The sequence below is a fragment of the Segatella copri genome, from assembly GCF_026015465.1.
Taxonomy (GTDB): Bacteria; Bacteroidota; Bacteroidia; order Bacteroidales; family Bacteroidaceae; genus Prevotella; species Prevotella copri_E.
On sequence record NZ_JAPDUQ010000001.1, the window covers coordinates 57,672 to 173,014 of the forward strand.

112 protein-coding genes (2 of these 112 cut by a window edge) are annotated in these 115,343 nt (G+C 43.7%); 65 read left to right on the forward strand and 47 right to left on the reverse strand.

Features of this window, described 5'->3' with window-relative positions; translation table 11 throughout:
• From ONT08_RS00235 to ONT08_RS00260, 6 genes are all read left to right on the forward strand, one after another.
• Nucleotides 1-443, forward strand: the 3' portion of a protein-coding gene (locus ONT08_RS00235) for a ParA family protein (protein WP_117586516.1). Its footprint begins 349 nt before the window's first position; only the last 443 of its 792 coding nucleotides appear in the window; its start codon lies off the left edge, out of view; its stop codon occupies nucleotides 441-443.
• Nucleotides 444-488: 45 nt separating this feature from the next.
• Complete coding sequence (locus tag ONT08_RS00240; protein ID WP_264958679.1) at nucleotides 489-800, forward strand: hypothetical protein; 312 nt, start codon at nucleotides 489-491, stop codon at nucleotides 798-800.
• 175 nt (nucleotides 801-975) lie between these two features.
• Nucleotides 976-1,869, forward strand: a complete 894-nt coding sequence (locus ONT08_RS00245) for a DNA cytosine methyltransferase (protein WP_367398946.1) — start codon at nucleotides 976-978, stop codon at nucleotides 1,867-1,869.
• A 12-nt stretch (nucleotides 1,870-1,881) separates the two neighbouring features.
• The gene (locus ONT08_RS00250) at nucleotides 1,882-2,127 is read left to right on the forward strand and encodes a hypothetical protein (protein ID WP_117586517.1); all 246 of its coding nucleotides are present in this window, start codon (nucleotides 1,882-1,884) and stop codon (nucleotides 2,125-2,127) included.
• An 8-nt stretch (nucleotides 2,128-2,135) separates the two neighbouring features.
• Nucleotides 2,136-2,411 carry a hypothetical protein gene (locus ONT08_RS00255; protein WP_264914903.1) on the forward strand — a complete coding sequence of 92 codons (276 nt, stop codon included), beginning with the start codon at nucleotides 2,136-2,138 and terminating at the stop codon, nucleotides 2,409-2,411.
• A 126-nt stretch (nucleotides 2,412-2,537) separates the two neighbouring features.
• On the forward strand, nucleotides 2,538-2,873 hold the full coding sequence (locus ONT08_RS00260; RefSeq protein ID WP_147381978.1) for a hypothetical protein: 336 nt from the start codon (nucleotides 2,538-2,540) through the stop codon (nucleotides 2,871-2,873).
• A gap of 130 nt (nucleotides 2,874-3,003) precedes the next feature.
• Here ONT08_RS00260 and ONT08_RS00265 read toward each other — a convergent pair whose 3' ends face one another.
• The 8 genes from ONT08_RS00265 to ONT08_RS00300 form a co-directional block, all read right to left on the reverse strand.
• Nucleotides 3,004-3,546 (reverse strand): hypothetical protein, encoded by a 543-nt coding sequence (locus ONT08_RS00265; protein WP_118313379.1) that lies wholly within the window; start codon nucleotides 3,544-3,546, stop codon nucleotides 3,004-3,006.
• Between the two features lie 11 nt (nucleotides 3,547-3,557).
• Complete coding sequence (locus ONT08_RS00270; protein ID WP_264958682.1) at nucleotides 3,558-3,869, reverse strand: hypothetical protein; 312 nt, start codon at nucleotides 3,867-3,869, stop codon at nucleotides 3,558-3,560.
• A gap of 157 nt (nucleotides 3,870-4,026) precedes the next feature.
• Nucleotides 4,027-4,263 carry a hypothetical protein gene (locus tag ONT08_RS00275; protein ID WP_118313377.1) on the reverse strand — a complete coding sequence of 79 codons (237 nt, stop codon included), beginning with the start codon at nucleotides 4,261-4,263 and terminating at the stop codon, nucleotides 4,027-4,029.
• A 1,295-nt stretch (nucleotides 4,264-5,558) separates the two neighbouring features.
• Nucleotides 5,559-6,197 (reverse strand): hypothetical protein, encoded by a 639-nt coding sequence (locus tag ONT08_RS00280; protein WP_119250027.1) that lies wholly within the window; start codon nucleotides 6,195-6,197, stop codon nucleotides 5,559-5,561.
• A gap of 76 nt (nucleotides 6,198-6,273) precedes the next feature.
• Complete coding sequence (locus ONT08_RS00285; RefSeq protein ID WP_119250026.1) at nucleotides 6,274-6,522, reverse strand: hypothetical protein; 249 nt, start codon at nucleotides 6,520-6,522, stop codon at nucleotides 6,274-6,276.
• Between the two features lie 11 nt (nucleotides 6,523-6,533).
• Nucleotides 6,534-6,866 carry a hypothetical protein gene (locus tag ONT08_RS00290; protein ID WP_119250025.1) on the reverse strand — a complete coding sequence of 111 codons (333 nt, stop codon included), beginning with the start codon at nucleotides 6,864-6,866 and terminating at the stop codon, nucleotides 6,534-6,536.
• Nucleotides 6,863-7,090 (reverse strand): hypothetical protein, encoded by a 228-nt coding sequence (locus tag ONT08_RS00295; RefSeq protein ID WP_119250024.1) that lies wholly within the window; start codon nucleotides 7,088-7,090, stop codon nucleotides 6,863-6,865. Before ONT08_RS00295 ends, ONT08_RS00290 begins: the two co-directional genes overlap by 4 nt.
• Before the next feature lie 65 nt (nucleotides 7,091-7,155).
• Entirely contained in the window at nucleotides 7,156-7,497 is a 342-nt protein-coding gene (locus ONT08_RS00300) for a hypothetical protein (protein WP_118313567.1), read from the reverse strand.
• Between the two features lie 609 nt (nucleotides 7,498-8,106).
• On the opposite strand from ONT08_RS00300, the gene ONT08_RS00305 reads away from it, so the two are divergent.
• The 9 genes from ONT08_RS00305 to ONT08_RS00345 all read left to right on the forward strand — a co-directional run bounded on the left by ONT08_RS00305 (nucleotide 8,107) and on the right by ONT08_RS00345 (nucleotide 15,297).
• Nucleotides 8,107-8,769: a DUF3575 domain-containing protein gene (locus ONT08_RS00305; protein WP_264958683.1), complete on the forward strand. Its 663-nt coding sequence runs from the start codon at nucleotides 8,107-8,109 to the stop codon at nucleotides 8,767-8,769.
• Complete coding sequence (locus ONT08_RS00310; protein WP_264958684.1) at nucleotides 8,766-9,770, forward strand: DUF5119 domain-containing protein; 1,005 nt, start codon at nucleotides 8,766-8,768, stop codon at nucleotides 9,768-9,770. The genes ONT08_RS00305 and ONT08_RS00310 overlap by 4 nt, the downstream gene beginning before the upstream one ends.
• Nucleotides 9,771-9,817: 47 nt before the next feature.
• The gene (locus ONT08_RS00315) at nucleotides 9,818-11,881 is read left to right on the forward strand and encodes a fimbrillin family protein (RefSeq protein WP_264958685.1); all 2,064 of its coding nucleotides are present in this window, start codon (nucleotides 9,818-9,820) and stop codon (nucleotides 11,879-11,881) included.
• Between the two features lie 130 nt (nucleotides 11,882-12,011).
• The gene (locus tag ONT08_RS00320) at nucleotides 12,012-12,497 is read left to right on the forward strand and encodes a hypothetical protein (RefSeq protein WP_118255850.1); all 486 of its coding nucleotides are present in this window, start codon (nucleotides 12,012-12,014) and stop codon (nucleotides 12,495-12,497) included.
• Nucleotides 12,484-12,876, forward strand: coding sequence for a four helix bundle protein (locus ONT08_RS00325; protein ID WP_118255849.1), 393 nt, complete (start codon nucleotides 12,484-12,486; stop codon nucleotides 12,874-12,876). The genes ONT08_RS00320 and ONT08_RS00325 overlap by 14 nt, the downstream gene beginning before the upstream one ends.
• Nucleotides 12,877-13,106: 230 nt before the next feature.
• Nucleotides 13,107-13,373 (forward strand): hypothetical protein, encoded by a 267-nt coding sequence (locus tag ONT08_RS00330; RefSeq protein WP_153083156.1) that lies wholly within the window; start codon nucleotides 13,107-13,109, stop codon nucleotides 13,371-13,373.
• Nucleotides 13,342-14,052, forward strand: coding sequence for a hypothetical protein (locus ONT08_RS00335; RefSeq protein WP_264958686.1), 711 nt, complete (start codon nucleotides 13,342-13,344; stop codon nucleotides 14,050-14,052). Before ONT08_RS00330 ends, ONT08_RS00335 begins: the two co-directional genes overlap by 32 nt.
• 14 nt (nucleotides 14,053-14,066) lie before the next feature.
• Nucleotides 14,067-14,921: a DUF5106 domain-containing protein gene (locus ONT08_RS00340; RefSeq protein ID WP_119230051.1), complete on the forward strand. Its 855-nt coding sequence runs from the start codon at nucleotides 14,067-14,069 to the stop codon at nucleotides 14,919-14,921.
• Between the two features lie 166 nt (nucleotides 14,922-15,087).
• Nucleotides 15,088-15,297, forward strand: a complete 210-nt coding sequence (locus ONT08_RS00345) for a hypothetical protein (protein ID WP_264958688.1) — start codon at nucleotides 15,088-15,090, stop codon at nucleotides 15,295-15,297.
• A 47-nt stretch (nucleotides 15,298-15,344) separates the two neighbouring features.
• Here ONT08_RS00345 and ONT08_RS00350 read toward each other — a convergent pair whose 3' ends face one another.
• The 4 genes from ONT08_RS00350 to ONT08_RS00365 all read right to left on the reverse strand — a co-directional run bounded on the left by ONT08_RS00350 (nucleotide 15,345) and on the right by ONT08_RS00365 (nucleotide 17,084).
• The gene (locus ONT08_RS00350) at nucleotides 15,345-15,659 is read right to left on the reverse strand and encodes a helix-turn-helix domain-containing protein (RefSeq protein ID WP_118255885.1); all 315 of its coding nucleotides are present in this window, start codon (nucleotides 15,657-15,659) and stop codon (nucleotides 15,345-15,347) included.
• Between the two features lie 2 nt (nucleotides 15,660-15,661).
• Nucleotides 15,662-15,991: a type II toxin-antitoxin system RelE/ParE family toxin gene (locus ONT08_RS00355; RefSeq protein WP_264958690.1), complete on the reverse strand. Its 330-nt coding sequence runs from the start codon at nucleotides 15,989-15,991 to the stop codon at nucleotides 15,662-15,664.
• Nucleotides 15,992-16,120: 129 nt separating this feature from the next.
• Nucleotides 16,121-16,465: a hypothetical protein gene (locus ONT08_RS00360; RefSeq protein WP_147487277.1), complete on the reverse strand. Its 345-nt coding sequence runs from the start codon at nucleotides 16,463-16,465 to the stop codon at nucleotides 16,121-16,123.
• A gap of 49 nt (nucleotides 16,466-16,514) precedes the next feature.
• Nucleotides 16,515-17,084, reverse strand: coding sequence for a hypothetical protein (locus ONT08_RS00365; protein WP_119230058.1), 570 nt, complete (start codon nucleotides 17,082-17,084; stop codon nucleotides 16,515-16,517).
• A 572-nt stretch (nucleotides 17,085-17,656) separates the two neighbouring features.
• On the opposite strand from ONT08_RS00365, the gene ONT08_RS00370 reads away from it, so the two are divergent.
• The 25 genes from ONT08_RS00370 (at nucleotide 17,657) to ONT08_RS00490 (ending at nucleotide 50,243) form a co-directional block, all read left to right on the forward strand.
• Nucleotides 17,657-18,124 carry a hypothetical protein gene (locus tag ONT08_RS00370; protein ID WP_144150460.1) on the forward strand — a complete coding sequence of 156 codons (468 nt, stop codon included), beginning with the start codon at nucleotides 17,657-17,659 and terminating at the stop codon, nucleotides 18,122-18,124.
• A gap of 8 nt (nucleotides 18,125-18,132) precedes the next feature.
• Nucleotides 18,133-18,459, forward strand: coding sequence for a DUF4134 family protein (locus ONT08_RS00375; RefSeq protein WP_118255880.1), 327 nt, complete (start codon nucleotides 18,133-18,135; stop codon nucleotides 18,457-18,459).
• A gap of 141 nt (nucleotides 18,460-18,600) precedes the next feature.
• Entirely contained in the window at nucleotides 18,601-18,909 is a 309-nt protein-coding gene (locus ONT08_RS00380; protein ID WP_117588093.1) for a DUF4134 domain-containing protein, read from the forward strand.
• Nucleotides 18,910-18,925: 16 nt separating this feature from the next.
• Nucleotides 18,926-19,234: a DUF4133 domain-containing protein gene (locus ONT08_RS00385; protein ID WP_117588088.1), complete on the forward strand. Its 309-nt coding sequence runs from the start codon at nucleotides 18,926-18,928 to the stop codon at nucleotides 19,232-19,234.
• A gap of 30 nt (nucleotides 19,235-19,264) precedes the next feature.
• Nucleotides 19,265-22,189, forward strand: a complete 2,925-nt coding sequence (locus ONT08_RS00390) for a TraG family conjugative transposon ATPase (RefSeq protein ID WP_264958692.1) — start codon at nucleotides 19,265-19,267, stop codon at nucleotides 22,187-22,189.
• Between the two features lie 5 nt (nucleotides 22,190-22,194).
• Entirely contained in the window at nucleotides 22,195-24,861 is a 2,667-nt protein-coding gene (locus tag ONT08_RS00395) for a PspA/IM30 family protein (protein ID WP_264958693.1), read from the forward strand.
• A 37-nt stretch (nucleotides 24,862-24,898) separates the two neighbouring features.
• Nucleotides 24,899-25,858, forward strand: coding sequence for an ORF6N domain-containing protein (locus tag ONT08_RS00400; protein ID WP_264958694.1), 960 nt, complete (start codon nucleotides 24,899-24,901; stop codon nucleotides 25,856-25,858).
• An 11-nt stretch (nucleotides 25,859-25,869) separates the two neighbouring features.
• Nucleotides 25,870-26,700: a hypothetical protein gene (locus ONT08_RS00405; RefSeq protein ID WP_264958696.1), complete on the forward strand. Its 831-nt coding sequence runs from the start codon at nucleotides 25,870-25,872 to the stop codon at nucleotides 26,698-26,700.
• Nucleotides 26,701-26,837: 137 nt separating this feature from the next.
• Nucleotides 26,838-27,542, forward strand: coding sequence for a DUF5045 domain-containing protein (locus tag ONT08_RS00410; RefSeq protein ID WP_264958698.1), 705 nt, complete (start codon nucleotides 26,838-26,840; stop codon nucleotides 27,540-27,542).
• A 278-nt stretch (nucleotides 27,543-27,820) separates the two neighbouring features.
• Complete coding sequence (locus ONT08_RS00415) at nucleotides 27,821-28,585, forward strand: hypothetical protein (protein WP_153088280.1); 765 nt, start codon at nucleotides 27,821-27,823, stop codon at nucleotides 28,583-28,585.
• 295 nt (nucleotides 28,586-28,880) lie between these two features.
• Nucleotides 28,881-29,999, forward strand: a complete 1,119-nt coding sequence (locus ONT08_RS00420) for a hypothetical protein (RefSeq protein WP_437183609.1) — start codon at nucleotides 28,881-28,883, stop codon at nucleotides 29,997-29,999.
• Nucleotides 30,000-30,022: 23 nt separating this feature from the next.
• On the forward strand, nucleotides 30,023-30,640 hold the full coding sequence (gene traK / locus ONT08_RS00425) for a conjugative transposon protein TraK (protein WP_203068782.1): 618 nt from the start codon (nucleotides 30,023-30,025) through the stop codon (nucleotides 30,638-30,640).
• Between the two features lie 11 nt (nucleotides 30,641-30,651).
• Nucleotides 30,652-30,984 carry a hypothetical protein gene (locus ONT08_RS00430; RefSeq protein ID WP_117586836.1) on the forward strand — a complete coding sequence of 111 codons (333 nt, stop codon included), beginning with the start codon at nucleotides 30,652-30,654 and terminating at the stop codon, nucleotides 30,982-30,984.
• A gap of 2 nt (nucleotides 30,985-30,986) precedes the next feature.
• Nucleotides 30,987-32,285: a conjugative transposon protein TraM gene (gene traM, locus ONT08_RS00435; RefSeq protein ID WP_200757441.1), complete on the forward strand. Its 1,299-nt coding sequence runs from the start codon at nucleotides 30,987-30,989 to the stop codon at nucleotides 32,283-32,285.
• Nucleotides 32,286-32,295: 10 nt separating this feature from the next.
• On the forward strand, nucleotides 32,296-33,147 hold the full coding sequence (gene traN, locus ONT08_RS00440; protein WP_117586835.1) for a conjugative transposon protein TraN: 852 nt from the start codon (nucleotides 32,296-32,298) through the stop codon (nucleotides 33,145-33,147).
• A gap of 10 nt (nucleotides 33,148-33,157) precedes the next feature.
• Nucleotides 33,158-33,658: a hypothetical protein gene (locus tag ONT08_RS00445; protein ID WP_118312258.1), complete on the forward strand. Its 501-nt coding sequence runs from the start codon at nucleotides 33,158-33,160 to the stop codon at nucleotides 33,656-33,658.
• Between the two features lie 16 nt (nucleotides 33,659-33,674).
• A complete protein-coding gene (locus ONT08_RS00450; protein ID WP_147487236.1) occupies nucleotides 33,675-34,343 on the forward strand; it encodes a DUF1566 domain-containing protein in 669 nt (222 codons plus the stop codon).
• Between the two features lie 17 nt (nucleotides 34,344-34,360).
• Nucleotides 34,361-35,314 (forward strand): hypothetical protein, encoded by a 954-nt coding sequence (locus ONT08_RS00455; protein ID WP_200757436.1) that lies wholly within the window; start codon nucleotides 34,361-34,363, stop codon nucleotides 35,312-35,314.
• A 43-nt stretch (nucleotides 35,315-35,357) separates the two neighbouring features.
• Nucleotides 35,358-36,206: a M23 family metallopeptidase gene (locus ONT08_RS00460; protein WP_264958702.1), complete on the forward strand. Its 849-nt coding sequence runs from the start codon at nucleotides 35,358-35,360 to the stop codon at nucleotides 36,204-36,206.
• Nucleotides 36,207-36,217: 11 nt separating this feature from the next.
• Nucleotides 36,218-36,490, forward strand: coding sequence for a hypothetical protein (locus ONT08_RS00465; RefSeq protein WP_118085904.1), 273 nt, complete (start codon nucleotides 36,218-36,220; stop codon nucleotides 36,488-36,490).
• A 12-nt stretch (nucleotides 36,491-36,502) separates the two neighbouring features.
• Nucleotides 36,503-38,560: a hypothetical protein gene (locus ONT08_RS00470; protein ID WP_264958705.1), complete on the forward strand. Its 2,058-nt coding sequence runs from the start codon at nucleotides 36,503-36,505 to the stop codon at nucleotides 38,558-38,560.
• 325 nt (nucleotides 38,561-38,885) lie between these two features.
• The gene (locus tag ONT08_RS00475; RefSeq protein WP_264958707.1) at nucleotides 38,886-43,925 is read left to right on the forward strand and encodes an ArdC family protein; all 5,040 of its coding nucleotides are present in this window, start codon (nucleotides 38,886-38,888) and stop codon (nucleotides 43,923-43,925) included.
• Between the two features lie 46 nt (nucleotides 43,926-43,971).
• Entirely contained in the window at nucleotides 43,972-45,399 is a 1,428-nt protein-coding gene (locus ONT08_RS00480) for a glucosaminidase domain-containing protein (protein ID WP_264958709.1), read from the forward strand.
• A gap of 48 nt (nucleotides 45,400-45,447) precedes the next feature.
• Entirely contained in the window at nucleotides 45,448-46,080 is a 633-nt protein-coding gene (locus tag ONT08_RS00485) for a hypothetical protein (RefSeq protein WP_119229286.1), read from the forward strand.
• Between the two features lie 158 nt (nucleotides 46,081-46,238).
• Nucleotides 46,239-50,243 (forward strand): ArdC-like ssDNA-binding domain-containing protein, encoded by a 4,005-nt coding sequence (locus tag ONT08_RS00490; RefSeq protein ID WP_264958711.1) that lies wholly within the window; start codon nucleotides 46,239-46,241, stop codon nucleotides 50,241-50,243.
• Between the two features lie 88 nt (nucleotides 50,244-50,331).
• On the opposite strand, the gene ONT08_RS00495 is transcribed toward ONT08_RS00490, so the two are convergent.
• A complete protein-coding gene (locus tag ONT08_RS00495) occupies nucleotides 50,332-50,877 on the reverse strand; it encodes a hypothetical protein (protein ID WP_264958712.1) in 546 nt (181 codons plus the stop codon).
• Nucleotides 50,878-50,892: 15 nt separating this feature from the next.
• On the reverse strand, nucleotides 50,893-51,648 hold the full coding sequence (locus ONT08_RS00500; RefSeq protein WP_153088304.1) for a DUF4099 domain-containing protein: 756 nt from the start codon (nucleotides 51,646-51,648) through the stop codon (nucleotides 50,893-50,895).
• 386 nt (nucleotides 51,649-52,034) lie between these two features.
• Between ONT08_RS00500 and ONT08_RS00505 the strand changes: the two genes are divergently transcribed.
• The 12 genes from ONT08_RS00505 to ONT08_RS00560 all read left to right on the forward strand — a co-directional run bounded on the left by ONT08_RS00505 (nucleotide 52,035) and on the right by ONT08_RS00560 (nucleotide 63,333).
• Entirely contained in the window at nucleotides 52,035-52,979 is a 945-nt protein-coding gene (locus tag ONT08_RS00505) for a glucosaminidase domain-containing protein (RefSeq protein ID WP_228112329.1), read from the forward strand.
• Between the two features lie 29 nt (nucleotides 52,980-53,008).
• The gene (locus ONT08_RS00510) at nucleotides 53,009-54,193 is read left to right on the forward strand and encodes an OmpA family protein (RefSeq protein WP_117586817.1); all 1,185 of its coding nucleotides are present in this window, start codon (nucleotides 53,009-53,011) and stop codon (nucleotides 54,191-54,193) included.
• A gap of 67 nt (nucleotides 54,194-54,260) precedes the next feature.
• Complete coding sequence (locus ONT08_RS00515; protein WP_118085896.1) at nucleotides 54,261-56,882, forward strand: hypothetical protein; 2,622 nt, start codon at nucleotides 54,261-54,263, stop codon at nucleotides 56,880-56,882.
• A 41-nt stretch (nucleotides 56,883-56,923) separates the two neighbouring features.
• On the forward strand, nucleotides 56,924-57,418 hold the full coding sequence (locus tag ONT08_RS00520; RefSeq protein WP_117586813.1) for a PH domain-containing protein: 495 nt from the start codon (nucleotides 56,924-56,926) through the stop codon (nucleotides 57,416-57,418).
• Nucleotides 57,396-58,139 (forward strand): hypothetical protein, encoded by a 744-nt coding sequence (locus ONT08_RS00525; RefSeq protein WP_117586812.1) that lies wholly within the window; start codon nucleotides 57,396-57,398, stop codon nucleotides 58,137-58,139. The genes ONT08_RS00520 and ONT08_RS00525 overlap by 23 nt, the downstream gene beginning before the upstream one ends.
• Nucleotides 58,140-58,158: 19 nt before the next feature.
• On the forward strand, nucleotides 58,159-58,872 hold the full coding sequence (locus tag ONT08_RS00530; RefSeq protein WP_147337090.1) for a hypothetical protein: 714 nt from the start codon (nucleotides 58,159-58,161) through the stop codon (nucleotides 58,870-58,872).
• Nucleotides 58,873-58,888: 16 nt separating this feature from the next.
• A complete protein-coding gene (locus ONT08_RS00535) occupies nucleotides 58,889-61,096 on the forward strand; it encodes a type IV secretory system conjugative DNA transfer family protein (protein ID WP_264958717.1) in 2,208 nt (735 codons plus the stop codon).
• A 7-nt stretch (nucleotides 61,097-61,103) separates the two neighbouring features.
• The gene (locus ONT08_RS00540; RefSeq protein WP_118085898.1) at nucleotides 61,104-61,484 is read left to right on the forward strand and encodes a hypothetical protein; all 381 of its coding nucleotides are present in this window, start codon (nucleotides 61,104-61,106) and stop codon (nucleotides 61,482-61,484) included.
• Between the two features lie 21 nt (nucleotides 61,485-61,505).
• Nucleotides 61,506-61,784, forward strand: coding sequence for a hypothetical protein (locus tag ONT08_RS00545; RefSeq protein WP_264958720.1), 279 nt, complete (start codon nucleotides 61,506-61,508; stop codon nucleotides 61,782-61,784).
• A 129-nt stretch (nucleotides 61,785-61,913) separates the two neighbouring features.
• Entirely contained in the window at nucleotides 61,914-62,477 is a 564-nt protein-coding gene (locus ONT08_RS00550; RefSeq protein ID WP_119229276.1) for a Panacea domain-containing protein, read from the forward strand.
• Nucleotides 62,471-62,968, forward strand: a complete 498-nt coding sequence (locus ONT08_RS00555) for a hypothetical protein (protein ID WP_118085899.1) — start codon at nucleotides 62,471-62,473, stop codon at nucleotides 62,966-62,968. The genes ONT08_RS00550 and ONT08_RS00555 overlap by 7 nt, the downstream gene beginning before the upstream one ends.
• A 134-nt stretch (nucleotides 62,969-63,102) precedes the next feature.
• Entirely contained in the window at nucleotides 63,103-63,333 is a 231-nt protein-coding gene (locus ONT08_RS00560; RefSeq protein WP_367383311.1) for a hypothetical protein, read from the forward strand.
• Between the two features lie 101 nt (nucleotides 63,334-63,434).
• Here ONT08_RS00560 and ONT08_RS00565 read toward each other — a convergent pair whose 3' ends face one another.
• From ONT08_RS00565 to ONT08_RS00675, 23 genes are all read right to left on the reverse strand, one after another.
• A complete protein-coding gene (locus ONT08_RS00565) occupies nucleotides 63,435-64,718 on the reverse strand; it encodes a type II toxin-antitoxin system HipA family toxin (protein WP_118313345.1) in 1,284 nt (427 codons plus the stop codon).
• Nucleotides 64,719-64,720: 2 nt separating this feature from the next.
• On the reverse strand, nucleotides 64,721-65,038 hold the full coding sequence (locus ONT08_RS00570) for a helix-turn-helix domain-containing protein (protein WP_117586804.1): 318 nt from the start codon (nucleotides 65,036-65,038) through the stop codon (nucleotides 64,721-64,723).
• A 309-nt stretch (nucleotides 65,039-65,347) separates the two neighbouring features.
• Nucleotides 65,348-66,259: a nucleotidyl transferase AbiEii/AbiGii toxin family protein gene (locus ONT08_RS00575; RefSeq protein ID WP_117586840.1), complete on the reverse strand. Its 912-nt coding sequence runs from the start codon at nucleotides 66,257-66,259 to the stop codon at nucleotides 65,348-65,350.
• A complete protein-coding gene (locus ONT08_RS00580) occupies nucleotides 66,252-67,016 on the reverse strand; it encodes a type IV toxin-antitoxin system AbiEi family antitoxin (RefSeq protein ID WP_117586803.1) in 765 nt (254 codons plus the stop codon). Before ONT08_RS00580 ends, ONT08_RS00575 begins: the two co-directional genes overlap by 8 nt.
• 167 nt (nucleotides 67,017-67,183) lie before the next feature.
• On the reverse strand, nucleotides 67,184-67,648 hold the full coding sequence (locus tag ONT08_RS00585; RefSeq protein ID WP_147337092.1) for an ORF6N domain-containing protein: 465 nt from the start codon (nucleotides 67,646-67,648) through the stop codon (nucleotides 67,184-67,186).
• 29 nt (nucleotides 67,649-67,677) lie between these two features.
• A complete protein-coding gene (locus tag ONT08_RS00590) occupies nucleotides 67,678-67,860 on the reverse strand; it encodes a hypothetical protein (protein WP_117586801.1) in 183 nt (60 codons plus the stop codon).
• The gene (locus tag ONT08_RS00595; protein WP_264958724.1) at nucleotides 67,857-68,732 is read right to left on the reverse strand and encodes a DUF7281 domain-containing protein; all 876 of its coding nucleotides are present in this window, start codon (nucleotides 68,730-68,732) and stop codon (nucleotides 67,857-67,859) included. Before ONT08_RS00595 ends, ONT08_RS00590 begins: the two co-directional genes overlap by 4 nt.
• A complete protein-coding gene (locus tag ONT08_RS00600; protein ID WP_217756393.1) occupies nucleotides 68,733-72,407 on the reverse strand; it encodes an ATP-binding protein in 3,675 nt (1,224 codons plus the stop codon).
• The gene (locus ONT08_RS00605; RefSeq protein ID WP_264958726.1) at nucleotides 72,404-72,937 is read right to left on the reverse strand and encodes a condensin complex protein MksE; all 534 of its coding nucleotides are present in this window, start codon (nucleotides 72,935-72,937) and stop codon (nucleotides 72,404-72,406) included. Before ONT08_RS00605 ends, ONT08_RS00600 begins: the two co-directional genes overlap by 4 nt.
• Before the next feature lie 5 nt (nucleotides 72,938-72,942).
• Nucleotides 72,943-74,157 (reverse strand): hypothetical protein, encoded by a 1,215-nt coding sequence (locus ONT08_RS00610; protein ID WP_254881221.1) that lies wholly within the window; start codon nucleotides 74,155-74,157, stop codon nucleotides 72,943-72,945.
• Between the two features lie 318 nt (nucleotides 74,158-74,475).
• On the reverse strand, nucleotides 74,476-74,844 hold the full coding sequence (locus tag ONT08_RS00615) for a hypothetical protein (RefSeq protein ID WP_117586797.1): 369 nt from the start codon (nucleotides 74,842-74,844) through the stop codon (nucleotides 74,476-74,478).
• 1 nt (nucleotide 74,845) lies between these two features.
• Complete coding sequence (locus ONT08_RS00620) at nucleotides 74,846-75,676, reverse strand: Fic family protein (RefSeq protein ID WP_117586796.1); 831 nt, start codon at nucleotides 75,674-75,676, stop codon at nucleotides 74,846-74,848.
• Between the two features lie 569 nt (nucleotides 75,677-76,245).
• The gene (gene mobV / locus ONT08_RS00625) at nucleotides 76,246-77,847 is read right to left on the reverse strand and encodes a MobV family relaxase (RefSeq protein ID WP_301331948.1); all 1,602 of its coding nucleotides are present in this window, start codon (nucleotides 77,845-77,847) and stop codon (nucleotides 76,246-76,248) included.
• A 212-nt stretch (nucleotides 77,848-78,059) separates the two neighbouring features.
• Entirely contained in the window at nucleotides 78,060-78,527 is a 468-nt protein-coding gene (locus ONT08_RS00630) for a hypothetical protein (protein WP_264958731.1), read from the reverse strand.
• 78 nt (nucleotides 78,528-78,605) lie between these two features.
• Nucleotides 78,606-79,298, reverse strand: coding sequence for a hypothetical protein (locus tag ONT08_RS00635; protein ID WP_264958733.1), 693 nt, complete (start codon nucleotides 79,296-79,298; stop codon nucleotides 78,606-78,608).
• A 15-nt stretch (nucleotides 79,299-79,313) separates the two neighbouring features.
• Nucleotides 79,314-79,793: a hypothetical protein gene (locus ONT08_RS00640; RefSeq protein WP_118313336.1), complete on the reverse strand. Its 480-nt coding sequence runs from the start codon at nucleotides 79,791-79,793 to the stop codon at nucleotides 79,314-79,316.
• Nucleotides 79,794-79,803: 10 nt separating this feature from the next.
• Entirely contained in the window at nucleotides 79,804-80,820 is a 1,017-nt protein-coding gene (locus tag ONT08_RS00645; protein ID WP_117588025.1) for a hypothetical protein, read from the reverse strand.
• Nucleotides 80,821-81,131: 311 nt separating this feature from the next.
• Nucleotides 81,132-81,617, reverse strand: coding sequence for an SLOG family protein (locus ONT08_RS00650; protein ID WP_301331949.1), 486 nt, complete (start codon nucleotides 81,615-81,617; stop codon nucleotides 81,132-81,134).
• On the reverse strand, nucleotides 81,614-82,195 hold the full coding sequence (locus ONT08_RS00655) for a phosphoribosyltransferase (protein WP_153088334.1): 582 nt from the start codon (nucleotides 82,193-82,195) through the stop codon (nucleotides 81,614-81,616). Before ONT08_RS00655 ends, ONT08_RS00650 begins: the two co-directional genes overlap by 4 nt.
• A 657-nt stretch (nucleotides 82,196-82,852) precedes the next feature.
• Nucleotides 82,853-83,191 carry a single-stranded DNA-binding protein gene (locus ONT08_RS00660; protein WP_117588259.1) on the reverse strand — a complete coding sequence of 113 codons (339 nt, stop codon included), beginning with the start codon at nucleotides 83,189-83,191 and terminating at the stop codon, nucleotides 82,853-82,855.
• A gap of 754 nt (nucleotides 83,192-83,945) precedes the next feature.
• The gene (locus ONT08_RS00665; protein ID WP_264958737.1) at nucleotides 83,946-84,119 is read right to left on the reverse strand and encodes a hypothetical protein; all 174 of its coding nucleotides are present in this window, start codon (nucleotides 84,117-84,119) and stop codon (nucleotides 83,946-83,948) included.
• 648 nt (nucleotides 84,120-84,767) lie between these two features.
• Nucleotides 84,768-85,013, reverse strand: a complete 246-nt coding sequence (locus ONT08_RS00670) for a hypothetical protein (protein WP_264958738.1) — start codon at nucleotides 85,011-85,013, stop codon at nucleotides 84,768-84,770.
• Nucleotides 85,014-85,112: 99 nt separating this feature from the next.
• Nucleotides 85,113-85,796 carry a JAB domain-containing protein gene (locus ONT08_RS00675; protein WP_264958740.1) on the reverse strand — a complete coding sequence of 228 codons (684 nt, stop codon included), beginning with the start codon at nucleotides 85,794-85,796 and terminating at the stop codon, nucleotides 85,113-85,115.
• Between the two features lie 660 nt (nucleotides 85,797-86,456).
• On the opposite strand from ONT08_RS00675, the gene ONT08_RS00680 reads away from it, so the two are divergent.
• The gene (locus ONT08_RS00680; protein WP_117588231.1) at nucleotides 86,457-86,693 is read left to right on the forward strand and encodes a hypothetical protein; all 237 of its coding nucleotides are present in this window, start codon (nucleotides 86,457-86,459) and stop codon (nucleotides 86,691-86,693) included.
• Nucleotides 86,694-87,069: 376 nt separating this feature from the next.
• Here the strand turns inward: ONT08_RS00680 and ONT08_RS00685 are convergent, their stop codons facing one another.
• From ONT08_RS00685 to ppdK, 3 genes are all read right to left on the reverse strand, one after another.
• Nucleotides 87,070-87,207, reverse strand: a complete 138-nt coding sequence (locus ONT08_RS00685) for a hypothetical protein (protein WP_264958742.1) — start codon at nucleotides 87,205-87,207, stop codon at nucleotides 87,070-87,072.
• Nucleotides 87,208-87,267: 60 nt separating this feature from the next.
• A complete protein-coding gene (locus ONT08_RS00690) occupies nucleotides 87,268-88,749 on the reverse strand; it encodes a site-specific integrase (protein ID WP_264958744.1) in 1,482 nt (493 codons plus the stop codon).
• Nucleotides 88,750-88,918: 169 nt separating this feature from the next.
• Nucleotides 88,919-91,639: a pyruvate, phosphate dikinase gene (gene ppdK, locus ONT08_RS00695; protein WP_117587338.1), complete on the reverse strand. Its 2,721-nt coding sequence runs from the start codon at nucleotides 91,637-91,639 to the stop codon at nucleotides 88,919-88,921.
• Between the two features lie 848 nt (nucleotides 91,640-92,487).
• On the opposite strand from ppdK, the gene rlmD reads away from it, so the two are divergent.
• The gene (gene rlmD / locus ONT08_RS00700) at nucleotides 92,488-93,939 is read left to right on the forward strand and encodes a 23S rRNA (uracil(1939)-C(5))-methyltransferase RlmD (protein ID WP_264958746.1); all 1,452 of its coding nucleotides are present in this window, start codon (nucleotides 92,488-92,490) and stop codon (nucleotides 93,937-93,939) included.
• Nucleotides 93,940-93,964: 25 nt separating this feature from the next.
• A complete protein-coding gene (locus ONT08_RS00705; protein WP_264958748.1) occupies nucleotides 93,965-95,134 on the forward strand; it encodes an OprO/OprP family phosphate-selective porin in 1,170 nt (389 codons plus the stop codon).
• Between the two features lie 68 nt (nucleotides 95,135-95,202).
• Here ONT08_RS00705 and ONT08_RS00710 read toward each other — a convergent pair whose 3' ends face one another.
• Nucleotides 95,203-96,486 carry a DUF3078 domain-containing protein gene (locus ONT08_RS00710; protein WP_264958750.1) on the reverse strand — a complete coding sequence of 428 codons (1,284 nt, stop codon included), beginning with the start codon at nucleotides 96,484-96,486 and terminating at the stop codon, nucleotides 95,203-95,205.
• Between the two features lie 139 nt (nucleotides 96,487-96,625).
• On the opposite strand from ONT08_RS00710, the gene ONT08_RS00715 reads away from it, so the two are divergent.
• From ONT08_RS00715 to ONT08_RS00745, 7 genes are all read left to right on the forward strand, one after another.
• Nucleotides 96,626-98,230 carry a CTP synthase gene (locus tag ONT08_RS00715; RefSeq protein WP_118086068.1) on the forward strand — a complete coding sequence of 535 codons (1,605 nt, stop codon included), beginning with the start codon at nucleotides 96,626-96,628 and terminating at the stop codon, nucleotides 98,228-98,230.
• Between the two features lie 55 nt (nucleotides 98,231-98,285).
• Entirely contained in the window at nucleotides 98,286-100,223 is a 1,938-nt protein-coding gene (gene yidC / locus ONT08_RS00720; protein WP_264958752.1) for a membrane protein insertase YidC, read from the forward strand.
• 175 nt (nucleotides 100,224-100,398) lie between these two features.
• Complete coding sequence (locus tag ONT08_RS00725; RefSeq protein WP_118200010.1) at nucleotides 100,399-100,662, forward strand: type II toxin-antitoxin system HicA family toxin; 264 nt, start codon at nucleotides 100,399-100,401, stop codon at nucleotides 100,660-100,662.
• 12 nt (nucleotides 100,663-100,674) lie between these two features.
• Nucleotides 100,675-101,028 carry a type II toxin-antitoxin system HicB family antitoxin gene (locus ONT08_RS00730; RefSeq protein WP_117727056.1) on the forward strand — a complete coding sequence of 118 codons (354 nt, stop codon included), beginning with the start codon at nucleotides 100,675-100,677 and terminating at the stop codon, nucleotides 101,026-101,028.
• A gap of 158 nt (nucleotides 101,029-101,186) precedes the next feature.
• Entirely contained in the window at nucleotides 101,187-101,393 is a 207-nt protein-coding gene (locus ONT08_RS00735; protein ID WP_022111675.1) for a helix-turn-helix transcriptional regulator, read from the forward strand.
• Between the two features lie 12 nt (nucleotides 101,394-101,405).
• Nucleotides 101,406-101,774 (forward strand): HipA N-terminal domain-containing protein, encoded by a 369-nt coding sequence (locus tag ONT08_RS00740; protein ID WP_117692625.1) that lies wholly within the window; start codon nucleotides 101,406-101,408, stop codon nucleotides 101,772-101,774.
• A 3-nt stretch (nucleotides 101,775-101,777) separates the two neighbouring features.
• The gene (locus tag ONT08_RS00745) at nucleotides 101,778-102,719 is read left to right on the forward strand and encodes a HipA domain-containing protein (protein ID WP_119236053.1); all 942 of its coding nucleotides are present in this window, start codon (nucleotides 101,778-101,780) and stop codon (nucleotides 102,717-102,719) included.
• A gap of 129 nt (nucleotides 102,720-102,848) precedes the next feature.
• Here the strand turns inward: ONT08_RS00745 and ONT08_RS00750 are convergent, their stop codons facing one another.
• Nucleotides 102,849-104,312: a DUF1846 domain-containing protein gene (locus ONT08_RS00750; RefSeq protein ID WP_118086066.1), complete on the reverse strand. Its 1,464-nt coding sequence runs from the start codon at nucleotides 104,310-104,312 to the stop codon at nucleotides 102,849-102,851.
• 198 nt (nucleotides 104,313-104,510) lie between these two features.
• On the opposite strand from ONT08_RS00750, the gene ONT08_RS00755 reads away from it, so the two are divergent.
• Both ONT08_RS00755 and ONT08_RS00760 read left to right on the forward strand, forming a co-directional pair.
• A complete protein-coding gene (locus tag ONT08_RS00755; RefSeq protein ID WP_264958756.1) occupies nucleotides 104,511-105,794 on the forward strand; it encodes an O-acetylhomoserine aminocarboxypropyltransferase/cysteine synthase family protein in 1,284 nt (427 codons plus the stop codon).
• Nucleotides 105,795-105,847: 53 nt separating this feature from the next.
• The gene (locus ONT08_RS00760) at nucleotides 105,848-108,010 is read left to right on the forward strand and encodes a S9 family peptidase (protein WP_264958758.1); all 2,163 of its coding nucleotides are present in this window, start codon (nucleotides 105,848-105,850) and stop codon (nucleotides 108,008-108,010) included.
• A 66-nt stretch (nucleotides 108,011-108,076) separates the two neighbouring features.
• Here the strand turns inward: ONT08_RS00760 and ONT08_RS00765 are convergent, their stop codons facing one another.
• The gene (locus tag ONT08_RS00765; protein ID WP_264958760.1) at nucleotides 108,077-109,603 is read right to left on the reverse strand and encodes a peptide MFS transporter; all 1,527 of its coding nucleotides are present in this window, start codon (nucleotides 109,601-109,603) and stop codon (nucleotides 108,077-108,079) included.
• Nucleotides 109,604-109,905: 302 nt separating this feature from the next.
• On the opposite strand from ONT08_RS00765, the gene ONT08_RS00770 reads away from it, so the two are divergent.
• Nucleotides 109,906-110,781 (forward strand): sigma-70 family RNA polymerase sigma factor, encoded by an 876-nt coding sequence (locus ONT08_RS00770; RefSeq protein WP_006847025.1) that lies wholly within the window; start codon nucleotides 109,906-109,908, stop codon nucleotides 110,779-110,781.
• Between the two features lie 174 nt (nucleotides 110,782-110,955).
• On the opposite strand, the gene ONT08_RS00775 is transcribed toward ONT08_RS00770, so the two are convergent.
• From ONT08_RS00775 to ONT08_RS00790, 4 genes are all read right to left on the reverse strand, one after another.
• Nucleotides 110,956-111,630, reverse strand: coding sequence for a hypothetical protein (locus ONT08_RS00775; protein ID WP_254969636.1), 675 nt, complete (start codon nucleotides 111,628-111,630; stop codon nucleotides 110,956-110,958).
• A 122-nt stretch (nucleotides 111,631-111,752) separates the two neighbouring features.
• Nucleotides 111,753-113,129 carry an MFS transporter gene (locus ONT08_RS00780; RefSeq protein WP_119236050.1) on the reverse strand — a complete coding sequence of 459 codons (1,377 nt, stop codon included), beginning with the start codon at nucleotides 113,127-113,129 and terminating at the stop codon, nucleotides 111,753-111,755.
• Between the two features lie 63 nt (nucleotides 113,130-113,192).
• On the reverse strand, nucleotides 113,193-113,954 hold the full coding sequence (locus tag ONT08_RS00785) for a porin family protein (RefSeq protein WP_117587342.1): 762 nt from the start codon (nucleotides 113,952-113,954) through the stop codon (nucleotides 113,193-113,195).
• 41 nt (nucleotides 113,955-113,995) lie between these two features.
• On the reverse strand, nucleotides 113,996-115,343 hold the 3' portion of the coding sequence (locus ONT08_RS00790; RefSeq protein ID WP_264958764.1) for a LysM peptidoglycan-binding domain-containing protein. 47 nt of this gene lie beyond the right edge of the window; the window shows 1,348 of its 1,395 coding nt (coding positions 48-1,395); the start codon falls outside the window, past its right edge — the gene reads right to left on this strand; it ends in the stop codon at nucleotides 113,996-113,998.

Here is a 115,343-nt window from a genome sequence, read left to right on the forward strand (position 1 = left end):
ACAAGAGCGAGTACGACTACATCCTCATCGATTGCCCACCTTCCCTTGGGTTGCTCACCCTGAATGCCCTCACGGCATCCGACTATGTGATTATCCCTTTGGTAGCAGAAGTCTTGCCATTTAACGGATTGAAGATGATCTTCGACTTCATCAACCAAATTAAGAAGTTCCTCAATCCAAAGGTAAACATCTTCGGTATTGCCATCACTCGATGGGAAGGAACGAAGCTCAGCAAGAACATCGAGGAAGGTTTGAGAAAGCAGCTGGACGATTTAGTGTTCACGACAAAGATTCGCAAGAATGTCACCATCGCCCAGGCACCATTGGAGGCAACGAACATCGTTGACTACGACAAGAAGAGCAATGGCGCACAGGACTACATCGCCCTGACCGAGGAGTTTTTGGAGAGAATGGTATTAAACAATGTAACCATCAGCAAGTAGAACGTAAAATTAGCAGTTATGTCAAAGAGCATCAATTCAAACGCAATGGATTCCCTGTTACAAGGGTTGACAGGGAAGACCGAGGAACAGGAAGCTGTTCCTACACAAGAATGTCCTAGCGAGGCTCCTTCACCTACCAGGCGAAAGGAGAAACCACGCTATGAGGTAATCAGCACCATGGTTGATCCAGATGTGATGAGTAAGGTACGAACCATCGCCGACATCGAGGGAGTGGCCATCAAGGAAATCATCGGAGTTGGCCTCGATATGTTTATCCGCAAGTATGAGGAGCTTTATGGAAAGGTGCGTGTGAAAAAGCCCAGAAAAGGGGATATTTCCCAAATCTTCAACTCGTAGGCATCGTTCCCCTTCCTCCCAGTGCGGCAGCAGGTTTAATAATCTATACCTGAAAACACCGAGGGGTGAAAGGGGGCGAGAAGCCCCATTAACAAACGATACCACCATCAAGAACACCTTGACCCATGCTAGTGTATTTTCCGGGATAGGCGGAGCGGAGCTTGCAGCCTCCTGGATGGGATGGAAGAATCTCTTCCATTGCGAGATACAGCAGTTTCCAAGGCAAGTTCTTGACTATTGGTTTCCAAATTCAGAAAGTTATGCAGACATCACCAAGACAACCTTCACAAAGTGGAAAGGAAAAGTCGATGTTCTCACAGGCGGATTTCCCTGTCAGCCCTTCAGCTATGCAGGAAGCAGAAAAGGAGCGGAAGATGACCGCTACCTCTGGTCTGAAATGCTACGAGCGATTCGGGAGATACAGCCCACTTGGGTCGTTGCTGAAAACGTTGTTGGCATCACGACGATGGTACAACCCAGCAGTGTCACTGAAATGGGACGTTCAGACTTTCTCTTCGAAGAAAGTGTTGTATGTAGAGAAGAATACAGGTACATCCTCGATGCCATCTGTGAAGACATTGAGCGAGAAGGATATGAAGTCCAACCGCTTGTTATTCCAGCTTGTGCCACAGGAGCGCCCCATAGAAGAAACAGGATATGGATTGTTGCCCACCGTACAGACACAGGGCTTGAAACGTTGCAACAAGAAGGGCAAGACGGAGTTTCTGCCCCTGCACCTCCTCCCTACGCCTACAGCTGCGGAGGCGACCAAGTACACCACCAAGCTCAATTCCAAGAGCCAGATGGGAATGGGACTGACAGCCCTTGCCATGAACGGCAAGCTGCCATCACCGAAGAAAGTAGCAGAGGAAACCGGGGGTTCACAGGGTTCCCGTCAGTTCAACCCACTATATGCAGAGGAGATGATGGGCTTCCCTTCGATGTGGACGACCTTGCCATTTCTGAAGGAAAATGGAGAAAGGAATCCATAAAGGCATACGGCAATGCCTGGGTTCCGCAAGTGGCTTTGGAGATATTCAAGGCCATAGAAGAGTATAATAACAATTAAAGAACAAGACAGATGAGAAAATTTTTCAAAGACAACATTTGGCTATTTGCCATTGTCGCCGCAATCTTGGTCATACAAGGTATATTGGGCTATTACAGGAAGAACCAAGTTGCCGAAATGAACAGACTTTCCGGCAAAGAGAAAGTAAAAGGCCGTGACATATCACGTACCATAGATGAGTTCAAGTATAAAGGAAAGACCTACACCTTTGTCATCTATGAGAGAGGTGTAAACATGGAAGTAAGAGAACTAAAATAAGTTGCACAATGGAAAAAGTTGACATATTTGACCAAGAAATTGGCAGGGCAGCCATAGAATGCAACGGCAACCTTGTAGTGGTTTTCAATGGCAAGAAAGCATTTTGGTTCAAGGAACAAATCGAGAGTTTTGTAAAAGAGCATCCCGAAGCACCTCTTCCACTCTCTGTGTTTTGCGTGGCAGTCTCGAAAGTAGGCGAACCTTGCAAGTACAAGAGCACAGGCAATTCCTTCAGTTTTGTGGCTAGAAGCGTTTCCCGCAGAGAAGCATTGTCGGAATATTAAGCAATACCAGAAATCAAGATGAAAGTCATATTATTACCAAAAAATGTTTGGGGATGCAAAGGAATAGATTGTTATAACAATATCCCAGAGTGCTATCCCCACAGAGCATTCTTCATAGAATGCGAAATGTCCATAATTCCTCGAAAAGGAGAATTCATCATGCTCTCCGACTACGAAGACATGATATTCAAGCAGCTTTACTGCCAACTATCCAATTCCGACAGTGACCTGCACTTACTATTGGAAGAGATTCGAAAAGAAGACGACAGGACACCATCCTACCTAAGGAACGTAAAGGAGCTAGAAGACAAGTCTCTCCTGCATATGGTGGTGTATGGCGACGAGCATGAAGAAATTTTCAACGAAGGATTGACGGATTATCGCTGGCTTGTGGAAGAAGTAACCTATAAGATAGGATATTCTGGTGAGACAGTGTTTGTTACCATATCTCACACATATTAATAACAAAATAGTCTCTGTTTTTAGTGTAAACACTCCAAAAGCAGAGACTATTTCGCTTTTCTGCCTCTTTCCTCATTTTTCTCATTCTGGCAATCACCATTTCATTGTATTAAATATCATTCTTTTCCATTTACTTGTCTTCCAAAGATTTTAAATAAGACACATTTTCCAAGCCATCAACCATCTGCAAAGTCTTCCAAGCATTGCGGCGTTCCTCCGATGAAAGCTCTTTGTCTGTTCCGTCATCATTACCAACATAGATATTATGTTTCAACAAATATGCCAGAAGCAATCTTTTCCTTGTGGCTTTCAGTTCCTTCTTGAAGTTTTCCTTGTGAAAATCGAAGTAAGTAAACAACTCGGCATATTGTGAAGGAGTAAGTTCCAAGGATATATGGCTATTCTTCTCCTTATACCAAATCTCACCGTCGCCCAAGATTTTCTCACTGCACATAAAGAACAGCTCCTTCAGCAAGTGGTCACATCCAACATTGAAGACATATTCTTTCTTTTGTTCGCTCTCATTCAAGATGTCCTCCAAATTAACACCCAGGGTAGAGCAAAGCCTAACCATTGCCTTTCGAGCATTAATGGCTTCTCCCTCTTCCCCTCTCAAAGCGAGTTCGTTCAGTTTCAGAATTTTCTGTTTAAAACTCTCATACTTTTCTTCCATATCATCAAATTTTAAAAATTATATTCCATTCTCAGAGCCTTGTCGAAATCACATGAGTTGACGAGTCTCACCATCCCCTTTTTCTTGGCATAGCTGTAGTTGCCAACAATTCCATGCTTGTTCAGTATCAATTCCACTACCCGAACATCCTCGTTGTTAAGTTCATTGAGCAGACACCCCATCAGAACAAAGTTCCTAGCCTGTGCTTTAGTGATAGGAAAGACTTTACCCTGAAGCATTTGTTTCTTATAGGGCTTTCCATCAGGAACAACATTGGCACTATGGTTCATACAACCCATTCGTTGCCAAGAAATCTCATTCATTCTCATATCATCTATATTTTTAAAGTTACAAAGATAAGTGATGGAACTTAAAATGACTGCTATAAAATGAAATATCTTTCATTTTTAACATATACCACCACCTTTGCCTAACATAAGAAGAAGCACAGGAGAGGTTATTCTCCTCTCCCGAAAGACTCTATGAAGCCTCGTTGATGTCGTAGATAAAGAAGTCGTTCTTAGCGAAGACCCCAATCATTCCCACACCAGCTACCACTGCTCCAGCTATTATCAGCCAGATGGCCAATCCCTCATCAAGGAAGCGCATGTTACCACCCATGAAAGCAAAAGCCATCATTGCCACTCCAAACATTGAGAAGAAAAACAAAGCGTTTTCCACACTCATCTTCTTGAGAAACTTAATAATCTGTTTCATTGTCAATCTCATTTTAACGGTTCAACTTTAAAAATTATACTTTGGATTTCCGGAACCTTCTAGCCTTTTACAGTTATTTGTTTCGTTCGATCCGATATTTTTTTTATCATACCTCGGCGTGTCCTTCGCCTCCTGTAGCCTTTTTACGTGCAGAAAGAATGGCAGCCCAGAGGAGTCAGAACGCCAAGGAATTTGGTAGAAACTTTTCAGGAATGCCCAAATAAGAATTATTTGCGGAAGGCTTCCAGGAAAGTTTTAGCCAAATAAGGAGTCCTCTCCTGGTACTTGGCATCTGACAGGGCTGCCATAACTTTGCACAGGAAAAAGCAAGGGAGGCAGAGGTCACACTACCGCTTCAATAAAAAAGTGAGGTCGAACAATAGAAACAAATATGAAAACATAGATATAAGAAAAGTAGAAAAGAAAAATATAGATATAGCACTGTAGTTTTATAGGTAGGAATAATTATATTCTTATATGACTATATACTTATATAAATATATAAAGAAATAAGAAAATAAGGAAATATAGAAACAGAAAAATAAGATTCCGAAACTTCGGCTATAGATATAGGAGCGTAGAGGATGGCACACTTGTGAGGAGAATGGCATGTCCATGTGGCTTGGAGAGAGGGGTAGCCTGGCTTTCAAAATAGGTGGAGATGGGAAGGAAGTCCATCTTCGCCAAAAACGGAAGCAAGCCTACCCTGAAAGAAAAGTCCTCCTCGCATGTATGCCATCCGCCAAGGGGTGTGGTGGCCAAAGCCCCACATGAAGGTTCGACCTATCTCCCTTGCTGCTCTATGGCTTCATAGTGCAGTTTCTCCAGACTTTCAGGAGAACTCAGTGAAGCCGAGGATGGATGAAAGTCAGGAGAAAGGGAATAAAGCGAAGCCATAGACATAAGAAAAGCGCAAATGTTCCAAACAGCTACTATTTGGAACATTTACCAAGACACCCATCGGCGATACCGCTTTACAGGCGAAGCTGAACGGTTCGCCTGTTGGCTGCGACTGAAGAGGGAGCAGCCGAAAAATTAAGAGGCAGCAATGCAACTTGCCACCTCTATAAACACTTAAAGTTCTTTCAACCATTTCTTACCAGCTCTTGTATTGCTCCACAGCAATATGCCAACAGCAATAATAGCCAATTCTGTCATTGTAAACGCTAATGATTTCTGGATTTACCTTACAAACTATCAATCCATTTTTTCCCCATTTTGGTGTTTACCCAAAAAGCAAGCCCTGCTGCTATTATTGCAACGCCTGTCATAAAAATCAACAATGAATCCATACTTTATCTTATTATATTAGGATGTTCCTCCAAATACATGTCACGCAAAGGAAGACTCAGTACCGAGCAAGCTTCATCCATCGTTACCTCATGAGGTTTGCCATCAGGCAAAGTGATGGTTGGGTAGTTATAGAGAAAACTCTTTATCTCAATAAAGGCGTCATTGTTCACATTCATGAGACAAGCCAAGTAGCACAAACCTTCAACATCATAGGCGGTCTTTGGTTTCTCCTTGTCTACATAAGCAAACAACAAATCCTTGTTCTTTTTCAAAAACTCTTTTCCGTGCATATCATCAAATATCTTCTGCCCTGTTTCATTCAAAGCTCTAGGCGAATGTTTCCCAGAAAAGACCACCTCAAATTCCTTGAACTTTGCCATAAGCAAAGTCTTTATTGAAGTCATGTCTTGCTTCAGGTCATCCACATCTAAACGAAGAGCGCCAACATTTTTAGATATAGCATCCATTTTTGAGTCGTGGATTGTAACCAGCTTTTTAATATCATACATGTCACTAGAGACCTCATCCAACTTCTTGTCATGAACATTAACACGTTGGATAAAACGCCCAAACCAAACAAGCATTGATAACAATGTTACCAATCCGACTAAAATACTTATTATTGTTCCAATATTCTCCATATTTATTTTTTTCTATTTATTGTTATGTGCTTGCAAAGTTACGAAACTTTTTCGTAACTTGCAAGTTATTTCTTTGTTATTTTATAACACCAATCATTTTCTTTGCTTCGAGTACAAGATTGACACCTTCTTCCTCATTATCACCTAGGATTTGTGTAAACTCATCGCCATTAGCCCAATTCAGCGCTGCGACATATAGGAAGAAGGCTTCCTCCATGCTTAGCCCATCAGCAGGAACAGAAGCCAGCATTTCTCCCATAACTACTTCTGAGTCATGATAGGTAGCCTTCACCTCTTCCATTTTCTCTTTGACTTTTGTGTTCATTACTTTAACAACTAATCATTATAAATATAGAAATACTTTCCGTCACTACTTCCTCCGATGCTATAAGTCTTCGAGATGCCTGTACTTTGCAAGGTGTCCTCTTCCGTAAGGTAATCATCCATCAAAGCAAACAAGTCAAAGTCCGCTTCTTCTTTGCCAGCAACTCTTTGGATGCGCACAAATTCATCAGTCTGGTGAGAATAAAGAGCCAAATAGATGTTTTCGGAGAAGGCAAAGGAATACCACCAATCCCCATTGTCGCTTTCCGTGTTCACAAACACTTTCTTGGGAAGGGACTTCAAGAATTTCTCGAAGTCCTCTTGCATAACACTTTTCTTTTTCATACTTTCTGCTTTTTATATGAGTTTCTCAACATTGGCAACAACTTAGAGTAACCTATCAAGGAAGGAATTGACAATCCTTCTGGATGACGAAGCAGCACCTTCCAAAGATAAACGTTTGCTTCCCCAGGAATCGGGAACTTAGGCTCTTCCTTATCCATTCTCTCGTAAAGTTTGACACCATAATGACTGAGGAGATAGTTCATCTGTCTTTGCGTTGCAGCCATTTTAAATCTTGTTTCCATTCTGTAGCTTAGTTATGGAGAGGTGGTTAGTCTCTCCGTTACCTTTGTTAGTCAGTGATACGATAATAATAATCAAGTTCCTCCCCTTTCAAGTTGTTCTCGGCATACTCAGCAGCCATATCATACAACTGGTTGTAGAGTTTGGCAAGAAGGATGTTCTTCTTATACCATTGCCAAATCTTATGGTTCAACACCATCACCATTTCCGTAAGATAGGCATAGTTGCCTTTCCACTCAGTGAAAGCACGCTTGAACGTATCATTTACAGCCTCATTGCCGAACTTATCAGCGATGGAGAAATCCTCCCAAAAAGTAGTGATTGGTTTGTAACCAAGCTCACTCTCAACGTTCCACTTAGGAACACTCACTCTTAATGCAAGTCCTGTCATAATCATTCTATTTTATTGGTTCAACATAAATGAATTTATACTTCGGATTTCTGGAATCCTCTAGCCTTTACAGCTTTTCGTTCCGTTCGATCCGATATTTTTTTATCATACCCCGGCGTGTCCGTCGTCCCCTGTAGCCTTTTTACGTGCAGAAAGGATGGCAGCCCAGTGAAGTCAGAACGCCAAGGAATTTGGTAGAAACTTTTCAGGAATACCCAAATATGCAATATTTGCGGAAGGCTTCCAGAAAAGTTTTAGCCAAATAAGGAGTCCTCTCCTGGTACTTGGCATCTGACAGGGCCGCCATAACTTTGCACAGGAAAAAGCAAGGGAGGCAGATGGCACGCTACCGCTTCAATAAAAAAGATGAGGTCGAACAAAAGGGACGAAAATGAAAAATTAGATACAAGAAAAATACAAGCTAGCTATAACTTATTGATTATCAGCAAAGAGAAAGAGAGTTATTAGAAAAAGAATATGTTAAATAAAAAGGTATATCGTGATTTTCGCGCCTATATTGCAAAAAAGCAGTTCCTTTGTACCCGAATTTTGAAATCATAGGTAGAATCCCATTAAAGAAGGAGTCTCCTTAAAATAAAGAAACGTAAAATGAGAAAAATACTATTCCTCCTCTTGTTGGCATTTCCATGCACAAGCAGGATTGCGGCGCAAGACATCCATTTCATAGGAAAGCGAAGTGTGGACACATGCCATGCAAAAGCAAATTGTAAGAATCCCATCCTTTGGAAATTGAAGACCAATCTATTGTATGACGCATTTGTGGTTCCCAATATTTCAGCAGAAATGCATTTGGGAAAGAACTGGTCGGCAGGGCTAGGCTATTGGTACACCTGGTGGAAGAGCAATCCGTGCCATAGATACTGGAGAAGTTATGGAGGAGAAATAGATATAAGAAAGTATTTTGGAAGCCAAGCATTAAAAAGCCACCTCACAGGCCATCATCTTGGAGCGGTGAGTCAGATGGGAATGTATGATGTGGAGTACGGCAAGCGAGGCAACATGTCGGATTTCTCCTATACGATAGGAGCAGAATACGGCTACACATTCCCCATCAGTCCAAGGGTTAGCTTGGACTTAGCCATGGCCTTAGGCTATTTTGGAGGAACATACAAGGTGTATGACCCGATAGATACCCACTATGTATGGCAAGAGAACAGGAACAGGAGATATTTCGGTCCTGTGAAAGCAGACATCACCCTAGCATTCCAGATAGGCAAGAACTATAGAACGGAGAAAGGAGGCATGAAATGACGAATATCAATCCTTCCAAAATCATCTTGAAAGTAAGGACGGCGATGTGGTACCTCTTCTTCCAGACCATAGGAATCTGGCTACTCAGCAGTTGCGAGCAGAAAGATCTATGTTATGACCACAACCATGCCTCCAACGTAAAAGTCACTTTCGATTGGGAGCAATACCCAAATGCCAACCCAGCATCCATGTGCTTTTACCTTTTCCCAAGGGAAGAAGGCGAAAGGACTCTCAAAAGGGAATTCATCGGAAAAAACGGCGGCATAGCCCAAGCCCTAGTTGGCGTAAGTTACACGGCATTGGGATTCAATTCCGATGCTAGAAACACAAGTTTTCGCTATAATATCAGCACAAACAGCATTGAGGCAAGCTCCAAGGATGCCGGGACTATAGATAGAATCGGAATATCAGCCAGTCTTTTGCCAAGAGCAAAGGGAACCGAGGGAGAAAGAATGTCGATGGAAGCCGACAGCATCTATTCCAGTGCTTCTGAGAAAGGCATTCTTATATCACTGGAAGAGAACGACCGAGGCGACACATGTAAGATAACGCTTAGTCCAGAGCGAAGATTTTGCACCTATAGGTTGAAGATAATGAACATCGATAACCAGCAAAACCTCTCATCCTCCATTGCCGGTTCCATCTCAGACCTTGCTGGAGGCATCAACCTTTCCACTGGAGAAAAGACAGCGGCAAAGGTCACCATTCCATTTGCGGTTGGCACAACAAACGAAAGCACTTTGGAAGGACAGCTTCGATGCTATGGGAACAGCCCATCAGAGGATGCCGCCAACTATTTGGTTATATATACCGTGTTGAAGGATGGCACAAAGTGGTGCTACATCTATGATGTTACCAAGCAAATCAAGGAAGCCCCCAACCCTTATGAGGTAGAAATCGTTCTGGACAAACTCCCTGTGCCAACCAAGATAGGCGGCAATAGCGGTTTTACCCCAGGCGTTAGCGACTGGAACATCATAGAGATACCAATCGTTATGTAATATTCATAAACAAGATATAAGTATTATTCATTCAAAAATTTAAATTTATGTTCAAAAAAAGTATCTTTTGCGTAACCTTAGCCTCTTTGGTATTGGCTACATCGTGCTCACAGGATGACTTGCAGACAGCCAAGTTCTCCCAAAACCCGATTAATCCTAACGTTGGATTAGTCGGTCAGCCTATTTCTACTTTTGCGGCAGCAAAAGGTAAAGCAGTAAAATCTCGTGCAGTAGAGACCACCATCACCAACCTCGGTTCGTTCACCATGAACGCATTCCAAGATGGTGAGACCAACTACATGAAAGATGTGAAATACACCTCTACCGATGGTAGCGTATGGAACACCGACGTTGGTACATTCTACTGGCCAGTGGAGGGCAACTTACACTTCTATGCGTATGCACCAGAGCAGCCAGGACAGGCAGGAACCTTCAAGTTGGACAAAGATGCCCAGACACTCACCGACTTCGTTCCAAACACCGCAGCTGCCGACCAGAAGGATTTCGTGTATGCAAAATCAACAGGCAACAACAAAGCCAATGGAACGACAGGTATAGATATTGATTTCCAGCACGCATTATCCGAGGTGACCATTGCAGCAAAGAACGAGAACACTGCCTACACCGTAGATGTAACAGGTGTGAAGATTGGCAATGTCATCAAGAAGGGTACTTTCACATTCCCTTCCACCTCAGACGCAGCAGCCTCTTGGACACTTTCGAGTGATGTTTCCGACGTCACAGACTACACAACAACTTGGACAACCCCGGTGACACTTGGAAGCGATGTCTCAACATTGGATGCGACCAATGTACCATTTATGATTCTTCCACAGCAGTTGTCAAAGGCGGCAAAGGCCTCCGATAAGGCATATATCGCCGTAAAGGTAAAGATTACCTTGCAGGGCGGTTATATTCTGAAGGATGACTGGGTGTATGTAGGTATTGATACCAACTGGGAGATGGGCAATCGTTACGCCTACACCCTCGACTTCACTTCTGGTGCAGGTCAGGACGAGGACGGAAAACCAGTAATTTCCGGAACAGCCATCAACCTCAATGTCGATGTCACCCCATGGGATGAGGTTGCAGAAGACCTAGATCCTTCAGGTGTTGTCCCTACTCGTCCCAGTGTAGCCAACTCACTAATTATCGACCCAACGTCAACAAAGGCCTATGGCATTAACATTGCCGACAAGATTAATGCTTTCTGGTCTTCAGCAGTAGGTGACCAGACTACCCCTATCGTGGCAGGAACAGAATGGACTGCCGAGGTTATCTGGCAGGACATCCCTTCACGTGCCATCAATTTTTGCAGCAAATCAGGTGTTGTTAAGAGTGGTGACACTTTCGAAGGAAAAGGAACTACTCCACTTTACGTAAAGGCTGCTGCCAACGTAAAAGGCAACGTTGTTGTAGGTATCAAGAAGAAGGGCGAGAGCGATTACCTCTGGAGTTGGCACTTGTGGCTTACCGACGAGCCACAGCTTGTAGCAGGTTTCATGGACAGAAACCTTGGTGCAGAGTCTGCGACTGCAACCGATGGTGCGAAAACACGTGGTTTGTACTATCAGTTCGGAAGAAAAGACCCATTCGTCGGCTCAACAGAGATTTATGACATCAATGGTACATCAAAAAGTACTGGAGCTACCATTGCTACAGGTAAGGTGACATTTGCCAAAGCTGTACAAACTCCTGCAACATTCTATACCTATGGTAGTGGTAACAACGATTGGGCTTCGCCTAACAACTACACATCAAAGAACTGGAACGACATTTCAGAGAGTGACGGCAAGACTTTCTTTGACCCATGCCCAGAGGGATGGAGATTGCCAACCAAGGCTGAATATAGCAACTTCTCAACCACGACATTCACTTGGGATGCAACAAATTCTGGTCGTACCTATAACGGCAATTGGTTCCCTGCTGCTGGTTATCGCGACGGCGGCGACGGTAGCATGGGCGCCGTGGGCAGCAACGGCTACTGTTTGAGTGCATCGCCGGTCAGCAAGAGTGACGGTTTCAACTTGTACTTCAGCAGTGGCAGCGTGAGTCCTGCGAACTACGGCAGTCGAGCGTCCGGTTTCTCCGTGCGCTGTGTCCAAGAATAAGGAGGAACTTGTTTCCGACCTTTGATTGATTTGATTTATTTGATTCATTTAGGATGGGCATTAAAAGCCCATCCTTTCAATGCCGCCTGTGGCGGCCGATTTTCAAAAATATAAAATTACAGTTCAAATTATGACAAAACAGGAAATATTAGAACGTGAGGATGCGCAATCCACTACCATCCATCTATATAAGGAAGGCATCTTTTGGAAAGCGTATGAATATTCCGCCTATAGGTTCGTCTTCGGCATCCTGAAATGCAAGCCCAAGAAACAGCGTTTCAAGGAAACATCTACCGAGATGATACATATAGGATTCCCTTTGACTTCTCTCGACACCCATCAAGATTCGTTCCGTCTCATCTCAAAGGACGAGAACACTTGCACCATTGAGCCAGTGGACTTTCTGCCTCAAATGACTTTTGAGGAGTGGAAAAATTCCATCGAGACAACTGTTAGCAACAACAAAGGTGCAAACCTGATGCTACCCAAGGGAACAAGTCCAACTGATGAGTATATCATCAACAAAGTTCGCAGCTTCAATATTGAGAGCAAGACACCCATGGACTGCATGATGTTCCTGGTTGACTTAAAGAAGAAAATCAATGGCGAAGTATGACGAGCTTCCTGTGTTCAAGGCCACTTACGACCTTCTCTTGCGTATCTACATGGTCAGCCAACATTGGAGCAGAGACATTAGATATACGCTAGGCGAGGAATTGAAGAAAGAAGTGATAGAAATCCTTCAGCTTATCTATCAAGCCAATGCCTCGAAGAAGAAAGTAGCCTTTCTCTCCTCCTGTAGAGTGAAGCTGATAAAAGTAAGACTGCAGATTCGAGTCGCCAAAGACTTGAAACAGCTCCACCTCAATCAATATGGACTTCTTGCAGAAATGCAGGAGAACATATCCAAGCAGCTCTCAGGTTGGGAAAAGTCAGAACGTAGAAAGGAAAAAGAGAGTAAGAAGGAAGACAACAACAGTAACAATAAACAATAGTCATAACAAAAACTGTAAATGAAGGACATGGAGAAAGCTCCAAGCATCAACCAGAGTCTCGGATGGCAACCTCACAGTGCCATCGAGAGCGTGTTATGTAAATTCAGTAACCCTCCTATGGCGTAAATGATGCGCCACTAGCGAAAGAGAAAAGCCAAAGGGCGTAGTCATAGGGTATGACGGATGAGAAGTCCAATCTTCATGTTGGCTTGCTACCGTAGCATTCCATCGTGAATTTAACGAGTGGTTACATCAACCCTGCTGCTGGTTATCGCAACAGCGACGACGGTAGCATGAGCAACGTGGGCAGCAACGGCAACTATTGGAGTGCATCGCCGAACAGCGAGAATAACGGTTACAACTTGAACTTCAACAGTGGCAACGTGAATCCTGCGAACAACAACAATCGAGCAAACGGTTTCTCCGTGCGCTGTGTCCAAGCATTTACAAATGCAGAGAGAATCCATGTCCTCTTTATCTTATGCAGAGCAACTTAGGAATGACCTCTTCCGAGCATACGAGGATGCGAGGAAGAATAAAAGGAACACCATCGCCCAACTGGAGTTTGAAAAAGATGCGGAGCACAATTTCATAGAACTGTACCACGAGCTGCTTGACGGTAGCTATGTGCCAGGAAAATCCATCTGTTTCCTCACCCATTTCCCTGTACTGAGAGAAGTCTTCGCCTCACAGTTCCGAGACAGGGTAGTTCACCATCTGTTGTTCAACTATATCGCTCCAATCTTCGAGAAAACATTTATATATGACAGTTATTCCTGTAGAAAAGAGAAAGGAACACTGTTTGGTGTAGAGCGACTAGAACATCATATTCGTTCATGCACCAACAACTATACACATACAGCCTATATTCTCAAACTGGACATTCAAGGCTATTTCATGAGCATCAACAAGAAAATCATCTCGTTCTCAACAAGAGACGAGTTGACCATAGGACAGTTGGAGGCAATTCAAGCCTCACTCAACTCTTATCTCGGCTATCTTGGACATTACAAGAGCTATAAGATAATACACAAGAGCCTCACAGGTTCCGCAGTATTCAAGCACCTCTATTTCGCAAGTGGTTACAAAAAGTCCATCCCATATAAGCGATACACCAACAAGAGAAGAGAAAGGTGCGAGATAGCCCATGACTTGAATAGAATATTAACAGCATAAATATAAAGACATATATGAAACAAATAGCATTTCTCATCATCAGCATTTTGATGCTTGGATGCAGCTCGAAACCTGTCACCAAGCCAAATCCTGCGGCAAGTTTCGTTTCCTTTTGGGAGGGCTTCGACTTTTCCAACAAGGCAATGACAAACAATCCTGGAGTAACAGAAGCCAAGTTCAAGGATTTCTGTGGCGACCTCATATTTTCCAGCAAGACAGAGAGAAAACAGCAGATAGACACATTGCTGTCACGTTCCAAGCAAGGGAGCAAGGAAATGTTTCTCGGTTTCATGGAATTGGCAGAGAAACATCTTGCCGACCCAAATTCACCGCTGAGGAACGAAGAATGTTACATTCCCTTCTTGGAGTATGCGATAAAAGAAGGGAAAATTGACGAAGCCTACAAGGAACGTTACAGTTTCCAACTACGTAACGCCCTGAAGAACAGAGTTGGCACAATAGCCAACGATTTCAAATATATAACAAGAGAAGGAACAACAGGCACATTAAAGAGCATAAAAGCCAACTACACGCTCATTTATTTCAACAATCCCGATTGTCACGATTGTAAACGAGTGTATAACATCCTAGCAGGAGATAGCCCCACCCTCGCCCACCTGGTGGCTAGAGGAGAACTAGCAATCCTTGCCCTTTATCCAGATGAGTCTCTAACCTCTTGGAACAAGAACAAGGGAATATACCCTTATAACTGGATAGTGGCAAGATATGCAAGGGACATCGACCGAGAAAGGTATAACATTCCAGCCATTCCTAGTACCTATCTCTTGGACAAAAACAAGAAAGTTATATATAAGGATGCCATTATCGAGGCTGTAGAGAGCTATCTAAGACATAAATACAAGCTATAAGAAATTACATTCATATCAAGAAAAGAACAAAACAATAGTAAAAAATTAAACTTGAATTGGCTCATTCTTCTCTGTGAAGAGCGGAATGAGTCTTTAATTATACGATAAGCGAATTATCAGAAACCTACCATATAACAGGCATATGGAACATTAAAAATTAAATGACATGAATAAAAAGAAAACAAAAATAATCCATGTCCACTTCTTCTGTGGACACAAGAACTACTATTTTGGGAGTGTGACCGCCATCTTCAAGATGTTCACATCCAAGGAAATAGGCTGCACGGAAGCCTATCTTCGTCATCAGCTCACGGAGGAAGGCAATCATTACATCAACGCCCAGGTCTTGATAATAAGGTCTGTGCTACATAGGTAAAAACGGATGGCTTCCACACACAAAGGTAGAAGCCATCCGTTTTTACCTTACCACAAGGCAACCTTTCCAATGCCAGGCATACTAAAATACGCAGAAATATTCATTGCCTTAAAAACTCTAGCCATTGTAGAGAATGAAAGATTTGCCCCCCTTTCCATCCGTGAGACTTGAGATTTTTTCACTCCAATCAAATTACCAAGTTGTTCTTGGGTCAAGTGTCTCTCTTCCCTTGCTTTCTTGATAGCTTCCCCCATCAAGAATGTTTTCAAATCAGCATCCAATTTGTCTCTTCTTGGTGTACCTTTCTTACCAATGACGCTATCCATCATTTCATCATGAGTATAAAGTTTCATCTGTTCCATACTTATTTATTATTAAAATATTCCTTTCTAATTTCTTCTGCCTTTAATATCTCTTTGAGAGGAGTTTTCTGTGTCTTTTTAACGATGCCGTGAGTGGCTACCACGAACGCCTCTTTATCCTTATCCCAAAATGCAAAAAGACGATATGCCTTCTTATTATACAGAGTTCGAAACTCCCAGATTTCTGAATTTTCAAGTTTCTTGAATAGCTCTTTATCTGTATAAAACCTACAATTAAAAGCTATTTTATCTTGAACCTTAGAATCAAGAGATTGCAAAAAGCTCATAGCTTCCTCTGTATAGAGAATTGTAAATTTTGGCTTTTCTTTCATGTGACATTATTTTTTTTGCAAAGTTAGGAAAAAGTTCTAATATCTGTAAACTTTTTCCTAACTTTCTTGTTATATACACGAAAATTTAACACTTAGTAACAGTAAAAATAGCTCTTCTCAAATTTTAGGTTACTTTTTCAATCTCAGCCAAACAGCCTCATAGACAGAATCAATAGTGGCAGAAATCACGTTATCGGAGATTTCGAGTTTTTGCCAATCCTCATCCACCTCTCCCACGGTGTTTCTCCCTTTGTATAGAAGAGCCTCCCCATCGAGTTTTATCTTGGTGACCTGAACCTCTTCCATCGTAGTGTCACCATAGAAATATCTTATGAGCCAAGCCGCTCCAAAGACATTTTCCTTGTGAAGGAGGTCTATTTCCTCCACCTCCGCCTCTTTCATCAAATCAACGATAGCCCTTTTGCAGTTATTATGCAAATGAAGTCTCTGTGCTGTAAAATCTATGTATTCCATATTTTGTTACGTTATGGAGAGGTGGTTAGCCTCTCCGTTACCTTAATTATTATGCCACAAGCTCATATTCGTGGAAGTAGATGTAATCATCCCCCTCGTAGTGGTCATCGTTCCACTTGTCTATTTCCTCCAAAGTGACGGTTTCCACCCCCATTCTTCGGGCTACATAGGAAAGTGCTTGTTCCTTCGTGTCGAAGTATTCCCACTCGTCAGCCCCATCCACGCAAGAGTCAACCAAGAAACGATAGTCGAAGAATCGTCCTTCCTTGTCGTTGGTGGCATAAACCTCCCCACCTTCCTCTTCCACGATGAAGTAAACCTTCATTCCCTCGAAATGTTTTTCAAGGATGTGTCGGAAGTCTGTAGCACCCCAAGCCTCCTCAGCCTCGATGCTTAGGACATCATCCTCCAGTTCACAAGTCTGGATGAATCCACGGAGATAATACCCTTTGGTGTTCTCTCCCAGTTCCAGAGCAACATTACCCTCCCAATCCTTGGAAGCGTTGTCTTCCATTACAGGACGCTTGCCGTCCATAAACTCGTTAATCAACTCATTCAGAGTTTTCAAGTCCTCTTGCTTACCCTCAATTCGGTAGCTTGTACTAGCCCAATTTGCCATAATCGTTCTATTTTATTGGTTCAACATAAATGAATTTATACTTCGGATTTCTGGAATCCTCTAGCCTTTACAGCTTTTCGTTCCGTTCGATCCGATATTTTTTTATCATACCCCGGCGTGTCCGTCGTCCCCTGTAGCCTTTTTACGTGCAGAAAGGATGGCAGCCCAGCGAAGTCAGAACGCCAAGGAATTTGGTAGAAACTTTTCTGGAATACCCAAATATGCAATATTTGCGGAAGGCTTCCAGAAAAGTTTTAGCCAAATAAGGAGTCCTCTCCTGGTACTTGGCATCTGGCAGGGCCGCCATAACTTTGCACAGGAAAAAGCAAGGGAGACAGATAGCACGCTACCGCTTCAATAAAAAAGATGAGGTCGAACAAAAGGGACGAAAATGAAAAATTAGATACAAGAAAAATACAAGCTAGCTATAACTTATTGATTATCAGCAAAGAGAAAGAGAGTTATTAGAAAAAGAATATGTTAAATAAAAAGGTATATCGTGATTTTCGCCCCTATATTGCAAAAAAGTAGTTCCTTTGCACCCGAATTTTTAACAAAACAAAATCAAGACAATGGGAGCATTTTGGATATTCGCAGCAATATTGACATTTGTCTATATCGTCTATTATGCCGTTATAATGGCCATGGACACTGTAGGCGACAAAGGTAAGAAAAAGAAAGACGTAGAGGTGTTTGCCGTTGGCAATTCCTCACAAGAAGCGTTTGTCGAGGAACCAACCTTCATCAAGGAAAAGGAAGCCTTGCCAGACACCTCTTCGGCAAAACAAGAAACCATCCCATCGGAAGCCACCGTCCAAGAGCCTTCCATCTCGCCAGAGGAAAGCGGCGAGGACATAGCCTCCAAGATTATGGCAACGGAAGACTCCGAGCTATATGCCAAGGCTGTGGCAGCCAAGGCTGAGATGGTAAAGGTAGTTGCCGAGAGCGAGGATGAGATAGCAGCCGCAGACTATGACGACAAACGCCTAGCCTTGTTGGTTGCCGAAGGCGATGATATGGCAGAAAGGATGAGCATATGAGAAAGATAATGAAGAAAAGGTATTTTCTAGCCTTTCTATTCACGGCAATATGCCTTACGGCCTCCGCCTCCTGTGGTACAACCGATTACAGCGGAAGCTCAGGAAAGCTCTATGACATGGTAGTATATGTCGTTGCCATGTGCAGTTTGACTGTTCAGCTACTATATGCCATTGCAGCCGTCTTGTCCATCTACAGTGCTACCAGCATCTACATCAAGTTGCAAGCAGGAGAGGAAGGCTTCACCAAGAGTGTGATGGTGCTTGTAGGCAGTTGCCTCTTCATGATAGGTGCAACCATCGTGATGCCAGCATTCTTCGGGTTCAACTTTGGTTAAATTAAATTATAGATAATAACAATCAAAACAAAAAAAGTATTTATGAAAATTAGCATTTTTAAAAACGCAGTAAGCGCAAAGGACTTTGTGTGCTCTGCAACCAAGGGCACAAAGGCTCTAGTTGGCAACCCAAGAGTAGCCATGGTGTTCACTCTCCTCTTTGTCTTTACCCTGGGAATGTTTGCCCAGAACACCGCTGGTGACTATTCGGCAGGAACAACAGCCTTGGGAACGGTGACCACCGAGATTGCCAAGTATGTTCCAGTAGTGGTGAAGCTCTGCTATGCCATTGCAGGTGTCGTTGCCGTGGTTGGAGCCATCTCCATCTACATTGCCATGAACAATGAGGAGAACGACATCAAGAAGAAGATTATGATGACCGTGGGCGCATGTATCTTCCTTGTGGCAGCTGCCCAGGCATTGCCATTGTTCTTTGGTGTAACCAACTAATCGTCATCAATAAATTATGGCAAATGAGAGTCAAGAGCAATATCCTGACTATCCAGTATTCAAGGGACTCCAAAAGCCCCTTGAATTTATGGGTTTAAGGGGTAGGTACATATATTGGGCTGCAGGAACCGTTGGAGGAGGCATTTTAAGTTTTCTCATCGGTTACGTTGCCTTCGGTTTTCTAGTAGGCCTTGTCTTGATTACATCCATCGTAGGCTTTGGAGGAGCGATGATATTCATCAAGCAGCACAAGGGCTTGCATTCCAAGCACTCACCTGTGGGTGTTTTCATCCTTGCCCATCTTGTGGAACATCAGAAAAGATGAGCAAGTTTATCATTTAATAAATTCATAGATATGATTTTACTTTTCGTTTCGGTCGTTTTCATTTCCATCCTCGTAGGTATGGCTATTTCCGTAGGTGCGTTCGGCACTGGAGGAAAGAGAGCCAAGATCTTCGAGGATATTTATTTCAGCATAGAGGAAGTGGATGGCATTGGCGTGGTATATACCAAGAAAGGCGACTACTCCGCCGTTCTGAAGATGGAGAATCCAGTAAGGAAATATTCCGCCGACACCGATAGCTATTACGAGTTCACATCACTCATGGCGTCAGTGATGCAAGTGCTTGGAGATGGCTATGCCATCCACAAGCAAGACATCTTTGTGCGCAAGCAGTTCGACATGAGCAGCATCAAGGGCAAGAACAAGGATGCCAAGAAGCGTTTCCTATCAGATGCCTATTTCCGTTTCTTCAACGGAAGAAGCTACACAGAGGCAACCACCTATCTCACCATTACCCAGAAGGGCAAGAGTGGCGGACTGAAAGCCTACGACAACAACAAGTGGAGAGATTTCAACGTAAAGATACAGAAAGTAGCCGACCGATTGAAGAGTGGTGGAATCACATGCCGCTTCCTTGGCGCAAGGGAGTGTCAGGAGTTTGCCGACCGCTTCTTTGCCGTTGACTTCAAGAATCCAACCACAGGCATGACCGACTTCAAGGTTGACAGTGAAGAAATCGGCATGGGCGACCAACATGTAAAAGTATATAGCCTGCTGGATGTTGACAACGTAGGTTTGCCAGGCATGATACGCCCCTACAGCGACACCGTGGTGAACAACTCGGTGATGCCAGAGGACTTGCTGTCGGAGCTAGACCATATCCCAGGTGTAGATACCGTCATTTACAACCAAGTCATCTTCTTCCCGAACCAAAAGAGGGAGATGGCAAAGCTAGACAAAAAGAAGAACCGTCACGCTTCCATTCCAAACCCATCCAACCTGATAGCCGTAGAGGACATAAAGGCAGTTCAAGACGAGGTGGCAAGAAATGGCAAGCAACTCGTATATGCACACTACAACCTGGTGATAAAGATAGAGGCAGACAAGGACTTCCAGAAAGTCACCAACAACCTAGAGAACATCTTTGCCAAGTATAACATCCATATCTCCAAGAGAGCCTACAACCAGCTGGAGCTGTTTGTGGCGAGCTTCCCTGGCAACTGTTTCCGTCTCAACCAAGACTACGACCAGTTCCTCACCATCTCGGAGGCCGCGTTGTGCCTGATGTACAAGGAACACCAGGCGAAGGGCGACAACTCCCCCTTGAAGTGTTACTATACCGACCGCCAAGGAGTGCCAATGCCAATAGACACGACAGGTAAGGAAGGAAAGGTGAAATACACCAACAACAGTAACTTCTTCGTCCTAGGTCCTTCGGGAAGTGGCAAGAGCTTCTTCATGAACACCGTGATGCGCCAGTATTACGAGCAAGACACGGACATCGTGATAGTAGATACAGGAGATAGTTACGAAGGCTTGTGCAGTTACTTCGAGGGCACCTATATTTCCTATAGCAAGGAAAAGCCAATCTCCATGAACCCTTTCAAGATTACCATGCTGGAGTATGACCAGAACTTTGGCGAGAAGAAGAACTTCCTGAAGAGTCTCATCTTCCAGATATTCAAGGGTGCGGAGATGCCGTCCAAGATAGAGGACACCATCATCAACCAAACCATCGTGGAGTATTTCGAAGCCTACTTCAATCCGTTCGAAGGCTTTACCGACGAAGAGCGGCAGAAGATGAAGGACACCCTCCTTCTCCAAGACAAGACCAACGGCAAGTATGAGGAGTATGAGCAAGAATTGGAAGAGAAATATGGAGAGGACTTCGACTTTGAATCAGCCACGGCAGAGGCAAAAGATGGCAAAGACCTCACCAGACAGCAACGCCTGAAGGGGAAGTTGCAAGCAGTCATCGATGACGCTGCATCCACCGAAGGTGAAAAAGAGAATGCCAAGAAGAAACTGATGCTTCTCACCCCGGAGGTGATAGAAAACAACTATCTCATGCGCATCGAGCGCAAGCTGGAAAAGATAGAGAGACAGAAGAAAAAGCTGAAAGTAAAGGAACTCTCCTTCAACACCTACTATGAGTTTGCCTTGGAGCGCATTCCTCAGATACTGCACCAACAACATATCGAGTTCAACATCAATGACTTCGCCGCCATCCTCAAACCTTTCTACAAGGGAGGAGAGCAAGAGTATATCCTGAACAACGACTTGGACAGCAGCCTGTTTGATGAGAAGTTCATCGTTTTCGAGATAGACAAGGTGAAGGACGATCCAGTTCTCTTCCCTATCATCGTGCTCATCATCATGGATGTGTTCACCCAGAAGATGAGAATCAAGAAAGGCAGAAAATGCTTGGTCATCGAGGAAGCATGGAAAGCCATCGCCACCCCAGTGATGGCCAACTATATAAAATACCTCTACAAAACCGCCAGAAAGCACTGGGCGATGGTTGGTGTTGTGACACAGGAGATACAAGATATCACCTCCTCCCCTATCGTGAAGGAAGCCATCATCAACAACTCCGACGTGTTCATGTTGCTAGACCAAAGCAAGTTCAAGGACAAGTTCGATGACATCAAGGCCACCCTCGCCCTCACCGACAACGACTGCAAGAAAATCTTCACCATCAACCGTCTGGACAACAAGGAAGGCAGAAGCCCATTCAAGGAAGTATTCCTGAAGAGAGGGCAGAACGGCGAGGTTCTTGGAGTGGAGGAGCCACCGGAGTGCTACATGGCCTATACCACGGAGAAAGCCGAGAAGGAAGCCTTGAAGCTCTACAAGAAGCTCATGGTCACCGACTACCAACATGCCATTGAGCAGTTCGTAAGCGACTGGCACAACAGCGGCATCAAGAAGAGCCTGGAGTTCTCCCAGAAAGTACTGAAGGAAAAGAAAGTGTTTTACTACAAGAACAAGCAATGAAAACCATGCGTAGATTAAGTGCCATAATAACTATGCTGTTGCTAGCCACCTTGCCGATATTCTCCCTGTCCTATCATGCGGTGAACGTTGACAAGGTGACGGCTGCAGCCATGACCGCAGCTTACGCTTCGGAGGCAGAGATGGAGGCGATGAACACCAGCAACCTGCAAAAGATCGTTGACCATTACAAGAGTGCCACCGTAGCCACTGCGGGAATTTTACTATCCAAGAAGAAGGACAGGGATGCAATGCGTAACCCTGGCCTTTTTGCGTCTGAGGAAAACTACTATTACAAGCGCATCCTCAACCTTGTGAAGAACGGTATCATGCCAAAGTTGATAACCGTAGCCTCCAAGATGGTGAAGCAACCCCAAAATGCCATCTACTGGGGGCCTTACCTGTTCAAGACCACCGAGAACGTGGAACAGCTTTGCAAGCAGTTCGAGCTAGTTTGCACCAATGGCAAGCTTAGTTTCAAGGATGTGACGTTCCTCCTCATCAACGATGACCTGCGAAAGATATTCGACCTAGCGCAGATGGGTGCAAACACCAACTGGGGCGACCTGTTGGACAAACTGGGAGACTTTGGCGACGGACTTACGAAAGAGGACATACAGGAAGACTTCAAGAACCTAGGTAGCCTCTTGGCCTCCATAGGTGGAAACACCATCGACAGCAACTTTCAAGAAGGAAGCAAGATAGGCAAGATTTTCCATATGAAGCCCAAGGAGATTGCAGACCTCTACAAGAACTTCAAGGAGCAATACGACAAATACAAGGAAGCAGGAAACGTGGAGAACATCCTGATGCAAGTAATCCAGACCGCCGATGCCGACGGCGTGGCCAGACTTTTCAAGGTTGACGACTACAACATCACAGGCTATATCAGCAACTACATCAAGGAGATGCAGGGACAATATTACACCCAAAGATGGTACATAGCCCAGGTGAACAGTGGCTCGCAAGTCCTCGCCACCTACAAGCCGTCCCCACCTACCAACACCAACAACAACGACAACTGGCCAGGATGGATATTCAAGTGCAACTCCCAAAAGAAGACAGCCCCACCCTATCCAACCCTCACCACCTCGGAATACAATCAGTTAAAGAGCGCAGCCGAGAGTGAGACAGGATGGAATGCGACTAAAAAAGCTGATTACGAGAAAAAGAATCCAGGACATACCATAACCCTCAGCTATCAGACCGTTTCCTATAATTACATCTGGGACAAGAGCGGAGGAACCTTTTCGCATTCCAAGCACGAAAGAGGTAAGCATTTCTGCGTATATATGACAGTTACGGACACTTGGAACATCAAGGATGAGGTGTATGAGGAAATCTTTGATTCCCAGACCATGAACCTGGAAATCTTCAAGAAGAAGATGGAATCTCGCTTGAAATACTACCAAGACCAAGAGGCCGACAAGGAAGGCAGCACCCTCTCCTATAAGCTGTGCTCCGACCCACCAAGATACTATGCCATGGCCGATGAGAAGAAGATGGAAGGCTGCAACTCCGTAAGTTTCACAGCCACCTGTGACGGAGGAGCATCCCTAGGAGAAGGCAGCTTCAACTGGAAGGAGAATGGCAAGCAAGGCAGTTCCCTCAATGAGAAGTCAAAGGAGTTTGCCATGCGCAGCACCCCGGACTCAGAAAATAACAATGTGGATGACCTTCTCACCAAGCAAAAGGAGTATGAGGCACAGATTTCCACCTTGAAGCAACAGATTTCCAGCAACGACAAGAAGCAGCAAGAGCTAATAAAGCAAATTCAGCAAGCCCAGTCGTTGGGCAACCAGGACAAGGTGAAGAGCTTGCGCAGCCAATATGATTCCATCACCAATGAGACGGCAAGCTTGAAGCAACAGCTCAACAATACACAGAAATTCCTCAACGAGTTGAACAACAATGTAAACGAGTATTACGAAGACCTTGCCGACAACTTGGACGGTCCCTACAGGATACCATCCAACATGAAGGAATTGGAAGGCATGTACCAGCTGCAATGGACAGACGATGGCAACTGGGTGGAAGGCAGCAGCCAATATATCTTTGTAAGACATGGTTATTGTCCGTCGGTGAAGTCAACGGTGACCTATACAGCCACCCTCACCTTGCAACAGAAACCAAAGTATTTCCTTGGAATCAGAATCCATCGAGCCATATTGTCCGTGGATTTCAAGCTCACAAGCGAGTATTCCAGCGACAATGTTGTGGCAGTCATCAAGCTAGACATGAGCAAGAGCGAGAAAGAAAGAGCCGACGAGGTGAATGCCAAGCTGAAGGAATTGATGGCAGACATGCCCAACTGCAGCATCAACATCAAGTACAACTATGCCTCAAAAGCTGATGATGACGAAGACGAAGACGGCATCCATCTGCTATGGGCTAGCGACCGCCTGGATGTAGCAAGAGAAGTTGACTACCAGCTCACTTCCATCTACTCACAGCTTGTCATCTTGGAGAAAGTGATGCAAGACAGAGAAACCATCCTCGACTTCCTGAAGCACAAGATATTCGATGTAGTGAGCAGGGCATCCAGAGGAGCCATCGCCGAGTATGCACTTACAAGATGGGAAGATGCAAGTATGGCGGCAATGAAGAAACAGGCAGGAGTAGAGGACAAGAAAGAGAATACCCCATCCACACAAAAGTCTGACAAAAACGTTTAAGGTCACAATTTGTGATCTTAAAAATAAAGATAGCAATATGGCAGATAATATAGAACATCAAGATAAAGGAGAACTGGTCGCAAATTGTGACCAGTTACAAAATGATGAAGTCGTAGTTACCACTCCTGTAGAAAGTCGAATAATGTCTATTCGTGGAAAGCAGATTATGATAGACAGAGACTTGGCTGAACTTTATGGAGTGGAAACTAAAAGATTAAACGAGGCTGTAAAACGTAATATAGAACGTTTCCCTGAGCGTTTCCGTTTTCAACTAACTAAGGAGGAAATGGCTGAACTGGTCGCAAATTGCGACCGGTTCAATATTTTGAAGCACTCAACAGTTCGTTCATATGCTTTCACGGAGCAGGGAGTGGCTATGCTCTCCACTGTTCTTAGAAGTGAAACCGCAATTCGTGTAAGCATACGTATTATGGATGCATTTGTTGCAATGAGACGTTTCATGGTGACAAATGCAGAAGTTTTCCAACGTCTTTCAACAATGGAGTACCATCAACTGGAAATGCAGCAACATCAGCAAGAAACAGACAAGCGCATAGACGAAGTATTCCGCAGATTGGACGAGGGCAATGCAAAGCCGAAGCAAGGTGTGTTCTACAATGGGCAAGTTTATGATGCCTATACTTTCGTGTCCGACTTGATTAAGAGTGCGAAGAAGCGTATTGTCCTTATCGACAACTATGTTGACGAGACTGTACTGACATTGCTCGATAAAAGAGATAATAACGTGTCTGCGGTTATCTACACTCAGCAGATAATCCGTCGGTTCCAACTCGACATAGACCGCCATAATGCTCAATATGCACCGATTGATGTTGAGACATTCCGTTTGTCGCATGACCGCTTCCTTTGTATAGACGATGATGTATATCACATTGGAGCCTCCATCAAAGACTTAGGTAAAAAGTGGTTTGCCTTTTCCAAGTTAGACATACTATCCCCAGATATGCTCATTGAAAAAATAAAAAGTAACAATTAAAAACGAACGGTATGAGAAAAAAGAACCATAGGTACTATACCTATTATATAATAGTGGCATTACTGGCATGGCTTCCAACAAAAAGCCACGCCCAGTTTGGCATCAACGACATGCCATCCATGGAAGCGATGATTTCCAACCACAAGAAAGTAAGGACAGCCTTGGATATAAGAATGATAGCGGAGCTAGGAGTAGAACAGGCACATGAAGGCTCGCAGAAAAGCATCGAGGAATATCAGGAATCCAGCAAGAGGCTTGATAAATACAAACGCTGCTTTGACATCATCGACCTCATTTTGAATGGAACAGCCACGGCTTTTCATGGAGTAAGAACCTATCAAAGCTGCAGTAGCAACATCAAGAGCTACCTACAGCTTCTAAACGAGTATGAGGAAAAGATACTCTTAAAGGGCAAGATATGGTCATCGGACACCATCATCTATACAACAAGCAAGCAAACCATAGAGGATATAAAAAGTTCCGCTTCCAGCATCTATAAATCCTATATAGATTTGTCAGCCTACCTCACAGGAACGGCAGAGTGCAAGACAGAATCCATGATGCTCTGCTTGCAATGTATCAATGAGAACATGGATGCCATCGACGCATCTGTCAGAAACGCCTACCTAACCCTTTGGAGCTATATGACCATTCGCCTGGGGTTCTGGAAGAAAGAGATATTCAGAGCCAAGACCATCAGGGAGATGGCGTTGGAGGCATACGACACATGGAAGAAATCCCAGTATATTGCCTACAACAACCTTCAAAACCCTTCCACCGAGAAACATAAGGCATTGGGAGGAGGGGGCATTCTCGGCGGCAGGTCAAGAGAAGACATTTAGTTCCAATGGATAAAAGGCATATATAAGTATAGGCTTATATAAAACAATAAAGAAACAGACATATAAGTATATAAAAATATAATTATATTAAGCAATAATCAATGAAACATATAAGAATTTTATTTTCATTAGTGGCAATGTTATTCATCTCCACGACATCAAGAGCGCAAGGAGCCGAGGTTACCTATATTCATGAAGATGACATCATGAATCAGTTTACAGTAATGGAAACTGGTGCTGGCAGTCTTAAACCAAGAGAATACTATCAACTTATGCACAAGAGTTACCAAAAAACAGCAGCAGCCACCAACAAGTTGAGTTTTCGCTTGGAAAATCAAGTATTGACCAACAAGGAAGTTCCTTTGGCGGAGAAAGTGGATTCCGACTTGGTAAAGAGAGAGAAGGTAGAAGCCACCAACATCGCCACAAGAATGCCAGGCGCAGGCGATGTCGCCTGGATGATGGAAAAGGGAAAGATAGAGAGTAAGATGAACACCTTCGAAAGCAACATCAACAAGATAGTAAGCTATGGAGGCAGCAGCGATGACTTCAAGAACTGGAAAGACATCTACAATAGTCTCGACTGTGCCATCAAGCTCATCAGAAAGTCCTATCTAGACCTAGGCAGTCGAAAGAAGGAATATTTGGCCATCTACCAAGACATAGTGAAGCGCAACCTCTCCCTCACAGGGCAACTAAGATATTGGAAAAGTCTAAAGACTGTCAAACAAGCCCAGCAGAAAGCAACGAAAATAGACAGGCAATCAAGCAATACGGTGATAGCAAACAATGCCATGCGAAGATGGCAGAACGCCATGGCCGTGGATGGTTTCTCCAAATAAGCAAACAAATACACCTATATTCGCATAATTATATAACCATATAAAAATATAATTATATAAGAAAATAAAGAAATATAGCAACAAAGAAATAAGGCAATAATACAATAAAGAAACAGAAAAATAAGGATATAAATCAGTCGTTTTACTCAAAAGTACAATAAAATATATGTGAAAACTAAACTTTTAGTTAATAATGTTGCTCAATTCAAGAAAAAGCTGTATCTTTACAGCCAAAAATAGGTAAAACGGCAATAATGTCAAACCAAAGAGTAAATGATATGAGCAACAAAAATTACAACAATTATAGCATAGCAAAGAAAACAATAGCAGTAGTATTCCTTAGTTTGATAGGAATGCTAAATGTGATGGCACAGACTGGGACGGTTAATAGAACTTTTATCATGACTGGTTTCGGCGAAAAACTTGACACATGCAATCTTTCCTTATTTTTCGAACAAGGAAAGGTTACAGGTTTAAACATGGCTTTCAATAATAAAGGAAAAGGTTCATTTATTTTGGCAAGCATTTCAGGTGCCCCAAACATGTATCATAAATATAAAACTCCAGAACAAAGAATAAATGATTTCAAAAATCTAATAGATACACTTCAAACAAAATATGATGAATGGAGTGCCATAGCAAAAAACAACAAGGTTGTTAACTATAAAAAACAAATTGGTAACTTTAGCAATGTCCCTATATTGTCTTTAACTCTCCACAAAAATAATATTAAATACTATCAAAAAAACGAAGTTCCATATATAGATGATTGTACACCTTATTTTCAAGTTGATACCAAGGGGAATTGCTGTGTCTTCTTTGGTTGGAAAGGATTTAACTTTGAAAGAACAAAGGGGTACAACCAAGGATTTTGGACATCCTATCCTATAAAAGAACAAGTCACTGAAAATCTCGTAATATTTCAGTTTTACTCATCGAAAGAGTTACAAAGCCTCAAAGATGCTTTAAATTTAGAAACAGCAAGACAAGAACTTCTCAATAAAACAAAAAGCAGCGAAGAAATAGATTCTTTATTCAAATAATCATAAGCCTCTTGCGTTAGCAAGGGGCTTTGTTGTATATTCACCTCAATAATCTATACCCTTGCATTAACACCGAGGGGTTAAAGGGGGCGAGCAGCCTCATTTATAATCATTTACACGATAATCCTTAGAAAAAGAATATGTTAAATAAAAAGGTATATCGTGTTTATGCGGCCATTTTCATGTTTTTCCATTACTTTTGTGCGAAAATTTTAAAATTGATATAAAAATGGCATTTAGTACATTATTCTTAGATGCTTCATCCAGTAATGATACGATGGATGGAATAAAAGACATGGTTAGCGATCTTTCGCAAACCATAGGTGTTGATTTGTTTGAGGAAGACATTGATAATGTCGTTTTTCAAACAAACGAGTTTTTATGCAACAGCGATTTTATCGGTTCGCAAGGTCCTTTTTGGTGGATTTTGCAGATGAGCATGGCTTTGGGAGCATTGTTCTCTATCATCGTGGCTGGAGGCATGGCCTACAAGATGATGGTGAAGAATGAGCCTATAGATGTCTTCAAGATAATGAAGGTGTTAGGCATTGCCATCGTGATGTGCTTTTGGTACCCACCAAGCATGAGTGGATTCAAAGGTGCCAGCAACGCTTGCATCCTTGATGCTTTGGCTTACATTCCAAACTGCATAGGCAGCTACACACATGACTTATATGAAGCCGAAGCTACGCAAGTAAGCGACAAATACAATGAACTTATGCCTCTTATTCAAGCTAGAGATTCCTTAGCAGGTAAAATCAACAAGAAAGTTGAAGCAGGATATATTGGTGTAAAGGAAGAGAAAGCACTTTCAACAGTATCAGAAGCCTCTGGCACACAATCAACATCAGAAGGATTACAAGATGCGGTTGAAGCAAATGGCAAATCCACCTTTGCTGGTTTAATGATAGGTCTGGACAAAGTAGTCATGTTCTTTGCCTTGGTCATCTACCGAATTGGTTGGTGGAGCACGATTTTCTGTCAGCAGATACTGTTAGGAATGCTCACGATATTCGGACCGATTCAATGGGCATTCAGCGTCCTACCAAAATGGGAAGGAGCCTGGGCTAAGTGGATAACGAGGTATCTCACGGTACACTTCTACGGAGCGATGTTGTACTTCGTTGGTTTCTATGTATTGTTACTTTTCGACATCGTACTAAGTGTTCAAGTAGAGAACCTTACTGCTATCACCCAAGGCGAGGGAGCCATGGCCGCCTACATCCAGAACGCCTTCATGACCTGCGGCTACCTGTTGGCAGCATCCGTAGTAGCCTTGAAGTGCTTGAACCTAGTTCCAGACTTGGCAGCGTGGATGATACCAGAGGGCGACACCGCATTCTCCACCCGAAACTTCGGCGAGGGAGTAGCATCCTCAGTGAAGGCAAGTGCGGCTTCAGTGATGAGAATATAAAGAATAGATAAAAATACAACAATATGGCAGTATTAAAGAATGTAGAGAATAAAATCAAGCTCGTAATGATAGTGAGCAGCCTATTTCTGGTAGGCTGCGTCATTGTGAGCCTAGGCAGCATCATCATCGCCAAGGGCATGGTGGACGAAGCCCACAAGAAAGTTTATGTATTGGACGGAACCGTTCCTATCCTGGTGAAGCAGACCACCCAAGAAGAAACCTTCGATGTGGAAGCCAAGAGCGACATCGAGATGTTCCATCAGTTCTTCTTCACGTTGGCACCTGATGACAAGTATATCCAATACACCCTGAAGAAAGCCATGTATCTGGTGGACGAGACAGGACTAGCCCAGTACAACGCCCTGAAGGAAAAAGGCTTCTATAATAATATAATAGGTACGAGCACCATCTGCAGTATCTATTGTGACAGCATCAAGCTCAACACCGATTCCCTCACCTTCACCTACTACGGCAGACAGCGCATCGAGCGAAGGACAAGCATCCTGATGCGTCAGTTAGTAACCGCCGGCAAGCTCAGAAGAGTGCCGAGAACAGAGAACAACCCTCACGGAATCCTCATCACCAACTGGCGAACACTGAAGAACCAAGACTTGGAGGAAACCAAGAAGTCAGACTATTAAATCAAGCAACAATGGACATAAAGAAAGTACTCATGGGCGAGAAGATGCCCGACAAGAACGATCCCCAGTATCGAGAGCAATACGAGCGAGAGGTGAGAGCAGGGCAAAAGTTCGCTGAGAAGACCAAGCTCAACATACTGTTTTTGAAAATCCAAGAATGGGCAAACGACCACAGAAAGGCCTTTCTGGGCATCGTGTTCGGCTTGGTAATCTCCCTGTTCGCCTGGAATGTCATCAACATGATAAGATATTACAATGCGAGCAAGGAGCAAAAACGCCACACGGCAGTGGAGCGAGTAGAGAAAGCCCTTCAGGAGCAACGTAATTCACACAAAGCACAATAAAGATGGATATAAAGAAAATCAACTTCAAGCAGCCCAAGTATATGATACCAGCCATCATATACATACCGCTGTTGTTCACAGGCTACTTCTTGATAGACACATTCAACGTCGAAACATCAGGGCCAGGCAACAGCAAGCTGAAGACCACCGACTATTTGTCAAGCGAGTTACCGGAAGCCTACACCGACAGCGTCCTAGGCGACAAAATGGACAACACCCAAAGGGAATACGGAAAGATTTCCGACCTTTCGGGAGTCCAAAACGTAGAGAACGACAACGACTCCGTAAACAAGAAACAGGATTACGAGTCAAAGTATAACGAAGAGGAAGCCAAGAAGGTCAAGCAACAGCAAGCCGAGGAGAAGCGCAAGCTCCAAGAGATGCAAGAGCGAGTGAGACAAAATCGCAGCCAATCCAACAATGACGACTTTGTTGACCCGATAAGCAGCTCCGAGATAGCCAAGGCGCAACGTCGCCGTCGCCAACGCAACTGGGAAGAAATGAACCGCAACCTGGGAGGTGGCGACAACTATCTGGCAGACTATGAAGAAAACTCGTCCTCTTCCCTTTCCTCTTCAACCACAACAGGAAACACCACGAACAGCGGTATTCCTGGAGCCATGAACAATGACACCGACAATTCTTACAACGCTCCAAATACCGCTAACGGCAACCATCAGTACCAAGGAGGCGTACAGCAAGATGGAGAGCAACCAGAAAAGGTGACAAAGAAGACCAAGGAAGTCTCCGACTACTTCAACACCGTAGGCAAGGACAAGGAAAAAGACAAGCTCATCATGGCCATCATCGACGAGAACGTAAAGGCCGTTGACGGCAGCAGGGTCCGTCTCCGCCTGTTGGATGACATAGAGATAGGCGACGAGACCATCAAGAAAGGCACCTACCTATATGCCACCATGAGTGGCTTCGGCAAGCAAAGAGTCCAAGGAAAGGTAGAAAGCATCTTCTATGACGATGACATCATCAAGGTAAGCCTATCCATCTATGACACGGACGGCATGCAAGGCCTGTATGTACCTCTGAGCAGTTTCAGGGAAACCACCAAGGAAGTCGCAAGCAGTGCCATGCAAGGCGGCAACATCATGGACAACACCACGACCAGCAGCAGCGGCATCAAGGGATGGGCGACCCAAGCAGCGCAAAATGCCTCACAACGAGTGATGAACGCCTTGGGAACAGCAGCCAAGAAGAACCGTGTCCGCCTGAAGTACGGCACACGAGTTTACCTTGTTGACGGCAGTCAGAAGGAAAGAAGCAACAGAAATAGAAACAATTATTAATCAGATAGAAATGAAAGAAATAAGAAAGAAGTTCCTATCACTCCTTGCGGTGTGCTTAGGAGCCACACTTGGAGCATTCGCTCAGAAAGGATATAACGACATGGAGCAGCTCACTATCAACGAGAATGTTTCATCCATCATCACGGCATCAGAGCCTATTCGCTTGGTAGATATATCCACAGACAGCATCGCTGGCGACAAGCCATTGGAGAATGTAATCCGCTTGAAGCCAAAGACAGGCAACCACAAAGACGGCGAGGTGATGGGAGTTGTTACCATCATCACAGAACGCTATCGAGTGCAATATGCCTTGATATACACAAGCAAGTTGGAAGAGGCGGTGACAGACAAGGAAGTGGAACTTGTGGAGCGCAACGCCTTCCATAACCCGGACGTTAGCATGTCAACGGTGGACATGGTGAGTTACGCCATGAAGGTGTGGAACTCCCCTGCCCGATACAGAAGCACGTTCACCACCCAGAACAAGATGACCATGCGCTTGAACAACATCTATGTGGTAGGAGAATACTTCTTCATAGACTTCTCCGTGGACAACAAGACCAACCTTCCGTTTGATATCGACGAGCTTAGGGTAAAGCTGCAGGACAAGAAGCAGCAGAAAGCCACCAATGTGCAGACCATCGAGCTGAAGCCAGCCCTGGTATTGGATCGTTCCGTAAGATTCAAGAAAGGCTACAGAAACATCATTGTCCTGAAGAAGATGACTTTTCCAAACGACAAGGTACTATCCATCGAACTCAGCGAAAAGCAGATTTCCGGAAGAACAATCTCTATGAACCTCGATTATGAGGATGTATTGGCTGCCGATGCCTTCGACACCCTTCTTTTACGTGAACAATAAAAAGACAGATATGAGAAGAATACTTTCAACGATATTCGCCATACTACTGACAGCAAGCGCATTCGCCCAGAGTCACGGCAACCATATCATGGTAGGCGTTGGCGGCAGCTATCCGCAAGGAGTAGAGGCCACCCTCGCCTACGAGCACGAAACCGAGTATCACAACGCCTGGGAATATTTCGCCACAGCCTACTTGAAATACAAGAAAGACGAGGAGGCAGGACATGTCACAAGCGACTCCTTCTGGCACAACTATAACACATGGACTGTGGGTGCAGCCTACAAGCCATGTGTTACAAGAGGCAGAAACCACCACGGAAGTGTAAGAATAGGTGTTAGCTGTGGCAGCGACCTGGACAAAGTGATAACCGCAGGACATGTAGGTTACGAGCATACCTATAACCTCTACAACGGTTGGAGCCTGTTCTTTCAGGTGAAGGAAGATGTAGTAATCAGAGGAAAGGACACGTTCAGAACAGGAGCATCCTTTGGCGTGAAAGTTCCCCTATAATATAATAAGGTGTAAAATGAAAACAAAGATAACAACTTTTGTCATGGGGATGCTTATGATGGCATCCTTCATGACCTCCTGCGACAATCATGAGCCATACGACCCGGACTTGCATATAGGATATGTCCTTTGCGATGACCATACCTGCATGGACACGGCAACCTATTTCAACCAAAGCAAGCGCAAAGCCGTGGGAGTAGTCTTTGCCGAAAAGACGAAAGATCATCCTGTGTTGGCGGTAAACCTGGAGGAAACAAGCGGCATGTTCTGTGACTCCATAGGAATGGAGAACGGAACGAGCGGTGACATCACCAAGTTCGATGGCTTCTCCAATACCGTTGCCATGTATCAAAGCTATGACAATGAAACTGGCCATGGCTCTCCGATAGCCATGAGGATGATGAACTTCCACGAGTATGGGCAAAGCGACCACATCCCAAGCGTGGCAGAACAACGATTGCTGCAAAGTGCAGCCAAGACCATCAATCCCATCATAAAGAGATGCGGAGGACAACCTATCAGCTTGGATGCAGACTGTTGGTATTGGACTTCTACGGAAGTACAGGAGAACCCAGGCACACAAGCCTGGCTATGCAGCGCAGTGAATGGTGGCATCATGCCAACACCAAAGGCAGAGAGCCATAAGGTCAGAGCCATCATTGAGATGAATTATCCAGAATATTAATCTTCAAACACAAAATTATGGCAAATTGGAAAACATTGTTGGAAACAGCCTTAAAAGGAGCCAAGACCGCTGCCCCACATATTCTTACAGGAGCAAAGGTAGCAGCCCCTTATGTGAAGAGTGCGGTAAAAACAGGAGCGCACGCAGTAAAAGGAACAGCAGAGTTCGTCGCCAAGCATCCTAAGGCCTCCCTTGTAGCAGGTGCTGTGTCCCTCCCCTATTTCGGTTACAACAAAGGTGCATTAACATTTGCGAAAGAAAAGTTACTGGGGGATGACTCCAAGGAAAAAGGACTTGTTGACACAGCATCAAGATTAGCATTCGGCGACCAAAAGGATGCTTACGGAAACGAAAAGTCAATCTCGGAGAAAGCAGTCAACGTTCTTTTTGGCGAAGGTTCCTATGATTCAATCAAAAGAGCAGGAGGAGCCACCATCGACGAGGGGCAGGAGCTCTACCATAATCTTAAAAACGGGGTGGCAGGAATAGGCAATGAAGCAATCGGCCTGTACCAAGACGGAAAGCAGTTTGCTGGAAATTTCTTTTCCGGCAACGGCATGGTTTCCAATGGCAACGGTGGCTATTACGATCCAACAGCGCAATCCTATCCATCCATGGCACAGATGCAGATGACCAATCAACAAGGCGGTGGTTCAATGAATGCCTTGATGAACGGCATGAACAATGCAGTAAGCCAAGTGTCCGGTGGAAACGTGAGCAAGATGAACATTGCCAGTTTGTTGCTTTCTGCCTATATGATGTTCGGTAGATTTGGTTGGATGGGAAAAGCCGCCAGTTTATTGCTGGGAGGAATGACCTTACACAACATAAACGGAAAACAGGCAGCTTCTCAACACCAAAATCAGCAACAACAGCAATCACGTGCGAACGTTACCGAGCAAATACCTCTTCAGACAGCAGAGATGCCTGTTGAAGAAGAGAACACTGTTGTTCGCATGAGAAGACTATAATTAGATACAGGAGAGCAATCTCCTATTAAAAATCACAGATAAGATGAAAGAAAATTTTAAAGATATGCTCCTCGAATCCGGAAGTGGTTACATGATGCCATTCGCCTTGGAGGAGAAAGAAGAGCTTCCAACCACACTAGGATATGGCAAACAGCGTCACCCCATGACAGGCGAGGAATTTAACCATCTAGGTGTTGACTTCGCCATTAAGAACAGAGATTTGTACGCAGTAGCCTCTGGTATGATTGTTGGCGCAGGAAACGATGCGCTTCATGACAATTACATCGTAGCCAAATATGGGAAGTACGAAGTTACTTATGGGCATCTAGCAGAAGCATATACAGGATATGGTGAAAGCGTTTCCGCAGGTGATAAAATTGCCAAAAGTGGCGATTTCCTTCATGTCGGCATACGATTCAATGGACAAGACATTGACCCGATGGTTTTTCTTTCCATGATATGGGCAAACATCCAGCAACTCGCCGCCATGGGAATCCAAAAACAGCCTACTGAAGAATCCTTGGGAACAAAAAACATAAAAAACAGTTTCGACAAGGACTATGTTTCCATCTTGATGCTCATGCTCAGATGGCTTCCAAGCTACATGAACGACTTAAGGAACAAGGCTTACAATCCTCCTCCAAGGGCAGAAGCATCCCTACGCAACATCTTTGCCCAGGCAGCCTCCAAGAATTATTTCTTTGAGAGCATACCATCCGTAGCCAACCCTCTCGGATTATCAGAAAGAAGTGTTCCCCTAGCCGAGAAAATTCAGGATATCCTTATCCATGATTTTCTCAGCTATCTGGCACTGAACCACAACATATATCCTGAGACATGGGACGAAAATGAAAAAAAAAACTTCTTTCACAAGCTTCAGAAGACGGATTGACCGCCGATCCTTTGAAAGACCTTGAGATAGACATACAAAGCTACGATGTTGAACGCACCGCCTCCGTTTACTATGACAACCAAGGAATCCGTTGTTGGACAAAAGCTTGGTTTAACGGAAGAGAAAAAGGCGAGAATGCCATCGAGATAACCAGACAACTCGCCATGAAGTTCTTCAATGACGAGATGTCCATGGATGAATGGCTGTCACGTTTCTACCCTAAGCAAATGACGGTATATCATAAAGCCATCAGTCAGGCGCGCAGTCAACTTCTTGGAATGTAAACAACAAACAATATGGCAAAAGGTAATAATTTACAGGATTTATCCCAAATAGACTATTGTCTTCAGCAATACTATAGCAAGTATATGGCAGCCACTCTTCTTCAGGAGCGAAAGAAAATCCTTCAAGAGCAGAAGAACGCTGCCATAAAACTTAATGAATCTCTTCAGAGACTGCCTAACTTTGGTGCCGCTTCAAATTCGTTCACCAAGTTGAACGATGCAGAGCAACTTACCAAGAAGTCGCTCGACGAGTTGGCTGCAAGGACTTCTGAACGTTGGTTCAAAGACCCCAAGATAGTGAAAGACTACAGCGTTTTCGTTACATCTTTCTATACAAGCCTTGTTGCGAAAAATGGCGGTAGAGACTCCAAGGCGTTGGAAAACTACGCCAACAACTACTGCGCCAATCGCCTTCAAAAATTGATGGTGGAACAATTAGCTAGGGAGCAGGTTCCTGCCAACACCGCAACTTACATAGCCAAGAAAGCCTTTTCGGAGAGCATTCTTGGCATGGGCAACTTTGGTAGCCTAAAGAAAGGAGCCATTGGGCAAAAGGTTGATGAACAAGCGGAGAAATATTACAATCCATCCGTTGTTTCAAAAACTGCAGGAACAATTGCTGGTTACGGAATAGATGCAGCACTCACCCCAGGAGGTGTAGGGAAAGCAACTTCTTCCGTAGCCAAGGGTGTGGTAAAGGTAAGTCAAAAAGCTGCAGGTTGGTGGATAACCGACAAGATTTGCCAAGGAGGTCTCCATATTTATGGCAAGCTATGGGGAACTGAGGATGAAGAGAAGAAGGATAACCGTACCATCTTTGGTGATGAGAATGCTTCCACAAAGATACAGGCCGGAGCAAAGAGATATAAAAAGAATGGTACGGAATTGATGATGAACATCAATAGTGGACTTGCAAAAAAGATAAAGTTGCCACCCCCAAACACATCTTTAACCATAAAGAAAGAAAGCAACGCCCTATTGGCGGAACACAAGGGTAATTCCCAAAAGCTTCTCTCCACCATCAAGAACAATCTCTCCAAACAGTGTGTGTCATTCAACGGAAACAGCAAAGTTCCAGCTTGGATGTTGAGCAACAGCAGCAAGCAAAACAGGGCGTTGGCATCCTCTTTCTACGCCTGTGCCCTGGAAATGTCTAGAGAGCAAAAACAAGTAAGGATGTTTGGAGGCAAGAAGATGACCTTGAAGGAAGTGAGTCAACGAGCCTATGACTATGCAAGGGCAGCAGTTGCCGTAGAGCAACGATCCTCCAAGAATGCAGCTCATGCCCAAAAGGGAACATGGGACAAAAACATGTCTGCGCTCAATGACCAGATAAACACTCCTGGCAAGTCATCTATTCGTAAACGTGCAACTTCCTCTTCTCAAGCAACTCCAGTGGCATCCCCTTACGCTTCGGGGCCTTATGCGCAAAACGGCGTAATGGGAACAGAAGCAAACGGTACAACACAGAATACTGCGCAAAAGCCAAATATAGATGGTTGGGGCAATGCCTTTGAAAGCTTAGGTCTTAATGGATTTGGGGACATCGGCAAGAATCTAGGCTATGTATTGGCCATGCTTCCTGATATGATTATAGGAATGTTCACAGGAAAGACTCCAAACCTAAAGCTTCAGGACAACCTGATGCCATTGGCTGCCATAGTGGGAGGAATGTTCGTAAAGAGTCCTCTCCTGAAGCTGCTGCTCATAGGATTTGGCGGTGCAAACATCTTGAATAAAGCAGGTCATGCTGCCATCAGCGATGGTTTAGCAAAAAGTAACAATGTAGCAAAGACCTACAAGGTTTATCCTGACGAGCCCTTGAATTCAAGAATAGTGAATCCAGCGATGAAGGGAAGCAGTATGATAGCCACTATCGACGGCGTGCCTAGCGTCATCAACATATCAAGAGATGCTGCAGACGCTTACAACAAGGGAGCCATCCCTATCAACACATTGGCGAATGCTGTCCTTCGCAAGTATGATGAGAACAAGGCATTGGCATCGCAGAATTATGAGCAGCATATGAGCCAAGAAGAAACAACAACCCAATCAATGGGTATTAAATAGGTGTTAAGTGCCAGTTATATTAATTTTAGAAATACCTCCCGGTTCGAGAGAATCGGGAGGTTTTAGTTTGTCATTAAGTTAGAGCGGTATTTCCAAGTCGGAGTATCGCTTTTGTTTTACATCTACCTCAATAATCTATACCCTTGCATTAACACCGAGGGGTTAAAGGGGGCGAGCAGCCTCATTTATAATCATTTACACGATAGTCCTTAGGAAAAGAATATGTTAAATAAAAAGGTATATCGTTTTTATACCACCTATCTTGTATTTAATCAGTTACTTTGCCATTGGAAATAAAAAACAACCCAATAAATTAAAAAATACAATGGCAAAAAAAGAATCATCTCAACAAGCCTCGGAGCAGCAGGAAGGGAAAGTTGACCGAATAGACAACGCCCTTCAGAAGTTTTCCGACATGCTCATCGCAAGAATGGAGCAAATGAAGGAAAGCAAATGGAAGAAAGGTTGGACGGATGGGCGCACAGCCCAGTTCGGCTTGCCTCAGAATCTCGTGGGTCGCCCTTATACAGGCAGCAATGCTTTCCTGTGCCAAATCCACACCACGATGGAGCATTACAGAATGCCAGTTTACCTTACCATCAAACAGATAAGGGATGCAGGAGGCATGATCAAGAAAGGCGAGCACAGTATTCCTATCTTCAAGTGGGACTTGCGAATCAAGGGCAAGGACGGCAAGAAACTGTCAGAAAGCGACTATCGTAACATGACAAAGGAGGAGCAAGCCGAATGCACCGTTCGCCCTTATCTGAAGGTATATAACGAATGGAACATAGACCAAACCAACCTGGAAGAGGTCAACAAAGAAAAATACGATGCCATCTTGAAGCGTTTCAAGTCAGAGCCTATCAAGGACGAGGTAGGAATGTACAAGAACGAGGCCTTCGACAACCTCCTGAAAGAACAGTCTTGGGTGTGTCCTATAGAATACGAGAAGTTCAATGAATCCGCTTTCTATAGTCCCAAAAGAGACCAGATAGTAGTTCCTTCCAAAAAGCAGTTCAATATCAGCAATACCCCAGAGGATGTTTTCAAGGACGGAATGGAGTTTTACGGCACCACCATTCATGAGATGGCTCACTCCACAGGTCACGAGTCACGCCTTGGTCGTGATGGCATCGTAAAGATAGACCAATTTGGCTCAGACCAATACGCCAAGGAAGAACTTGTTGCGGAGCTTACATCAGCCCTCATAGGCAATGCCATGGGTTTTGATAGCAGAATACGAGAGAACAACATAGCTTATCTCCAAAATTGGATAGGTTCGTTGAAGAAAGACCCGAAGTTCTTGAAGTCGGTGATGTCAGATGTCAACAAGTCATCCAAGATGGTTTTGGAACACATCGACGAGCAACGCCGAAAATTAGGAGAAAAGGCACTGTTGGATGGTTCTCTTGATGGTGAGGAAGAAAAAAACAAGAATGAGCAACAACTTGAAGAACTGAAGGAGGAAGATGCTAAGAAAGAAGTCGTAGCCAAGGTATGGCCTTCCGTCAACAACAAGATTACAATGCCCTCTGGCGACATTCTCACCGTTGACTACAACAAAGAGAAAGATACTCTTGAAGTTGCATATACAACATCAGAGGGCGAGGAAAAAATTCACAGTACCAATTATGACCACAGCCAGGGCACAAACCAGAACTTAGGCTATGTGTGGGAAGAGCTTTCAAACATGAAGCAATTCCAGGAAAAAGAGATGAAGGTAGAAAGCCTTTCACAAGGAAAGGACTATTTTACTTCATTGATGGAAACCATAACTTCGACTCCTAACAGTGAGCATACAGTTTTGTCTGTGAAGACTCTTCCCGAGCTACGAGACTATTACAAGGGGAATCCCAATGTAGGAGCTTGGATAAATCAAGCATCCAACAAGGAAATCATAGAAGCAGGAGCAGACTTCTTGCCTAACCTCCGCTATAGCCACAAGGAAGGCAGAAGCCTCTACAACATAGAGGCAGCGTATTCAAACATCAACGCATTATATCCCGATGTTGTGGACAATGACGCAAAACGCCAAATTGTTCATCGAATCAAACAAGCCGAGGAGGTGGTAACCTCCTACCATAACAACATCGAGGAAAAATTTGGAAAAGAATTTCTCATGGAAAAAGAAAATATGAACAAGGTTCTTTCTCGAAATGACTACCAGGAGCAAGGTCAGACCATACAGCTTGACCCAAAGGATGAGAAGAAATATTTCTCGTCCTACAACTACTTTCAGATGGAATCCGAGACCGCCGAGTTTGACAAACTAAAGGATGCCGAGAACTATGAAGGCATCCTTGCCCTGGCGAAAGAATATGATCAAGGTGACAGCATGGACTTGGAGCATGTAGAGACCAGCATGACACCAGACTATGGTGATGATGTTCTCATTGATGATGAGAACTATGCTGTTGTATATAACAATTCAGTAGGTGGAACCTACAACTTGTTGAGAAAGTACAGTGAGAATGACATCCGAGAGGCCATCGAGCGTTACGGTATGCCAAAGACTCCAAGCTATGCAGTGAAGTTCATTGACCAGCAGATGGGCTTGGAAAAAGGCGTAAAGCCTTTAGTAGAGATTCCATCCCCAGAGGCAAAGGCTGTAGCCAAGAGCTTTCGAGAAGACTTGACACCTCAATTCACCATGCCGAATGGGAAGGTTCTAGATTACCACTATGACGCTAGCGACAACAAAGTCATAGTAGGAGAAAAGTTAAATGATGGTTCTTTCATAGAAACTTATGTCCACGATTACGACTTTGCTCTCAGCAAGGCAGAAAACATGTCTGCCATATACAAAGAGTTGTCAACTGAATATCAAGCAAAAAAGGCGAGCGAGGAAAAGAAAACTCCTCGTGAAGACAGCTATATCCAGACAGATGTCGTAGGTAAGGCCAAACAGATAGCATCCACAGGTGTTCCTATGGAAGAAGCAGAGAAAAAGGCTTCATCCATTGTGAAAGAAGAGGTTCACAAGGAACACCATAAGCAAGAAGCCGAGAAAGACAAGCAGGAAAAGGACAAGGCAAATCAAGCCGCAGCAGAAGAGAAGAAAGAGCAACAAGAGAAAAAAGAGGAATCAAAAGAGGCCAGCGAGGCGACAGCCAAAGCCCTTACCCATGCAGCCCTTCTCGTTGGAGCATTATCTGCTGCCAAGCAGAATGAGGGAATTTGGATGAACAAATCCCAGAAAGGTAATGCAGAGTTCATCAACACCCACACCCCTATCACGGCCTACAACAACATTATGATGAACCTCAATTCGGATGCCAACAAGTATAAGACGAATGTCTATACTTATTATAATCCTGCCAAGGAGAATAACATGCCAGTGAAGCAGAACGAGAAAGGCATGGAGTTCCATTGGACTAGTTGGGGGTATCAGAACGCCATGGATAAAGACGAAGTCATCACCAGCAAGCAGTTTGACAAACTTCCTGATGACGAGAAGTCTTTCTATACCAAACATGCCACACGAGTTATGCAGAACATCTACAATGTGGAGCAAACCACCATGAACGCCAACAACCATGACGCTTACGTGGAAATTCTGAAGAACAAGGGAGCGCAGCTTTCACAAAACGAGAAAGAGCAAAAAGGGAAATACTCTTCTATTATGAAACAATGGAAAGAGTTGAAGAGCAAGCATCCCGATGCACTTCTATTGTTCCGCATTGGCGATTTCTATGAGATGTACAAGCAGGATGCCAAGCGAGGTTCGGAAGTGTTGGGAATCACCCTGACCAAGATGAATGGAAGTAAAGACTTCCATCTTGCAGGATTTCCACATCAAGCACTTGACACCTACCTTCCAAAACTCATCCGAGCAGGAGAACGAGTAGCCATCTGCGACCAGTTGGAATCAAAGAAGACCGTCAGCCAAGGCTTCGACGCAAAGGCAATACTGAGCAAAGCATACGCCACTGCCAAGGAAGTGTCCAAGCAAAGCGGTATGCAATATGAGCGAGTGATGGTTTTGCAAGATGCCAAATACGATTCCAAGGAAGACAAGATTGTCGTAAGCGGCATGAAAGGCGAAGTTGGAAACGAAAAGATGGCTGCCCTTTACAAAGCAAACGACATCTACAGAGCCGTTGTTGCAGCCACAGGTACAGAGAACCGTCTTGACCGTTCGGGCAGAAACAATCTCCTCCCAGAGGACGATGCCAAGCATGAGCAGCTGGTGAGAGAACTTGCAGCAGGAGTTATGATGGCTCGCCAGGGACTTCCAGCCATTCTCTCAAAGGAGAATGAGAAACTTATTCCTTATTGGGAACGAGAGATAAAGGAAAATCCAAAACTCTTGGGAATAGTAGAAAGAGATGTGAACAATGCTGTAGAGACCATCGACAACCTTGTGGCAAAGCGAAAGGTTGACTACGAGGCCATCCGTGGACAGCTTCCAGGAAAGACGATGGAGAATCCATCAAAATATTCCATCTCCCAAGACTTGGCCAAGCTGCCAAACATAGAGACCAAGGAAATAGTAGTGGTAAAAGACATCTTGCGAAAAGAAGCAGATGTCATTCTTCCTGCAGGAGCATCCTTGGAAGTGAACAACGAGGTTCCTGGCATGAGAAAGGACAGAATCACCATTGCCTTGAAGAAAGAAGGCATTGACGATGTGAGGTTCTATAATGCCGGTGGTTCACTTGGGTTGAATAAGCCAAACTCCTATTTCCAAGGGAAAGAAGTCACGCTCAACAACTTGAAGCAGTATGAGTTGGTTCCCCATCATACACTTGATGTAGAGAAACAAGCCGCCCCAAAGAAAGAAGTAATCATCAAGAACTTCCAAGCCATCAAGGATGACAACGGTAGATATGCCTTCTTCATCAAGCCAGAGAACGAGCCTTCTTTCTCTGTATATCCTGCCAAGGAGCACTTGAACACGTTCTACAACGTAATCAAGACGGACAAACAGGCAATAGTCCACAATGCCCTGGCACAAAGATATTACGAGATGGCCACCAAGCATCCTGACACCAAGCTAGACCTTATCACCCCTAAGAAAGTTGATGTGGATATGAAGCTCATAGAGCGTCCTTCCATTACATCGAGCGCACAGGATGCCAAGCAGAAGTTCATCTTTGCCACCATCAATGGGCGGCGTGTACAAGCTCCTATCAACAAGCAACAATGGCAAAAGATGTGGCTTGCCGAAGATATGGGAGCCTACAAGAGGGCTTTGGCCGCCGTCATCTTCGAGCCTATGCTGAAACAAGGCATGGGAGGAGAGCAATCTCAACAGGCTGTTAGCGAATCAGAGAAAGTAGAGATTAAGGAAAAGCCTGCCCCTGAGAACAAGGTACAGGAAACTGTTACGGAAACTCACAGAACAGGCCTACATATGTAATACACGAGGGTGCATCTAAAGGTGCGCCCTCATAAAACTATCATAAATGGCATTAGACAAGCAAGCGTTTTACAGCCAGTATGCCCAGGTAGCCATCGAGCAACAGAAGAGATATGGCATTCCAGCCTCCATCACCTTGGCACAGATGGGTTTGGAAAGCGGCTTTGGCACATCTACCCCTGCAAGAAGGAGCAACAACTTCTTCGGTGTAAAGGTTGGCAGCAGTTGGGCAGGAGCCTACGACTATTACAGCGATGACCGTCCAAACGAGAAGTTCCGCAGATACAACAATGTGATGGAAAGCATCGAAGACCACTCCAAGGTCTTGATGAAATCCCGCTACAGCCACTGCCAGAACTATTCGCCCACCGATTATGTTTCTTGGGCAAACGGCATCAAGGCTGGCGGCTACGCCACAGATCCAGACTATGCTTCCAAGCTCATATCCGAGATCAACAAGTATGGGCTAGGAAAATATGATCAAATAGGCATTCAACAAGCCCAAAGCCAAGGATTGGCAACAGGATATGCCAGAGGTCAATCGTCGATGACCTCTGTTATAACCCTACCCCCCTTGCAAGGCAATTGGGCTTTGCCTATTGATTTATCTGTCGTAAAGCTCAGTTCCGAGTTTGGAGTACAGAGACCAGGGCATAAGCATGGAGGACTAGACCTCTCCACGCAAGGCAAAAACTATCCTGTATATGCAACCGAAGACAATGGAAAGGTTGTCGCTGTGGAACCAAACAATGGAGCAGCAGGAAACATGATTGTTGTGGAATATGACCGTCAGGATGGCAGCAAGGTACAAACAACCTATATGCACTTATCCCAAATAGGAGTAAAAGAAGGTGAAGCTGTAAATGCAGGTCAACAAATAGGAGTCTCAGGCAACACAGGCCGCTCTTCAGGGCCACACTTACATTTTGAGACAAAATACCTCAATGCCAATGGAAATTGGGAGAAGTTTGACCCTAAGCTATACCTTGCAGAAATGGAGGTTAGAAGTAATCAAGCGACAGCTTTGGATAAGAATGGAAACGATGCGTTAGCCGCTTACCGCAGCCAGATGCAGTTTGCAGGAGGCGAAGCCCCATCCTATCAGCAACAAGCGTCAGACCCGACACAAGCACTTCTGGCATCCATCACCAACAGTAACGACCCCACAAAATGGCTGTCATTGCTAATGAGCAACAACGGAGAAGACCTTTCTGGAAGAGACCCAATCTCTTCACTTATAGGAAGTCTGTTCTCTGCCGCCCTTACAGTAGCCATGCAGTTGAGAAGCAGCGAGGAGATAGAAGCTGAGGACGAAGCACAAAGTCAGCTTAAACAGCAATCGCAAGACGAGGGAAACAGCAATCTGGTAAAGATGACTCGTCAGGATGTAGAAAAGGCACAGGCAACGGCATCCATGCAGTTTGATGCGGAATCACCAGAACAACAGCAGCAACAAGGCCAACGCCTTGCATAAATAAAGAAATAATTATATACTTATATAAACATATAAAACAATAAAAATATGATTAAGTGTAACGTAACAGCATGTGGAACCATCAGCAGTTCCGCAGAAGAGAAGCAGAGTAAGGATGGAGAGAAATTCATCTCCTTCGGCATGATAGTTCCTTTGCTGGGCAAGGATGGAACAGCAAAAGAAGTGTGGGTAACAGTATCAGCCCCAGGCAACAAAGATACCGTAGCCCCCTACTCTGCAGGTAGAAAGGTAACGGTAAGCGGAGTAATGTATATCAGAAAGCATGACGGTAACATTTATCTGAACCTTCGCACCGACTCCAACATCGAAGTAAACGAGTCCACCACCAATGACCGTTTGGAGGGAAGCATGGAGTTCCGAGGCAAGGTAAGCAAGAAAGGCATCAAGGAGCTGAAAGACAAGAAAGGCAAGGACTTTCAGTCGTTCGCAGCGTTCTCCTCTGACAAAGAAGGAGAGAACAGAGAGTTTACATGGGTAAGTTTTGTAAACTTCTCCCCTATCCGTGAGGATTACCTTGCTGCAGAGAAGTACGTGGAAGTTCATGGAGATTTGCAACTAGGCATCTTCAAAGGTGAGCTTCAGATAGAATGCAAGGTAAAGAGCATCGCAGCTTGGGACTTGAACAAAACTGCAGATGGAAATGGAACAGCGCAGTCATAGACTTCTCCACTTTATTTATATATTTGGAGTTTTGGCAGTAGGAGCCATTGGCATCCTACACATGATATTCCCAAAGAAATGACAATAACACAAACAGGAATAGTGGCATCATAAAAGATGGTTCTACCTCCTGTTTGTTTAAGACAAAACAAGCAATAATGGCAAAAGAAGAAAAGCAAAACATCATCAGCAATTTTCTGAGCGGATGGCAGAAGCTATTCGGTGGAGCAAAAGAACATACCACCCCAAAAGTGAAGCCTTTCCCAAAGAACCATTTCTACAGCCCAGAAGAGCTAGAGTATCTTTCACAAAACAAAGAGGGTTCCCTTATTGACCAATGGGCTGTTTCCATTGGCAAATGGGCATTTGAACAAGGAAAGGATAAATCATCCCCTACAAAGTTTGCCGCCGTCAAATGGCAAAATGGATTGATGGCTACATGGATAGACGGAAAGCTCACACCTGACACAAAAGACAGACAGATTGGAAGATTATTACTTCTGAAGGAGCGAGGATATGAACTTCCAGAACGATACGAGAACATGGCGCAAGACTACGAGGCACAAAGCCTTGTAGGCAAATACTTTGTGTCCAATAATGACAAAAGCATCATTAAGATTGACTCCTATGACAGAGGAAGACTGATCTTTGATGCCCCAAGTCTTGTTCTGAAGAAATGGGAAGATGGTAGTCTTTCCTCAAACGAAGAAAAAGTTGCCTACGCTGATTTTCATAAGTCGCTGAATGAAAAATATACCATCATGGAAGAAGAGCGACAAAAGGAATTTCAAGAGAAACTTGCCAACTTCGAAGACGGCAAGGAGCTTTACAAAGGAATGCACAATCTTTTGCGCCAAACCTATCCCCCAACAATAGGTGGCAGTATTCCTATGGAATTACGCACAGCCCACCCTGTAGATTTCTTCGATGGAAAAGTTATTCCAGTTTCATGGTCACTCACCAGTGAAAAGGATATTAAAGTTAGCGTTTACACCAATCACAGCAACGCTTTAAGTAGCATTACCATCAACGAGGACAACGCATACAAAGCTAAGAGTTTGCTCAACAGCATTGCACATGCAATAAATAACGAGAAGGTTAATGGTTTAACTCGTTCGCTAGTGAATGTTCTGGGCAACAAACTTGGTGAAGACAAAATCTTTGCCAAGGAGAACAACACCCCTTTGCTTGAAGCTAGAGAGGGAACAGTCAATGCCGTTACTGCTACCAACGACGGCAGAGTTATAGCTTTCAATCTCAACACCCACAAGGAAATTCCGTTGCATGGAAAAGAAAGCGTTGAATTAATGCAAGCCTTGCTTTTCGAGGGTTTGGATGAGCAATCTCGCCTTCGAAAGGAGTTGAGCATCCCCAAGATGAAGGACTATGTGGAATCTATGGAGGACGAAGAGGACATTCTGTCCGGAAACAAGGAGCTTCTTCCACATGGTTCCAAAGTAGATAGCCTTTACGGTACATATTATAGTGCCGAGGAGGAATATTCAAGCTACGCCCAAGGAACCTTGTCACTAGCTGCAGAAGACAAAGCTGAACTCATAGCAGACCTTCAATCATCATTCATGAACTTCAAGCAAGAACTACAAAATATGGTTGAAGCTTACAAAGACCATGATGGTGTCATCGACACAAATAAAGTGAGCAAGCTAGAAAAACTTGACAGAATTCTGAATATCGAGGCAAGAGGTCAGACTCCTGTCAAACCTGTACCTGTAGCCGCAAAAAGAGAGTCACCAAAGGAATCACTACAGGATGCAGAAGCCGCTTCCAAACAGAATGACCTCAAAGAGGTAAAGAACATAAATGCCGAAGAAGTTGACCAAAAAGCCATTAAGTCCTTCTTTGGTAATGTAAACTATGCACCTAAGAAAGTGAAGGAAGAGAGTTCTAGACAGGTTGCGCCACAGAGATTGACGGAAAAAGAAAAAGACGATGCAATCTCACGAATCGACAAGCGAATCGCAGAACTGCACCGTCTAGGAAAGGAGCAATCTCTCAAATCCAATATTGGAAACTCAGCCGACTCCCACCGTCGTGGGTACCTCCCATCAGGAACGTCTCCTGATGGCGCACAGAGCGTTGCCCCTTCTGATGGCAAAGATAATAAAAAATTTCCATCTAAGTATCTATTTCTTGGGAATTTAGCCCATTTTATAACATCTTTTAATACAAATATAGGTATTAACGCCAGCAATTTTACAAAAGAGTTATATAAAGGCATAGGGTTACACCCTCACGGTAAAGATGTTCAAGTTTCTGAATATATTAATTTTTCCAACGACAAAGGAGAAAAAACAACAGTCCGTCTTTCTGATCATCGAGCTAACGCACTCAGCATCATCAAAAAAGGAGGAAGAGCGGCCGAAGGATATTCTATCGTTATAAAAGTAGAAGATTCTCCCGAAACAAAGTTCAAGGCAAACAAACATTCCCAAGTAAAGGAATACGTTTATGACAATCCAGACCGCCAACGCCTTCTGAACATTGGCAAAGGAATCTTCGACCTCCTGGACAGAGGAGAATACACCGACTTGGCCAATGCCAACGAGATAAACATATCCCCTAGAGGAAGGCAGCATAAAGAACTACGCACTCCTGACGGCAAGCTACTGGGCTTCACCTATCAAGGAAAGATTTACCTTTATCCTGAGGCAAAGGGCTTTGAGCCACCAGTACATGAGTACACCCACTTGTGGGCGGAAGCACTGCAAGACAGGAACTGGAAAGAATGGAAGAATGTCGTAGGCATGATGAAAAAGTCGAACCTCTGGAACGAAGTAAGAGACCTCCACACCGAGCTTATTGCCACCGATGACATTGCCGAGGAAGTCCTTGCCACCTATTCTGGAAGAAGAGGCGCAGAGCGTTTGGAGTCAAAGCTTAAGGAAATTGTTGCTAGCAACAAGAGTATGGACGAGAAGACCGCAGAGACCCAGGCCGTCACTCAAATGAACAATGCCGTTTCAAAGTTCTGGAATGTCATGTCTGACTTTTTGCACATTCATTATACATCCGCAGAAGAAGTAGCAGATAGAGTCTTGTATGAATACACCAAAGGTCTCTACCCTCTCAATTATGAAGAAGTCGCTCAACAAAAGGGCAAGACCAAGCCATATTATGTTTCCGTAGAGGAAAAAGACAATGGTCGATGGCATCGTCCTGAAGTAGAGCAAAGAGCGGCCTATCAGCGTTATGGAGAGATGATGGCTGATAAGCTATCCCTTCAACTCACCTATGGCGATATGCCATGGATAAAGAGCGACAAGCAGATTCCATGCGACCTGAGCAAGAAGGCATACCATGGAATGGATTCTTTCATGCTGGCCTTGGACGCAGAAAAGAACGCCTATACCTTACCTATTTATATAAGCAAGGAAGATATCCAGGCAAACAACTTGCTGGTGAAGTCAGATGCCACCTCCTTCCCTATCATAGAAGAAGTAGGTGTAACAGAGTTATATAACATCGAGCAAACCAACTATCCAATCTTGCACCCGAAGGATTACGAGGAGTTAAAAGTAGATAGCATCGCATCCAATCGTTACAAGCAAAGTAACGAACTGGGCCAACTACTCCGCAAAGGAGCATGGCAGACCGCTATTGCCTTCGATGGCAAGCCTAGCCTTGCCTCCTACAGTGCGAAGAACGACACCATCCATGTGGCACCTGTTCAACACTATGAGAAAGAGCAAGATTTCTATCGAGACTTAGGAATGGGACTGACAAGAAGCACCAGAAAGGCAGAGGCAAGAAAGACCAGCTTCGAGTCACTATCCAGAGAAGAATTGGTTTCCTTGGTTGGCAGTGTCATCCTTGGTCAAAAGAACCACTTTGATGTAACAACGCCACAGCAAACATCCATGTGGAAAGAGCGTCTAAGAAAAGACCCTAGCTACACCAAGCAAGTATTATCTTCTGCAGATGTTGCGTCGCAGATCATCATGCAACGTATCGACATTCTCAAAAAAGGAGGAAACCAAGACATTGACCTCCGTTCTTCCACGCCTGTAGAAGTAGATATTGACGGTAACGGCATTGTTGAAAGCCAAGAAAACCTTGTCCCAGACCAAAAGCAAAGCTCCAACGAAAGCCAGGAGCAAAGTGACGAAGTTCCTAGGCAAGAGAAGAGACATATGCACAGATAAAGAAATCCCTCGCTACTTTCACAAGCGGCGAGGGACTGACATTTAACTTTACATTTATGAAAAACTCTATTTACTGTTATCGTAAAACCTATTCCATGCAAGCCTGATTGGCCGCATCAAAAATCAATTCTTTGATATTTGCCAAAGTTGGATTTATCAAAGAAAAGTGTCCATCTCCCATTGCACCCTTGACAAAATCAATGGTGTCCCACCATTCGATGACCTTGTCTTCTAGTAGATGCGTTTGAACGGCACAGTCCGTTTTGCTCGCAGTTGGATTATTGTATCTCCAAAGCGTAACAATAGCAGCCTCTTCACACCCTGCAAGGAGAATATTCACCTTTTCATTTTCATCTACCCACTTTCGGTAGATGTCAACATAAGAAGGCACACCCACTTCCTCTTGTTGATTATCATTCCCTTCATCCTCCTCATTTCCATAGCTGACATTTTCTTCCTCCAGGAATTTTGTTGCAGAAGTGTTGTTGTCAGGAAGGTTGTTGTCGGCAATGAAGGAAAAGTAAGCATCCAACATTCCTTGGGAATGATGCTTCACGTAATCCAATTCCGTTATATCTCTCGACAGGAACATACCATTCAGGCGTTCCTCGTCCACAAAACCTACAATTTCCATATAATCTAGCCTTAATTACATATGTATTCCACGACTTTGTTTAGCCTTTTCTATAGCAGCATCCTGTGCCACACACATCTCCTCGGAATATTCATCCTCCGGGACATAAGAAAGCATGCCTTTGTCATCCTTTGTCCAACAGCCATAGATGCCAAAGTTATACTTGTCTAGCATCACGTTGCCATCTTTTTCCTCCTGCCACTTTTGAGCATCACCGTTGACACTACGGATTCCAGTTTCCTCGTTCAAGTCGATGCCGGCAGAAAACATCTTGCCTTCCTCTCCCTTGGTAACAACCTTTCCTTCTTCAAGTTCCATAAGCTCACTTTCAGAAAGCCCCACCTTGTTAGCCAATGTAGATAAGTTCTGGTCAATGATGTCTGCCTTTACAGAAATGGTAGCATTTGTAGCCCCATCGAGCTGCACATAGTTCCAGGAATTGTTCGACGGTAGCAACACCTTCAGAACTTGTCCGTTTTGCAAAGCGGTTTTCTGTTCCTCCGTAAAATACTCAAGATTGTTCTTTGCGATGAGAGGCAAGAACACTGGATGAAGCCCATCCTCTGTTTGCTGTAAGCGGATTCGAGCAAAATCCTTGTGGACAACTCCATCAAAATCAGCTCTCTCAATAGGGAGCAAGGGAGTTCTTTGCCCAGAAAGGAACTTATTCATAATACTTTCAGGAAAGTCGTCTATCATTTCCTGTGAGAGTCCGAAGTTAGCCAACTCCTCGTATGGAATTTCGCTTTCAGAAAATTTCAATTCGTTCATAATCTTATTCTTGTTTAAAGTTTTCGGCAAAAGTACACATTTTCTTATCAAGGCTTTCCACAAATACGACATACCTTTTTATTTAACATAGATTTTATCCCTATCCAAATCAAAGCTCTTGCTACAAATAGCCTTCAACCTTAATAATCTATACCTGAAAACACCGAGGGGTTAAAGGGGGCGAGCAGCCTCATTTATAATAATTTACACAAAAGTCTTTAGAAAAAGAATATGTTAAATAAAAAGCTATTTTATATTTACGCCCATAATTTCTTCCATTCATATTACTTTTGCAAGCTAAAGAAGTATTATTATATAAAGAATAAGGCATGATTAGATTTCTTTCATTTTTACTATTTCTCCTATGTTGCCATTCCCCGATGGGGATGGCGCAAGGAAAGAAAGACATGAAGGACTACTGGATAGACAAATACCTAAGTGTGAGTTTTCCTTTGGAAAGCATAAGGATAAACTCCACCTTTGGCAGTAGGGTTGATCCTTTCACAGGGAAGCACAAGCAACACAAGGGACTTGACCTTAGGGCAAGATACGAGGAAGTACTATCCATGTTCGATGGCTACGTGAAAGGCGTAGGCTACGACAGTGGCTCTGGGAAATATATCACCATGCAGTATGGCGATTACACGGTAAGCTATTGCCATTTATCTGAAATTTGGGTGAGCGACAACCAGAAGGTCTATGCAGGAGACCCAATAGGCATCAGCGGAACTACAGGACGCTCCACTGGGCCACATCTGCATATCACCTGTAGGCTTCGGGGCCGTTTGGAAGACCCATACGACTTGCTTCTTTACATAAAAGAGACGAGAGAGAAAGCCATCAAGGCATTGAAGATAGACGAAGACAAAGTGCTTACGCCCGATGATTTCATCAAGCATTATGCCCAAGCGGCCATGCGCCAACAAAGAAAATACGGCATACCAGCCTCTGTTATACTGGCACAGATGGCGTTTGAAAGCAGATGGGGAAACAGCAGCCTGGCACAAATAGGCTATAATTTCTTTGGAATAAAGGCCAATAGCAACTGGCTCAGAAGAGGCCTACCCTACAGCATTCATGATGATGACCGCAAAAACGAGAAATTCTGCAATTTCTCCTCGGCAGAGGAAAGCATCGAGTATCATTCCAGGTTGTTGATGAGTGACAGATACGCTCGCTGTTGGCGATACAAGCCAACCGACTATCACAACTGGCTTGTCGCAATCAAGGCAGGAGGCTATGCGACTAGAAAAGACTATGTGAAGAAATGCGAGAGCATCATTCTTCAACATAAGCTTTATCTATACGATATAGAAGCTGAGAAAATGTAACATAAGACAAAACTATAATAATAAATAAAATGAAGAAATTAAAGATTTTGCTGGCAGCCTTATTGGTAATAGGCAGCACAGCCAAGGCACAGGTAGTTTATGGAGAGAATGAGAAGGAATATATCAAGGCATCCTCTTTCTCCAATGGCAGAACTGAAAAGAAAGACAGCAAGCCATTCCTTTCCGGACAAGAGAAATATAAGTTATCCAGTATAGGTAGCAATTGGTTTGGCAGCATCAAGGCTGGTATGTCCACCTTCTCTGGAGCACCAGTAGGATGCACAGACTTCTTTGGCCATACACGTCCTACCATGGTATTCAGTTTGGGTAAATGGCATTCACGTTTCTTTGGAACACGCCTGGTGTACCAAGGGTTCAAGTTCACAAATGCAATCGATGAAGCCATGAAGTTCCAAAATTACCATGGAGACTTGATGCTCAACGTATCGAGTTTCTACAGAACCACCTACGATCCACTTCCAAGATGGGACTTGGTTCCATATATTGGAGCTGGTGTAATTCACAACTCAGAGCTACACCATATTCCGTTTGCCCTCTCATACGGCCTACTCTGCAGTTACAGGGCAACCAATCGCTTGCACGTTACCGCCGAGTTGGGAGGAACCAGTACCTACCAAAAGTTTGATGGTTTAGGGAAAAACAAGCATTTCGGTGACAACCTTTTCCAAGCAACCGTTGGACTCACCATCGGTATCGGCAAACAAGGATATGAACGTAAGCCTGTTTTGGAGGTCTTAGACACAGACAACCAAGGCGTAACAGACTTGACCAACTATCCCAAGAACAGTTTTGATGGACTTCGAAAGCTAAGAGACAGAATGGCAAGTGAAGAGCAAGCCGTCGAGAACAGTGGCATTCAACTGGACGCACCTATTCTATTCTTCTTCAAGATAAACTCCACCAACCTTGTTGACAAGCAACAACTGGTAAACATAGGAGAAATAGCAGGAGCTGTGAAGGAGAACAATCTAAGTGTCAAGATTATAGGAGCTGCAGACAGCAAGACTGGCACACCGAAGCACAACAGAGCACTCAGCGTGAAGCGTGCAAAGTATATTGCCAAGCTACTTATGAAGGCAGGAGTAGATAAAAGCAAGATGCAAGGCATCAGCAGAGGCGGCATCAACCTTTACAAACCATACACCGCCAATCGACACACCTGTGTTATCGTGTACAAAGAAGAAACAAAATAACATACATCATTCCTTTTCCATAAGCAATTATGGAAGAGGAAAATTTCCTATATAAATATAATAAGGTATGAGAACCATAAGAACAAACACAAATCCACGAGCCACGGATGTAGCCCCACAGCTGCAAAGCGTATTGAATGCCAATGGTATGCAAGCCCATATTTCGATGACAGAGACAGGCATCTATCAGCTTGTCACCATGTCACACAACTCTTCGCAGCCAAGATATTACAATATCAACCAAAAGCAGTTGGAAGCCTTGATGAACGGAGGAACAACCGTATGGGACAAGAATGCCTACAACACTTTTGTTTCTATTGTGAAGAACGATTATTACATTCCAGGTTCCTTTGTAGCAGCAAGAAATGCCAATTCTCCTGTTAACATGGGATTGAATGGTCATCGACTCAACGTAGGAGAATACGGCTATATGGGCGACCCACGTTTTCGTCCATTTTCAGGACCAGGTTTTGGCAGATTCGACAACTCAATCTTTGGAATGTTGTTTGGAAGAGACAGATATCACGTTCGCAGAATCAATGATCGACCTTTCTTTGCCAATAGTGCGCCAGTTGTCATAGACCGTCCAGATGGTAGATTAAAGCCTGGAGAATTGAAGACAGGAAGCTATGGCTTCTATGACAAAGGTAACCAGCAGCAGGATGCCCTTGCCAACATGAAGGTAGAAAGCAAGCCTAAGGAGTTGGTGCGTCCTAAAGGACAGGCAGAAAGATTATCAGATATCTATAGTCCAGACTTAACGCTCACCCCAGAGACCTTTCAGCATCTGTTGGCATCCCATGGTGTAGTGATAGATGAAAAAAACAAGACCCTCACCATCAAGTCATCCTCTGTTAATGCAGACTTGCAATACAAGCTGACGGATGACGAGGTTAAAAAACTGATGACAGAGAAGTTTAAGAACACAGGTAAGAAAAGTAGCACAAAGAACGCAGTAAGCATCGATGAGCGTCTTGCCATCTTGAACAATGTTATAAAAGCTGACTTTAGCGACAAAATAACTCGTGAACAGCTTAACACCAAGGACTATGTTTCCATTCATCTGACACCAGAGAAAGAAAAGGAAATCTTTGCAAAGGAAGTTGCATCCCAACACTATACGACAACAACGTCTGACATCATCGACCTACAGAACATGAGAGAGGACTACCATTCGGGATATATTGACAAATGGAACTCAATCGGGGTTGTGGATGGTAGAACACTCAACCCAAACGAAGGGTTCTATTTACCAGTGAAGGATGGCAGAAGAGTTACAGTTGGTGAAATCCAAGCCTATCCTACCCATGATGGAGTGAAACCATCTTTCAGAATGACAGCAGTCATCAATGGGCAGGTCATGAGCCATGAGATTAGCAAGGAAGACTACTTGAAGTTCATCAATTACGAAGACAAATACCGTCTTCAACTCTTTGACAAAGTGTTTGACGAGGTAAAGATAAAGAATGCATCCAACGGAGAGTTGCAAGATAACGTGAAATCAGGAAACCTCACCACAGCCAATGGAGTTGTTGCCTTAAATGGTGACTACAGCCTTGTCAGTGAAAAGTCCTCAGCAGTAATCACGAGTGCCACGGCGTGGAAAGATGAGATTTCTGGCAACTATCTGATGAACGTAAGAACCAACAAGGATGTTGGCATGTGGTCTTTCAAGATTACTGAAGCTCAGTACAACAACTTCAAATATTCCACAGACGAGGAACGTGCGAAGTTGCTTACCAACATGATTCCACTTACAGACGAGAACAAGGAAAAGATGAAGGTGGTGGCAAGCAATACCCTCTATCAGGGTGGTTACACTAGAGGTCAAAATGCCAATATTCCTCCTTCACTTGCAAAAGTGTTGAAGGACTTAAAGGCAGCAGGACTTGGCTATGAAATCATCACTTCTTCGAACACATCAGAACAAGAGCGTTTCGATGCCATAAAGAAAGGTCTTCAAAAGCTTCAAGACTATGGACAGGCAAAGGGAAAGGATGTAAAGATGCCGTCTGACAGCGAGATATGGCAAATGCTCAAAGAGAATCCCGATCCTCGCAAACTACCTTCCGTAGAAACCAGAACCAAGGAAACTGTTCTCTATGGAAAGGAAGTAATCAACCTCAACGACCTTCGAGAACAAACGAAAATCAACCTTCTTGGCGATGCCAGTATAAACGGTGAATCACTCAATAACATCAAGGCGAGCAAAGAATGGAAGCGAAGCGGAGAGCATGGCAGGGCTACAGAAGTCGGAGATATTGCAGTAGAGAGAATCAAAGATGCCAATGGCAATGCCGTTGAAGGGAAATACAAGATGACTGCAGTAATAGATGGGAATGTCTTTTCCCATGAGATTACCCAAAAGCAGTATGACAAGTTCCTTGCCATCAACGACTATCAAAGAATGAAGCTCTTCGACAAGATTTTTCCAGAGGTAGAGATGAAGACCAAGCCTGAGAGCCGCTTCAATCTTGGCGCAGCCATCCTTGCAGCAGTCACTGTTGGAGCGGATGTAGTGGCAGGTTTGTCCGCACCACCTCGTCCTCGCCCAGAGATATACGAGTCAGCACCAGTTTTCCATAAACCAGGTGTCGTATCTCCACAAGCAGTGTCTGCGGCCGTATATGAAAGCTTGGCAGAGCAACCAGGTAGAGGTCAGAACGAAGGTATGGGGATGGGAAGATAACGCTTCCCATCCCTTTAATAAAATATAAATATACAAGAGATATGAACAAAACCATATTTATGTTTCGCACGGTTACGTTGCGTCCTCATTGGTTTCAATACATAATCAATGAGACAGGTTCTTTGTGCCTCCTTGTTGCTAGTATATGGATATACAAGTTTTGTAGTTTCGCCTATCATGAGTGGGCTATCTATGCTTGCATCCTGCTATTGTTCCACCTTCTTTTCAAGTTAGTTTATCTTGCAAGAATGGAATATATCATCACAGGAGAACAAATCATTATCCTTCATGGGGTGTTCTCCCACTCCACTGATTACGTGGAGCTATACAGAGTTGTTGACTACCAGCAAAGTAGAAGCTTGCCCCAACAACTTTTCGGTTTGAAAACCGTCACCATATACTCAGGTGACCGCAATAATGCCAAACTTGACATGATAGGCATCAAGGCTAGCAATGACATTGTTTCGGAGATAAGATGTAGAGTTGAGTTTAACAAGAAAAACAAAGGAATATATGAAATCACAAATCGTTCGTAAAATTTTGTTCCTCATTTTACTGGTCATTTTGTACAACGTACAAGTGTTCGGACAAGGAGCGTCCTCCTCCAATCCAATTGAATATACAGCCATAGGAGAAGGAGAGGCATTGTTAAGCAAACAAATAAAGCAACAACAACACTGTCTTGATACATTGTTTGTTCTCCAGGGAGGCATAGTTTACTCACAAACGAAGATGAAGAATTGGGAGCAAAAGTATAATTCTTATTTAAAGACAGCACAAGGATTTGCTTCTTCCATCAAGGCTGCAACAACCTTATATGCAGAAGGGATGCAAACCCTCTCCGCCTTATGGGAGATAAAAACAGCTTGCAAGCTCAATCCACAAGGAATAGCTTCATCGATTTCCATGAACAACCTATATGCTGAAACAGCCGTGGAATTGGTGAAAACCTATAGGTTGCTAAAGAAAGTAGTGGCAGGAGAAGGCGAAGGCCATATGCTCAATGGAGCAGAAAGAACAAAAATATTATGGCAACTGAATAGCGAGATTGAACAGCTCAACAAGAAGTTCCGAGCCTTGGCACTAAGCATCAGCCTCTATTCCTTCGAGGATGTTTGGAATCGTGCCATTGCAGGAAAGATACAAAAAAGCAATAAGACACTTGCCGAGGAAGCCAGAAAAAGGCAGTCTCGCGCCATGAAAATAGTAGCCAAGTTCTATAAAGAACGACAAGACAGCAAACCTTGGGGATGGTAAAACAAAAAAAAGCATCATTATGAAGAAAAGTAATATTCTAATATTAGCAGTCACTGCATTTTTTATGTTCCCCGATCCTGCCCATTCACAAAATGGTCCGGATCCAGTGAGAGCAGGAATGTTCAAGCTGTATGCCAAGACTGCAACCAAAGCCTTAGTTGCACAAGATGCTGTTTTGACTTTGAACGCTGGCGAACATATCATGTCCAAGGAAGAGGTGGACAAGATTAATAATTTTCAAAATCAGTTCAACAAATACTTGACAAGCTTCGATGACATTCTCACTATAGCAGCAGAGATTTACGCCATCTATTTTGAGGTTGACCACGCTGTAAAGAACATCAAGGAATTGAAATCCTTTACGTTCTCTTGTCCAGCTAACACCCTTGCCGTTGCCTTGTCAAAATCAAGAAGCCATATCTACAGCGACATCATAGACAACGGCATCCAGATAGCTGCAGATGTAGAAAAGCTTCTTCCTATCAGCAAGGACGAGGACAAGAACAGCAAGATGACAGAAAAAGAAAGAATTGACTGCATTAGCAGAGTCAGAAAAAGCCTTCAGAGCATGAATTATAAGATAAGAAAGCTGAATCGCCTCTTGCGCTATACAACCCTTATGGATTCATGGTATGAACTGAGAGGAAAATATTATAAACCAAAGAGCATGTACACCATCAGCACAGAATGCCAAAAGAGATGGGCAAGAAAGGCTCGTGGTGTAATGAATTAGAAATAAGAACAAAACAATGGAAGAATCGAAAGAACTTCAAGGTCTCTACACCCTATTTCGAGTAGCCATCTACGTATCGTTGGTGTTAGAGTTTTTTATGTATGCCCTCGATCCATCCGCTTTGGATTTCTTGGGAGGTCTCATTACAGACATTCATTCTCGTCTTCACAGAATGTCTGTATATCAGTATTTGCCTTTCAGTAAACTGGTGACCGTAATGTTGGTCATCATCACCTGTATAGGAACAAAGAACAAGAAGCAGTTGGAGTTTGATGCCAGAAAGATGGTCTTTTGGCCAATATCCATAGGATTGTTACTTGTTACTCTATCTGTATTCTTATATAACTGGGATTGGCATAGTAGAATTTGGATTCTCAAAACAAACATTTGGTTCTACATGGCAGCATCCATCATAGGAACAGTGCTCATCCATGTTGCACTTGACAATGTTTCCAAATACTTCAGGGATGGTATATTGAAAGACCGCTTCAACTTCGAGAACGAGAGTTTCGAGCAAGCAGAAGAATTGGTGGAGAACAAGTATTCCGTAAACATACCTATGCGCTACTACTACCGAGGCAAGTTTCGCCATGGATGGATAAACATCATCAATCCCTTCAGAGGAACATGGGTAGTAGGTACACCAGGTAGTGGTAAGACATTCTCTGTGATAGAACCATATATAAGACAACACTCCAAGAAAGGCTTTGCCATGGTAGTATATGACTACAAGTTCCCTACCCTAGCAACCAAGCTCTATTACCATTACAGGAAGAACCAAGCTGCCGGAAACACTCCTGCGAACTGTAAGTTCAACATTATTAACTTCGTCAATGTAGAGTATTCCAGAAGAGTAAATCCTATTCAGCAAAAGTACATCAGCAACTTGGCTGCTGCAATGGAAACAGCCGAGACTTTGGTAGAATCCTTGCAAAAAGGACAAAAGGGAGGCGGCGGTAGTGATGACTTCTTCCAGAAGTCTGCAACCAACTTCCTCGCCGCTTGCATTTACTTCTTTGTGAACTACAACAAAGTGCCTTATGATAAAGATGGAAATATCCTTGATGCCCAATACGAGCAAGTTGAAGGAACATTCCATCAACGACTCACAGGTAGGGTCTATGCAAAAGGATGTCTGGGACAAGCAGACAAACTTGTGGAGCCAGCCTATTGGAAAGGGCAATACTCCGACATGCCTCATGTCCTATCCTTCCTCAACCACGACTACAAGGAAATCTTTGAGGTGTTGAATACAGATACAGAGGTGGCACCACTTCTTGGTCCGTTCCAAACAGCCTTTGAGAACAAGGCCATGGAACAGTTGGAAGGTATGATTGGTACACTTAGAGTTCAAATCTCTCGATTGGCCACAAAAGAAAGCTATTGGGTATTCAGTGGCGATGACTTTGACCTAAAGGTATCAGACCCTAAGAGTCCAAGCTACCTTCTCATAGCCAATGACCCAGAAATGGAATCCATCGTGGGAGCATTGAACGCTTTGATTCTGAACCGTCTTGTAACACGAGTGAACAGTGGACAGGGAAAGAATGTGCCTGTAAGTATCATTGTGGATGAGCTTCCTACGCTTTATTTCCATAAGATAGATCGTCTGATAGGAACTGCCCGAAGCAACAAGGTAGCAGTGACATTAGGTTTCCAGGAACTCCCACAGCTTGAAGCAGACTACAGTAAGGTAGGAAAAGATAAGATTATCACTACCGTTGGTAATGTAATCAGTGGTTCTGCGAGAAGTAAAGATACCTTGGACTGGCTTTCCGGAGATATTTTTGGCAAGGTAGTACAGTTGAAGAAAGGTATCACCATTGACCGAGATAGAACATCCATCAACCTCAATGAGAATATGGACAGCCTTGTTCCTGCCTCCAAAATTTCAGATATGGCATCTGGATGGATTTGCGGTCAGACAGCTAGAGACTTCACTGTTACAAAGACAGGTAGAAAGGGGGCCATGGATATCCAGAAAGCTGAGGAGTTCAAGACTTCCAAGTTCTTCTGCAAGACCAACTTCGACATGGACGAGATAAAGAAAGAGGAAGCAGACTATGCAAACTATCCTCTTCCGAAGTTCTATGTATTTGAATCTCCTGATGCCAAGGAGCGAATGCTCTCACAAAACTTCAGTAGAATCAACCAAGAAGTTGACGATATGATAAAGCATATTCAAACAGAATGCAAAAAAGAAAGTAAAACAAATAAAAAATAGAAAGAGTATGAAGAAGTATGATTTATATATTTTTTTCTTAGGTCTCATCACTGGTATATTCCTAACAGTTATAATTGCTATTTGTTATAACAATTATTACAATCAAGAAAGTTCAGACATCACCTTCTTTGAAAAACCAAAAGATTTTATCCCCATGAAAGAAATAGAGGTTTTTCAAGTTTTGGATGACAGTATAGCTTTGGCTAAATGCAATGACTTTGGTAGCGGTCATTATGGAACAGTTTTCCTAATAAAAGGCAATGAGAACTTATACGACGACCAAAAAATTGATTTGAGTCATTTTAGTGTTCAACAGATAGGAATATATCGCTATGAAACTCGTGATGATTTAGAAAAGGCAGTTCCTTTCATAGAAATTAAAAAATAATATTTACAGACTAGCAGCTTTATGGAAACAAGATTTAGAGAAAATGAATATTCTGGTGGTATTAAAGAAATGCGTTCCACTGATTATCGTGACGTTGAACAAGAAAAAAAGACGAATGCAATCGTTACTTATCGTAAGAAATATCTTATGTTATCCAAAGAAAGTGTAGCAAATATCATCTTGCAAGAAGGACATTTGTATGGAAGTGCCCTATTGAAAGCGTGCCAAAAGAATGGTAATCCTTCTATGTGCAAAGAGGCTCAGATTATTTTTTCCGATGATATAATCTGTTGGCTATAATATAAGGTTCAACGCTCCTGGTTCGCAAGAATCAGGAGTTTTTTGTTTGTAAGCCATAAAAACTCATAAAAGTTTGGAGATTAGAATTATTTGTCGTACTTTTGCAGCGGAATATAACGTTATAACAATATGAAATCACAGGAGCAGATAAACAAGATAGAAGCGGTTGTGTTGTATATATTGCAGCACTTCAAGGAAGGTTTGGACTATATCAAGCTGTTTAAAATCATGTATTTTGCACAACGTGAGTATTTGGCGACCTACGGTTTGACGATTGCCGAGGACACTTTTAAGGCACGTCAGTTAGGTCCTGTTCCGTCGCTCACCTACAAGGTGGTGAAGATGGCGGAGAACGGTGACGAATCGACAGACCTCAAAGGCTTCACTTCTTCTATTCGAGTGGACGAGAACCAAAATGTTTATGCCACGGCGGCACCAGATATGGACTATATAGCCGATATGGAAAAAGAGGAATTGGACAAGACGATAGCCAAGTACGGCAACGTTGACTCAAAACGACTTTCGGAGATGTCGCACGACAATGCCTACAAAGCAGTGTGCGAGCGAATGAAAGACGATCCACAGAAAGATGTGCTTACGCTTATTGACATAGCACGTGCCGGCGGTGCGACGGATGCGATGGTAAACCACATTCGCCAAGTGCAGATTATTAAGGAATCGATGGAATGTTGATAGATGATGTCAAAGGGGCATTGGCGGCACTTAAAACCGAGATGCAGGAAGACAGGCGAATAAAGTCGGGTGCTGACCTCAACGTGGGCGATATTGTCTATCAGAACATGGACAGAAGCGACGGTTTGGTACTTAACAAAGGTTACGATGACAGACTGAAATACTTTGTAATCGTTGGCAAAAACTCTAAGGGCGATGCCATAGGGCTTTGCCTAATAAACTCCGACTTGGATTTTTACCGTAACGTTCCAGCCATGCAACGCTTTCAGTACATTTTAAAAGCCGAAGACTACAAAGGCGTGTTGACAAAAGACAGCCGCTTGGATTGTGCACAGTTGTTTCCAATGAAGGCGAAAAAGAGCGTGGCGGTGAGAGCCGAGCGTGTTGGACATCTCACGGCAGAGGACGAAGCAAAGGTTTTGCCGCTTGTTGCGTCATGCGGATTTATTGACGCACACATGAGAAAGGTTTACAGAATAGGACAAAAATAAATAACGAACTAAAATACATTTAGATATGGACACAAACTATAACTTTATTCTTTTATCATCGCAGAAGATAATTTTAATCGAAAGAGACGATGGAAGAAAGAAACAAGTTATGGAGAAGAAAGCAACAGTATCGTTTGCTTAAGTCGAGAATCGTTAAGCGTGCCGATGGCTTCCGCGGTTTTATGTTGGACGATGGCACATATGTGCAACATCCACATTGGACACAGTTAATAAAGAGCCACTGGGCGCAAGTGTACAAGACCACTGGCACACCGTGCAGCTGCCCATTGTGCCAGGGCGAGAGCTATTCACGCCTCGCCTACGAGCACGAAACCAAACGAATTATCGAAGAATCGGAAATGTAAAAAAAGCATTTTGGTGAGAAATCACAAAGATTAAGCCGTGTTAGGGTAGCACCTCAATACGGCTTTTTGTGTGTCATGGACTTATGACACACTCACTTATTCTATCTATGTAGTGTAGAACCACATTTCCATTCCATCCCTTCTTCTATACGTTCTTGAAAAACTTTTAGATCACTTCTTGACAAACCGCATCTCAAAGCCATGCTCTCCCAATATTTCATATTGCGAGTAACATCCTTAATAATTCCTCTTGCAGTTGTCTCATCCAACATATAGCTTTCATGGGCATCATAAAGTACATCCAAGCTAGATTCATTGGTATAACCATCGATTAGCAAGGAATGGTAATATTTGTTGGTAGGGTTCATATCATAAGCTGGTGACAGGTGCCATCCATCCTTTTTCAAAAGGAAAGCATGATTTCTGAAATGGTCATCAGTATTGCCTATGCAAATATTGAACGCCACACGGCGATACAGTTCCTCCAATTCTTTTTCCATATCAACACTTCCATTGGCCACAATAAAATCCACAATATCAAGATACCCCTTTCCTGTACTTTCCCCATCACCATCGTTCAATCCCAACAATGTAAGAGAAGATGCCATGTGTATTCTCTTTCCATTCTCTGTTCTGTCAAACCTTTTAGACAAAAGGACATCACGACTATCCTTGCTTGAAACCACTCTGCACTCCGCAGCGTTTATACCACAATCCTTAGCCATAGAATGAGCAAAATATTCCCAACGTGAAATGTTTATCTCATCCCCTACAGAAGGAAATTTCGCAACATATAAATCTTCACCTTCCTTCACACAAGCCTTAGGTCTAGCTCCTCCCATAGAAGAACCTGGTTGGAATATTCGCTGAATCCATCTTGATTCAGGTTCCATTCTGTTCAACTCACTCTTCTCTATCTGACCTGCAGCCTCCAACAGTTCATCCAAGAACAAAATTGGTGGAATTGAATATGACTTATTATAACTTATGTAAGCATCTGTAGCTATGTCCTTGAAACGAAAAGCACCCATTCTTAAGGAATCCTCCACTCCTTTCAAGTAGTCCCAATCAGAAATATTTACCCTGCGTTCTCCAGAGTCTTTCATTTCCTGGTGGATTCTCAAATCAATAAGTCTTCGTCCCCATCTGTCAGGCAGTGCATCAGAGAATGTTCCAAATATTCTGTTTCTTGTAGGATTATATTGAACCCCAGGAAAAGATTGCAGCTCCTTTCCTAGATTTAAAGAAGGATGTCTTTTCAACCAGTCCTTATCATACTCAAAGGTATATACATCTGTCCCCCTCTGAGATTCATGCCCAAGAAGTCCTATAGTTTCCTCATTTTCAAGCCAATCAAAGTCGGCAACAACCTTAATTTTTTCCATTGTCATTTTCCTGTTACACGTTTTTTATTCTTTAGATCAATATCTTGTATGACCTTTCCCATCTCATCGTTCTTAGCAATGAGCAACAACTCATCAGGCATCTGCAGTGCATTCAAAACACGTGCCAATACCCCTACTGAAACTTCAGGTGAGCCACTTTCCAATCTTGCCAAAGTTTGGCGACTACATTGTGCTCTTGCTGCTACAATTTCCATGGTCAAGTTTCTCCTCATTCTCGCCATTTTAAGTTGCTCACCCATTACACAAAGATTCTCCGCCAGTTGTCTGGTCATCCAATTTGCTTTTGTAAACTTTGTCATTGCTTATAATGTTATATATACGCAACAAAGATACAAAATAAAGTTATATGAATATAACATTCCGCTCATTCTATAACTTTTTTTAATTTAAGTTTATCTGATATAACAAAAATTCTGAGGCACGACATTAATTCCATAGTCTTGGAGAGTTTTGGGCTTCAAGAACACATTGACATTCCCGACAACATAAGCACAAGCCTTGTCTCTCCCTTCGAAATACGGGGTTAGCTGATGGCTTACGGAATATCAAATGCAAGCAGAACTTCTTACGAGGATATGCTTTAGCTTATCTTCCATATAAGCCTTTTCCTAATACATCTTCAAGCCAAAATAGTCTGTCAATTTAGATATTGATTCTTCAAATTTCTTGGTGTTTGTATTTCTTAACTTGTTGATGTTCTGAAGTTTCCATTTCACGGATGGATAATCACCTAAATAACCAGAAGAACACAAACTCCATTCAGGTTCGCCTTTCTCATAAGATACGAGAAAGCGTTTATCTTCCTCTGTTAAGTTGTCATTAACCATCTGCACCAAATGATGCCTTGCCTCCTCGTAATCAGAATACGAGAATGGTATATCTGACATGCCTTCAAACTGTTTCTCCAATGCGTCAGACTGGTCTATTTGATGTGGACTTAATGATTCAATGATTGGCTTGTCACTGCCCAAAAGACAAAGCATAAAACCATCTTTTACATCGGCAAAAGATTCTATTTCCATATACTTGCAATCAAATAGATCACGAGGATGCTGACGGCTTAGAGCAGCTGTTATTTTTCCTCCATACAGCTGACTAAAACCTACAGTTCTAGCCTTGCATGCCATATTAAAATCTTCTTGTGCCTTAGCGCAAAGCATCAAGTCTTGTGTCGAACCTATAATACCTCTCTTTGTTCCGTTGACCTCAATCTTTACGGTAGCTCCTTCATGTGAGCACTGAAGTTTCCATACATCTGGCTTGTGAACGATATGTATGCCAGGGATGCTTCTTTCTATCATTATTTTTAGTTCCACAAGATGTTCATTGATGGTGTCAAGGCTAGTCTTGCGGTCTTGGATAGGAATGTAAGTAAGGTCTATGTCCACAGAATAGCGTGGCATATTCTTGTGGAACAGATTGATAGCTGTTCCACCATGTACGGCAAAGTCTTTGATGCGAAACACAGATGGCATTATTTTGATTAGCAATGCCACTTGACGGTGATATATATTATTCATAATCATAGAGTTCTTTTGGAATTGTCATTTTATATTTTGCTATATAGGTACCGCTCTTTGCGAGTTGCATTTTGCTGTCACCTATGTCTATCTTGGATGTATCGAGCATGTCATACCAATAATGGTTCGCTTTTTCTGCCATATATAGGAACAAGCGTTTTACTTTGTAGCTTGTCGTATGTTCGAGGAGTTCTTGCACAACCTTTGGACGAAGCGATGTAAGTTGTTCCATTATATAGTACAAGTCCATGAGCGAATATCTTTTGGAAGATAAAAGCAGACACTCCATAAAAGCCAATTCAGGCGATGATGCCAAAAGACTATACTTTTCTATTGGAACATTGGATGTTGGAACATACTGAAAAACATCTGTAGAGAACAATATGTAGTTATGGTCAAATATGTTTGTTTTAAGCCAACTTGGTGCTTTGTCATTTCCATGTGCCACCATCAGTGTTGGCTTTCCCATGGGTACATAATGATTGAATCCTTCCAACTCTAGCGCAGAATGAGCCGCAACACGATATTGTTTGCCCAATTGCTCATTGTAACAAGCCAAGGCGACTAAAGCGTTTCTGCCATTGCCTTTTATAGCCATAACTCCACGACTTAAGCTTTCCAGCCACCCTGAAGCCTTATACTTGTTCAAGAGTTGTCTGGAATATCCCTCTTCTTTCAGCCATTGCGAAAACATAAGCCCATTGGCATATCGAGAAAGAACAAGGCGTTTTATATTTCCTACCGTTTGTACACCCATAGTTTACCTATTTACTTATTTTTCAACCGCAAAGGTATAAAAATAATTTTATTCTACCAAATATTATACTTATTTTTATCCTAAAAACACATCTAAAGGTATACTAAGGACACCTTTAGACGTGTTTTTTACTCTATATTAACAGATGTAACATCGGCTGCGGAATATCAAATGCAAGCAGAACTTCTTGCGAGGATATGCTTTAGCTTATCTTCCATATAAGCCTCTTCCTTTTTCTTACCATACTCATCTTTGTATTCTGCAACCATGATATGTCGAAGAAGCTGCTGATGTTCCGTAAACGTTTCTATTATCTTAAACGCAACGTTTCTGGCTTCGTTGCTATCAATGAGAGTTGCCAACATAAAAATACCAGCTTCAGTGAAAGCGTGAGGTGAATTCCTTGAATATTTCAAGTTCTGAAGGTGGTCACATTTTGTTACCACCTCTTGTTTCTCACTATCTGTCAGTGTAATAAGAAAGTCCGAAGGGAATCTTTCTAAATTATTGTTTATAGCCTTGTTGACTGTATCTATGCCAACACCAAACAATTTTGCGGCATCAATGTCGAGAACCACTTGCTTGTCATTAATGCAAATGAACAAATTGTCTAACTTGTTTTGTATCATCATTATTATATTTCGGAAGTCCTTTTCTTCCACTAATTAAATTCTTCGAGTTCTTTCAGCAAATCGTCCATAGATTTAGCTTTCAGTTGACCATCCATTATTAACTTAACCTCACGAAGACCTTGGCAAATACGCGCAGTAAGGTCTATCTTCCTTTCTTTTTTAAAGGATAATAATGTTCTGTCTTTTCGTCTTGTCTTTCTTTTTGTGCTCATAGTTGGTTGTTTTGTTGTACTTCAATATATCCCTCCTGATCATAGGCTCGTTGGTACTTATGGATTAAGTCTATTAGCCTTTGAAGCTCTGGGATATTTGAGAATATGTTTTTTGATTCCGAATTTTGTTCACGATATCTTTCCCAAGAGCCGTTTTTTAAGCGTTCTTCTATATCTACAGGGATAAGAAATGAAGACCTCTCTCCCAAATATTTTTGAAACTCCGTGAGAAAGATTTGGATACCGTAGATATCAAAGTCCCCAAAGTGGACATAGCTGTTCGGGATATTCTTCAACCATAAGCGTAAGTCCAACGATTGTGGAAAACGTGAGACAAACAATATACGCCTATTTGGTAACAACGATGAAAACAAATTCTTTTGTTGACGAATAAGACGAAAATTTTCCATATTTTCTATACCCACTATCACCACATCCTTGGGTACCAAGAAGTTCTTCCAGTCAGAAACAAAGAGAAATGTCCCTTCTTGTGGTTGAACAACTATCTCTTGCCCATTTAATAGGCAAGAGATAGATTCGTAAGAATTTACAGGAAAGCCAGGACAGGAACGTACTTGTACTAATTTGGAATTTCCAGACGCAGCAGCTTGTTCCGAGCGTAAGGAATTTCCAGAATATATTCTTTTCATCACATCTAGATTTCCTAGTCGTTCATCAATTAGCCCCAATGCCTGTTCCAAAGTTAAAGGAGATGAAGCTATAATGCTTCGCTTGCTGCCATGGGAGCAATTAATAAGCGTACCATCACGAAGGAGTTCTTCCACCCATTCACCTCGCAAGGCACTGGCTGGAAGAGACTCGCCAGAACGTAGGCGAATGAGCTTTTCTATAAGCGATAGTGTTATCTTCATCTATTTATCCGTTATATCTGTTATCGTTTCTTTTTGCGAAATCAGAGGATGTACCACCGTCTGAGACTTGCCATCCTTGCTCAACAAGTAAGTGTATCGATAGTCCGATACATTATAGGTCGTCGGTGAGGAGTTTATCAACAGAATGTTACGAGCATTGGCGAAATCCAAGATACCTTTCACATTCTGAGGATGGAGCTTACCTATCTCATCCATCATGCAATGGATGCGGAAATCACCAAACTTGCGACTAACCTTCTCCTTGAACACATTGATGAGCATGATGTTAACCATAGCCTTGACCAACGTGTCCGTACCCTCACTACCTACATGAGACAACTTATCTGCCCAACCAGTGTCGTTGTCGTTCTCAATGATGCGGAACTTCAACTGGAACAAGTCGGAGAGTGAAAGCAACTGACGCTGTGGATTGTCTAAAAGCGACTTCATGAAGTCAAGCAGATAATCTACCGCCTTTTGGTTTACATCATCACGATTGGCAGATGAGAATAAATTGAGTTCACCCATAGCAAATTGGTTCTCATCATGGAAGTCCTTGATTCGCTTCATCAGTTGCACCATCTTATCGGCAGAAGGCACAGACTGGAGGGCTATCAATTTGATGACACCAGCAAAGTTGCGCTCACGGAAATCGTTGTTGATATCGTTGATAACCTTGTGTACGTCAGACTCATGGCGAGTCAGTTCTCCCATATCCTTGGAGATACGTGCCAAAATATCCACATATCGCTCACTCGTACGCCGACGATATTCCTCAATCATGTTGTTGACGAGAAAGTCATCAAGATTGTTGGCAAAAGCAAGATAGTCATCGTCAAGATTCAATTCCATACGGAAATGGAAAGTGTTCTTTGCCGAGAAATTGCCTTTGAAAACATTGACGCAGCCCTTGAACTGATTCTGCCGTGACTGTCGAGACACTATAATACCAGTCAACTCCTCTACTGTCTGTCCAGGACTGCGAAGCGTCTGATTCTCATGTCCCTCTGCCAAAATTGGCGGACATAGTTTTTCATCATGGGCAAAACGGTCAGCTTTCTGCAACTCTTCGTCTATATGATTTTTTTCCGAGAAACGTTCAGACAGTTCTTTACCAACAGAGTTCAACACATTCTGATACTTTTGTCTGCGAAGCTGATACTTCTCGCTTAATTGCTGGAGCTTTTCCATGACGAGTTTCTTCTGTGCCTTGAATTCATCCTCACGGTCGAAGAATTCTTCCTTGTCGTGGTGGTACTCAAAGACGAGCCTTCGATGCTCCTCTATATACTTCAACTCGGTCTCCGACATCCGTATGGCAGCTTGGCATTCCTCCACCAAACGAGTATCTGCACCGCGCCCATGTAGTTCTTCCAGTTCTTGCCTTTGCAGTTGCTGGAACTCCACATCCGTTTTCTGCTCTTGCTGTTTGATGTCTGCTCGTATCTCAGCCACTTGTTGCTCATGGAGCTTGATAGCTTCTACCTTTGCTTTTTGGTATTGCTTATCTATATTTGCCAACTGCTTCTGCTTATCAGTATTAACCTTGGCAAGCTCGGTTTCAGCCTCAGTCCTACGTTGAGCGTTCTCCTGTTGACGATTTTTCAGTTCTTGGCTTCTCTGTTCCACTTCTTGTTTTGCCTTGGAGACATAATCATCCATTTTTACTTGAATGGCTTTCCGTTTTTGCGGAATCGTACGAAGTTCTGTCTCATAGGCAGACTTTTGGAATCGCAACTCTTTCATCTTTGGAGAGAATTGATGTTTCAATTCCTCCACCTGCTTCTCTTGCTGTCCTTGCAACGAAGCATATTCATTTTTTTGCAAACGAAGCAAGGTATCAAGATGAGTTTTTTCCTCTTTTAGCTGAGTAGGCTTGCGTACCGAGAGTGGTAAGTCTGTGATGTCTAATTTTACTCCAAAGCATGAGGTTCCATCCCCTTTCTCTGGATGCAAACCTGTCTGGTACAACACATTTTCCTCATCGATTACCTTACCTATATTCTGCTCCCAATCATGCTTGTTCTCTTTCAACCATTCATAGAGCGAACCTTTTGTGCGAGACAATAGTTTCTCTATCTCTGTCAATTTCTTGGTGGTTTCATCTATTTCCTGCTGCTTTGCCTCCAACAGTTTGTTGGCATTAGCCAATATGGCAGCCTCCTGCTTATCATATTGCGCTTGCAACTGATTGATATTTGCCACAGAAGTAGCAATCAGACCATCCAATTCCTTTTCACGCAAAGCCAATTCTTCTATGTTTTGATGCAATCCATCCAGTTCGTCCTTGTAAGGTTGCCAATACTTGAGTTTCAAGATTTCCTTCTCCACCCCGACTTGCTCATCTTTCAGTTGTCCCATGACTTGGGTAGCAAGAAGTATCTTATCGGCAAAGGCAGCATCCACATCATCACGTTTCTTGGAATACTCAACGAGCATTCGTTCCATAGTCTGTTGATTTTCCTGTTTCAACTCAATGATGCGGTTGTTTTGTGCCTGACGGTAATTCTCCAACTGGTTCTTCACGCTTTGGCTAAGAGCCTTATATTTTGCCGTGACATCATTAAAACATGTGGTTATCTCCGCCAACCGAGCCTTATATTCTTCAAGCTTACCTCTTAGAATTTGCTCATTGGCATATCTCTTCAGCACGTCCTCTATTCGCTGGGTAGCATAGTATTCCTTACGCTCTTTCAGACGCTTGATTTGATCATTCACGACCCCCTGTTCTTGGTTAAGACCAGACTTTTCAGTGTCAAACTTCTGCTGTAGTTCATCGAGCAATCGGTTTTGCCGTCTTTGTTCTTCCTGAAGTTCATTTATCTTCTTCTCCACCAAAGGCAAACGCTCACGGAATGAACGCACTGCATAATTCAGTTCGCCACACAAATCCGTTATCTGCTGCTTCATATACAACAGCTCATGATAAACCTTCACCACAGCATCAGCTTGCTTGCGAACATCCGACTCACCCTTTTGATTGAGTCTATACCAACACGAGATGTCCTTATACTCCTGCTCAAAATCAGACACCTGGCTACGGAAATAGCCCAAATCTACATTTGCCTCTTCCTCGCTCATCGAACGAATGATGATGTCCTTGATGAAATTCGCATCCAAACGAGAATTTAGAAACACATTCTGTATACTACGTGGAATATTTTGATAGCGGTTAGTTTCCATCAGTTGGAAGCGAGCGAATTCCTTTCCTACCGTTTGCTTGTTGCCATAGAGTATATCACGATATTGCTCGTAGCGATCAATGATTTTACTCATGTAAGCACCAGCCAATCGCTCACGTATCACCTTGCTCTCAGCAGTCACCTCTCCATTTTTATCCACAAGCCATTCTTTACGAAACTCCGCATTAATAAAGCGATAGCAAGCACGCCCTATGTTTCGGAACATCAAGATAGAGAAAGGGCCATGCTCATGCTCAACCTCGTAAACAATATACGAATTGGCATGAGGCAAGTAAAAGTCATCAAAACCCTTCATCTCCTGAGGAATACCTAGATGCTTTTTATCGGCATTATAAAAGAAAAGGATGGCACGGAGCAAAGTACTCTTGCCTACTCCTTGTGTGCCGATGAAATGCACATTTCCATCCAGACGCACTTCCGCATAACGGATGTGTGCGCTATTCACGAATATGATTTTACGTAATGCTCTCATGCCTGTTCTGTTTCTATGATGGTAAGACAATCTATCAATTCCTCGATGTAATGAAAGGCTGCTGTCACTTTGTAGGTTCCGTCAAGTTCATTCTCTAGTTCAACAAATCCTTGTCGCTCCAAATCACTAACGAGTTTATCTATCTTTTCCTCATGGGTTTTGAGGTCGGGATAGAGATCACGTGCCTTGTTCTTTAGTTCGATGTCGCTAGAAAACTTCTCTTGGATATTGGATTTGCGAAAAGTAAACCCCGAACCAAAAGTAGGATTGAAAGTTTTGAGGAAATCTACACGGTTTATCCATTCCTTCATTCGCTGTACTTTGTCAGTCAGTTCCACCTTGCTCTCCGTGCGAGAGAAATAGTAATAACCATTTCCTCCCTCCAATAGGAATCCAATTTTCTCATAATATTCTTGGTATTCCTGAAAATTATCTTCTATGTCATCATAGAGAAGCGCACGCTGCATAGAGTTCTGAGAGACGAACCCACCCTTGCTCAATATGTCGAATATATCTTTTGTATAACGCATAACGATTAAACTATTTTTGGATAAATCAATGGGTACTTAATAGTACCGTACCAATGATACTCTTCACTTACGGAAAGTTCATCGAGGTATTGCGCCGCAATCTGGCAAAATAACACCAGTTTTTTTTCATCAGTCATCTGCTGACGATACCCTGAGTAATTCATAACAAAATGGAAAAGATGGTCTCCCGATGCCATGAATGCCGTTTTTACTTCATGTACATCCACCATCTGCCACACTTGTTGCTGTTCACTGAGTTCTTCTGGGGTCAGAGGTTCAGCAAGATTTCCCTTGCGCAACCGGTCGTTACCTTTTCCTTTCGCCATTTGCTTTAATACCAGGAGACCAATATCCGAAGTACGGAGCATAGTGAGCGACGCTTTCAAAGGGTAGCGTGGACGAGGTTCCATCCAAACAGGATTTTTTGCGTCCATTTTAGCCTCGACATCCGTGTTGGTCTCCAGCAACTTTTGGTCGTACAGATATTTGAGTTTCTGAAGCTTCTCGAAAAGTCGGTTCTGATATTCTACGAGATTAAGATAACTGATGATTTGTCTGTCTAACTCCAAGAGGTTATGATATACATCCCTCAATTGCAGTTTAACATCCGTCACCGTCTCACGAAGTTGCACATCCATAGCCACGATGAAAAAGGTAGCCTGTTTTTCGTCTATCACACGCTCACACTCATTGACAAGCGCAGCAATATCTTTACGTTTCTCATCAAGGCGTATCAACTTCTTTTTCTTATTGGAAAAGGTTGGTTCGTTTTTATATGTATTGTCTATGTTACGCTTTAAATCTATCACATTTCTTGTAGTTGTATAAGCTATATTACGAAGAATACGCTTTACATCTTTCAGATAGCCGTATTTGCGGTTGGGATTGTTCTCGTTTTGATAGTATTCAATGGCTGCGTTCAAGTTATCAATGCTCTCTTTCACACTAGCTACACTGATTTCCTCGTTTACTTCAAGCACCTCTTCGAAAAACTTCATATACATGTCCTCTAGTTCCACGAAATCACCATTGTCTCGGATAACGCCAAATCTCCGTAGATAATCAAGACTTTCATCCTTTCTTGAAGCTAAATCTCGTGCTATATCACGACGAAAGGAAAGTCGCTTACGATCTTGAAACAAGGCCATCAGCAACTTTCGCTCCCTATCCAAGGTGCGAATCAAATCGTCAAGAGACCGAAAATGTGAAATTGGATCCATAATTTTCAACTTTTAGTATTTAACATCTTCACTATTTCTACTGATTCCCATTACTTAATAGTTTTAATTAACTTCAATAAACCAGTTTTACTACTGCCTTCACATCTAATGACAGGGCTTTTCACATCACCGACAAATCTCATTCTATAGTTCTTAATGTCACCGATAAAGTCTCCGACATTTGCTTGGCGTAACAAACGGATTTGCTATTGTAAACTTTGTCATTGCTTATAATGTCATATATACGCAACAAAGATACTAAATAAAGTTATATGAATATAACATTCTGCTCATTCTATAACTTTTTTTAAATTAAGTTTATCTGATATAACAAAAATTCTGAGGCACGACATTGATTCCATAGTCTTGGAGAGTTTTGGGCTTCAAGAACACATTGACATTCCCGACAACATAAGCACAAGCCTTGTCTCTTCCTTCGAAATATGAAAAGAAGTCACTTTCCGATATACCAGCATACCCCTTTGTTCTTTCCCATATATTTCTTGGAGTATCACATAACCTATCCGCTATCTCAAACTCACCAACAACAAGTCCCTTTCCCCTTGATTCGTAGATAACAATAGTATCTACTTCCAAAGAGCAAAAGGACTTTCTATATTCATACGCCTTGGAGCCATCAAAGATTTTCTTGACATACTCCTTTTTTATAGGAAACAATGCTTTCATTTTATCTATGCATATGTTGTGAAACAGTCTCTTCCATAGAATCATCCCCTAGAGACAAATTATAGTTTTTGATTTCCTCTTTGAGATTTTTCACATGTTCTTCCATCATGAACTCCCTGAAGGGTTTCATTGATTTCTGTTCTCTGGAATTCACAAGGGCTTGGATATAATCAGCCTTGTCCTCTTTCTTGACGATTGTAGGGACTAGACCAAATTCAAATTGAATATGGTTCATCAAGAGGCGTGACATCCTGCCATTTCCATCCACCCATGGATGAATCTGCACCAATCGATTGTGGGCATCAAAGCTCATCATATAAGCTTCAAAAACATCAGGCTTGATTATCAAGTTCTTTCTTTGGGTCTCTAAATCCGCACACAGAGCCTTTGTCCAGTCCTCTATCTTTTCCCAGTTCATATAGAACTTACCTCCTACTCCTGCAGTTACATTCACTTTTCTCAAGTCTCCTCGTGAAGAATCAAAACTACCTGATAAAGTACTATACTCCCTTCCAGTTCTTCTCATCACAATCGAAGAAAGATGCTTCAACACACCCAAGGAAATAGGAGTGTGACCCTTGGCAAGTTCCATGCTTCTCTCATAAGCAGCTTTGAGGTCGAGATTCATATTAAGTTCTTCCATGCTCTTTCCCCTGGCTGCCAAGCCCTCTTCAAACAGCACTTGATTCTCCACTTCTGTCATAGTAGATCCTTCTATGGCGGTGGAATGAGTTACGATGGAATATAAATAGAACTTGTCATAATCTATGAGATTAGACATGCCCAGTTCTTTATATTCCTGTATTGTATTAAAAAACATATTTTTATCCATACTATCTTCTTTTTGATGCACCGCAAAGGTACAACATTTTTTCTAAACTAGAGAAAGAAAGACTTACTATTTGCAGTTTCTACCCCTCAATTTTCTTGAAGATTACATTCTTGTGGTCTGAACGCTCACAAGATGCACATCTTAAAGTTTCCAAGATTTTACCCTCAAAGAAACAGCCGGTACAGGTTGGCTTCTTTGTCTCAACCGCCACCAAGGTCATACCTTGGAACTTGAACTTTTCGCCTACTTATGTTCTTTCATTGTTACATTATTCTAACTATATAATTTGACACCATGCAATCTTTTTAATTTGGATGTAAAATATCTCATATTTCCATCACGCCATCTTATCCGTTAATGTATATAAGTTTTACTTTCCTATTCTACTTTATTACAATACTTTATATAAAACAATAAAGATATAAGCATATAAACAAACAAATCTATAATTATTGCATTATATGCATATAGTATTATAGAAGAATATAAGGTAATAACAAAATAAAGAAAGATTCCTATAACCATACCTTTATATAAGTATATCTCTATATTCTTCCATAAGAACCGCATCAACGTTTTCGCTGCTGCTTGTTTCCAGACCTCATCATGTGCATAGCCATTCCAAAGCATCTGCGACGGAAAGCGAGGTCATCCTCGTCATCCTTTTTACCCCAACCACTGCCAGGACTTCCACCTCCACCATGACTAGCAGCAATGGTCGTTGCACTATCGAGGTACCCCATGAAGAGAGCAGTAGCGACAGAGCAAACAGCAGATGTATTCTCGGCAATTTGTTCCATAAAGGAACCATCCCATATTTTGCCAACAGTACTATCCAAGAACTCACGCTGTTCATCAGGTAATTGAGCCTTGAACTCATTATACCTTTCCAATCTATTTTGAGTATCGATGGCACCTAGGTGGTAACCCAGAGCTTGCATCTCACGCATCACCTGTTTGTTGAGAGCAGGAGTTTCCTTGTCTATTTTTGCCTTCACTTCATTATATTTCTTTTCAGCTTCCGTCGCTTTCTCTTCTGCCATAGCAGCCTTCGCCTCAAAGTTATTCTTCTTTTCTTCGATAATGTCTAGTTGACGTTGGGCGATTTTCAACTTTTCTATTTTGTCAGCAATTTTTTCTTTTGTCTTTTCAATATCAGCATTGATTTGCGCAAGTTTACGGTCTGCTTCTTCTTTGGTAATCTTACCGCTTTCCAAGTCACGCTCCAACTTTTTCACCTCACCTTCCAAATCCATCTTATGGGTTTGAAGATTCTTAATCATAGTCTGCAAAGCCTTCAAACGAGCAGCCGCATGTTTGATTTCCCGACTCTGAGAATCCATGATGTTGTTCTGAGTATCGATAGTCTTTTTATTGCCCTCGATGGTCTTGTTGTTTTCCTCCACCTCAGCTTCTTTTTGCTGCGCTTCCTTCCAAAGTCGCTCACGGTATTCCTCGGTCGTGCGATGTTCGGCACCAGTTTCTTTAATGCTGTCACCACGTTCCAATCCATACTTTATTCCAACCTCATCAGCAAACTCGGTATGAAGTTTTTCCATGTGTTTTGACAAAGCCTCCCTTTGGTTCTTGCCATCGAGAAAGGTATCTACAAAAGAAAACTTTTCCTTTTGATTTATAGGAAGAACGGTGCAATGAATATGAGGATTAGCCTCGTCAAGATGCACCACAAAGGCAGCTATGTTTTTTTCACCATATTTTTTACACATAAACCGATAAGCATCTTTCGCCCAATTCTCAATTTCCGGCATACGTTTCAACTCGGTATTGTCAGCCCCATGTTCCCAGTTTACGCTTTGACTTCCGAAAGCCAAATTACGCATGACCTCACGATTTCCCCCTAGAATAAAATTGGCTACAGTTCGGTATCTGGGAGCTTGGCCATTATCTATATATTTTTGGTTTGGGTTTACGATGCCACGAGATTCTAAGTTTTCCTTGATACGCTGATTGATAGTTTTCATCTTATCAACCTCCATTACGACACCTCCCTTTCCTATCTCAAAATTAAGATGCTCACGAGAAGGGTCATAGTTCCACTGAGCCTTTTTAGCTCTTTCGCAATCATCGAGCCTACGCAAGTGTTCATTTCCTTGTGAAGGAGAAAAACCTTTGCCTGGTCTCATATCTATAACTATTTTTGCTCCTGCCATATGCTATTTTGCTTAAAAGAAGGGTTCTTAGGGAAGAAGTCCCTGAGCCTAATAATCCCCACGGCTTGCCGCACGGATGTCAAAATGAATTACTTTTCATTTTTGGGGATTTCATAGGTTTTCGAGAAAACCTAGTATTAGGCTACAGCGATGTAGGAAAAATCCGCCCATGCGCAAGCGCATTTGTAAAAAACCTTCCTATGTGAATATTTTTATTTTTCTGTCACAGAGTTTTCTTCCGTTCCATCGGAAGAGAGATGTGGCTGGGTTGGTCGAGACTGTAGGGAATCTCCACTTTCTCCGCTACCAGATGTTTTGCCACACCTTGGAGAAGAAAGAATATTCGGATTAATCGAAACGTTCTTTCCTTCCTTCGAGTCCTTCACTTCAAAAGCATTCATTGCTTTGAGGTTATTGACATAAGCTATAACCGTTGGGCGTGTCCAATTCCAACGCCTTGACAGTTTTGCTATATTAAGTGCAGCGTCCTGCTCATTCTGAAGAGAATCCAGATAATGCTCCACCAAATCCACAAAGGCTTGAATCTTTGAAAGACGCTGTGGGTTGTTGTAAGCCCTGTCATTGGCCAGATAGATGAAGACATTAATCGGAAGAACTATCTCATCAGACAAATCCCATATCTTGCTATCTATACCTTGTACTTTCTTATTGTCATTCATAACTATTTTTTACATCATATTTTATATGGAAAATCAGTGGAGTGCAATACCATCACAATCTTTTCCATTGTTAGAAAACTAAGCAGCTTTTCTCTCTGCGTTTTTCCAAAACAATTCTTCCTTTTTTGAATACTCTATTCCTTTTCTTCCTCCTGGTACTCCCTCGCCTGTTTTATCTGGATAAACGGCAGCAGCCATCAATATGATGAACACAGTTTCCGCTGCGCACAAGTATTGTCCACAATGGCCAGCCATGACAAAAATGACAGTTTGTGCTACTAGAGAAAATGCCATATTGTTGCCATGCAGAAAGGATAGAACCTTATCCGAAATCCGATAATAGAACATTAGACTAACTACCATCAAGCACCCCACAGAAAGGAAAATTGGTGTTTGGAATGGATAGAAATAATCAGCTATCTCTTCCCCACTATCAAACATATTGTCTAGTAACGACAGGTCAGCTACATTTACAATCTGACCTGCCATCGTTACTCTTCCCTGAGCTAATTCATTACCAAGAAGATTGGCAGCGTTCGCTGCTTCAAAATCCACGTACTGAATAAACAGGAGGATTATCAAGAAAACATGTATAAAGAATTTTCTTGCATTGTCACTATGTTTCATCCTTTCATAAATAGCAGAAAGCACGGTGTACAAGCTCCCCCACTTGTTAGAGGACGCTTTCCTCGGCTTTACCCAGAGATGAAAAGCAAAAGGAATGGCCGTGAGCACAAAAGCCAGTATCACCTTCAATGTTATTGCAAACATACAACCATTATTTTTTTAATAGAAACTGTTTATGACATCCGAGTACTTTTCCTTTTCAAGGATAAACATATCAAACTTCGGCATGTTGGTAAATTCCTTACAAACCTGCTTGTACATGATCTCCAAGCTATCATAGAAGTTGACCGTCATGTTTTCTATGACACCATGTTGTTGTGAAGCCAGATGAATGACATACATTTTGTTTTCCACAGGAACGGAATAAGCCACAGCCTTATATGTCTGCCCTTTATTATCTCGGACGGCATACAGAACATGGATGCCCAACACATTAGCCAGCTCATCCACCAAATGTTCCATCATCACTTGCTTGTTCAATAGTACAAACACTTCTGCATAGCCACGGTGCAATACTGTTTTCACACCAAGGGAATTGAAGTATTCAGGTGATTTTTCTCTAATTTCCGAGAGGAAATCAGAGATTGAATCTTTCAAAATCTCATTCTCGATGAGAGTATAGTCTATAAGTTCGTTCATGTTTTTATTATTATAAAGATGTTGACAAATACGATTTCAAGAAATATTCGGAAAGGACTTTTGTAAATTTATCTTCTTCCTCCTTAGTCTGCTTTTCCAACTCCAATTTGTTCAGCAACATAGGAAGTTCATTTGACATGTCAAGAAGTTCCTCCTTTTGCTTACTTGTTAGCGCAGCAGTAGAATAGTCATCAATAGCCATGAACGGCTGAATGAGCATCCATCTGTAGTTAGCCCTCTGGAGATGACTAAGCTTCTTTCCATTCTCCACATCTTGCTTGCAAGCCAAGGCATTTTGAACGATGCGGCGATTGAAACGCATGGTAAGATAAAGCATTGTACGATCATTGACATCATCAACTTTTCTGCCGACTGAAGAATATAATCCATCGAAGATGCTAGCAGTAGCATCAGTAAGCTGCTGCAGTTGCTCATTAGAAACCTGACTCAAAAACTTCATCAAAGAACGAAAGCATCTATCTTCTTCAGAGATGAATCCAAGAAGTTCACTTTCATGCTTGAAAGGCTTGGCATTATGCAGCAAAGCCGAATACACAATAAGTGTCTTTGTCAAGTTTGGATAAGTATCTTGCTTATCGAGCTTGTCATAGAAATCCAATGCCTCCTTATACACATCGGACTTTTCTATCTTCTTTCTTGCCGTTGCCGTATTCAATTTAAGATACATGACATCACGAAGAGAACGAGGATTGGCAAACGCCAGTCTTTTGAGTTCTCCACGTATAGAATCCGACACAACAAAGTAAGCCATGGCAACAGGGCTTCTTAGATTGATGGTAGTGTCACGAGAGAATACACTATAAGCCGAATCTTGTATTTCCAGCCATGCAGAGGTAGCTTTTGCTAGATTCTCCACAGATACATCATCCATTTCCTTCAACTCTGCTAGCTCCTTCTTGCAACCTTCCACAGCATCTACGGAAGTCTTGAAAGAAGGATGTTCCTCGCACCCTACCAGGACAGAGGAACAAAGCAACGCTAATAATAATACCTTTTTAAATTTCATAAATCATTGTTTTAATTGAAAATTTCATCGCAAAAGTATATAAATTAGATAGAAACGGCTGCATAAACACGATATACCTTTTTATTTAACATATTCTTTTTCTACCCACCTATAGACTATAGGAACAAAAAGAAAACAATAATATTCCAAATAACAACTATATGGCATATTCACCCCCACAAAAAGACACAGATACGCCATCTCACATAATAGGCAAATGAGAATATAAAAGAATTATCCAATTACATCAACAAGTTAGATATAAAGGATAGGCATTACCTTTTTAGCAATACCTATCCAAAAGGCAACCATCAAAACAGGTTGCAAATTTGCAAGCGCAACCGCTTTGCATTCCTTACAGTATAAAAAGTTCCTCCCGTTGGCTTTCCATCAAAGTATGCAAGCAAAGCCGCAACGTGGTTCAACATGAAATCATTGCGTTTGAGGAAACAACCATTGTAATAATATTCACTCAACACAATAACATCATCCACTTTCTCCAAAATCTTCAGATAACGTTTTTTCTGATTGGCATCCCATCTTTCATTTTGCTCCCGATATGGAACAGTGGCAACAAGAAGGATGCCTGGAAGTTCCTCCTTCAGTTTCAGCACCTCTTCAGCAGCAAGCATATCAAAGCCTAGAGCCATTCCACAAAAGAAATTACGAAATCCCTTGAAATAAAGCAAGCGAATCTCATTGTTAACACTCTCCCTCACCTCTTCCACTCTACCAGAAGAGATGAATCGGTGTCCCGTAAATGCTACGGAACACCGTTTTTCATACTTTTCAATCATTGTCTATTATATCTATAATAAGTTTTACCTAAGAACATACCACCCAAAACGTGTGCTCCGCTATCCTCCAATTTGTTCGCAAAATCCGCATAGCTTTTGCCTGTGGTGACAACATCGTCAAACACACATATCTCCTTGTCCTTGAAATAGTAAGTGTCCAAGTCAATAAGTTGCGCTTGGCGTTCCGTCTTTTTCTTACCTCTTCGATGGTTATGCACATCCAAGCGGTCTTGAAGTACGCACACGTGAGAAAAACCATTGCCTATGCCTGTAAGTTCACTTACTCTATTACAGAACATCATGTATCTGCTTTGGTAATTCTCCTTCTTACTCGTCGGAACACAGACCAAAACCATACTTTTTACTTTCTCGCCATATTCCTCTTTCAAGTGCTTGGCAGTCATCTGAGCTACTTTCTCATAAGCAGAATCACGAGAATCTTTGAAAGCCCATACCAACTGCCTTGCAGCCTTGGCATCCTCACCTACGTTCTGAATGCGAGCAGGAAAGTATTTCACGAAGAAACTAATCTTCTTATCCAGCTGACGCTGAATGTTTTCGTCTATTACTTTTGCCATAATCACTATGTTTTATTGGTTCAACTTTAAAAATTATACTTTGGATTTCCGGAACCTTCTAGCCTTTTACAGTTATTTGTTTCGTTCGATCCGATATTTTTTTTAATCATACCTCGGCGTGTCCTTCGCCTCCTGTAGCCTTTTTACGTGCAGAAAGGATAGCAGCCCAGAGGAGTCAGAACGCCAAGGAATTTGGCAGAAACTTTTCTGGAATACCCAAATAAGAATTATTTGCGGAAGGCTTCCAGGAAAGTTTTAGCCAAATAAGGAGGTCTCTCCTGGTACTTGGCATCTGACAGGGCCGCCATAACTTTGCACAGGAAAAAGCAAGGGAGGCAGAGGTCACGCTACCGCTTCAATAATAAAGTGAGGTCGAACAACAGAAACAAATATGAAAACATAGATATAAGAAAAGTAGGATATAGCCATATAGATATTGCCTTATATAAACATAGAAACAAAGCACTATATCCTTATAGGACTATATGTTTATATAAAAATATAGACATATAAATATATACATCTATAACAACATATAGATATAAAGCATAAACTACTAGATATAAGCAACTTAGTAACGAGCAGTCAAAAAGGCTATCCAAAAAATAGCCTTTTAGATATTGCCAATAAAAGTAGAACATAGAAACAAAAGGAGGTCTAAGCCTCCTTTGCTGTTTTTCGCACCAATTCAATCTTGGTGGCAGTCATCTTGGTGACATGGAAATCCTTTCCATCCTTGGTATAGGTATCAGCTTTGAAGAATCCTTCAACCTTTATCAACTTACCCTTCTGGAGCAAATCCAAGGTGGCGGTGTCATCATTCTTAATCCATGTCTCGATGTTAAGGATAGCCGAGAGCTTGATTTCCTGGTCATCCTTTTTCACTGAGGTTCTATATGAGATTCCGAAGCGTGCGATGCTTGATTTCTCAAAGTTATGTACTTCTGCGTTATTTACTACGAAACCAGAGATTGTGAAATTATTCATTGCGTTCATAATTGTAATTTTTAAATGTTAATACTAATTTTACGTGCATAAAAACAGCAACCAAGGAGAAGGTGAGTCGCGGCAAGAGATGTCCAATATGTTTTTCACCCATAGGGCATGGAGTTTTTGAAACCGGAGCAACTGCACCCAAAAAGTCTGAAAAAGATATTGAGACAAACAGGATGTGCGCCCTTGCCAACACCGCTTGGGCTAACTTTGCAAAGTAAAATGGTTGTTAACAGGATTATAAAAATTAGCTGAACGCATCAGAACTACTGATTTCACAACTGGTTTTAGATAATGCAGAGCAACATCTATATACAAAATCAAATTTGCACGAAGATGCCAAAATATAACACAGAAAAAGGAAGCAAGAAATCAAACAGCTTCTTGACATTGAAGCATAAAAGAACAAACATCGCCATTTTGTTCTAGAAGAGTAATATCAAAATCGAAAGGATTTAATCTAGACGACTATACCAAGAACAAGAAGTATCACCATAAAGAAGACTGTTACCATGAAACAACTCAAAAAATAAAAAAAAGACTACAAACATTCAAATATATACGTTCTACAACAATTGGTAATCTATACAATAGAAAAGAGGCTTATAAAGAGCGAGTTAAGTTCTTATATAGATATATAATTATATAAACAAATAAGAAAATAAAAATATAAATATAGAACCATATAAGAAAATGTAACAATCGGTTTGTCCACCATATCCTTTAGGACATCCTGGACAAGCCAACCGCTCTCCCTTTAGTCCCATGGCACCATCATCGATGCCGACAGGGGACAAGATTCCACAGCTTCAGCTATAGAATCTTGGGGCATAGAGGATGGCACACTTGTGAGGAGAATGGCATGTCCATGTGGCTTGGAGAGAGGGGTAGCCTGGCTTTCAAAATAGGTGGAGATGGGAAGGAAGTCCATCTTCGCCAAAAACGGAAGCAAGCCTACCCTGAAAGAAAAGTCCTCCTCGCATGTATGCCATCCGCCAAGGGGTGTGGTGGCCAAAGCCCCACATGAAGGTTCGGCCTATCTCCCTTGCTGCTCTATGGCATCACAGTGCAGTTTCTCAGGCTTTCAGGAGAACTCAGTGAAGCCGAGGATGGATGAAAGCCAGGAGAAAGGGAATAAAGCGAAGCCATAGACATAAGAAAAGCGCAAATGTTCAAAACAGCTACTATTTGGAACATTTGCCAAGACACCCATCGGCGATACCGCTTTACAGGCGAAGCTGAACGGTTCGTCTGTAGGCTGCGACTGAAGAGGGAGCAGACGAAAAAAATAAGAGGCAGCAATGCAACTTGCCACCTCTATATTTTATCAAACTTTTACAAATTATCTATCCATCTTTGTCCAGATTTGGTATTAGACTAAATTGCGAGACTTATGCCAATTACGGCACCTATACACATTACCAATGCAAATCCTTCCATATGACTAATATTCCAAGAAAACGTTTAAAGTTCCTGTAACCATTTTTTTCCCTTTGGGGTATATAGCCAAATAAGGAATGCACCAGCCAAGAGTGTAAACCATGCAAAACATAATGCTAACATCATAATTGTAATATTTTTATTTACCTTTAATAATCTTATTTCCAACGAAAGCAAATATCACCGTCAAAATCGAGCCAATAACAAATATTGCCACAGTTCCTATCACACCCGAATCCAAATCTGTGCCCTTCAACAAACCTAACATTGATGCCAATGTACCCATAACTGCACCCGTATAAGTTACTATACTTAGGCTAAAGAAATACTTGCTCAGCATTTCCCTTGCAGACTTTGCTTTGTCTCTATCTTCTCTTGTTGTCATTTTACTTTAATTTGATGGCAAAGTTACGAAACTTTTTCGTAACTTGCAAGTTATTTCAACCATTTCTTTACTAATAGGGAGGATTTTACCCTCCCTATCTCAATTATCAAGTTTTCCCTTATCATGATAAGAATAATACGTTCCGTCGGCGATGATAACATGGTCCATGAAGAACAATCTCATCAACTCGCAAGCCTTAGCTATTTGTTGTGTCAAAAAGTCATCTGCCTTGCTTGGAGTAGGGCAATTGCTAGGATGATTATGAGCGAAAGCTATAATCGTTGCATTATTGAGCGTTGCTTCTCGGATTATCATTCGAATATCCACAGCAGTTTCAGTCAAACCACCCTCACTTATCTTCACATCCTTAATCAACTTGAAGTTTTGATTCATCAACAACAAGTGTGCCTGTTCATGGTCTAAGTTGCCGATAATAGGATGAAGAAAGTTGTAGATAGCAAGGCTACTACTCAAGTCTGGTCTTTCACCCATTTTCTCCAAATGGAAACGCTTTGCCAATTCCATAGCAGCTTGAAGAGCCATAGCCTTGTTGTCTCCTATCCCTTGTACTACCTGAAGTTCTTCTGGTCTTGCCTTGGCGATGTTTCTCAAACTTTGTCCCATCACGCTGTAAATCTGACGAGCTTGTTCAACATTGCGCTTGGTACCAGTACCAATAATCATAGAAATTAACTCTACTACTGTCAAACTTTCGAAGCCATTATTGTAGGCTCTAACCTGCGGATGCTCCTCCATACAGAAATCACTAAAATTATGTTCCATTGCGTTCACTTTTATAGGGTTCAACTTTAAAAATTATACTTTGGATTTCCGGAACCTTCTAGCCTTTTACAGTTATTTGTTTCGTTCGATCCGATATTTTTTTAATCATACCTCGGCGTGTCCTTCGCCTCCTGTAGCCTTTTTACGTGCAGAAAGGATAGCAGCCCAGAGGAGTCAGAACGCCAAGGAATTTGGTAGAAACTTTTCTGGAATACCCAAATAAGAATTATTTGCGGAAGGCTTCCAGGAAAGTTTTAGCCAAATAAAGAGGTCTCTCCTGGTACTTGGTATCTGACAGGGCCGCCATAACTTTGCACAGGAAAAAGCAAGGGAGGCAGAGGTCACGCTACCGCTTCAATAAAAAAGTGAGGTCGAACAATAGAAACAAATATGAAAACATAGATATAAGAAAAGTAGAAAAGAAAAATATAGATATAGCACTGTAGTTTTATAGGTAGGAACAATTATATTCTTATAGGACTATATACTTATATAAATATATAAAGAAATAAGAAAATAAGGAAATATAGAAACAGAAAAATAAGATTCCGAAACTTCGGCTATAGATATAGGAGCGTAGAGGATGGCACACTTGTGAGGAGAATGGCATGTCCATGTGGCTTGGAGAGAGGGGTAGCCTGGCTTTCAAAATAGGTGGAGATGGGAAGGAAGTCCATCTTCGCCAAAAACGGAAGCAAGCCTACCCTGAAAGAAAAGTCCTCCTCGCATGTATGCCATCCGCCAAGGGGTGTGGTGGCCAAAGCCCCACATGAAGGTTCGGCCTATCTCCCTTGCTGCTCTATGGCATCACAGTGCAGTTTCTCAGGCTTTCAGGAGAACTCAGTGAAGCCGAGGATGGATGAAAGCCAGGAGAAAGGGAATAAAGCGAAGCCATAGACATAAGAAAAGCGCAAATGTTCCAAACAGCTACTATTTGGAACATTTGCCAAGACACCCATCGGCGATACCGCTTTACAGGCGAAGCTGAACGGTTCGTTTGTTGGCTGCGACTGAACAGGGAGCAGCCGAAACCAAAAAGAGGTAACAAATCAACTTTGCCACCTCTCTTTGTCTTAATACTCAAAGTTCTTTAGACCATTTCTTACCCCATGGGGTATAAAGCCATGCTAAAAAAGCCAATGCTGGCACTAAGCAAATAGCAAAAGTTAATCCTAAAGCATTCATAATTTTATCTTTTTGATATTATTAATCCAATTATAGCCAAGACTATTGTCAAGACAATCCCCAAGTATATAGCTGATACCGTGCCATCTTAGTCTGTCTTTATTATTTTAAAAAGTGCCGCCAATCCACCCAAGACCATGATAGTGTATGTAGATTTGCTCATGTCAAAGAAATACTTGATTACAGTTTCTCTGATAAACCTTTCTTTCTCATTTTTCTGTTTCATTTTCTTAATTGTTAGCAAAGTTACGAAAAAGTTTCGTAACTTGCAAGTTATTACTTATATTTATTTCACTATTCTACTATAATCCTTAGTTTGCCCCTTATCTTTGTTTTCGATACGGATTTGAACCATCGTTCTTGCAGGGATGGTATCTGGCATTCTAGCCATAAGATATTCAATAACATCATTTACATTATTGAAGCCGACATCTTCCACCTTCACTAGAGCCTTGCCTCTATAATACAGCGTACCTTTGATGAGCTGCTTATATGAGAATCTTTCGAAATGGTCACCTTTCTCATCTGAAACATGAGTAGTAGAGCGATCTTCCGTGAAGAAAATCTTCTCCACCACCTTTTCATTGAGTTCCCAGGCTGGCGTAAAATCTAGCTTCACATAAGTTCTCGTAACTCTATAGCGATCAGAGTGGTTCATTGCAAAGCCAACCTCTGCCAACGTAGCCCCACATTCATTTTGAGCCACAGTAGCCCACGTATGGCGAAAAGTATAGACGCAATAAGTTTCATCATGCTTCATACCAAGTGATTTCTCGCAAACTTTTCTTATGCCAATGTTGACATTGGCACCGAAAGAGTCACTGGAAGTCATTCTTTGGTGGAAATTAAACAAGTAAGGCGACTCGGTCTTATCCAAATACTTCTCAAATAAAGGCAGGATGATTCCAGGCACTCGCATCTCGATATAAGCATTATCTCGTCGGGCATTTCTTGTCTTTGCTCGCTCATAGCCAATTATTCCATCATGATAGTCCTTTTTCTTCAACCTGTAAATATCAACGGTATTGATACCAGCCAAGCACATGACCATCATAGCAACATCCCTGCCTAATTCTGGCAAAGGAAAGACTCTGTCGCTCTCTGGAAGTGGGGCAGCAAAGAACGCCCGAACTTCTTCCATGGTGATGGCCTTCTTCTCAGGAACATCAGAACTTGGTATTTTCACCTTTAGCCAAGGATTTGTAGTGATTCGAATCATACCATTATCATAATCATTGAACTCAGCCAATGCTTGCTTGAAAATCTGTCTCACACAAACAGGGTACATCTCCTTGGCTCTAGCTGTCTTAGATAGAGTTTTTATCCAACCATTGATAAACTGGGTAGTAAGCTGGGAGAACATAACCTTGTTGCTTCCGGCATATCTTTCCAAATGCTGATAAGCCAATTCGTAGTTTCTTGCATTTCGCTCATGCCCATCATTATACATTTCATCATGATATTTTCTAGCGTAGTCAGAAAAACATATGTCCGCAGTACCTTTCTCCAAATATGCCACAACATCATGGACGCTCCACTTTCTAATCTCCACCTTATTCAACAACTCTGCAAACTTTGCGATTCTTGCAGAACAAGACTGAAGAACAAAAGGATCCTTAACCTCTCTGTTTTTCTTGTCCACACCTTTAGAATCAACTATCTTATCCGTCCTTATATATTTCACTCCACGATTGTGAGTGATACGGATGTAAACTGGCCAAAAGCCATCATTTCTCTGTTTCTGAACAATTACCTTAAATGTAGCCATAAAACTTCTAAACACGCTCTAAACGTTAAACAAAATTACTCTAAAACTTTTCTAAACATTTCGTTTCATTTTTAGCATTTTAGTGCTACTATTGCTAAAAACGAATTAAGAGGAAAGCCCCTGTTTAAAGGACTTTCCTCTTAATTAACTGATAATCAACAAATATTCTTTATTCCTCAACAGCAGCCTGCGCCGCAGCAAGTCTGGCGATTGGCACGCGGAATGGTGAGCATGAAGCATAGTTCATACCGACCTTAGCGCAGAACTTAACTGATGAAGGCTCACCACCATGCTCACCGCAGATACCTGTGCGGAGGTTAGGACGGGTAGCACGACCATTCTCTACTGCCATCTTGATGAGCTGACCAACACCCTCCTGGTCGAGAACCTGGAATGGGTCAACCTTCAGAATCTTCTTCTCCATGTATGCAGGGAGGAAGGAAGCGATGTCATCACGAGAGTAACCGAAGGTCATCTGTGTCAAGTCGTTAGTACCGAATGAGAAGTACTGAGCCTCTTCTGCAATCTGACCTGCAGTAAGGGCAGCACGAGGAATCTCAATCATGGTACCAATCTCAAATTCTACCTCTACGCCGTACTCAGCGAATACCTCCTTAGAAGTAGCGAGGATGATAGCCTTCTGCTGCTTGAGCTCCTGAACGGTACCGATGAGCGGAACCATGATTTCAGGACATGGGTTGTAACCTTCCTTCTTCAACTCGCAAGCTGCACCGAGGATGGCACGGGTCTGCATGGCTGTAATCTCTGGGAATGTGATACCGAGACGGCAACCGCGATGACCGAGCATTGGGTTGTTCTCTGCCAGAGAGTTTACACGCTTCTTGATTTCCTCTACGCTTACGCCCATCTCCTTAGCCATGGTCTCCTGACCAGCCAAATCGTGAGGTACGAACTCGTGGAGAGGTGGGTCGAGCAAGCGGATGTTCACGTGGCAGCCATCCATTGCCTTGAGGATTCCATAGAAGTCAGCCTTCTGATATGGGAGGAGCTTGGCAAGTGCCTTCTCACGACCCTCAACAGAGTCTGCCAGAATCATCTCACGCATAGCTACAATCTTCTGATCATCGAAGAACATGTGCTCAGTACGTGTCAGACCGATACCCTTGGCGCCGAATGCACGGGCTACCTCAGCATCGTGTGGAGTATCCGCATTGGTACGGATTTCCATCTTTGTATACTTGTCGCAGAGATCCATCAGCTCCTTGAAGTCGCCTGAAAGTTCTGCAGCCTTTGTCTCAATCTGTCCTGCGTAAACCTGACCTGTAGTACCGTTCAGAGAGATGTAATCACCCTCCTTGTAAACAACGCCTTCAATCTCTACAGTCTTAGTCTTGTAGTCAACGTTGATAGAGCCAGCACCTGAAACGCAGCACTTACCCATACCACGAGCTACAACGGCAGCGTGAGAAGTCATACCACCACGAGCGGTAAGGATACCCTCAGCAGCTGACATACCAGCGAGGTCTTCTGGAGATGTTTCGATACGAACCATGATGACCTTCTTGCCGTCCTCATGCCACTCCTGAGCATCGTCAGCGTGGAATACAATCTGACCACAGGCAGCACCTGGAGATGCAGGGAGGCCCTGTGTGATGACCTTAGCCTTAGAGAGAGCCAGCTTATCGAATACAGGATGCAAAAGCTCATCGAGCTTCTGAGGCTCACAGCGCAGGATAGCAGTCTTCTCATCAATCATACCCTCGTGGAGGAGATCCATGGCAATCTTCACCATAGCAGTACCTGTACGCTTACCATTACGAGTCTGGAGGAACCAGAGTTTGCCTTCCTGTACGGTGAACTCCATATCCTGCATATCGTGATAGTGGTGCTCCAGCTTATCCTGCAGCGCGTCGAGTTCCTTATAGAGTTCAGGCATAGCCTCTTCCATAGAAGGATACTTGGCAGCACGCTCCTCTTCAGAGATACCCGCACGCTCAGCCCAGCGCTGAGAACCAATCTTTGTAATCTGCTGTGGAGTACGGATACCGGCTACCACGTCCTCACCCTGTGCGTTGATAAGATACTCACCATTGAAGAGATTCTCACCATTACCAGCGTCACGTGAGAAGCAAACACCTGTAGCAGATGTATCGCCCATGTTACCGAACACCATCGCCATGACAGATACGGCAGTACCCCACTCATCAGGAATACCTTCCATCTTGCGGTAGAGGATAGCACGCTCGTTCATCCAAGAACGGAACACAGCGCAGATAGCGCCCCAGAGCTGATCGATTGGGTTGGTAGGGAAATCCTGACCGGTCTGCTCCTTGATGGCAGCCTTGAAGAGTTCAACGAGCTTCTTGAGCGACTCTACAGAGAGGTCCTTGTCAAGTGTAACGCCCTGCTCTTCCTTCACCTTTTCGATGATAGCCTCAAATGGGTCGATATCTTCCTTGTTTACAGGCTTCAATCCCATAACGACGTCACCGTACATCTGTACGAAACGGCGATATGAATCGTATACGAAATGAGGGTTACCGGTCTTCTTGACCAATCCCTCAGCTACCTCGTCATTCAAACCGAGGTTGAGGATGGTATCCATCATACCAGGCATAGATGCGCGTGCACCTGAGCGTACTGATACGAGGAGTGGATTCTCTACAGAACCGAACTTGCTGTTCATCAATGCCTCAGTATGAGCCACAGCAGCCATCACTTCGTCCTGAAGAAGTTCTTTGATTTTTTCCTCACCCACTTCATAATATTCATTACAAGTGTCTGTTGTAATGGTGAAACCTGGAGGAACAGGTACCCCAATGAGGTTCATTTCGGCAAGGTTCGCGCCTTTACCACCAAGTACTTCTCGCATTTGGGCATTGCCTTCTGCTTTTCCGTTTCCGAATGTATAAACTCTTTTTTCGTTCATAATTGTTATAGGTATATATTTTATTTCGTTTTACGTTGCTAATTATTAATTGTAATGCAAAGATACGATTTTTATTTGATACTACCAAACTTTTATACGCTTTTTTGCTATCCCGAGATTACATTTTATACTGTTGACGCACACACGGGCAGAAAATTAACAATCCCGTATACGATAGAAAGATATTTGACGAATCTGAAAGTGAGTCTCTCGGTATTGCAGCCTGCATTCTAATGTTTTTTACCTCCCTGCCGATGCGCCCGAAACTGCGTCACGACGTAGCGATGGCTACGTCCCGACGCAGCGCCAGACACGTCGCGATGTAGCAACGGCTGCGTCGGGACGCAATTTAAAGGTAAAAGGATAAAAAGGTAAAAAAGGATTTTAAAGGTAAAAGGATTGTGAGGCGATAGCAAAAGTAACAGGTGACCTTTGATATAAAAATGTGAATGTGAATGTGAATTTGAAATGTAAGCAAAGAAAAAAGAATGCATGTAATGATATTAATATCATTTAATTCTAATATAATAAGGTACGCGCGTACGTACAATTAAAATATATACTATCAAAAATCATCAATAAACAGCCTTGACAAAAGGATACACATGACAGTCCGTTTTCTTCACTTACATTTCAAATTCACATTCACATTTCATCCCTTTACAACCACCGAATATTACCTGTTACTTTTGTTATCGCCTCACAATCTTTTTACTTTTTTACCTTTAATCGCCTTTTTACCTTTAATCGCCTTTTTACCTTTACTCGCAAATAATTTGGGACAACTCTTGCATTTCTCATAAAATTGCAGTATCTTTGCACCCATAAAAAAAATACAAAACATTATTATGGCAAGAAAACGTAAACCATTACCTCTGTTAGAGAACATCACCATCGAGGCAGTAGCAGCCGAGGGTAAGTGCATCACACGCGTAGATGAACAGGTCATCTTCGTACCTTTCTGTGTGCCAGGAGATGTTGTCGACTTGCAGGTAGTAAAGAAGAAACATAAGTATTGCGAAGCCAAGGTGGTTCGCTTCATCAAGAAGAGCGAGGTGCGACAGGAGCCTATGTGCGAGCACTTCGGCATCTGCGGCGGATGCAAATGGCAGAACCTGCCTTACGAGGAACAGATCAAGGCGAAGCAGAAGCAGGTGGAAGACCAGCTCACCCGCATCGGAAAGATTGAACTCCCTGAGTTCCGCCCTATCATGGGCAGCGTGAAGACTCAGGAGTACCGCAACAAGATAGAGTTCGGATGCAGCAACAAGCGATGGTTCACCGCCGAGGAACTGGCTCAGCTCCCTCAGAAAGAGGATGATACCGTAACATCGCTCAAGGAGCGCCACGCCCAGAATGCCATCGGTTTCCATATCACCGGAGCCTTCGACAAGATTTATCCTATCAGGAAGTGCTGGCTGATGGATGACCTCTGCAACGAGATCCGCAACTTCGTATTCGAATATGCTGATTCTCACGACTATACCTTCTACGACCTGCGTGAGCAGCATGGTTTGCTCCGCAACATGATGATCCGTAATTCGAACACCGGAGAGTGGATGCTCGTCTTCCAGTTCCACTACGATGAGGAGGGCGATGAGCAGAGAGCATTGGAGCTGATGCAGCAGGTGGCTGACAAGTTCCCTCAGATTACATCGCTCATGTATGTAGATAACCAGAAGGGAAACGATACCATCAACGACCTGGAACTCAGCCTCTTCAAGGGCAACGACCATATCTACGAGCTGATGGAAGACCTGAAGTTCAAGGTGGGTCCTAAGAGTTTCTACCAGACCAATACCGAGCAGGCTTACCACCTCTACTGCGTGGCTCGCGAGTTTGCCAACCTTACCGGAGATGAGCTGGTTTACGACCTCTATACCGGCACCGGAACCATCGCCAACTTCGTGGCTCACAAGGCAAAGAAGGTAATCGGTATCGAGTACGTGCCAGAGGCCATAGAGGATGCCAAGGTGAATTCTCAGGTGAACAACATCAAGAACACCCTCTTCTATGCAGGCGACATGAAGGATATCCTAACCAACGATTTCATCGCACAGCACGGTCGACCTGACGTCATCATCACCGACCCACCACGTGCCGGAATGCACCCAGACGTAATAAACGTCATTCTGAATGCAGCACCAAAGCGCATCGTATACGTAAGCTGCAACCCGGCTACCCAGGCTCGCGACCTACAGCTGATGGATGCGGAGTATAAGGTAGCTGCCGTACAGCCGGTGGATATGTTCCCTCATACCCCTCACGTAGAGAACGTGGTATTGCTCGAAAAGAGATAAACCTAGAAATCAAAATAGAAACAAGATGAAGAAAACCATCATCATGGCGCTCATGGCTGCAGCTTCGGTCTCAGCCAGCGCCCAGCAGAAGCAGACCATCGAAATACCATCATGGTTGAGCAACGTGAAATTGTCGGGTTATGGAATGACCCAGTATCAGTACAGCGGACAGAAAGATGCTGAATCCAACTCATTCAACATCCGTATGGCGCGTATCTCTCTCGAAGGTCGCATAGCAGGCGACTTCTACTGGAAGACTCAGATTCAGTTCAACGGCAACACCTCTACCCTCGGTTCCAGTCCGAGAATGGTGGATCTGTTTGCTGAATGGCAGAAATATGAATACTTCAAGGTGAAAATCGGTCAGTTCAAGAACCCATTCACCTTTGAGAATCCGATGCACCCTATCGACCAGGGCTTCATGGGATATTCACAGAACGTGAGCAAGCTGGCTGGTTTCAGCGACCGTGCCGGTGAGCATGCATCCAACGGCCGTGACATCGGTCTTCAGTTCCAGGGCGATTTCCTCAAGAATGCCAACGGCAGAAACCTACTGCACTATCAGATTGGTGTATTCAACGGACAGGGAACCAATACCAAGGACGTTGACCAGCAGAAGAATGTGATTGGTGGTGTATGGGTAATGCCTGTAAGCGGCATGCGCATCGGTGCCTTCGGATGGACCGGTTCTTATGCAAGAAAGGGAACATGGACCGACGAGCATGATGCCTCCTATACTGCCGACATTCAGGAACGCTCTGGCGTTCGCAAGCTCAGCCAAAACCGCTATGCCTTCTCCTTCGAATACAAGAAAGACGGCTGGACCGTACGTTCTGAGTATATCCACTCTACCGGCAAGGCTTTTGACAAGAGCATCACCAACTTCAACGATGCCAACGCCAAGGACTGCAATCTGAATGCAAAGATTGGCGACAAGGCACAGGGTGTATATGGATTGGTTATCGCTCCATTGGCTCAGCTGCCAAAGAACAGCCGTATCGACGTGAAGGTGCGTTACGACATGTATCAGCCTAACGGCAAGAGCAACATGCAGAGAACCCAGTATGAGGCAGGTTTGAACTTCCACATCGGCAAGCGAATCTCTATCCTTACCGAGTATGCGCTCATCAACGACAAGACACTCGCGAAGCATAATTACTCCATGGCAGATGCCGAGGTTTGCTTCCGATTCTAACAGATACAACAAAGGCTCGCTCCTCAACAGGAACGAGCCTTTATAGTGTTTACTGCCAACACCTTATCCTAGAACGAATAAGAGAAACCTACTGACATGAATTCCTTAAACTGCCAATAGCTATCATCATCCTTGCGCTTCACACCATCGTCGAAACGCGGATAGAGGAAGATGTTGGTAGAAATATAGCGGTTAAACTGAAAGGTAATGGTATTTTCCCACTCTATTTCAGCACGCTTGTAAGTGGTGTATCCCCAGAGACGGGTCTTCCACTTGATATTATCCGCTATTTGCCACGACAGGTCGAAGGTACACTCAGAACCATAATCGGTCATGCCATGCTTCCCCTCATCCAGTCCGTACCGCGTAGCCAGCGACGCTCTGCCCACATACTTCCAGTTGAAAGCCAGAGGAGCCAGATGGGCACTACCCTTCAGGCGGTGATTGAACCAGTCTACATTATAATCCATACCGACAGAGAGGTTCAGATTGAATGGCGAGAAGAAATCGGAATAAACCGTCTTGTCATTACTCTTGTAACCATGCGTAAACTGAGTCTGGCCAATCAGCTGGATGGTATAATACCACTTTCTGGAAGCCTGCAGACCGAGTTTTCCGGTGTATCGTATCATATCGTCGCTCGTCTTCAGCGTATGAACCGTATCACCCTTCGAAGTCTGATACCCCAGGCGCATCTCCACCTTATTATCCCATTTTACCTTCTGCTTGTTATTGTAATTGGCAAACATCGTCACTCTTCCGAGCACCGAATAATTGCTCTCACCACCCTTATACCAGTTGTCAGAAACATAGTTTTGCAGGAACTGCAGATAATAATCGCCACCTATGGTCCAGAAGTTAGGACGAGTGATGACGATATCCATCGGCGCCGCATCCACCTCAATCGCCTTCGGAGCCACCTGTTCTACGATGTCAGTATGATTCTTCTTCGGTTTGTTCTGCGCAGCCAGCGGTGCCCCCACCTCCTTAAGATGAGACTCAGTATTGCGCACCAGGTCGGGACGCTTGAGATATACCTCCATCAGCGTCCGGTCGAGTATCGTTCCGAGCGAATCCTTCGCCCCATCCTGAGGCTTGAGTCGCAACATGCGGGCTGCCGGCCCATGATAGAAGGTGAGCGGCGTAAAGAGCTGGGCATATCTGCTATCCCCGGAATCCATCTTCATGGAATCGATGCGCTGACGGCACATCAAGAGCGAGTCAGCATAGATTTCAGCCAACCTGTTCTTCGATGCCTCTCCGGGCGCCACCTTCTTCAATTTGCGCTGGGCAGAAACAGGCGTCAGAGCCGAAAGGAACGCAAGAACGAGTAATCCAAATTTTATTTTCATACCTTAATTTTATAAATTTTGGGCACAAAGGTAATAAATAATTCATAAATCTATGCCCTTTATTAGAAATATTTTTGCTCATTTCACAAAAATGTCGTAACTTTGCACCCAAATTATTCTAATTTAAATTATAAATATCGTGGCTGAAACAAAGTACATCTTCGTAACTGGTGGTGTGGTTTCTTCTTTGGGTAAAGGAATCATATCTTCATCCATCGGTAAACTTCTTCAAGCAAGAGGTTACAACATTACTATCCAAAAGTTTGACCCATACATCAACATCGACCCGGGTACGCTGAACCCGTATGAGCATGGTGAGTGCTACGTAACGGTAGATGGTATGGAGACCGACCTCGACCTCGGACACTACGAGCGATTCACCGGCATTCAAACTACGAAAGCGAATTCTCTCACCACTGGTCGTATCTACAAGGCAGTCATCGACAAGGAGCGTCGTGGCGATTATCTCGGCAAAACCATCCAGGTGGTGCCTCACATCACCGACGAGATCAAGCGCAACGTGAAGCTGCTCGGCAAGAAGTATCACTATGACTTCGTGATTACCGAGATTGGCGGAACCATCGGCGACATAGAGAGCGCCCCTTACATGGAGGCTATCCGACAGCTGAAATGGGAGCTGGGCAAGAACGCCATCAACGTTCACCTTACCTATGTGCCTTATCTGAAGGCAGCAGGCGAGTTGAAGACAAAGCCTACCCAGCACTCCGTGAAGGAACTGCAGAGCGTAGGTATTCAGCCAGATATCCTGATTCTCCGCACCGAGAAACATCTCGAAGAGGGAATCATGAAGAAGGTAGCAAGTTTCTGTAACGTAGACTTGGACTGCGTGATTCAGAGCGAAGACCTTCCTAGCATCTACGAGGTGCCTGTAAACATGCAGAACCAGGGCCTCGACACCGCCATCCTCCGCAAGATGGGCGAGCCTATCGGCGAGACACCTGCGCTGGGTCCTTGGAAGGCATTCCTCGACCGCAGAAACAAGGCTACAGAGGTGGTAAACATCGGTCTCGTAGGCAAGTACGACCTGCAGGATGCATACAAGAGTATCCGCGAGAGTCTCTCGCATGCCGGCACCTACAACGACCATAAGGTGAAGATTACCTTCATCAACTCAGAATATCTCACAGAAGAGAACGTGGCTGAACAGCTGAAGGGACAGGACGGTATCGTCATCTGCCCAGGCTTCGGCCAGCGAGGCATCGAGGGCAAGATTATCGCCGCCCACTATACCCGCACCCACGACATCCCTACCTTCGGCATCTGCCTGGGTATGCAGATGATGGTCATCGAGTTTGCCCGCAACGTATTGGGCTACAAGGATGCCAACTCACGCGAGATGGACGAGAAGACTCCACACAATGTCATCGACATCATGGAGGAACAGAAGAACATATCAAACATGGGTGGAACCATGCGTCTCGGCGCTTACGAGTGTGTGCTGAAACAGGGTTCACGCGTGTTCAATATCTACAAGAAGGAGCATATTCAGGAACGCCATCGCCACCGCTATGAGTTCAACAACGAGTTCCAGCAGGAATTTGAAAAGAACGGCATGATGTGCGTAGGCAGAAACCCTGAGAGCGAACTGGTAGAAATCGTAGAAATCCCAGGCATGAAGTGGTACGTAGGTACACAGTATCATCCTGAATACCAGAGTACGGTGCTGAAACCACATCCACTTTTCATGGATTTCGTAAAGACAGCAATAGAAAACAAAAAGTAAATATTAGGAGTTAAAGGAGTGATTCCCTTTACTCCTTTAATTTCAAATTTTAAAAATGAACAAGAACAACATTATCGGTTTCCTCCTGATTGCCGTAGTGCTGATTGGCTTTAGCTGGTATAACCAGCCATCTGCCGAAGAACAGAGAGCGGCATTTGTTCAGGACTCCATCGCCAAGGCTAAACATGCCGAGATGGAAAAGGCCAGCAAGGCTGCCGCTGTTAAGCGCCAGGCTGAGGCCAAAGCAAAGGTTGAGGCAGACTCAACCGCCCTCTTCTATTCGGCACTCAAAGGCCAGGCTAAGAAGATTGTATTGAAAAACGAGAAGGTAGAATTAACACTCAACACCAAGGGTGCTACTGTAGAGAAGGCTGTCATCAAGGGCTATGTGGGACACAACCTGCAGGTGAAAGACGGTTCGGCTGATGCCAAGGACGTAACCCTCTTCGACGGTAACGACCAGAGCCTCAAGTTCATGCTCGAGGCTAAGGAGGCCAACATCATCACCAGCGATCTCTACTTCACTCCATCCAACGTGACCGACAAGTCTGTAACCATGACCGCTGTGGCTGGTGAAGGCAAGACGCTCACCCTGACTTATACATTGGGCAATGACTACATGCTGCACATGAGCCTTCAGACAAATGGCATGGCGGGTCTGTTCTCACCTAATTATAACAAGATGGATGTTGACTGGAGCGACAAGGCACGCCAGCAGGAACGTGGTTTCATGTTCGAAAACCGTTACACTACCCTCACCTACCATAATGTAGAGGGCGGTACCGACCACCTCAACGAAGGTAGCGAGAAAATTGACGAGAAGATAGAAGAAACCATCGACTGGGTATCTTTCAAGAACCAGTTCTTCTCTGCCATCATCGTAGCAAAGGATAACTTCGAGAAGGATGCCTTCATGACCTCTATCCCTCAGGAGAAGGGTTCGGGCTATCTGAAGCAGTTCCAGGCCAAGATGAAGACTGCTTTCGACCCAACTGGTAAGAAGGCATCTGAGTTTGAATTCTACTTCGGTCCTAACGACTTCCAGATTCTGAAGAATACCGAGAAGGAAAGTACCTTTGGCAAGGACTTGGAATTCCAGAAACTCGTATACCTGGGATGGCCTATCATCCGCTGGATCAACCGTTTCTTCACACTCTACGTATTCGACTGGTTGAGCAACGTGTTCCCAATGGGTATCGTATTGATTCTCATCACCTTGCTCCTCAAGCTCATCACCTACCCTATGGTGAAGAAGAGCTACATGAGTTCAGCCAAGATGCGCGTGCTGAAACCAAAACTCGAAGCTGCTACAGCTCAGTATAACAAGCCTGAGGACCAGATGCAGAAGCAGCAGGCGATGATGGCGGAATATGCCAAGTATGGTGTAAGCCCATTATCCGGTTGCTTGCCTATGCTGATTCAGATGCCGGTTTGGGTTGCGATGTTCAACTTCGTACCTAATGCCATCCAACTTCGTGGTGAGAAGTTCCTGTGGATGAACGACTTGAGTACCTTCGACCCAATCATCGAATGGAACACCAACATCTGGCTGATTGGCGACCACTTGAGTTTGACCTGTATCCTGTTCTGTGTAGCCAACCTGTTGTACTCATGGATGACCATGCGTCAGCAGCGCGACCAGATGGTAGGTCAGCAGGCAGAGCAGATGAAGATGATGCAGTGGATGATGTATCTCATGCCATTGATGTTCTTCTTCATGTTCAATGACTACTCAGCCGGTCTGAACTTCTACTACTTCATCTCATTGTTCTTCAGTGCCGCAATCATGTGGACCCTACGCAAGACAACCGACGACGAGAAACTCCTTGCCATCCTTGAGAAGCGCTATCAGGAAAACAAGAACAACCCTAAGAAGGCAAGCGGCCTGATGGCAAGAATGCAGGCTCTCCAGGAGATGCAGCGCAAGCAGCAGGAAGAGATGATGCGCAAGCAGGCAGAACTGAACGAGAAGAAAAATAATCTCGGAAAATAAAGATTACCAGATAAAAATGAAAGCGTAATGGATTACCTGAAAAAGGGGTTCATTACGCTTTTTTTGTAGGAGTACATACTTAAAGCCAGGAAAAGATTGTTAAAAAGCCCCAAATACTTGGCAGTGTAACTATTTTTAGTTACATTTGCAGTCGGATACATAAAGAATGTGGAAAATGAACAAGAAAGATAAACTTTTGAAACGTTTCTATAGCCTGCCGAAAGATTTCACTTTCGACGAAATAGTTAGTGTATTTTCCTGCTATGGGTTCCATCAGGAAAACAAAGGAGCAACTTCTGGTTCAAGAGTCATATTTGTCAATGACATAGATGGTAATAGCTACATCATGCACAAGCCTCATCCTTCAAATATAATCAAAGGATATGTTATGAGACAAGTATTCACATTTCTAAAAACTAATGGATATATTAACAAATAGGAGGAACATAATATGGGATTATTAAAATATAAAGGTTATACGGGTAGCGTAGATTATAGTGAGGAGGACAATTGCTTATATGGCAAAGTTCTCGGAATGAGCAAGGATATGATTACCTACGAAGGTCAAGACGTTAATGAATTACGCAAGGATTTTGAAGGCGCAATAGATGACTATCTTGCCTTATGTAAAGCCAATGGAAAGGCACCTCGTGTACCTTATAGTGGCAACTTAAATATCCGCATCACTCCTGAAATCCATAGTCGTATTGCGATGATGGCAATGCAAGCAGGAACAACCATCAATGGTTTTATCCGTGACACACTAGCTAATGTAACAGGAGTTACTCCAGCCACAAACGCATAACATTACCCCTGAAAAGGTATAATTTGTTAAATGATATTATAAATTATACCTTTTCGGGGGTATTTTCATTTTTTATTCGTATATTTGCCCCCGAAAGGGTATAATATAATATTATCCCATATATAATATTACCCGATAGGGTATAAAACAACAAGAACATGAGCAATACATTATCATCATACGTCAAGGAAATGCGCAAGCAATTCGGATTGACGCAAGTAGATCTGGCAGCGAAATCGGGCGTAGGACTCAGATTTGTAAGAGAACTGGAACAGGGAAAGGAAACTTTGCGACTCGATAAAGTAAATCAGGTCCTCCTCCTGTTCGGTCAGGAAATAGGCCCCGTTCCTATCAAAAAAGAATAAAAATAAAATATCATGAAACAAGGAAAAATATATCTCTACGACCAATACGTAGGTCTGCTGACGGAAGACGAGACAGGCTTTACCTTCGCCTATGATTCAGATTATCTGGCATCGGATGGTGCGGAAGCCGTAAGTCTGACGCTTCCCTTATCCGATGAGCCCTACCACGATACCGTGCTGTTTCCATTCTTCGATGGATTAATCCCCGAAGGCTGGCTGCTGAACATTGCAGAAAGCAGTTGGAAAATCAACCAGCGCGACAGAATGTCGCTCCTCCTTGCCTGCTGCAAGGATTGCATCGGAGCAGTAAGCGTGATTCCTACAAACGAATCTCCAGCAGAAGAAATGAATGGTTCACCCCATAAACAGAAAGGAGAATAAGATATGGAGAAATGTCTATATTGTTATAAACCGCTCAAACCTGGTCAGGTAGATTACCATCCCGCCTGCGCACGCAAGCTCTTCGGCACCAAGGAAGCCCCTGTCCTACCCTACGTTAGAAAGGAAATTAGCGACCTGGCAAAACAGGTAGTGCGTGCCCAGACCACCCTCACCGGTGTGCAGGCGAAGCTCTCGCTCGATGTAAATCCGGGCGGAAAGAACGAACCATCCCGCTTCACCATCGTAGGTCTTTGGGGAAAATATATCCTCAAGCCACAAACCGACCGCTACCGCTGTCTACCGGAAATAGAAGACCTCACGATGCATCTCGCCGAAGCCGCCAAGATAGCTGTGGTTCCCCACGGACTGATTCGCTTTGCCGATGGTGAACTCTGTTATATCACCCGGAGAATAGACCGACTGGATGATGGACAAAAGGTTCCGATGGAAGATATGTGTCAGCTGTCAGAGCGCCTTACCGAATACAAATATAAAGGTTCCTACGAGCAGGTAGCCAGACTCATCAAGAAGTATTCCGCCTTCTCGCAGCTCGACCTCGTGAACTATTGGGAAGTGGTCATCTTCTCATGGATCACGGGCAACGCAGACATGCACCTCAAGAACTTCTCGCTATACAACAACCGCAAGTTGGGTTATGGCTTAACCCCAGCCTACGACCTCCTCTGCACGAAGATTGTGATGCCAGAAGATACCGAGGAACTCGCCCTGACACTCAACGGAAGAAAGAGAAAGATTCAGAAATCTGATTTCGTCAAGGTAATGACCGCCTCGGGCCTCAGCGACAAGGTAATCAACAACATCGCCAAAAAGTTCCGCCGATCCATCGTGAAATGGCTCGACCTGATAGAAGCCTCCTTCCTGCCGGACAGCATGAAGAAGGAATACAAGAAACTGATCCTCAGCAGAGTTATGGCATTAAGATAATGTTTCTGTATAAAATAAAAACACCCCCCCCGAAAAGGTATAATTAATCAATCTACGAGATTAACTATAACTTTTCGGGGGTATATTGTTTAAGGCAAATTTGCTTCTTCAATAGTATCCAACCCGAATTTACTTCTTCAATACCGGCTCGCAGGTGATATCCACACCGAGCTTCTTGAAGATTTTCTGGTCTACATCACTCAGCATCACGGTGCAATGAGCCTGACAGCCGCGAAGCTTAGGCAACTGCTCCAATGCCTTCCTGCAGTTCTCATCATTCTCTGAAAGAACAGAAAGAGCTACCAAAACCTCATCCGTATGAAGACGAGGATTGTGACCACCGAGATAATTCACCTTGGTATGCTGGATAGGCTCAATCATCGACTGAGGAATCAGCTTCAATTCATGGTCGATGCCTGCCAACTGCTTGGTAACATTCAGGAGCAAGGCGGCACTACAGCCCAGCAACTCGCTGCTATGACCGCAGATAATGGTACCATCCTCCAACTCAATGGCAGAAGAGGTATGACCCGTCTCCTTCTTATGATTCTTGGCAGCTACCGTCACCTTGCGGTAATCAGTAGTAATCTTAGCCTGATTGAAGAGCATCTGAATCTTATTGATCTCATCATCATTGCAAGCACCAGCCGCCATCTTGTTGGTAGCCGCATAGTAACGGCGGACAATCTCATTCTTGGATGCCTCGCAGCAAGCCTCATCATCAGAGATACAGAAACCTACCATGTTCACACCCATATCTGTAGGCGACTTGTATGGATTGCTACCATAGATACCCTCGAACAGCGCATTGAGCACAGGATAAATCTCTACATCACGGTTATAGTTGATGGCTATCTTGTTATAAGCCTCCAGATGGAACGGGTCAATCATATTCACATCGTTCAGATCGGCAGTAGCAGCCTCGTATGCGATGTTCACAGGATGCTTCAATGGGAGATTCCACACTGGGAATGTCTCAAACTTGGCATAACCGGCACGCACACCACGCTTGTTCTCATTATAAAGCTGACTCAGGCAAACCGCCATCTTACCGCTGCCAGGACCCGGCGCAGTAACAATAACCAGCGGACGCTCTGTTTCAACATAATCGTTCTGACCGAAGCCCTCGTCAGAGGCAATCAGACTCACGTTATGAGGATAGCCCTCGATGAGATAATGGCAGTAAGTCTTGATGCCTTCGCGCTCCAGACGCTGTTTGAAGGCGATGGCGGCAGGCTGGCCATTATAATGAGTGATTACAACAGACCCCACCATGAAACCACGGTTTTGGAACTCACCACGAAGGCGCAACACGTCCTCATCGTATGTAATGCCCAAGTCGGCACGCTTCTTGTTCTTCTCTATATCGGCTGCACTAATCACAATAACAATCTCGATGCTATCGCTGATTTTCTGGAACATACGCAGTTTGCTGTCAGGCTGGAACCCCGGCAAAACTCTGCTGGCATGGTGATCGTCAAAAAGTTTACCGCCCAATTCGAGGTAAAGCTTTCCGTCAAACTGTGAGATTCTCTCCTTGATGTGTTCTGACTGAATCTTCAGATACTTCTCGTTATCGAAACCTATCTTCATACTACTTTAAATAAAACTATATCGCTGTTATTTTGCAAATTTGACTGCAAAAGTACAAAAAAAACTGGCTATAGAACAATGTTTTACGCAAATTATTCTTAATTCTCAAGGATTTGCCGTATCTTTGCATCTTGCAATGGGCAGCATAACATGTCATATCGCAAAAACATGAAGTTTAAAAGAAAACATAACCAACAAATGAAAAAAAAATTACGTACCGCCTCTATCTGCGTGCAGGGAGGCTATGAGCCAAAGAACGGCGAACCTATTGAAGTGCCAATTTATCAAAGCACTACTTTCAAGTATGACAACTCTGAGGAGATGGCTATGCTCTTCGACCTGAAGAAGGAAGGCTACTTCTATACCCGTCTCCAGAACCCTACCAACGATGTTGTGGCTAAGAAGATTGCCGAACTCGAAGGTGGCGTGGGAGCCGTATTAACCAGCAGCGGTCAGGCTGCCAACTTCTATGCTGTGTTCAACATCTGCGAAGCGGGCGACCATATCGTTACATCTAATGAGATTTATGGTGGTACCTTCAATCTCTTCGGTGTAACCCTGAAGAAGCTCGGCATTGAGTGTACTTTCGTGAATCCGAACGATAGCGAAGAAGAAATCCAGAAGGCTTTCCGCCCTAACACCAAGGTTGTTTTCGGCGAAACCATCAGCAACCCGGGCTGCGCTGTACTCGACATCGAGAAGTTTGCACGTATTGCTCACAAGAATGGGGTGCCTCTCATCGTTGACAACACTTTCGCTACGCCTATCAACTGCCGCCCATTCGAATGGGGTGCCGACATCGTTACCCACAGTACTACCAAATATATGGATGGTACCGCTTCACAGGTAGGTGGCGTGGTAGTAGATAGCGGCAACTTCGACTGGATGGCTCATGCTGATAAGTTCCCAGGTCTCTGCACACCGGATGACAGCTACCATGGTCTGACCTATGTGAAGGCTTTCGGCAAGATGGGTTACACCACCAAACTCGTAGCTCAGCTGATGCGCGATCTCGGCAGCATCCCTGCCCCAATGAATTCATTCATCCTCAACCTCGGTCTTCAGAGTCTCCACCTCCGTATGCGCCAGCATTGTGCCAATGCACAGAAGGTGGCAGAGTTCCTGCAGAACGATGAGCGTGTGGCTTGGGTTCATTATAGCGGTCTGGAGGGCGATAAGTATCATGCGCTTGCCCAGAAGTATATGCCAAACGGCACCTGCGGTGTTATTGCCTTCGGATTGAAGGGAGACCGCGAGACAGCCATCAAGTTTATGGATTCTCTCGACATGATCAACATCGTAACCCATGTAGCCGATGCCCGCACCTGTGTGCTCCATCCAGCCAGTCACACCCATCGCCAGCTCAGCGAAGAGCAGCTGAAGGAAGCAGGTGTTGCGCCAGATCTGATTCGCCTCTCCGTAGGTATCGAAGATGTAGAAGACATCCTCGATGATATCAAGCAGGCTTTGGATCAGATTTAAGACAAATAGGATACATAACAACAAAGCAACATTATAACAGTAAAATTAGAAACATGATTAAAGCTATGATTTTAGCTGCTGCGGCTCTCACGATGGGCACAGCTGCTGATGCACAGACTATGATTCAGAAAAATGACATCAAGGTAGAAAACCACCTGATGACTCCTGAGGCTCTCTGGGCAATGGGACGTATCGGTGGCGCCGAAGCTTCGCCTAACGGCAAGCAGGTGGTGTACCAGGTGGGTTACTACAGTGTAAAGGAAAACAAGGGTCATCAGATGCTCTTCATCATGGATGCCAACGGCAAGAACCAGAAGGCACTGACCACCGATGCAAAGAGCGAAACAGATGCTGCCTGGATTCAGGGCGGACAGAAGATTGCCTTCATCCGCGACGGACAGCTCTGGAGCATAAACCCTGACGGTACAGGCAGAAAGCAGCTCACCAACGACAAGCTGGGCATCCAGGGCTTCCGCTTCTCTCCTGACGGCAAGAAGGTGATCCTCATCAAGGAACTCCCTTACCACGGAACCATCAAGGAGAATCCTTCTGATCTTCCATTGGCTACCGGCCGTCTCGTAACTGATATGAACTATCGCCACTGGGACCACTACGTAGAGAGCCTTCTCCATCCTTTCGTGGCTGATGTGGCTGAAGACGGTACCATCAATGCCGGCGAAGACATCCTGAAGGATGAACCATTCGAGTGCCCTATGGCTCCATTCGGTGGCATCGAGCAGCTGGCATGGAGTCCGGATTCCAAGACCATCGCCTATACCTGCCGTAAGAAGGAGGGCGTTCAGTATGCCATCTCTACCGACTCTGATATCTATCTATATAATATAGGTACGCGCGAGACCAAGAACCTCTGCAAGGAGGCTGGCTATGTTGAGCCTAAGATTGATGCAACCAAGAGCATGAAGAACCAGGCTGTCAACGCTCCTGAGAATCTGAAGAACAATCCGGGTTACGACGTAAACCCTCAGTTCTCTGCTGACGGCAAGTACATCGCTTGGCAGAGCATGGCTCGCGATGGCTACGAGAGCGACCGCAACCGCCTCTGTGTTTACGAACTCGCTACCGGCAAGAAGAACTATGTATCAGAGAAGTTCGACTCTAGCGTAGAGGGCTTCATATGGAACAAGGACAACAAGAGCCTCAGCTTCATCGGCGTATGGCACGGAACCCTGAACCTCTATCAGGCTAACTTCAAGGGCGAAGTGAAGCAGATTACCAACGAGTGGGCTGACTACGGAAGCATCTCGCTTGCCAACAACGGCAACAAACTTCTTGCTACCAAGGCTAGCATGAGTCATCCTACTGATATCTACATCGTAACTCCAGGCAAGGATGCGAAGAGTACCAAGGTAGAGCAGATTACCCGCGAGAACGATCATATTCTGAACCAGTTGAATATGGGTAAGTGTGAGCAGCGTTGGGTAAAGACTACCGACGGCAAGCAGATGCTGGTATGGATCATGTTGCCATCTAATTTCGATGCCAACAAGAAGTACCCTACCCTTCTCTTCTGCGAGGGTGGTCCTCAGAGTCCGGTAAGCCAGTTCTGGAGCTACCGATGGAACATCCAGATCATGGCAGCCAACGGTTACGTCATCGTATTGCCTAACCGTCGCGGTCTCCCTGGTTTCGGAAGCGCATGGAACGAGGAGATTTCAGGCGACTGGACAGGCCAGTGCATGAACGATTATCTTTCAGCTATTGATGATGCTGCCAATAATCTTCCTTACGTAGACAAGGATCGTCTGGGTTGTGTAGGTGCCAGCTTTGGTGGTTTCTCTGTTTATTATCTTGCAGGTCATCACAACAAGCGTTTCAAGGCATTCCTCGCTCACGATGGTGCTTTCAACCTGGAGAGCATGTATACCGATACCGAGGAGGCTTGGTTCTCTAACTGGGAATACGAGGATGCTTACTGGAACAAGGACCTGAGTGCCAACGCCAAGAAGACTTACGAGAACAGTCCTCATAAGTTTGTAGACAAGTGGGATACTCCAATTCTCTGCATACACGGCGAAAAGGATTACCGTATCAATGCCAACCAGGGCATGGGCGCCTTCAATGCAGCCCGCATGCGTGGCATCCCAGCCGAGCTCCTCATCTATCCTGATGAGAACCACTGGGTATTGAAGCCACAGAACGGCGTGCTCTGGCAGCGCACCTTCTTCGGATGGTTGGACAAGTGGTTGAAGAAATAACATATACAAAAAAGGCTTGCTTCGAAAAATGAAGCAAGCCTTTTTTGTATATGATATTTCTAAGATTTAGCTTACGCGGTTCAACTTCTTGATGATTGAGAAGATGAAGGCTGCAGATACCAGGCAGATACCGGCGAGAACACCCCAGATGGCAATGAGGTTGAAGTTCTGACCCCACATGATGCCAGGAATCATAACCAACTGGTTACCGATGGCTGTTGCACCAAACCAGAGACCCATCATCAAACCAGCATACTTTGGAGGAGCTACCTTCGATACAAACGAAATACCGATTGGAGAAAGCAGAAGCTCTGCGAATGTAAGGATGAGGTATGTAGAGATGAGGAGGTTAGCACTTACACGTGTACCCTCTGTAGCAGGATCGCCCTGTGTCAAAGGAAGCTCCAAACCCATAGAACCTACAGCCATCCATACGAAACCGAGAGCTGCAACGAGCATACCCAAACCAATCTTCTCTGGCGATGTAGGCTCCTTGCCAATCTTGTGAAGCCATGAGAACAAAGCAACGCTCACTGGTGTCAATGCCACTACATAGCATGGGTTGAACTGCTGGAAGATAGGAGCTTCAACATCTACGGCACCTTCAAGGTTGCTGTACTTGTAGAAGAGGAAAGCGATGGCAGCAACGATGACACCAAGAGAGATGCCCTTTCCCTTGCCAGTCTTGCTCTGTGCCAGACCGAAACAACCGTAAACCACAAAAATGCAGGCTACGAGGTTGGTAACATCGAACGCCATTGACTGCAGACCCTCTGAAGTCTTCTGTGTATAATCGCGGGCAAAGAGTGTCAATGTATTACCGTTCTGATGGAAAGCCATCCAGAAGAAGATAACCACAGCGAATACGAGACAGAGGCAGATGATGCGCTCCTTGGTCTCAGCCTTAGAAAGTTCGTTTGTCTCCTTAGCAGAAGTCTTATCATCCTTACTCTTGGTCTCTGAAGCAAGAACATGCTTGTATGTAAAGCTGAAGGCATAGTAGATAGCGATACTGAAAATCAGTGAAGCACAAGCCACGGCGAATGCAAAGTGGTATGAATCTTCCACCGACACGCTCAGGCTCTCCTGCGCCCACTTCATAATCTTGATGGCAGCAGTAGGAGCAAACATAGCACCGATGTTGATAGCCATATAGAAGAGTGAGAAACCGGAATCACGTTTGCTGGCATACTGTGGCTCATCATAGAGACGGCCTACCATCACCTGCAGATTACCCTTGAACAGACCGGTTCCCAAAGCGATGAGAATAAGTGAAATACCCATAGCAGCAACGGCAACAGTTTCCTTGCCAAGAGGAAGTGAGAGAACAAGATAGCCAATGAACATGATGAAGATACCTGTGGTAACCATACGTCCAAAGCCAAACTTGTCGGCTGCGATACCACCGATGATAGGAAGGAAATAAACCATCATCAGGAATGTAGAGTAAATAGTACTTGCCAATCCGGTTTCAAAACCGAAGTTGGCCTGCAAATAAAGCAAGAACACAGCAAGCATGGTATAATAACCAAAACGCTCACCGGTATTCGCCAAAGCTAAGGCCCACAGACCTTTTGGTTGATTCTCAAACATAATTTTTTATTTTATTATTATTTTATTATTTAGTTATTCTTTTCTCGCAATTTGTGTGCAAAGATACATAAATTATTCCATATTTCAAACTTATTGCACAAAAAACCGCACATCGCATAGCACTTTTCCACTGAAAATCGGCTAAAATTCTAAAATACAGACAAATCAGATTAAAAAAATCCGTTTATATTACAACGTAATTGCATTTTTTTTCGTACCTTTGCACCCCGAAACCATGAGGAGGTTTCGGGATACACAAAAATACTTCAAAAAATTCTAAATAGAAAGGTAAAAGGATATTTATGAGACAACTTAAGATTAGTAAGAGTATAACCAACCGTTCCAGTGAAGCACTCGACAAGTACTTGGTGGAGATTGGTAGAGAGCCTATGGTCTCTATCGATGAAGAAATCGAACTTGCCCAGAAGATTCGCAAAGGCGGTCGTGAGGGAGAACGTGCCAAAGAGAAATTGGTAAAAGCAAACCTTCGTTTCGTTGTATCTGTTGCTAAGCAATATCAGCACCAAGGTCTTTCTCTTACCGACCTCATCGACGAGGGTAACATCGGTTTGGTAAAGGCTGCTGAAAAGTTTGACGAGACCCGCGGCTTTAAGTTTATCTCATACGCCGTATGGTGGATTCGTCAGAGCATCCTGCAGGCTATTGCTGAGCAGAGCCGTATCGTTCGTCTGCCTTTGAACCAGGTAGGTGCATTGAGTAAGATCAGTGCAGAAATCAGCAAGTTTGAGCAGGAGAACCAGCGCAAACCTTCTGTTGCTGAGCTCGCTCAAATTACAAAGATGGAAGAAAGCAAGATTGACCAGACTATCAAGGCTGACAATCACCACATGAGTATCGATGCTCCATTCGGTAGCGATGATGACGACAATGCGATGGTCGACGTGATGGCTTCGGGTGATGACAGCCGTACCGACAAGGGTGTAGACTTTGAGTCTATGGCGAGCGAGCTTGACCGCGTTCTCAACTCTGTATTGAAAGACCGTGAACGCAAGATTCTGTGCTACTGCTATGGTATCGGTTGCCACGAGAAGGGTTTGGAGGAAATCGGCAGCGAGTTCAACCTTACCCGTGAGCGTGTTCGCCAGATTCGCGAAAAGAGTATCATCAAGCTCCGTGATAGCGGTAAGATCAAAATCTTGATGAAGTACTTGGGATAAGTTAAGTGAAGAATGAAGAACGAAGAGTGAAGAATTCTTTTGCTTTTCTTCACTAGGGTTTGAAGACGAGAGAAAAATAGATAAAACCAAGTTGCTCATAGCAACGAAAGTAAAAGGGGGCAATCAGTTGGTTCATCCCAATCTGATTGCCCTTTCTCTATTAACTATAAACTGTTAACTATTAACAAAGTTTCCAAACTTATCAATCAAGCCACTGATACCATCTCTCGATGCCTCGAAATAAGGATACTCATCTCTGAGGCAAATCTCATCATAAAGGAAATCTGCCACGATGGTGTCCTTGCCGTCAGGCATTACCAGTCCCATCTTGCCATTCTTCTCAGCTATCACCGGCATGATGCTCAAGTCATCATTGTAGATGTAGCACGTACGGAGGAAGTCGTATACAGGCGCCAGCAATACGTTGCCTTGATGATCTTTCATACCGAACTTTCCATCCTGCTCAAATACCTCATGATACTGAATGTATTTCGCCTTGATGCGCTGGTAATAGAAAACCATCTTGCGCTTATCGTTCACAAAATCCAGCATATACTGGAAGGTATCACAATAGTTGGCTACCGAACGGACCAGAATCATCTTCAAGTCAAGACCATCCAATGCTTTTCTGTTCAGATCAATATACTTGGCTATCGCCTTCTCCTTCTCTGGTACAGAGAGGCTGGCTAGCCTTTCCTCAAATTTCAACATAGCTTGCTTGGTACCCGACATACCCTTGATATACCGGTGTATCTGTCTGCCCATCTCTGAACATACAAACTTGTCAATCTCCTGCTGCTCTATCGGGTCAGCATAGTCCTTAATCAATGATTCAGGTGTCGCATTCATGGTTATTTCCTTTCTTTTAAAAATTACACTTTCAAAGATTTAGAAGAACAAAGAGCAAACGAATTCATCATTCTTCGTTTTTCACTCTTCACTTAATTTGCTCTTTGTTCTTCGCTCTTCACTTATTTCACATTAGGCTTCTGCAATCCATATCCCTTTCTCTTATCTTCAAACAAGAGGAGGAAAGAGATGATAATAGCAATCACACCGAAGGCTGCAAAGATGGTCATCGTCTGGGTATAGTCGATAACACCATCAGCACCCGTGTTAGCCTGGTTCACCTTACCAATCCATACCGGAATGAGAGCCAGTCCGATGTTCTGGATATAGAAGATAAGAGCGTATGCAGTTCCTAAGAGTTTCATTGGGATAATCTTTGGCACAGATGGCCACATGGCTGATGGTACCAGTCCAAATGCGATGCCCAGGATGAGCATCAGCACGATGGCAAGCACCCATGAGTTGATTGGCAGGGCAAACACAACGTGCACAAAGGTCAGGAGGCAACTGCCGATAATCATCAGCGTAGCACCCTTGCCATACTTATCGTATATACTACCGAAGAGCGGTGTGAGAAAGATGGTACCGAATGGCAACATCGCAGGAATCAGACCTGCCAAATTAGCATCCACACCATACTTGAAAATCATCAGTTTGGTGGCAAACTTCAGGAATGGGAATACACCGGCATAAAACATCAGGCAAAGGAATGCCACATACCAGAAACCTGTTGTCTTGAACAAACCGCCCAAGTCTGAAAACTTGAAACCTTCTTCCGGTTCTGTAGCTACAGCTGCTGCAGAAGCATCCTCCTTCTTGTCCATCACACAATAAACCAGATAAACCAGTACACCAGCACAAAGCAATACGGCACCTAAAGCAACAGAAGCAGATACTCCACCCATTGCCTTGGCAAAAGGAAGAGAAGCACTCAGAGCTGCAGCAGTTCCCAAACGAGCCGTAGCTACCTGTACACCCATTGCCAGAGCCAACTCATGGCCCGTAAACCACTTCACGATGACCTTGCTCACTGTGATACCGCATATCTCGCATCCTACACCATAGATGGCAAAGCCAAGAGCAGCTATCACTACCTGCGTACTATAAGTACCGAAGAATGGTACAGCAACCATTCCGTCAAACTCATGACCTAAAGCATACCACTTCAACAAGGCTCCACCAAACATCAGGACGGTAGAAAGGATACCAGTGAAACGGATGCCAAACTTATCGAGGATAAGACCACCGAAGAAGAGGAGCAGGAGGAACACATTGAAGTATCCGTAAGCTCCAGAGAAGAAGCCGTATTCATCCGAATTCCATCCGAGTCCGAGACCATTCTCTGCTCCCTTGGCTGCTGTCAAGAGAGGCTCCAATGGAGACATCACATCTGTAAAAAAGTAACCGAACATCATCGTGATACTCACAATAAGGAGGGCGGTCCAGCGAGCTGACTTAGAGTCGCTCAATTTCATCTGCATTTTTTCTGTTGTACTCATTTTTTTTCAAAACATAAATGATAAACCCGTTATCATTATTAATTATCTATTATTAATTATCATCTATTTCCGTTTCACGTTCTTCGTTCTGGTGATATCAAAGAGATAAGAGAGTTTCAGAACAATCTGTCCGTAGTTACTCTTTCCGAAATAATCACGCTTAGAAGCACCGTAGATATTTCCCAGACCATAGTAGTATCGGGCTTCGGCAAGGAAATGCCCCACCTTCGGAATACTGTATTCAGCACCCAGACCCAGGGCGATACCATAATCGAGCTTGTTCTTGACTGCCATCGTATCCTGAGCTACCACCGGACTTACTCGGTTGTTGTCGGTTGCCGGCATGTGCTCTACCGAGAAGTTGGTCTTCTGCGAATCACTCAGATAGAGTCCAAACTGCGGACCGGCATTCACGAAGATATTCAGTCCTCTTGTCTCCCTACCCCATGCCAGATGCGCAAAGATTGGCACCTGAATATAGTTGATGGTACGCTTGTAAGCCATCGCCTCTTTTGTTTCGGTTATAATCACCGGATTATTCTCCTTATCCAGGATATCCTCTTCCCATCCTGCCTGCGCATAGTTTACCTCGGCATAGATAGAACAGATGGTCTTGAAATATTTCTCACAGGTATATCTCATCGAGAAACCGCCCGTCAGTCCGCCGTGCTGCTTCTGCTGTACCTCGGGTGTGAATCCTACGCTACTCATCATATAGCCCCCATTAAAACCGATGGCGAAATCATTACGATGCTCTCCTATCTGTGCCGAAACTGGAATTCCGAAGATGAGCATCAGAATCAGCAACCCAATATTTCTATTCATTATCAACTATAAATTGTAAACTATAAATTGTAAACTATAAACTAGTACTTCACCGCCTCTATCTGATGATTAAAGGTATAGTGAATCAACTGGAAACTCTTGTTCTTGTATCCTCCTCTACTGGTCTTCTCGAAACGGAGTGGAGTCTGCACGGGCTGGTAAGTCATCTGTTGGTGCTCACCTGTAAAGTTCTTGCCATATCTCTTGACACCCTGAATCAGATACATTCCGTGATCGAAACCGGTGATGGCGAATCTTGGCTGTGCCACCATCATAGGCTGATGGAACCATCGCTCATAACGGCTCTCAAGCGCTTTGGTCTGTGCAGAGTTCGGGTTATAATAGAAGGTGGAAGGGATATAAGTATCATACTTATAGAATCTTTCCAGATTATACTTGGCATACATCAGCCATTCGGTATAGCCGAAGAGCGAGATGGCTGCACCCGGATACTTCGCATCAAATTCGTCGAGCTTGTTCAACACCTGAGTCAACTGTGGCGAACGTCCCGTATTCAGGATTATCACATTCTGCTTGGAAGGCATGAAAGCCTTGGCAAACTGCTCGATACTTGAATTCACATTGGTGATGCTATAATTGATTTTCCTGCGTTCCAGTTCCTTGCGCAGACCGAACGTAAAGTTGCCCTTTCTCGAAGTAGAATCATTGCAGTCTACAAAGATAGGATGCACATTGGTAAAACGGCTCAGGAATGCCTTGATGGTCGCATCATTCAGCGCATCATCGCTCTGATAAACCTGGAAAATCTCTTTGTTTCTTTCTACATCATCTCCGCTGATAGAGAACGGAATCACCATTTTGATGCCGTAGTTCTTGCAGAAGTTGGTCAGCGGAGCCACCTGCTTGGTATAAAGTGGACCAAAGATGATGTCGCATTGGTTAGCGCCCTCCTGCAAGAGTGTATTCCGGATATCAGCATCAATAGGAACGTTCCAGGCACGCACATCTATATCGGCGCCCTGCTGCTTCAGGGTTTCGCAAGCCAGCAGCAAACCGCGGTAATACTCCACCATTCGCTTGCCGTCGCCATCAACATTATGCAAAGGTAACATCACGCCTACCTTTACCGCATTTCTGGCAACAGCAGCCTTTGAGGTTGCCGGAGCTGTAGCAGTTTTCTGAACCGTTGCCCCATTCCCCGACTTCTGACCGTTGACCTGATTAGGATTCTTCTGGTCTTTGGTGTATGGAATAAAGAGCGTAGCTCCCTTCTGCAGCATGTATCCCTCACGCTTCATCTCCGGATTGGCATCCATCAGTTCAGGAAGGCTCAATCCGTATTTGTTGGCGATACCAAAGATAGTATCTTTCTTCTTAACCGTGTAAATGTCGCGCCATTTTACCGTCTGCGCGCCAATGCTGACACTG

What these genes read in the sequence shown, in the direction of transcription:
- ONT08_RS00240 (WP_264958679.1), top strand. Translation starts at nt 489, where the DNA reads ATGGATTCCCTGTTACAAGGGTTGACAGGGAAGACCGAGGAACAGGAA.
- ONT08_RS00245 (WP_367398946.1), top strand. Translation starts at nt 976, where the DNA reads ATGGGATGGAAGAATCTCTTCCATTGCGAGATACAGCAGTTTCCAAGG.
- ONT08_RS00250 (WP_117586517.1), top strand. Translation starts at nt 1,882, where the DNA reads ATGAGAAAATTTTTCAAAGACAACATTTGGCTATTTGCCATTGTCGCC.
- ONT08_RS00255 (WP_264914903.1), top strand. Translation starts at nt 2,136, where the DNA reads ATGGAAAAAGTTGACATATTTGACCAAGAAATTGGCAGGGCAGCCATA.
- ONT08_RS00260 (WP_147381978.1), top strand. Translation starts at nt 2,538, where the DNA reads ATGTCCATAATTCCTCGAAAAGGAGAATTCATCATGCTCTCCGACTAC.
- ONT08_RS00265 (WP_118313379.1), bottom strand. Translation starts at nt 3,546, where the DNA reads ATGGAAGAAAAGTATGAGAGTTTTAAACAGAAAATTCTGAAACTGAAC.
- ONT08_RS00270 (WP_264958682.1), bottom strand. Translation starts at nt 3,869, where the DNA reads ATGAATGAGATTTCTTGGCAACGAATGGGTTGTATGAACCATAGTGCC.
- ONT08_RS00275 (WP_118313377.1), bottom strand. Translation starts at nt 4,263, where the DNA reads ATGAAACAGATTATTAAGTTTCTCAAGAAGATGAGTGTGGAAAACGCT.
- ONT08_RS00280 (WP_119250027.1), bottom strand. Translation starts at nt 6,197, where the DNA reads ATGGAGAATATTGGAACAATAATAAGTATTTTAGTCGGATTGGTAACA.
- ONT08_RS00285 (WP_119250026.1), bottom strand. Translation starts at nt 6,522, where the DNA reads ATGAACACAAAAGTCAAAGAGAAAATGGAAGAGGTGAAGGCTACCTAT.
- ONT08_RS00290 (WP_119250025.1), bottom strand. Translation starts at nt 6,866, where the DNA reads ATGAAAAAGAAAAGTGTTATGCAAGAGGACTTCGAGAAATTCTTGAAG.
- ONT08_RS00295 (WP_119250024.1), bottom strand. Translation starts at nt 7,090, where the DNA reads ATGGCTGCAACGCAAAGACAGATGAACTATCTCCTCAGTCATTATGGT.
- ONT08_RS00300 (WP_118313567.1), bottom strand. Translation starts at nt 7,497, where the DNA reads ATGACAGGACTTGCATTAAGAGTGAGTGTTCCTAAGTGGAACGTTGAG.
- ONT08_RS00305 (WP_264958683.1), top strand. Translation starts at nt 8,107, where the DNA reads ATGAGAAAAATACTATTCCTCCTCTTGTTGGCATTTCCATGCACAAGC.
- ONT08_RS00310 (WP_264958684.1), top strand. Translation starts at nt 8,766, where the DNA reads ATGACGAATATCAATCCTTCCAAAATCATCTTGAAAGTAAGGACGGCG.
- ONT08_RS00315 (WP_264958685.1), top strand. Translation starts at nt 9,818, where the DNA reads ATGTTCAAAAAAAGTATCTTTTGCGTAACCTTAGCCTCTTTGGTATTG.
- ONT08_RS00320 (WP_118255850.1), top strand. Translation starts at nt 12,012, where the DNA reads ATGACAAAACAGGAAATATTAGAACGTGAGGATGCGCAATCCACTACC.
- ONT08_RS00325 (WP_118255849.1), top strand. Translation starts at nt 12,484, where the DNA reads ATGGCGAAGTATGACGAGCTTCCTGTGTTCAAGGCCACTTACGACCTT.
- ONT08_RS00335 (WP_264958686.1), top strand. Translation starts at nt 13,342, where the DNA reads ATGTCCTCTTTATCTTATGCAGAGCAACTTAGGAATGACCTCTTCCGA.
- ONT08_RS00340 (WP_119230051.1), top strand. Translation starts at nt 14,067, where the DNA reads ATGAAACAAATAGCATTTCTCATCATCAGCATTTTGATGCTTGGATGC.
- ONT08_RS00345 (WP_264958688.1), top strand. Translation starts at nt 15,088, where the DNA reads ATGAATAAAAAGAAAACAAAAATAATCCATGTCCACTTCTTCTGTGGA.
- ONT08_RS00350 (WP_118255885.1), bottom strand. Translation starts at nt 15,659, where the DNA reads ATGGAACAGATGAAACTTTATACTCATGATGAAATGATGGATAGCGTC.
- ONT08_RS00355 (WP_264958690.1), bottom strand. Translation starts at nt 15,991, where the DNA reads ATGAAAGAAAAGCCAAAATTTACAATTCTCTATACAGAGGAAGCTATG.
- ONT08_RS00360 (WP_147487277.1), bottom strand. Translation starts at nt 16,465, where the DNA reads ATGGAATACATAGATTTTACAGCACAGAGACTTCATTTGCATAATAAC.
- ONT08_RS00365 (WP_119230058.1), bottom strand. Translation starts at nt 17,084, where the DNA reads ATGGCAAATTGGGCTAGTACAAGCTACCGAATTGAGGGTAAGCAAGAG.
- ONT08_RS00370 (WP_144150460.1), top strand. Translation starts at nt 17,657, where the DNA reads ATGGGAGCATTTTGGATATTCGCAGCAATATTGACATTTGTCTATATC.
- ONT08_RS00375 (WP_118255880.1), top strand. Translation starts at nt 18,133, where the DNA reads ATGAAGAAAAGGTATTTTCTAGCCTTTCTATTCACGGCAATATGCCTT.
- ONT08_RS00380 (WP_117588093.1), top strand. Translation starts at nt 18,601, where the DNA reads ATGGTGTTCACTCTCCTCTTTGTCTTTACCCTGGGAATGTTTGCCCAG.
- ONT08_RS00385 (WP_117588088.1), top strand. Translation starts at nt 18,926, where the DNA reads ATGGCAAATGAGAGTCAAGAGCAATATCCTGACTATCCAGTATTCAAG.
- ONT08_RS00390 (WP_264958692.1), top strand. Translation starts at nt 19,265, where the DNA reads ATGATTTTACTTTTCGTTTCGGTCGTTTTCATTTCCATCCTCGTAGGT.
- ONT08_RS00395 (WP_264958693.1), top strand. Translation starts at nt 22,195, where the DNA reads ATGCGTAGATTAAGTGCCATAATAACTATGCTGTTGCTAGCCACCTTG.
- ONT08_RS00400 (WP_264958694.1), top strand. Translation starts at nt 24,899, where the DNA reads ATGGCAGATAATATAGAACATCAAGATAAAGGAGAACTGGTCGCAAAT.
- ONT08_RS00405 (WP_264958696.1), top strand. Translation starts at nt 25,870, where the DNA reads ATGAGAAAAAAGAACCATAGGTACTATACCTATTATATAATAGTGGCA.
- ONT08_RS00410 (WP_264958698.1), top strand. Translation starts at nt 26,838, where the DNA reads ATGTTATTCATCTCCACGACATCAAGAGCGCAAGGAGCCGAGGTTACC.
- ONT08_RS00415 (WP_153088280.1), top strand. Translation starts at nt 27,821, where the DNA reads ATGAGCAACAAAAATTACAACAATTATAGCATAGCAAAGAAAACAATA.
- ONT08_RS00420 (WP_437183609.1), top strand. Translation starts at nt 28,881, where the DNA reads ATGGTTAGCGATCTTTCGCAAACCATAGGTGTTGATTTGTTTGAGGAA.
- traK (WP_203068782.1), top strand. Translation starts at nt 30,023, where the DNA reads ATGGCAGTATTAAAGAATGTAGAGAATAAAATCAAGCTCGTAATGATA.
- ONT08_RS00430 (WP_117586836.1), top strand. Translation starts at nt 30,652, where the DNA reads ATGGACATAAAGAAAGTACTCATGGGCGAGAAGATGCCCGACAAGAAC.
- traM (WP_200757441.1), top strand. Translation starts at nt 30,987, where the DNA reads ATGGATATAAAGAAAATCAACTTCAAGCAGCCCAAGTATATGATACCA.
- traN (WP_117586835.1), top strand. Translation starts at nt 32,296, where the DNA reads ATGAAAGAAATAAGAAAGAAGTTCCTATCACTCCTTGCGGTGTGCTTA.
- ONT08_RS00445 (WP_118312258.1), top strand. Translation starts at nt 33,158, where the DNA reads ATGAGAAGAATACTTTCAACGATATTCGCCATACTACTGACAGCAAGC.
- ONT08_RS00450 (WP_147487236.1), top strand. Translation starts at nt 33,675, where the DNA reads ATGAAAACAAAGATAACAACTTTTGTCATGGGGATGCTTATGATGGCA.
- ONT08_RS00455 (WP_200757436.1), top strand. Translation starts at nt 34,361, where the DNA reads ATGGCAAATTGGAAAACATTGTTGGAAACAGCCTTAAAAGGAGCCAAG.
- ONT08_RS00460 (WP_264958702.1), top strand. Translation starts at nt 35,358, where the DNA reads ATGAAAGAAAATTTTAAAGATATGCTCCTCGAATCCGGAAGTGGTTAC.
- ONT08_RS00470 (WP_264958705.1), top strand. Translation starts at nt 36,503, where the DNA reads ATGGCAAAAGGTAATAATTTACAGGATTTATCCCAAATAGACTATTGT.
- ONT08_RS00475 (WP_264958707.1), top strand. Translation starts at nt 38,886, where the DNA reads ATGGCAAAAAAAGAATCATCTCAACAAGCCTCGGAGCAGCAGGAAGGG.
- ONT08_RS00480 (WP_264958709.1), top strand. Translation starts at nt 43,972, where the DNA reads ATGGCATTAGACAAGCAAGCGTTTTACAGCCAGTATGCCCAGGTAGCC.
- ONT08_RS00485 (WP_119229286.1), top strand. Translation starts at nt 45,448, where the DNA reads ATGATTAAGTGTAACGTAACAGCATGTGGAACCATCAGCAGTTCCGCA.
- ONT08_RS00490 (WP_264958711.1), top strand. Translation starts at nt 46,239, where the DNA reads ATGGCAAAAGAAGAAAAGCAAAACATCATCAGCAATTTTCTGAGCGGA.
- ONT08_RS00495 (WP_264958712.1), bottom strand. Translation starts at nt 50,877, where the DNA reads ATGGAAATTGTAGGTTTTGTGGACGAGGAACGCCTGAATGGTATGTTC.
- ONT08_RS00500 (WP_153088304.1), bottom strand. Translation starts at nt 51,648, where the DNA reads ATGAACGAATTGAAATTTTCTGAAAGCGAAATTCCATACGAGGAGTTG.
- ONT08_RS00505 (WP_228112329.1), top strand. Translation starts at nt 52,035, where the DNA reads ATGGCGCAAGGAAAGAAAGACATGAAGGACTACTGGATAGACAAATAC.
- ONT08_RS00510 (WP_117586817.1), top strand. Translation starts at nt 53,009, where the DNA reads ATGAAGAAATTAAAGATTTTGCTGGCAGCCTTATTGGTAATAGGCAGC.
- ONT08_RS00515 (WP_118085896.1), top strand. Translation starts at nt 54,261, where the DNA reads ATGAGAACCATAAGAACAAACACAAATCCACGAGCCACGGATGTAGCC.
- ONT08_RS00520 (WP_117586813.1), top strand. Translation starts at nt 56,924, where the DNA reads ATGAACAAAACCATATTTATGTTTCGCACGGTTACGTTGCGTCCTCAT.
- ONT08_RS00525 (WP_117586812.1), top strand. Translation starts at nt 57,396, where the DNA reads ATGAAATCACAAATCGTTCGTAAAATTTTGTTCCTCATTTTACTGGTC.
- ONT08_RS00530 (WP_147337090.1), top strand. Translation starts at nt 58,159, where the DNA reads ATGAAGAAAAGTAATATTCTAATATTAGCAGTCACTGCATTTTTTATG.
- ONT08_RS00535 (WP_264958717.1), top strand. Translation starts at nt 58,889, where the DNA reads ATGGAAGAATCGAAAGAACTTCAAGGTCTCTACACCCTATTTCGAGTA.
- ONT08_RS00540 (WP_118085898.1), top strand. Translation starts at nt 61,104, where the DNA reads ATGAAGAAGTATGATTTATATATTTTTTTCTTAGGTCTCATCACTGGT.
- ONT08_RS00545 (WP_264958720.1), top strand. Translation starts at nt 61,506, where the DNA reads ATGGAAACAAGATTTAGAGAAAATGAATATTCTGGTGGTATTAAAGAA.
- ONT08_RS00550 (WP_119229276.1), top strand. Translation starts at nt 61,914, where the DNA reads ATGAAATCACAGGAGCAGATAAACAAGATAGAAGCGGTTGTGTTGTAT.
- ONT08_RS00555 (WP_118085899.1), top strand. Translation starts at nt 62,471, where the DNA reads ATGTTGATAGATGATGTCAAAGGGGCATTGGCGGCACTTAAAACCGAG.
- ONT08_RS00565 (WP_118313345.1), bottom strand. Translation starts at nt 64,718, where the DNA reads ATGGAAAAAATTAAGGTTGTTGCCGACTTTGATTGGCTTGAAAATGAG.
- ONT08_RS00570 (WP_117586804.1), bottom strand. Translation starts at nt 65,038, where the DNA reads ATGACAAAGTTTACAAAAGCAAATTGGATGACCAGACAACTGGCGGAG.
- ONT08_RS00575 (WP_117586840.1), bottom strand. Translation starts at nt 66,259, where the DNA reads ATGAATAATATATATCACCGTCAAGTGGCATTGCTAATCAAAATAATG.
- ONT08_RS00580 (WP_117586803.1), bottom strand. Translation starts at nt 67,016, where the DNA reads ATGGGTGTACAAACGGTAGGAAATATAAAACGCCTTGTTCTTTCTCGA.
- ONT08_RS00585 (WP_147337092.1), bottom strand. Translation starts at nt 67,648, where the DNA reads ATGATGATACAAAACAAGTTAGACAATTTGTTCATTTGCATTAATGAC.
- ONT08_RS00590 (WP_117586801.1), bottom strand. Translation starts at nt 67,860, where the DNA reads ATGAGCACAAAAAGAAAGACAAGACGAAAAGACAGAACATTATTATCC.
- ONT08_RS00595 (WP_264958724.1), bottom strand. Translation starts at nt 68,732, where the DNA reads ATGAAGATAACACTATCGCTTATAGAAAAGCTCATTCGCCTACGTTCT.
- ONT08_RS00600 (WP_217756393.1), bottom strand. Translation starts at nt 72,407, where the DNA reads ATGAGAGCATTACGTAAAATCATATTCGTGAATAGCGCACACATCCGT.
- ONT08_RS00605 (WP_264958726.1), bottom strand. Translation starts at nt 72,937, where the DNA reads ATGCGTTATACAAAAGATATATTCGACATATTGAGCAAGGGTGGGTTC.
- ONT08_RS00610 (WP_254881221.1), bottom strand. Translation starts at nt 74,157, where the DNA reads ATGGATCCAATTTCACATTTTCGGTCTCTTGACGATTTGATTCGCACC.
- ONT08_RS00615 (WP_117586797.1), bottom strand. Translation starts at nt 74,844, where the DNA reads ATGAAAGCATTGTTTCCTATAAAAAAGGAGTATGTCAAGAAAATCTTT.
- ONT08_RS00620 (WP_117586796.1), bottom strand. Translation starts at nt 75,676, where the DNA reads ATGGATAAAAATATGTTTTTTAATACAATACAGGAATATAAAGAACTG.
- mobV (WP_301331948.1), bottom strand. Translation starts at nt 77,847, where the DNA reads ATGGCAGGAGCAAAAATAGTTATAGATATGAGACCAGGCAAAGGTTTT.
- ONT08_RS00630 (WP_264958731.1), bottom strand. Translation starts at nt 78,527, where the DNA reads ATGAATGACAATAAGAAAGTACAAGGTATAGATAGCAAGATATGGGAT.
- ONT08_RS00635 (WP_264958733.1), bottom strand. Translation starts at nt 79,298, where the DNA reads ATGTTTGCAATAACATTGAAGGTGATACTGGCTTTTGTGCTCACGGCC.
- ONT08_RS00640 (WP_118313336.1), bottom strand. Translation starts at nt 79,793, where the DNA reads ATGAACGAACTTATAGACTATACTCTCATCGAGAATGAGATTTTGAAA.
- ONT08_RS00645 (WP_117588025.1), bottom strand. Translation starts at nt 80,820, where the DNA reads ATGAAATTTAAAAAGGTATTATTATTAGCGTTGCTTTGTTCCTCTGTC.
- ONT08_RS00650 (WP_301331949.1), bottom strand. Translation starts at nt 81,617, where the DNA reads ATGATTGAAAAGTATGAAAAACGGTGTTCCGTAGCATTTACGGGACAC.
- ONT08_RS00655 (WP_153088334.1), bottom strand. Translation starts at nt 82,195, where the DNA reads ATGGCAAAAGTAATAGACGAAAACATTCAGCGTCAGCTGGATAAGAAG.
- ONT08_RS00660 (WP_117588259.1), bottom strand. Translation starts at nt 83,191, where the DNA reads ATGAACGCAATGAATAATTTCACAATCTCTGGTTTCGTAGTAAATAAC.
- ONT08_RS00665 (WP_264958737.1), bottom strand. Translation starts at nt 84,119, where the DNA reads ATGGACTTCCTTCCCATCTCCACCTATTTTGAAAGCCAGGCTACCCCT.
- ONT08_RS00670 (WP_264958738.1), bottom strand. Translation starts at nt 85,013, where the DNA reads ATGACAACAAGAGAAGATAGAGACAAAGCAAAGTCTGCAAGGGAAATG.
- ONT08_RS00675 (WP_264958740.1), bottom strand. Translation starts at nt 85,796, where the DNA reads ATGGAACATAATTTTAGTGATTTCTGTATGGAGGAGCATCCGCAGGTT.
- ONT08_RS00680 (WP_117588231.1), top strand. Translation starts at nt 86,457, where the DNA reads ATGGGAAGGAAGTCCATCTTCGCCAAAAACGGAAGCAAGCCTACCCTG.
- ONT08_RS00685 (WP_264958742.1), bottom strand. Translation starts at nt 87,207, where the DNA reads ATGAAACAGAAAAATGAGAAAGAAAGGTTTATCAGAGAAACTGTAATC.
- ONT08_RS00690 (WP_264958744.1), bottom strand. Translation starts at nt 88,749, where the DNA reads ATGGCTACATTTAAGGTAATTGTTCAGAAACAGAGAAATGATGGCTTT.
- ppdK (WP_117587338.1), bottom strand. Translation starts at nt 91,639, where the DNA reads ATGAACGAAAAAAGAGTTTATACATTCGGAAACGGAAAAGCAGAAGGC.
- rlmD (WP_264958746.1), top strand. Translation starts at nt 92,488, where the DNA reads ATGGCAAGAAAACGTAAACCATTACCTCTGTTAGAGAACATCACCATC.
- ONT08_RS00705 (WP_264958748.1), top strand. Translation starts at nt 93,965, where the DNA reads ATGAAGAAAACCATCATCATGGCGCTCATGGCTGCAGCTTCGGTCTCA.
- ONT08_RS00710 (WP_264958750.1), bottom strand. Translation starts at nt 96,486, where the DNA reads ATGAAAATAAAATTTGGATTACTCGTTCTTGCGTTCCTTTCGGCTCTG.
- yidC (WP_264958752.1), top strand. Translation starts at nt 98,286, where the DNA reads ATGAACAAGAACAACATTATCGGTTTCCTCCTGATTGCCGTAGTGCTG.
- ONT08_RS00725 (WP_118200010.1), top strand. Translation starts at nt 100,399, where the DNA reads ATGAACAAGAAAGATAAACTTTTGAAACGTTTCTATAGCCTGCCGAAA.
- ONT08_RS00730 (WP_117727056.1), top strand. Translation starts at nt 100,675, where the DNA reads ATGGGATTATTAAAATATAAAGGTTATACGGGTAGCGTAGATTATAGT.
- ONT08_RS00735 (WP_022111675.1), top strand. Translation starts at nt 101,187, where the DNA reads ATGAGCAATACATTATCATCATACGTCAAGGAAATGCGCAAGCAATTC.
- ONT08_RS00740 (WP_117692625.1), top strand. Translation starts at nt 101,406, where the DNA reads ATGAAACAAGGAAAAATATATCTCTACGACCAATACGTAGGTCTGCTG.
- ONT08_RS00745 (WP_119236053.1), top strand. Translation starts at nt 101,778, where the DNA reads ATGGAGAAATGTCTATATTGTTATAAACCGCTCAAACCTGGTCAGGTA.
- ONT08_RS00750 (WP_118086066.1), bottom strand. Translation starts at nt 104,312, where the DNA reads ATGAAGATAGGTTTCGATAACGAGAAGTATCTGAAGATTCAGTCAGAA.
- ONT08_RS00755 (WP_264958756.1), top strand. Translation starts at nt 104,511, where the DNA reads ATGAAAAAAAAATTACGTACCGCCTCTATCTGCGTGCAGGGAGGCTAT.
- ONT08_RS00760 (WP_264958758.1), top strand. Translation starts at nt 105,848, where the DNA reads ATGATTAAAGCTATGATTTTAGCTGCTGCGGCTCTCACGATGGGCACA.
- ONT08_RS00765 (WP_264958760.1), bottom strand. Translation starts at nt 109,603, where the DNA reads ATGTTTGAGAATCAACCAAAAGGTCTGTGGGCCTTAGCTTTGGCGAAT.
- ONT08_RS00770 (WP_006847025.1), top strand. Translation starts at nt 109,906, where the DNA reads ATGAGACAACTTAAGATTAGTAAGAGTATAACCAACCGTTCCAGTGAA.
- ONT08_RS00775 (WP_254969636.1), bottom strand. Translation starts at nt 111,630, where the DNA reads ATGAATGCGACACCTGAATCATTGATTAAGGACTATGCTGACCCGATA.
- ONT08_RS00780 (WP_119236050.1), bottom strand. Translation starts at nt 113,129, where the DNA reads ATGAGTACAACAGAAAAAATGCAGATGAAATTGAGCGACTCTAAGTCA.
- ONT08_RS00785 (WP_117587342.1), bottom strand. Translation starts at nt 113,954, where the DNA reads ATGAATAGAAATATTGGGTTGCTGATTCTGATGCTCATCTTCGGAATT.